This window comes from Pseudomonas sp. SJZ079, assembly GCF_007993865.1.
GTDB lineage: Bacteria > Pseudomonadota > Gammaproteobacteria > Pseudomonadales > Pseudomonadaceae > Aquipseudomonas.
In genome coordinates, this window is sequence record NZ_VIUH01000002.1 from 286,572 (window position 1) to 401,914 (window position 115,343).

Genomic DNA, 115,343 nt, shown 5'->3' on the forward strand with positions numbered 1-115,343 from the left:
TCGCGGGTTAAGCGCCAGTTCACTGGCTTACCATGCAGATCCAGCTGGCCGCGCCGCTCGCGCCCCTGACTCTCGAAGCGCAAAACATAAGCCCCAGCCACCTGCGCGGCGCGCACGGCTGGTTCGGCGTTGAACCAGAGCGTCAGCCCCTGCGGCGCCGCCTCGACACGCTCCAGGCGCAGCGCATCCGGCTCCAGCAAACGTCCGACCATCAGGCCGATGAGAAAGCCAAACAGCGCCAGCGAGCCAATCACTCGTCCCCACTGACGCGGTCGCTGATCCTCATCGGGAGTAGAATGCTGCCCGTCTTCAGGCTCGGAGCCGCGCATGTTTCACGTAATCCTTTTTCAACCGGAAATTCCACCGAATACCGGCAACATTATCAGGCTCTGCGCCAACAGCGGCTGCCACCTGCACCTGATCGAGCCATTGGGCTTCGAACTGGACGATAAGCGTCTGCGCCGTGCCGGGCTGGATTACCACGAGTACGCCACCCTGCAACGCTATGCCGACCTGGCCAGCTGCCTGGAAAGCCTCGGCCAGCCCCGTGTATTCGCCTTCACCACCAAAGGCTCGCAGGCCTATCACGAAGTGCGCTACCAACCGGGCGACGCCTTCCTGTTCGGCCCGGAAAGCCGCGGCCTGCCGCAGGACATACGCGACAACCTGCCCGCCGAGCAACGCCTGCGCCTGCCGATGCGTGAAGGTTGCCGCAGCCTTAACCTGTCCAATACCGTGGCAATTGCGGTCTACGAGGCGTGGCGCCAGCAGGGCTTTGCCATCGATTGACTCAACAAGGCTGGATGAGTCGCGCCAAACCTTCTGCCGGCCTGCCCAACCGGCACCTTAGCCGCCTCACTGTCCATCGCGGCGAAAGTCCAGGGCCACAAAAAAGCGCCCCGCGGGGCGCTTCTTATCGACTCTGACTAACGGCTCAGTGAGCCGGCGTCGCCTCGGCCGCTTGTTCCATACGCTTCAATTCTTGCGCATACAGCGCATCGAAGTTCACCGGGGCCAGCATCAGCGCCGGGAAGGAGCCGCGCACCACCAGGCTATCCAGGGTTTCGCGCGCATAGGGGAAGAGGATGTTCGGACAGAACGCGCCCAGGGTGTGGCTCATCGAGCCGGCGTCGAGGCCCTTGATCAGGAAGATCCCGGCTTGCTGGACTTCGGCGATGAACGCGGTTTCTTCACCGTTCTTCACCGTGACCGAGAGGGTCAGCACCACTTCATGGAAATCGCCATCCAGGGATTTCTGCCGGGTATTCAGGTCCATGGCCACGCTCGGCGTCCACTCCTGACGGAAGATTTCCGGGCTCTTCGGCGCTTCGAAAGACAGGTCGCGCACATAGATGCGCTGCAGGGAAAACTGTGGGTTCTGTTCGCCCTGAGCGGCGCCGTTGCTAGCTTGTTCAGTCATGGCAAAGCCTTCTTATCGTGGATGCTAGATAGTGGGTTTTTACTAAGCCTTGAGCAGCGCATCGAGCTTGCCGGCGCGCTCCAAGGCATACAGGTCGTCGCAACCACCCACATGGGTGTTGCCGATCCAGATTTGCGGCACCGAGGTCTGCCGCGCCTTGCGGGTCATTTCGGCACGCACGCCGGGCTGACCATCGACCTTGATTTCATCGAAGGCCACGCCTTTTTTGCCAAGCAGTTGCTTGGCCCGGATGCAGTAGGGGCACCAATCGCTGGAATAAATCACGACTGCGGGCATATCACTTCACCACAGGCAGGTTATCACCACGCCAGCTGGCAATGCCGCCAGACAGCTTGGCCGCGTTATAACCGGCTTTCTTCAGCTCACGGCTGGCCGCACCGGCCTGCTGGCCCATGGCATCGACCACGATCAGGGTCTTGGCCTTGTGCTTTTCCAGCTCGGCGATGCGGCTCGCCAGCTTGTCATAGGGCACATGCAGGGCACCGGCGATATGCCCGGCAGAGAAGTCCTTCTGCCCCCGCACGTCCACCACCACGCCCTGCTCACTGTTGATCAACGCGGTCAGCTCGCGGCTGCTCAGGCTCTTCCCACCCTTGCTCAGCTCGGAGAAGATCAGCAGCGCCAGGAGGACGACGAACACGCCGCTCAGCGCATAGTGGTTAGTGGCAAATTCAATCAAGTTGGCAAGCATTGCGCGATTCCGGGACGGTAAAATGTCGGTCAGTATACACAGCCCCACAGGTCGACCAAAGCCCGCTGGGCGGTGACGCGCCAGCCACCAGGCCGTAAAATGCCAAGTCTTTTTTGTCCCTCACGCAGAGCGAACCAGCCTTATGAGCGCCACGCCAAAACCGTTGGTACTGATCATTCTCGATGGCTTCGGTCACAGTGACAACCCAGAACACAACGCCATCCATGCCGCTAACACCCCGGTCTATGACCGCCTGCGCGCCACCCAGCCGCACGGCCTGATCTCCGGCAGCGGCATGGACGTCGGCCTGCCCGACGGGCAGATGGGCAACTCCGAGGTCGGCCACATGAACCTCGGTGCCGGCCGGGTGGTGTACCAGGACTTCACCCGGGTGACCAAGGCGATTCGCGATGGCGAGTTCTTCGACAACCCCACCATCACCGGCGCGGTTGACCAGGCGGTGCAGGCCGGCAAGGCCGTGCATATCCTCGGTCTGCTCTCCGACGGTGGCGTGCACAGCCACCAGGAGCACATCGCTGCCATGGTCGAACTCGCCGCCCAGCGTGGCGCCGAGAAGATCTACCTGCACGCCTTTCTCGACGGCCGCGACACGCCACCGAAGAGCGCGCAAGCCTCCATCGAGTTGCTCGACGCGACCTTCGCCAAACTCGGCAAGGGCCGTATCGCCAGCCTCATCGGCCGCTACTTCGCCATGGACCGCGACAACCGCTGGGACCGCGTCGAACAGGCCTACAAGCTGATCGTCGACGGCCAGGGCCAATACACTGCCAGCAATGCCGTCGCCGGCCTGCAGGCCGCTTATGCGCGTGGCGAGAGCGATGAATTCGTCAAAGCCACCAGCCTCGGCGAGCCGGTCAAGGTGGAAGATGGCGACGCCGTGGTGTTCATGAACTTCCGCGCCGACCGCGCGCGCGAACTGACCCGGGCCTTCGTCGAAGCCGACTTCGAGGAGTTCGCCCGCCCCCGCGTGCCGCAGCTGGCTGACTTCGTCATGCTCACCCAGTATGCCGCGAGCATCCCGGCACCCAGCGCCTTCCAACCGACGCCACTCGACAACGTGCTCGGCGAATACCTGGCGAAGAACGGCAAGACCCAGCTGCGCATCGCCGAGACCGAGAAATACGCCCACGTCACCTTCTTCTTCTCCGGTGGCCGCGAGGAGCCCTTCGCCGGCGAGGAACGCATCCTGATTCCCTCGCCGAATGTCGCCACCTATGACCTGCAGCCAGAGATGAGCGCGCCGCAAGTCACCGACAAAATCGTCGATGCCATCGAGCACCAGCGTTTCGATGTGATAGTGGTCAACTACGCCAACGGCGACATGGTCGGTCATACCGGCGTGTTCGACGCCGCGGTAAAGGCCGTGGAGTGCCTGGACAGCTGCGTCGGACGCATCGTCGCGGCACTCGACAAGGTCGGCGGCGAAGCCCTGATCACTGCCGATCACGGCAATGTCGAGCAGATGGAGGACCTCTCCACCGGCCAGGCACACACCGCCCATACCTGTGAGCCGGTGCCCTTTATCTATGTCGGCAAACGCAACGTCAGCCTGCGCACTGACGGCGTGCTGGCCGATGTCGCGCCAACCCTGCTGACCCTGATGGGCCTGGAGAAACCGGCAGAGATGACCGGCAGCAGCATCATCAGCCTGAACTAAGCGACGAAAGCCGCGAAATGCCCCACTCCACGCGGACTGGGGCGTTTTTTTTGCCGATCACCACGGGCATACTAGGGTTGTCCCCGCCCCAGGTGTCGCCTGCCCCATGTTTCGCGCCCTCACCCTGATTGTCCTGACCTGCCTGCTCAGCCCGGTTTTTGCCGACGAGAAGGCCGATGCCCAGAAACAGCTGGAAGCTGCCCGCGCCGACGTGGCCGAACTGAAAAAGCTGCTGGATAAACTGCAACAGGAAAAATCCGGGGTGCAGCAATCGCTTCAAAAAACCGAAACCGACATGGGTCAGCTGGAAAAGCAGATCAAGGGCCTGCAGAACGAGCTGCAACAAAGCCAAGACGAGATTCAACAGCTCGATCAGGAGAAAAAAAAACTCCAGAGCTCGCGCCTTGAGCAACAGCGACTGATTGGCATCCAGGCGCGCGCGGCTTACCAGAGCGGCCGCCAGGAATATGTGAAGCTGCTGCTGAACCAGCAACAGCCGGAAAAATTCTCGCGCACCCTGACCTATTACGATTACCTCAGCGAAGCGCGCATGCAGCAACTGGCCACCTTCAACGAAACCCTGCGCCAACTGGCCAACGTCGAGCAGGACATCGCCAACCAGCAAGCCCAACTGCTGGAGCAGAAAAGCGCCTTGGACGACCGCCGCGAACAACTCGCCGCCGTGCGCCAGGAGCGCCAGCTGGTGCTGGCCACGCTGAGCAAGGAATTCTCCGCCCGCGACCAGAAGCTCAAAGCGCGCCAGCGTGATCAGGCGCAGCTGACCAGCGTACTGAAAACCATCGAAGCCACCCTCGCGCGCCAGGCGCGCGAAGCCGAACAGGCGCGCCAACGCGCCCTGGTCGAGGCGCGTGAACAGCAGCGGCGCAGCAATACCCCCACCACCAGCAGCAGCGGCCCTCTGGTCAGCTCCGGCGCCAGTTACGGCGGACCGTTCGACAAGGCCCGCGGCAAGTTGCCCTGGCCAGTCGATGGGCGTTTAGTCGCGCGCTACGGAACCCCGCGCGGCGGCGACGCTCGGACTAAGTGGGACGGTGTGTTGATCGGCGCCGCGGCCGGCAGCCAGGTGCACGCCGTGCATGGCGGCCGCGTGGTGTTCGCCGACTGGTTGCGTGGTGCCGGGCTTCTGGTCATTCTCGACCATGGCAACGGTTACCTGAGCCTCTACGGGCACAACCAGAGCCTGCTGAAAGACGCCGGCGATGTAGTCAAGGCCGGCGAGCCTATCGCCACCGTCGGCACCAGTGGCGGACAAGACACGCCAGCTCTATATTTCGCGATTCGCCAGCAGGGTCGCCCCAGTGACCCGGCCCAATGGTGCCGCGCGCAAGGATAAGCGTTGCGCTCACCTTCTTAGGAGTTAGTTCGCTATGCCGCATTTGTCTCGCCTCACCTCGCTGGCACTGGCTATCGCCTTGCTCGGCAGCGCCTCTGTGTTGCAAGCCGCCGAAGCGCCGGCGGCGACTGCGGCCCCTAGCGACAAGGCGCCGCTACCCCTGGAGGAGCTGCGCACCTTCGCCGAGGTACTGGACCGCATCAAGGCCGCCTATGTCGAGCCGGTCAGCGATAAGACCCTGCTGGAAAATGCGATCAAGGGCATGCTCAGCAACCTCGACCCGCATTCTGCCTACCTCGACCCACAAGCCTTCCGCGAACTGCAGGAAAGCACCAGCGGCGAATTCGGTGGCCTGGGTATCGAAGTCGGCACCGAGGATGGCTTCGTCAAGGTGGTCACGCCGATCGACGACACGCCCGCCGCGCGCGCCGACATCCAGCCGGGTGACCTGATCGTCAAGATCGACGGTCAGCCGACCAAGGGCCTGTCGCTGATGGAGGCCGTGGACAAGATGCGCGGCAAAGCCGGCAGCAAGATTCTCCTGACCCTGGTGCGCGATAGCGGCAAACCCTTCGATGTGGAGCTGATTCGCGCGGTGATCAAGGTCCGCAGCGTGAAGAGCCAGTTGCTCGAAGACGGCTACGGTTACCTGCGCATCACCCAGTTCCAGGTCAATAGCGGCGAAGAAGTCGGCAAGGCGCTGGCCAAGCTGCGCAAGGACAATGGCAAGAAGCTCCGCGGCCTGGTGCTGGACCTGCGCAATAACCCCGGCGGCGTGCTGCAAGCGGCGGTCGAGGTGTCCGATCATTTCCTCAAGAAAGGCCTGATCGTCTACACCGAAGGACGGATTGCCAACTCCGAGCTGCGCTTCTCCGCCGACCCGCTGGATGCCAGCGAAGGCGTACCGCTGGTGGTGCTGATCAACGGCGGCAGCGCCTCGGCCTCGGAAATCGTCGCCGGTGCCTTGCAGGACCACAAGCGTGGTGTGCTGATGGGCACCGACAGCTTCGGCAAGGGCTCGGTGCAGACCGTGCTGCCGCTGAACAACGACCGTGCCCTGAAGCTCACCACCGCGTTGTACTACACGCCGAACGGCCGCTCGATCCAAGCCCAGGGCATTGTCCCGGACATCGTAGTCGCGCGGGCCAAGCTGACCCAGGAGCCGGGTGAGCAGAACATCAAGGAAGCCGACCTGCAGGGCCACCTGGGTAACGGCAACGGTGGCGCGGACAAACCGAGCCTGAACAAGACCGACAAGCAGGCGCGCCCGCAGGACGACGACTACCAGCTGAGCCAGGCCCTGACCCTGCTCAAGGGCTTGAACATCACCCGCGGCCAATAAGCCGCGCAGAAAAAAGCCCGGACTCAGTTGCCGGGCTTTTTTCTGCCTGTACGATTACAGGTAGCTGTTGGTCATCTCGTCGACGAAGCCCTCGGCGCGCAGTTCGTCCAGCGCCTTCTGCAGACGCTGCACCACCTCATCGGGGGTGTCCTTATTCAGCGCCAGATAGAGTTCGGCATCGTTGAAACGCAGAACCGTGGTCAGTCCGCTGACACCTTCCTGCTTCGCCAGATAACGCCCAACTGGATCGGTGGTAGCCCACAGATCGATCTGCCCCTTGAGCAGCTTCTGCACGTTCTGCTGGTCGCGCAGGGCGTTTATCGGTGCCAGCCCTTGGCTTTCCAGATGCTGGCTGACCGCGTCGTTCTTGTAGGCACCGACCTTGTATTGCCCCGCCTCTTTCAAACTGCCCACACTGAGGTTGTTGCCCGGCGCCGCGAGCAGCACCCAGCCGGTCTTGGCGATCGGCCCGACCCATTTGAACAGCGGCTGGCGCTCGGCGGTGAAGGTGGTGGAGAACAGGCCATAGTTGGGCTTGTCGAGGGTCAAGCGGTACAGACGATCCCAGGGGAAGCGCAGGGTCAGGCTGTACTTGATACCGGCCCGCTTGAACATCTCCCGCACGATCTCGGCGCTGATGCCATCGATGCCATCGTCCCGCGCGAAGTTCTTATCGTCGACCGCCATGTTGAACGGCGGGAAGTTTTCGGTCAGCAGGACAATTTTATAGTCCGCCGGCAACTCGGCGCGCGCCGCACAGGCGCCCAGGATTAGCCCGAACAACAGGCCGTTTTTCAGAAGCTTCAGCATAAGTCTCCCCGCTTGCATGATTTGTGGTTATGGCTAGCGACACCGCTGTCGGGGTATCGACCGGCGATGCTTAGTGTTGACTTCAGCCGTCCATGGCAACGAGCCGGCATGGGTTAATCGCCGGCCCGCCAAGCCTTATAAGTAGCTGTGGAGGATGTCGTCGACAAACCCTTCGGCACGCATCTTGTCCAGCTCACCCTGCAGCTTCTGTACCACCTCATCGGGTGTTTCCTTGTTCAGCGCCAAATACAGCTCGGCACTGTCGAAGCGCAAGATGGTTTTCAGCCCGGAGATACCTTCCTGCTTGGCCAGGTAGCGCCCCGCTGGATCGCCGGTGGCCCACAGGTCGATCTGTCCGCTCATCAGTTTCTTGGCATTCAGCTGATCGCGCAGCGAGGTGACCGGCTCCAGGCCGCGCTCGGTCAAGTGCTCGGCTATCGCATCGCCCTTGTAGGCACCGACCTTGTATTGCTTGGCCTCCTCCAGAGTCTTCAGGCTGATCGTGCTGTCGCCCTTGCCGAGCAGGACCCAGTCATCCGGGCCGATCGGACCGACCCACTTGAACAGTTCCTCGCGGTCCGGCAGACGCGCAGTCACGAACACGCCGTAACCGGGCTTTTCCAGCGCCAGCTTGTAGATGCGGTCCCAGGGGAAGCGCAGGGTCAGGTTGTAGTGGATGCCGGCGCGCTTGAACATTTCCCGGACAATATCCACTGCAATGCCATCGATATTGTCTTCATGAGCGAAGTTCTTGCCGTTGATCGCCATGTTGTAGGGCGGAAAGTTCTCCGTCAGCAGCACCATGCGGTAACTCGAATCGACTTCAGCATGGACCGCGTTTGCCATCAGCAGTAAGGCACCGGCACAGGCCAGGCATAGACGTTTAAACATGGATAACCCCATTGTTATAAGTATGCAGACGGCTCAGCATAGCCAGCCCTGCCGCCGCCGCCCAGCCTTGACTGGTAAATCAGGCGAAGACTGCAAACCGTCGCGCTATCGATAGCACTCGACGAACGACCGCAGCTGCTGCAGCGGCAGCAGTGCGTAGCCACCCTAAACCAGCGAATAGCAAGGCAGCAGACATAGGGACTCCCTGTCGGAAATAAGAGTGTGTCGGGGGGAGTACACGAACTGAGCGAGTCAACAGGCCAGAACGGCCGATACGCGGATACTGCTAGTTTAGCCGGGCGAGTCGACAGGGTCTGTCGACTCGCCCGCAGCGCGACCGCTCAAGCGTGAGCATCCGCGCTAACTCAGCGCACGACTATGCCGCGACTGGCCAGGTAAGCCTTGGCCTCGGGCACCGTGTATTCGCCGAAGTGGAAGATGCTCGCCGCCAGCACCGCGTCGGCCTTGCCTTCGAGAATGCCGGCGGCCAGGTGTTCGAGGTTGCCGACGCCACCAGAGGCGATCACCGGAATGCCGACGGCCTCGCTGATGGCGCGGGTGACGCCGAGGTCATAACCGCTCTTCACGCCATCCTGATCCATGCTGGTCAGCAGGATCTCGCCGGCGCCGAGCGCTTCCATCTTCTTTGCCCAGAGCACCGCGTCCAGACCGGTCGGCTTGCGCCCGCCGTGGGTGAAGATTTCCCAGCGTAGCGGTTCACCAGGCAACGAGACCCGCTTGGCGTCGATGGCCACGACGATGCACTGCGAACCGAAACGCTGCGCCGCCTCACCGACGAACTCCGGGTTGAACACCGCGGCGGTGTTGATCGACACCTTGTCCGCGCCGGCATTCAGCAGGTTGCGGATATCCTGCACCGCCCTCACGCCGCCACCCACGGTCAGCGGGATAAACACCTGGCTGGCCATGCGCTCGACCGTGTGCAGCGTGGTATCGCGACCGTCGACGCTGGCGGTGATGTCGAGGAAGGTAATCTCGTCGGCGCCCTGCTCGTCGTAGCGCCGGGCGATTTCCACCGGGTCGCCGGCGTCGCGGATATTCTCGAACTGGACGCCCTTGACCACGCGGCCGTTGTCCACGTCGAGGCAGGGGATGATGCGTTTTGCCAGTGCCATATTGGTGCTCTCGTAGGGGGGGTTAGGCCGCAGCCCATAACCCACCATCGCCGGTTGTAATTCAACGCCCATCGCAGGGGTACGCCGCCGCGCGGCTAATCCAGCCTACTTAAGGTTAACCCTTGTAGCCGTCGCACAAGGCCTGAGCTTCGGCCACATCCAGGGTACCTTCGTAGATCGCCCGGCCGGTGATAGCGCCGATGATGCCCGGCGCCTTGGCGTCCAGCAGGGTCTGGATATCGCCGAGGTTGTGAATGCCGCCGGAGGCGATCACCGGGATTTTGGTCGCCGCCGCCAGGGCCGCGGTGAAGGGCACGTTGCAGCCCTGCATCATGCCGTCTTTGGCGATGTCGGTGTAGACGATGGCGCTGACGCCGTCGGCCTCGAAACGCTTGGCCAGGTCGATCACCTGCACCGTGCTGACCTCGGCCCAGCCGTCGGTGGCGACGAAGCCGTCCTTGGCGTCCAGGCCGACTATCACCTTGCCCGGAAATGCCTTGCACGCCTCGGCGACGAACTCCGGCTGCTTGACCGCCTTGGTGCCGATGATCACGTAGCTGACCCCGGCCTTGACGTAGTGCTCGATGGTTTCCAGCGAGCGAATGCCGCCGCCGATCTGGATCGGCAGTCGCGGGTAGCGCTTGGCAATCGCGGTGACCACCTCGCCGTTGACCGGCTGACCTTCGAAGGCGCCGTTCAGGTCGACCAGGTGCAGGCGCCGGCAGCCGCCCTCCACCCACTTGGCGGCCATGCTCACCGGGTCATCGGAGAACACCGTGGAGTCATCCATGCGGCCCTGGCGCAGACGCACACAGGCGCCGTCTTTGAGATCGATAGCGGGGATAATCAGCATCAGTCGAACCTGCTCAAGCTTGCAAATTAAAAAACGGGGATCGGTGCAGGGTCAGCTCTTCTCGAGCGCCCACAAGTCGCTTTCGATGCTCAGAAACCTGTCGGCCAGGTGCGTCTGCACATCGGCAATCGCCTTGTTGTAGAAATGTGGCGCCACTTCGCGGGTGAACAGGTCAAGCACTTCCTGGGCCTCGAACGAGCCCAGCTCAAGCTCGAAGCGCTCCTCCAGAAACTGCTTGATGCAGGCCACTGCGGCTTGTTCCTGGGCAGCCTCCAGACTCAGGCTCGGCGCCTTGCTCTTGTTCCTGCTCATCTACCAGCGACCATCCCAGGCGACGAAGTTCTGCAACAACTGCAGGCCATGGCTGTGGCTTTTTTCCGGGTGGAACTGCACGGCGAAGCGTGAGCCATCGGCCAGTGCCGCGGCGAAATCCTTGCCGTAATGACCACGGCCCACCACCTGCTGCGGTTTGCCGGCCTCGACGTAGTAGCTGTGCACGAAGTAGAAGCGCGCCTGGTCGGGAATCTCGTGCCACAGCGGATGTTTCACCGCCTGCGTCACCTCGTTCCAGCCCATGTGCGGCACTTTCAGCCGCTCACCGTCTTCCAGCAGGTCCTTGCCGAAGAAGCGCACCTGACCGGGGAACAGGCCGATGCAATCGACCCCCTCGTTCTCTTCGCTGCGCTCCAGCAGCGCCTGCATACCCACGCAAATGCCGAGAAACGGCCGGTCCTGACTGACTTCACGCACCAGCGCATCGAACTCCAGGCGGCGGATCTCGGCCATGCAATCGCGGATCGCGCCGACCCCGGGGAATACCACGCGATCCGCCTCGCGAATCACCTGGGCATCGCTGGTCACCAGCACCTTGCCGGCGCCGACGTGCTCCAGGGCCTTGGCCACCGAGTGCAGGTTGCCCATGCCGTAATCGATAACAGCGACCGTCTGCATTTACAGCACGCCCTTGGTCGACGGCATCTGCCCGGCCATGCGCGGGTCCAGTTCGACGGCCATGCGCAGGGCGCGGCCGAAGGCCTTGAATACGGTTTCGATCTGGTGGTGGGTGTTGGTGCCACGCAGGTTGTCGATGTGCAGGCTGACCAGGGCGTGGTTGACGAAGCCCTGGAAGAACTCCTGGAACAGGTCGACATCGAAGCCACCGACCACCGCGCGGGTGAAGGGCACGTGCATCTGCAGGCCAGGACGACCGGAGAAATCGATAACCACCCGCGACAGCGCCTCGTCCAGCGGCACGTAGGAGTGGCCATAGCGGGTCATGCCTTTCTTGTCGCCGATGGCCTTGGTGAAGGCCTGGCCGAGGGTGATGCCGACGTCTTCGACGGTGTGGTGGTCATCGATATGCAGATCGCCCTTGCACTCGATATCCAGGTCGATCAGGCCATGGCGGGCAATCTGGTCGAGCATGTGCTCGAGAAAAGGCACGCCGATGTCGAAGCGCGCCTTGCCGCTGCCATCCAGGTTGATCGAGACCTTGATCTGGGTCTCCAGAGTGTTGCGCTCGACCAATGCCGTACGTTCGGCCATTACCTGCTCCAGAAATTGCTCACGGAAAAAGGCCGACATTATAGGCGGCCCTGGCGCCGGGCGGCTACCGGCGCCAGTCGGACGGAAAATCTATCGAGGCAACGAGCCCGAGCCTTACACTGCGCCGACGCTTAGTGTGAGGAGCAAGTAATGCCCGTCGTCGTCGAATCGATCAACCACCCGTCCGCCCAGGACAGCAGCGACTTGGCGAAGATCTACGCCGACGCCCCGGACTGGCTGCTGCCGCCCTATGCAACTGCAGCGGCACTGATCGAGGCAGGCAGCCGGTGCGGCAGCCTGATCGCCGGGCGTTTCAACGACCGCCTGCTCGGCGCCGCCCTGCTGGAACAGCGCGACGACTGCTGGCGCCTGTCGCACCTGTGCGTGCGCCAGATCACCCGCTCGCGCGGGGTCGGCCAGCGTCTGCTCGACGAAGCCCAGCGCCTCGCCCGCGAGGCAGGCAAACCGCTGCGCCTGGTCGCCCCCACGGATCAGCTGGAATGCCAAGCCCTGGCCGCGCGCCTGGGCCTCACGCTGGAAAGCCTCTGACGCGTAGCCCGGATGAAATCCGGGGGAAATGCCGAGGCAGCCATCACTGCACCCCGGATTGCATCCGGGCTACGACTGGATAATGCCTGACACGTAGAAGTCAGCTTGCTGGCGAGTTTTCTTCTCGAATCGCCAGCAAGCTGGCTCCTACAACAACTGTCCCGACCGTGACCGCCAACCCAACAACACTAACCAGAGCAGGCTGGCGACGCACAAGCCAGCCAGCAGCACAGCGAGCAGCCACTGCCCCGACGCCAGCCACACACCCCAGCCCAGCGCCAACCCCGCCATCGCCAGCAGCCGCACCCCCTCCCAGCGCCACAATTGCCGCCTGCCCTCGAACAGCAGGCCCAGACTGACGCAGCCACTCAGGATCACCAGCACCAGCAACCCCGCCTGCCACAGCGCCGCCTGCCGGACACTGGCGAGAAATACCAGCGCCAGCGCATTGATCAGCACGAACTGAACGAACGCATAAGCCTTCAACTCGGCCGGATACGGCCGCTCGAACTTCTCCGCGCCCATCTGCGGCCAGGGCCGGTGGCGCACATCGACCGGGCGCCAGCCGGTGGGCATCCACCACAGGCGCAGCTTGTCCCACCAGCAGCGGGTGGCCAGCGCATCGGCCCATAACAGACACCACCAGCTGAACTGCAAGCGGATCGGGTCGAAGGTGCCGACCGGAGTCGTCACCCCGTAACGCACCGGCTCGCGCTCCTCGGCATGGGTGCCGAACAACCGATCCCAGAAGCTGAACACCCCGCCGTGATTCTTGTCGATGTAGGCGTCGTTCTGCCCATGGTGCACGCGATGCAGCGACGGGGTGATCAACAGGTACTCCAGCCAACCGAGCCGCCCGACGTGCTGGGTGTGAATCCAGAACTGATAGACCAACTGCACGCCGAGTAGCAGCAGAAACAGCGGCAGCGGCAGCCCGAGCACGGCCAAGGGTAAGTAGAACGGCCAGTCGAACCCGGTCTGCAAGGCACCCTTGCGCAGTGCGGTGGACAGGTTGAAATCCTCGCTGGAATGATGCGGCTGATGGGCACCCCACAGCAGGTTGTAGCGGTGCAAGGTGCGATGCGCCCAGTAGAAGCAGAAATCCACCGCGACAAATCCAAACAGCCAGACCCAGGGCAAAGCCGCGTCCCACTCGAACCAGCGCGCATGCTCGTACAACCAGGCGTATGGCACGACCAGCAACAGGCGCAGCGGACCTTCCAGCAACACCCGCAGTACCGCCGTATTGATGCTGGTGCTGGCATCGGCCAGGCGATAGGTAGGCCTGCCGCTATACCGCTCGTAGGCCAGCTCCAGGAGCATCAGGAGGATATACAGCGGGAACGCCATCACCGCGATATTCATAGTCACCCCTCTGTTCTGGTTGTGTTGGCCGGTCTCGGCTCGGCACGTTAAGTACCGGCGCTCGCCGACTTTCCCGCAAAGCCTAACCCCGACACCCGCAACGCGCGGCGGCCAAACCCGCCAAATTCGAGCACCCAGCACGCCATACACGGTAGCGGCAGGCCGATTAGCGATGTCGCCGCGCTCGGCGCGGGCATACTGGCATTCGGCCAAAAGCTGGCGGCCCCAAGGGAACCGCTCGGCGACTTCCCCATCCAAGCAGCTGCGGGGTTTGCCTCCTCTACCCGACCTCGAATCGACAAGGCTGAGCGCCTGCCCGGTAACAGCCACATGCAGGTCGCCCCCTGATCAACACGCTCGGCGCTATACTTTGCCCCCTCATATTCCAGCCATTCACAACAAGGACTCGTCCATGAAAGCGCTCGGCAAAATCCTAGGTCTGTTTTTCCTCGGACTGCTGCTGATCATCGTGGCCCTGGGCTTCGCCCTGACCCACCTGTTCGACCCCAACGACTACAAGGACGAGATCCGCCAATTGGCCCGCGACAAGGCCAACCTGGAACTGACCCTGAATGGCGACATCGGCTGGAGCCTGTTCCCCTGGCTCGGCCTGGAGCTGACCGACGCCACCCTGGCCAGCGCCACGACCCCCGACCAGCCCTTTGCCGACCTGCGCCTGCTCGGCCTCTCCGTGCGCGTACTGCCCTTGCTGCGCAAGGAAGTGCAGATGAGCGACATCCGCATCGACGGACTCAACCTGAATCTGCAGCGCGACGAGAAGGGCCACGGCAACTGGGAGGATGTCGGCCACCCGGCGTCATCCGCCACGGCCTCGACCGAGACCCGCGGCAAGACACCCACCGCTGACACCAGCACAACCCCGCCGGGGCCGGCCGATAGCGCTCAACCGATCAAGCTGGATATCGACAGCCTGATCGTCAACAGCGCGCGCATCGACTACCACGATGCGCAAAAAGGCCAGCAGTTCAGCGCGGAAAGCATCCAGCTGACCACCGGCGCGATCCACGAAGGCGCCAGCATTCCCCTGAAACTCAGCGCCTTCTTCGGCACCAACCAGCCGGTCATGCGTGCGCGCAGCGAGCTGCAGGGCGAGCTGCGCTTCGACCGCGCGCTCAAGCGCTATCAGCTGGAAGACGCCAAACTCAGCGGCGAAGTCTCTGGCGAGCCCTTCAACGGGCAAACCCTTAATTTCACCCTGCAAGGCCAATTGCTGGTCGACCTGGCCGCCCAGGTTGCCGAATGGAACAGCCTGAAACTCTCGGCCAATCAGCTGCGCGCACTCGGCGAGCTGAAAGTCCGCGAGCTGGACAAAACCGCGAAGCTGGCTGGCGGCCTGTCCATCGCGCCGCTCAACCTGCGTCAATTTCTCCAGAGCATCGGTCAGCAGTTGCCGGCCATGCGCGACGACAAGACCCTGGGCCAATTCGAGATGGTCACCCGCCTCAGCGGCAGCCCGACCAGCCTGACCCTGGAAGAGCTACAGATGAAGCTCGACGACAGCAGCTTCAGCGGCCAGATCGCCGTCAGCGACTTCGCCAAACAAGCCCTGCGCGTGCAACTGCAAGGCGACAGCCTGGACCTCGATCGCTACCTGCCGGCTAAAAGCGCAGAAACCCAGGACGCCGGCTCCGCGCGCAAGGCCGAGGTCAAGGAGAGCGTCGCCAACGCAGGCGCCAATGGCAGCACCCAGCTGCCCAAGGCGCCGACCCAGCAAGCCTGGAGCGCCGCAGCGGTGCTGCCGGTCGAACAGCTGCGCACGCTCGATCTACAGGTGGCACTGAACCTCGATCAGCTCAGCGTCGAGCAACAGTCCATCAGCAAGTTCAAGCTCAAGGCCAAGAGCCGCAGCGGCCTACTGACCCTGGAAGAAATCCGCGGCAACCTCGCTAACGGCAACTTCGACGCCAAGGCGACGGTCGATGTGCGCCCGGCCGTGCCATTGCTGAGCATACAAAAAAACCTGAGCCGCATTCCGCTCGAACCCTTCCTCAAGAGCGAACAACAGCCATCTCCGCTCAAAGGCCTGCTGGACATGCAGGCCAACCTGACCACCAGCGGCAACAGCCAGAAGGCCTGGATCGATGGTCTCAACGGCACCGCCAGCTTCCTCCTCAACGACGGCGTGCTGGTCGACGCCAACCTGGAACAACAGCTGTGCCGCGGCATCGCCACGCTCAACCGCAAGGTGCTGACCAGCGAGGCACGCGGCAAAGACACGCCCTTCGAAACCCTGCAGGGCAACCTGACCTTTCGCAACGGCGTCGCCAGCAACCCGGACCTGCAAGCACGCATCCCAGGGCTCAAGGTCAACGGCCAGGGCGATCTGGACCTGCGCGTACTCGGCCTCGACTACCGTGTCGGCATCATCATCGAAGGCGACCGGCACCCCATGCCCGACCCGGCATGCCAGGTCAATCAGCGCTACGTCGGCATCGAATGGCCCGTGCGCTGCCGTGGCCCGCTGGAGCTGGGCGCCAAGGCCTGCCGCCTGGATCAGGACGGCCTGGGCAAGATCGCCGCACGCCTGGCCGGTAGCAAGCTGACCGAGAAACTGGAAGAAAAACTCGGCGACAAGGTCAGCCCGGAACTCAAGGACGCACTCAAGGGCTTGTTCAACCAATGAGTCCCGAGCAATTCTCCGCGGCGGTACTCGATTGGTATGACCGCCACGGGCGCAAGGATTTGCCCTGGCAACAGGGCATCACCCCCTACCGGGTCTGGGTCTCGGAAATCATGCTGCAGCAGACCCAGGTCAACACCGTGCTGGGCTACTTCGACCGTTTCATGGCCGCGCTGCCCACGGTGCAAGCCCTGGCCGAAGCGCCGGAAGACGAAGTACTGCACCTGTGGACCGGCCTGGGCTACTACACCCGCGCGCGCAACCTGCAGAAGACCGCGCAACTGATCATGACCGAGCATGCCGGCGAGTTTCCCGCCGATGTCGAGGCGCTGACCGCCCTGCCCGGTATCGGCCGCTCTACCGCGGGCGCCATCGCCAGCCTGAGCATGGGCCTGCGCGCGGCGATCCTCGACGGCAACGTGAAGCGGGTATTGGCCCGCTATGTGGCCCAGGAGGGCTATCCCGGCGAGCCTAAAGTCGCCAAACAACTGTGGGACGTGGCCGAGCTCTTCACCCCGCAGCAACGGGTGAATCACTACACCCAGGCGATGATGGACCTCGGCGCCACGCTCTGCACCCGCAGTAAGCCGAGCTGCCTGCTGTGCCCGCTGCGCAGCGGCTGCCAGGCCCACCTGCTGAGCCTGGAGATCCGCTATCCGATCCCCAAGCCGCGCAAGGCGCTGCCGCAGAAACGCACCCTGATGCCCCTGCTGAGCAACAGCAGCGGCGAGATTCTGCTCTATCGCCGCCCCTCCAGTGGCCTGTGGGGCGGCCTGTGGAGCCTGCCGGAACTGGACGACCTGCAAGCCCTGGAGACCCTGGCCAACCGCCACAGCCTGCAACTCGGCGAACGCCGCGAACTGGCCGGGCTCAGCCACACCTTCAGCCATTTTCAACTGGCCATCGAACCTTGGCTGATCCAGGTCGAAAGCCAGCCGGCCAGCGTGACCGAGGCCGACTGGCTCTGGTATAACCTCGCCACCCCGCCGCGCCTGGGGCTCGCCGCCCCAGTGAAAAAGCTGCTGAAACGCGCGGCCGACGTACTGAATGCAGGACCGATTACTGGAGAGCAACCATGACCCGCACCGTAATGTGCCGCAAACACAAGCAAGAACTGCCCGGCCTGGATCGTCCGCCCTACCCGGGCGCCAAAGGCGAAGACATCTACAACAACGTCTCCAAGCAGGCCTGGGACGAGTGGCAGAAGCACCAGACCCTGCTGATCAACGAGCGTCGGTTGAACATGATGAACGCCGAAGACCGCAAGTTCCTCCAGGCCGAAATGGACAAGTTCCTCTCCGGCGAGGAATACGCCCAGGCCGACGGTTACGTGCCGCCCAGCGAATAAGTCTGCAAGCAGCTTGAAGGCAATCCCGGGGCTCGCGACGACCCCGTAACCTCCCCGGATTGCCTCCGGGCTAGCCAATTACGTCGACCACGTTTCCACGACATGCAGCTAAACACCCGTAATCGCTAAATATTTTCCAACTCGCGCTTGACAGGCATAAGCCAAATCCGTCTAATAGCGCCCCGTTGCCCAGGTAGCTCAGTCGGTAGAGCAGGGGATTGAAAATCCCCGTGTCGGCGGTTCGATTCCGTCCCTGGGCACCACTAATACCGAATAAAAGGCTCACAGCAATGTGGGCCTTTTTTCTATCCGCAACAAAGTGCTGGCCCGTGCCGAGCGGCCGCCGGCCAGTGCCGCAACGTCCGCCCAGGGTCGCCCGCCGTCATGCCTGCTCTGACTCTGCGCAGCATGGCCGCCCGGCCACACCGGCGCGCCAGGCGCAGCACGCCAGCCAATCCGCGCCGCCGCTTGATGAACCGTGCAAGCGACTGGACGCGCCGCGCCGCCGCAGCGAAGATCGCGCACCAGCGCCCCGAATAACCTCCCACTGACGCCGGCCTCAGCCGCAGAGAAAGCCCATGAGCCACAACAGCATCAGCCAGGACGAAATCAACGCCATCATCTGGAAGTCCTGCGATACCTTTCGCGGCAGCGTGGATGCCAGCGACTACAAGAACTACGTGCTGACCATGCTGTTCCTCAAGTACCTCAGCGACGTCTGGCAGGACCACTACGAGGGCTACCAGGCCAAATACGGCAACGAGCCGGCGCTGCTCACCGCCATGATGAAGACCGAGCGCTTCGTGCTGCCCGAGTCGGCCAACTTCTACAGCCTGTTTGAGCAGCGCCACCTGCCCGGCAACGGCGAGCGCATCGACGAAGCCCTGCACGCCATCGAAGAAAGCAACAGCCGCAAACTGCGCGACGTGTTCCAAGGCATAAAATTTAACGACAACAAGCTCGGCGAAGAAAAGAGCAAGAACAACCTGCTGCGCCACCTGCTGGAAGACTTCGCCCAGCCAGGCATAAACCTGCGTCCCTCGCGCATCGGCAGCCAGGACATCATCGGCAACGCCTATGAATTTCTCATCTCGCGCTTTGCCGCCGGCGCCGGCAAGACCGCCGGCGAGTTCTACACCCCGGCCCAGGTCAGCGACCTGCTGGCCGAACTGCTCGACCCGCAACCCGGCGAGCAGATCTGCGACCCGGCCTGCGGCTCGGCCTCACTGCTGATGAAATGCGGGCGCAAGGTGCTGGAGAAAACCGGCTCGCGCAATTACGCCCTGTTCGGCCAGGAATCCATCGGTGCCACCTGGGCCCTGGCCAAGATGAACCTGTTCCTGCACGGCGAGGAAAACCACGACCTGCGCTGGGGCGACAGCATCCGCCACCCACAACTGCTCGACGCCAGCGGCGGCCTGATGCACTTCGACGTGGTCACCGCCAACCCGCCCTTCTCCCTGGAGAAATGGGGCGTTGAGCAGGCCGAGCACGACAAGTACGGGCGTTTCCAGCGCGGCCTGCCGCCGAAAACCAAGGGCGACTACGCCTTTATCCTGCACATGATCGAAACCCTTAAGCCCGGCACGGGCCGCATGGGCGTGGTGGTGCCCCACGGCGTGCTGTTCCGTGGCGGCAGCGAGGGCAAGATCCGCCAGGCGCTGATCGAGGAAAACCTGCTGGACGCGGTGATCGGCCTGCCGGAAAAACTGTTCTTCGGCACCGGCATCCCGGCGGCGATCCTGCTGTTCCGCAAGAGCAAGCACAGCGACGACGTGCTGTTTATCGACGCCTCCCGCGACTTCGTCTCCGGCAAAAACCAGAACCAACTCGGCCCGCAGCAGCTGGAAAAGATCGTCGCCAGCTACCGCGCCCGCCAACACGTGGCCCGCTACGCCGAGCCGGTCAGCCTGCAGCGCATCCGCGACAACGACTACAACCTGAATATCCCGCGCTACGTGGATACCTTCGAGGCCGAAGAAGAGATCGACCTGCTGGCGATCAAGGCCGAGCGTGAAGTGCTGGAGCGGGAGCTGGTGGAGTTAAAGCGGGAGATGGATGGGTATTTGAAGGAGCTGGGGATATGAACCTTCGCTCAGACATTAAACAGCTCACGCTTGCAGATGTGATCCAAGGCGACATCAAAAACGGCTACTCCCCGAACAGCACAGAAAGCGAAACGGGGTATTGGGTTCTGGGCTTGGGAGCACTGACGGACGCCGGGCTGAACCCAACAGAAATCAAGCCTGTTGAGTTCAACGACAAAGTTCGATCCACACTTTTGGAGCCTGGCGATTTTCTTGTCAGCCGCTCAAACACACCTGACAAAGTCGGCCGCAGCCTAAGATTCAAGGGCGAAATCAAGAACTGCTCCTACCCAGACTTGATGATGAGGTTCAGGCCAAACACTCAGCTAATTGATGCCAGTTTTCTGGAGTATCAACTTCAGTCTGCCGGTGTTCGCGCCTACTTAAAAAGCTGCGCGGCCGGCAGCAGCGCTTCAATGGTGAAAATCACTAAATCCACCGTCGCCAATACTCCGATTCAGCTTCCACCTAGAGCCGAGCAAACCAAGATCGCCCAAATCCTTTCCACCTGGGACAAAGCCATCGCCACCACCGAACGCCTGCTTGCCAATAGCCAGCATCAGAAGCAGGCACTGATGCAGCAATTGCTGACGGGGCAGAAGCCCTTTACGGGTTTCCAGGAGGAATGGCAGCCCGCTGACTTCCCTTCTCTATTTCTCGTAAAAAACGACAAAAAAACTCAAACCACCTCCAGCAACTACCTTGGGCATGGCGCAACTCCAATTATCGACCAGGGGCAGGCATTGATAGCTGGCTATACAGATAGTCAGCAAGTATATAAAGATGTGCCAGTGATCGTTTTTGGCGATCACACCCGCATCATCAAATGGATTGATTTTGAATTTTCACCGGGCGCCGATGGCACACAAATACTGAAAACATCGGATCTATTAGACCCCCATTTCGGTTACTACCTGCTATCCAATGCAGAGATTCCAAGCCTTGGATACAGTCGGCATATGCGCGAACTCAAAGAAATTAAATTCTTCTATCCAACAGACAAAACCGAACAACAAAAAATCGCCCAGGTACTCGCCACCGCCGACGCCGAAATAACCAATCTGCAAGCGCAGCTGGCCAAGCTTAAGCTGGAGAAAAAAGCCCTGATGCAACAGCTGCTGACCGGCCAGCGCCGGGTCAGGCTGGACGATGAGGCAGCAGCCTGACCTCGACCGTGAGAGCGGCCTTGGCCGCGAAGCTTTTGTGTGGCCCGCAGCACTTCGCGGCCAAGGCCGCTCCCACAAAGAGCATCGTAGGGTGGGGTAGCCGCGGGCCAGGGTCACGCCAACAACGCCAAACCCGAGCACGCCGTAACCCACCATGGCGACCTACCGGTAAACCGCAATGGTGGGTTACGCGGCGCCCGGCTTGCGCGGTGATGCAAACGACCACCTTCAGCGCCGCTAACCCACCCTACGCCCAGACCTCCCGGCGCACATCTAACCCGAACCAAGAGACACCTGAATGAAAACCGACCCGCTCAGCGAAGCCGAACTGGATTATGTCGAGAGCATCCTGCTCAAGTACGGCAACGACGATTCGATACTCGACGCCTCCGAGTTGGACGGCTTTTTCATCGCGCTGATCTCCGGCCCCCAGATACTGCCGCCCAGCCGCTGGCTGCCGGCGCTGTGGGGCGGCACGCCGCCCAGGTTCGGCAAAGAGTCCGAGCTGCAGCGTTTTATGAATTTGCTGATTCAGCACATCAACAACTGCGTGTTGATGCTGATGGAATACCCGGCCGAGTTCGCCGCACTGTTTCAACAGCGCGAGCACCAAGACGAAACCATCACCATCGCCGAGGAGTGGTGCTTCGGCTATATGCGCGGCGTAGCCCTGGGCCAATGGCCGGCGCTGCCGGAGGCCGAAGCCGCACACCTGGCGGCGATCGACCTGCACGGCAGCGAGGCCAACTTTCCGCTGCTGGAGCAAATGAGCCAGGCCCAGCACCAGCAGTCGGTCGAGGCCATCGAACCGGCGGTGCGCGCCCTGCATGCCTACTGGCTGGCCCAGCGCAGCGAACATGACAGCCCCGCGCAAACCCCGCTGCGCGTCGCCGCCCAACCCGGCCGCAACGACCCCTGCCCCTGCGGCAGCGGGAAAAAATTCAAGCAGTGCTGCCTGCACTAACCGCCGCGCCAAACCGTAGGGTGGGTTAGGCGCGTACCGCAGTCGTACCAATAGCAGCAAACCCGACCGCGCCGTAACCCACCATGGCGGTCTACCGAATCACCGCGATGGTGGGTTACGCGGCGCCCGGCCCCGATGGCGCATTCGCACATACGGAACGCGCCGCTAACCCACCCTACGAGGCTTGGCATCACGCCTGACACGCGCCACCGGCCCCGTGGCTTGCCGTGCGCCACTTAGCCAGATAGACTCACTCCCAAAATGGGAGAACAGCGCCGTGCGAGTGATTGCACGAGGCACGTTGCGAGCCTTCTGGGAAAGCAGCCTGGCTTATGCTGACGCCATGACACCGCTGGTGGAATGGTATCGGCACATGGAAAAGGCCACTTATCCCACGCCGCAAGCCCTCAAGGCTGAGCTGCGCACGGCCAGTATCCTGAAAGGCAGCCGGGTGGTGTTCAACATCGCCGGCAACAAGTACCGGGTCATTCTGGCCATCGACTATGAGCGCCAACTGGCGTTTATTCGCTTTGTCGGCAGCCACGCCCAGTACGATCTGATCGATGCGGAGACAGTGTGATGAACATCAAACCGATTCGTAATGGCGACGACCTGGCCAACGCGCTGGCTCGTATGGAGCAGCTATGGGGCGCGCCAATGGACTCGCCTGCGGGCGATGAGCTGGAGATATTGGCCGTATTGATTGAGAAGTACGAAGAGCAGCACCAGCCGCTGCCGGCTTCCGACCCCATCGACGCGATCAAATTTCGCATGGACCAGCAAGGCTTGGTGCCGCGTGATCTGGAGCCTTTTATTGGCTCCAGTGGCCGCGTGTCAGAGGTGTTGAACCGCAAGCGCAAGCTGAGCTTGGCCATGATCAAACGCCTGCACGATGGCCTGCGCATCCCCTATGAAAGCCTGCTGGCCGACGCCGCCTAACAATAACGGCCACCACTGCCTTTAAACGCATCGTACTGCCGCACAAGGAAGCCTCATGCAGCCCGCCAGCGCTCAGGAAAAATACAGCGCCCAACAGCCAGCCCAAGCAACGGCCAAGGCGCTGATCCTGGCTGCGGAAACCGGCGCAGTGGACAACGCCGCGCTACGCGCCATCAGCGCTCTGGATACGCTAGCCGCCAGCCAGACACTGGGCCGGCTGCACCATCAGCGCCGCATGCTGGTAAAGGGTGGCGCCGGGCCTTCGACCTACTACCAGCTGGCAGATTTACCGGGCCAGCCACTTTTTCAGACACAAGGGCTTGCTGGCAACGGCCTCAACGCAAATACGAGTGACCTACCCGCTCCCTTGCTCGCCGCTATTGCCGCGCTGTCGGCCAAACCACGCAAGGATAAACTCTGGCCGTTGATCCTTTGGCTATGCAGCATCCGCCCATACAGCGCCGAGCAGTTGGCCAGGCAATTGAATCGCCAGGTGGTGGCCTTGAAGACCGGCCATTTAAATCTACTGCGCGAACAGCAGGGCCTGCTGGAATACCTGCACCGCGAAGTCGTCAACCTCCCGCAACAAGCCTATGTGACCAGCACTGCCGGTCGCCGATGGTTGGCCGAACAAGGAATAGTGCTGTGACCACCACGTCCGCCTTTGCGCATCCCAGATTTCAGGAAGAATTCAGCGCCAAGATTCCCGCCCTGGCGCTGCTGGCCAACCTGGGCTTCCGCTACCTGAGCCCCTCAGAAGCGCTGCAACTGCGCGGCAGCAGGGAGCGGGTAGTGCTGACAACGGTGCTCAAAGCCGAACTGGCCAAGCGGCGCTTTTTCAGCGGCGGCGTGGAACATGGCCTGAGCGAGGCGGCGCTGACCAAGCTGGTCGGCGAGATCAGCCATCCACCGCTGAACGAGGGCTTGCAGGCGGCCAACCAGCGCCTGTCCGATCAACTGCTGTATGGGGTGAGCGTCAGCGACTTCGTCGCGGGCAGCAAGGTCAACCCGACCATCGCGCTGATCGACTGGCAGAACCCGAGCAATAACAATTTTCACCTGACCGAGGAGCTGGGCGTGGGCTGCACCAGCGGTATCGGCCAGCGTATCCCGGATATCGTGCTGTATGTGAACGGCCTGCCGCTGGTGGTGATCGAGGCCAAACGGCCGGACGCCAACAGTGGCAAGGACCTGATCAAGCAGGGCATCTCGCAGATGCTGCGCAACCAGCGCAGCGAGGAAATCCCCCAGTTGTTCGCCTTCAGCCAGTTGCTGCTGGTGGTCGATGGCAGCGGCGGGCGTTACGGCACCGTGGGCACCACCGAGAAGTTCTGGGCCGCCTGGCGTGAGGAGGAGATCAGCGAGGTGGCGTTTGCCGAGCTGAAGAACCGCCCGCTGCACGCGGCCCAGGAACAGGCGCTGTTCGCCAATCGCCCCGCCGCCAGCCTGGCTTGGTACCGCAGCTGGCTGGCCGGCGGGCTGCTGGCCAGCCAGCAGGACAAACTGCTGGCCAGCCTGTGCCGGCCGGATCGGTTGCTCGAGCTGGTGCGCTTCTACACCTTCAGCGACAACAAGCACGGCAAGCTGGTCGCGCGTTATCAGCAGGTGTTCGGCATCCGCGCGCTGATCGCGCGAATCCAGCAGCGCGATGCCCGTGGCGCACGCCAGGGCGGGGTGATCTGGCACACCACGGGCTCGGGCAAGTCGATCACCATGCTGCTGCTGAGCAAGGCGCTGATCTTCCACCCGGACCTGCAGAACTGCCGGGTGCTGGTGATCACCGACCGCACCGATCTGGAAGCCCAGCTGAGCAAGACCTTCGCCAGCGCCGGGGTGTTTACCGCACGCGATCAGGAGGAGGCCCTGAGCCAATCCGGCCGGCACCTGGCGCAGCAGATCGGCAAGGGCTCGGCGCGGGTGATGTTCGCGCTGATCCAGAAATTCAACTCGGCGGCCAAGCTGCCGGAATGCCGCAACGACAGCAGCGATTTCATCGTACTGGTGGACGAGGGCCACCGCTCCCAGGGCGGCGAAAACCATGTGCAGATGCGCCTGGCGCTGCCCAATGCGGCTTTCGTCGCCTTTACCGGCACGCCGCTGCTGCTGGATGAAAAGACCCAGAACAAGTTCGGCCCCATCGTGCACGCCTACACCATGCAGCGCGCGGTGGAGGACGGCACGGTGACGCCGCTGCTGTACGAGGAACGGCGCCTGGAGCTGGATGTGAATGACCGCGCCATCGACAACTGGTTCGAGCGCCACACCCAGGGCCTGAGCGCGGCGCAGCAGGCCGATTTGAAGAAGAAGTTCGCCAAGAAGGGCGAGCTGTACAAGGCCCTGGGCCGCCTGGAGCTGATCGCCCACGACATCAGCGAGCACTTCAGCAACTCGGTGCTGGACGGCCTGAAAGGTCAGGTGGCCTGCGACAGCCGGGTTTCGGCGATCCGCCTGAAGGGCTTTCTGGATGAGATCGGTCTGGTCAGTTCGGCACTGGTGATGTCCGCCCCGGACAGCCGCGAGGGCAACACCGACAGCGACGAGAACAGCAAATCCGTGGTGCAAACCTGGTGGGACGCCAACGTCGGCAAGGAAGACGGCAGCGCCTACAAACAACGCATGATCGAGGCGTTTGCGCAGGACCACGGCCCTGACCTGCTGATCGTTATCGACCAGTTGCTGACCGGCTTCGACGAGCCGCGCAACGCGGTGCTGTACATCGACAAGAACCTCAAGCAGCACAACCTGATCCAGGCCATCGCGCGGGTCAACCGTCTGCACCCGAACAAGAAGTTCGGCCTGCTGATCGACTATCGCGGCATTCTCGGCGAGCTGGACACCACCATCGCCCAGTACCAGGACCTGGCCACTCGTACCCAGGGCGGCTACAGCATCGATGACCTCGACGGCCTGTACAGCCCGATGAGCACCGAATACAAGAAGCTGCCGGGCCTGTATCAGCGCCTATGGGCGATGTTCGCCGAGGTGAAGAACAGCCAGGACATCGAGCAGATGCTCGCCGTACTGCTGCCGCGCCTGCAGGAGATTAACGGCGCGCAGGTGGACACCCGGCAGAAGGCCCGCGATGACTTCTACGGGCTGCTCAGCGAGTTTGCCGGCTGCCTGGCGATTGCCCTGCAGTCGCAGGCATTCTTCCAGGACAAGAGCGTCAGCGAGGGCACACGCCGGCAGTACAAGGAAACCGTCAAACAGCTCTCCAACCTGCGCCAGCGCCTGAAACAGGCCACCGGCGACACCGTGGACTACGACGAATACGCGGTGCAGGTGAAGAAGCTGATGGACAAGCACGTGGTCGGCGTCGGCGTGCAGGAGCCCAAGGGCGCCTATCTGGTCGGCGAGATGGGCGCCCATCAGCCCGAGACCTGGAGCGAGGAAAAGACCCGCAACGAGAAGGACATCATCCAGACCCGGGTGACCAAGGAAATCGAGCAGTTGCTGGATGATCCTTACGCGCAGAAGGCCTTCTCCGAGCTGTTGCGCCAGGTCATCGCCGAGGCCGATGCATTGTTCGATCACCCGCTCAAGCAGTACCTGCTGTTCAAGGAGTTCGGCGAACAGGTGCAGCAGCGCCACCTCGACGAACTACCGGAAGCGGTACGTGGCAATCCCCACGTGCAGGCCTACTTCGGCGCCTTCAAGCTGCTGCTCGATGAGCATCGCCTGCCACTGGGCGAGGCCGATACGCCAAAGTGGGTAGCGCTGGCCGAACAGACCGATGCCATCGTCGGCCAGGCTGTGGCGGAGTTTTCCATCAACCCCTTGAATATCGAGGCGGCGGTGCGGCAAAAGCTGCTGCCCCTGTATTTCATGGCGCTCAAGGCACTCGGTTTAGGCATGGACCAGGTGCAGGCGCTAGTCGAGCAGGTGGTGCTGGTGGTTCGCGCCGGGGCACGCAGAACCTGATGAATATTCTGCATTACGGCGGCGAGGCGATCCCTTATCAGCTGCGCAACTCGTCCAGCCCGACGCGCAAGCTGACCATCAAGGTGCAGCCAGACGGGCGGGTGTTGGTGTTGGCGCCGGCAGATGCCAGTGCCGAACAGGTCAATGCCGGAATAAATAAGCGCGCACGCTGGATCTGGGAGCAGCTGCAGCCGATCCGGGAACGCCTGACCCATGTGCGGCCGCGCCAGTACATCAGTGGCGAAACCCACTTCTATCTGGGCAAGCGCTACCCGCTCAAGGTGATCGAGACGGCCAGCGCACCAGGCCAAGTGAAACTGCTGTGCGGCATGCTCACCGTCACCCTGCGCCAGGCCAAGCCCGAGAAAGTGCGCGAAATGTTATTCGACTGGTACAAGGCGCGCGCCCGCGAGCAGTTCAGTCGCCGCCTGGCCAATCTGATCGGGCAAGCCCACTGGATCGAGCAGCAGCCACCCTTGCGCTTACTGACCATGCAAACCCAATGGGGTAGCTGCTCGCATTCCGGCACCCTAACGCTCAACCCGCATCTGGTCAAAGCCCCGCCGGAGTGCATCGACTATGTGCTGCTACATGAGCTTTGCCACCTCGCCGAGCACAACCATTCAGAAGCCTTCTGGCGTTTGTTGGGGCAGCTGATGCCGGGCTGGCAAGCCGTCAAGGAACGCCTCGACGCCATGGTCGAGCTGTACCTTAACGACGTGGGGCGATAGCCGAAGGTTGCGTGCTACGCTTAAACCGCTATGCCACCGCCAGCCCGCGGAACTACTAGCTTTTCCAATTACCCGGAATTCGGTAATATCAAAGCGCCACGCCTGCATTACGGTGCGCTCCAAGGAAAGCCAGACCATCTGCCCTGAGAAACAGTGCAGACACAGGAGATATATACGAATGGAATCCACTAAGCCTGAGAAACGCCAATACCATGCAATGCGCGCTCACATCGATCAACTACTGGCCAAGGGCTGGTCAATTTCGGGGCGCGACCCTCTTCGCCTGGAAAGTGCCGGCCACAGCTGCATCGTTCGCCACGGCATGCTGATCAGCGACATCGCCTCATCACTTAGGGCCGCCTAGACGGCCCCGCCTGCCAGGCCCTGCGTCCTTTACTGCCGAACATCGACAGCAGGGTCCGGCAGACACCCGCCCACAGAAGCGCCAGCTGACCAAGCACGCATTTCCCTCCCATCCCCAGCAAGGAGGCTTTCAGCTTGCCTCCACCTCCGCAGTGCACTGCAAAAGCCCCCACCCGCGCAGCGGGCTTTTTTGCGCCTGCGCGACAGGCAACTGTAGCGATGCGACAACCCCGCGGCCACGTACTCTTTACTCGCGCTTGCCTGCTTGGCGCTCATCCAGGCGCTATGCTAGCGTGACGCTTCGCCAGGAAGGCCCGTAGACTGCCGGAGTGCTTCCGCATAAGAAGAAGAGGACACCCAATGGCTGAGGCCACGCCCGCGCTGGAAATCCGCAACCTGCACAAACGCTTCGGCGACCTTGAGGTGCTCAAAGGCATCTCCCTGACTGCCCGTGACGGCGACGTGATCTCCATCCTCGGCTCCTCCGGCTCCGGTAAGTCGACCTTCCTGCGCTGTATCAACCTGCTGGAAAACCCCAATCAGGGCCAGATCATCGTCGCGGGTGAAGAACTCAAGCTCAAGCCCGGCAAACATGGCGACCTGGTCGCCGCAGATGGCAAGCAGATCAACCGGCTGCGTAGCGAACTGGGATTCGTCTTCCAGAACTTCAATCTGTGGCCGCACATGAGCGTGCTCGACAACATTATCGAGGCGCCGCGCCGCGTGCTCGGCCTGAGCAAGGTGCAGGCCACAGAGCGGGCCGAGGCGTTGCTGGCCAAAGTCGGTATTGGCGACAAACGCCACGCCTACCCCAACCAGCTATCCGGCGGCCAACAGCAACGTGCAGCCATTGCCCGCACCCTGGCCATGCAACCGAAAGTGATCCTCTTCGATGAGCCGACTTCAGCCCTCGACCCGGAAATGGTACAAGAAGTGCTTAGTGTGATCCGCGCGCTCGCCGACGAAGGTCGCACCATGCTGCTGGTTACCCACGAAATGGGCTTCGCCCGCCAGGTGTCCAGTGAAGTGGTATTCCTCCACCAGGGTCAGGTGGAGGAGCAAGGGTCGCCCGAGCAGGTATTTGACAATCCGAACTCGGCGCGCTGTAAACAGTTCATGTCCAGCAATCACTAAATGGAGCTACATCGCATGCAGAAATATAAGAATATCCTGCTGGCTGCGGCCGCTACTCTGGCCTTCGGCACCAGCGCCGTCGCTGCTGACAAACTGAAAATCGGTACCGAAGGTGCGTATCCACCCTTCAACCTGATCGACGCCAGCGGCCAGGTGGTCGGCTTCGACGTGGACATCGCCCAGGCCCTGTGCGCCAAGATGAAGACCGAGTGCGAAGTGGTTACCTCCGACTGGGACGGCATCATCCCGGCCCTGAACGCCAAAAAATTCGACTTCCTGGTAGCCTCGATGTCGATCACCGAAGAGCGTCAGCAGGCCGTCGACTTCACCGAACCCTACTACACCAACAAACTGCAGTTCATCGCACCCAAGGGCAGCGATTTCAAAACCGACAAAACCAGCCTGAAAGGCAAGGTGATCGGCGCCCAACGCGCGACCATCGCCGGTACTTGGCTGGAAGACAACCTGGACGGCGTGGTCGATATCAAGCTCTACGACACCCAGGAAAACGCCTACCTCGACCTGTCCTCGAGCCGCCTGGATGGCGTATTGGCGGACACTTTCGTCAACTGGGAATGGCTCAAGAGCGACGCCGGCAAGGACTTCGAATTCAAGGGTGACCCGGTATTCGACAACGACAAGATCGGCATCGCCGTGCGCAAAGGTGATCCGCTGCGCGAAAAGCTGAATGCCGCGCTCAAGGAAATCGTAGCCGACGGCACCTACAAGCAGATCAACGACAAGTACTTCCCCTTCAGCATCTACTAAGCAGCCGGCGTTGCGTCGCCCTACTGGGCGGCGCAGGCTTCTGAGCCCCTATGAATTTAGACCTCCACGGATTTGGCCCGGCCCTGGCCGCCGGCACGCTGATGACCATCAAGTTGGCACTCTGCGCGCTGAGCCTGGGGCTGCTGCTCGGCTTGCTCGGTGCACTGGCCAAGACTTCGCCGTACAAGCCGCTGCAATGGCTTGGCGGCACCTATTCGACCATCGTCCGCGGCGTTCCCGAGCTGCTCTGGGTACTGCTGATCTACTTCGGTACGGTCAACCTGATGCGCGATATCGGTGAGGCCATAGGCCGCCCCGGGCTTGAGTTAAGTGCCTTCGCCGCCGGCACCATCGCGCTCGGCATATGCTTCGGTGCCTACGCCACCGAGGTGTTTCGCGGCGCTATCCTGGCCATCCCCAAGGGCCATCGCGAAGCCGGCCAAGCGCTCGGCCTGTCCACGCCACGTATCTTCTGGCGTCTGATCCTCCCGCAGATGTGGCGTATCGCCCTACCCGGCCTGGGCAACCTGTTCATGATCCTGATGAAGGACACCGCACTGGTGTCGGTGATTGGCCTGGAGGAAATCATGCGCCGCTCGCAGATCGCCGTAACCTCGAGCAAAGAACCCTTTGTCTTCTTCATGGTGGCGGCTTTTATCTACCTGGGCCTCACCATTCTCGCCATGATTGGACTGCACTTCCTTGAGAAACGTGCCGGCCGCGGCTTCATCAGGAGCGCCGCATGAATTGGGAAGTGATAATCACGTGGCTGCCACGCCTGGCTGAAGGCGCCATGCTGACCCTGGAGCTGGTTGGCATCGCAGTGCTCGCCGGGCTGATCCTGGCGATTCCCCTGGGCATTGCTCGTTCATCCAAGCATTGGTACGTGCGCGCCGTGCCTTACGGCTACATCTTCTTCTTCCGCGGCACGCCCCTGCTGGTGCAGCTGTTTCTGGTCTATTACGGTCTGGCCCAGTTCGACGCGGTGCGCCAGGGCCCGCTCTGGCCATACCTGCGCGACGCCTACTGGTGTGCGATCCTGACCATGACCCTGCACACCGCCGCCTATATCGCCGAGATCCTCCGCGGCGCCATCCAGGCCGTACCGCCGGGCGAGGTCGAGGCCGCTCGCGCCCTGGGCATGTCGCGCTGGCAAACCATGCTCTACATCATCCTGCCGCGCGCCGCGCGTATCGGCCTGCCGGCCTACAGCAACGAAGTGATCCTGATGCTCAAGGCCAGCGCCCTGGCCAGCACCGTCACCCTGCTGGAGCTGACCGGCATGGCCCGCACCATCATCGCCCGCACCTACCTGCCGGTGGAGATCTTCTTCGCCGCCGGACTGTTCTACCTGGGCATCGCCTATGTCCTGGTACGCGGCTTCAAGCTGCTGGAACGCTGGCTGCGCGTCGACGCCTGCCAGGGCCGCTGAACAGCCGGTGCATTGCCGCCGCCACCATGCTTAGTGACAGAGTCAGCATGCACGACCAGCCTCTTAGCGGTGCCTCCTTGCTCCAGCGCTTTCTAGCGCTGGATGATTTTCTGACCACGCACCAAGCCTTGTGGCGGCCAAGGCCGTTCACCCTGCGACAACTGCCGTGGGAGGCCGATCACCCCGAACTGGCCCACTGGCTCAGAGCACGCAGCCTGGAGCAGGCCGAAGCCGAGCACAATCAACCGCAGCAGCTGGTAGCTCCGGCGCCCTTTGCTCAGCTGGCCCAACAAGCTGGCGCGCTGACTCGAGTCGGTGAATTACCGCAGCAACCGGCGGTCAAGCCGCCCGCGCGCTTCTCGGTCGACGTTCCCGGGCGCAAGTGGCAGCAGATCCTGGCCTTCGGCAGCAGCCTGCAGTTCCAACAAGCGCCCCAACATTGGCTAGACTGGTGCGCCGGCAAAGGCCACCTCGGTCGCGTGCTGGCCCATGACGGACGCCCACTGACCTGCCTCGAGCACAACCCGCAACTGGTGAGCAGCGGGCAGAAGCTCAGTCAACGCCTAGCGCTTATCGCCCAGCATGTTGAGCAAGACGTGCTGGCCGCCGACGCCATCGACCAGCTCACCCACGAACACACCCCGGTCGCCCTGCATGCCTGCGGCGACCTGCATGTACGCCTGCTGCAACTGGCCAGCAGCGCTGGCTGCCGCCAACTGGCAGTGGCTCCCTGCTGCTACAACCGCATCAGCACACCCGGCTACCAACCTCTGTCCTCAGCTGCACAGGCCTCCGATCTGCAGCTCTCGCTGGACGACCTGGGCCTGCCCCTCAGCGAGACCGTCACCGCAGGCACCAGAATTCGCCGTCAACGTGACCTGTCCATGGCCCGTCGCCTGGCGTTCGACATCTTGCAACGCGAACTACGTGGCATCGATGAGTACCTGCCTACACCCTCATTACCGCCAAGCTGGCTGAATAAGGATCTGGCCGACTACTGCACAGACCTGGCTGCCCTGAAAGGCCTTCCAGCGCCCCCCCCATCGTACGATTGGGCAGAACTGCAGACCCAGGGCTGGCAACGACTGGCTCAGGTGCGCAATCTGGAACTGCTGCGCGCCTTGTTCCGTCGCCCACTGGAACTGTGGCTGGTGCTCGATCGCGCCCTCTACCTGCAAGAGCAGGGTTTTACCGTCCGCCTCGGCAGCTTTTGTCCTCAGCAGCTCACCCCGCGCAACCTGCTACTGCTCGCTGAACGCCCCTGAGTTGCCCACAGAAGCTGTGGATAACTGTGTTGATAGTTTCTGAGCAAACGCCTACAACGTCGCTCCCAGGCGCATCTAAAGCATCTGTTCGCTTTTTAAGCAAAAAACAAAACCCAGTAAAAACAGCCATTTACAGCGAACAGCGACACAGCGCACAAAAACAGCGCACGGCCGTTCCCGCCTCCTCTCACTTGTGCATAAGGATTTTGCTACTGATAGCCGGCCCAGTATTTTTCTGTAGCTAGACGGCTTTACTCAGGCAAATGAATGGATATAATGGCGGCCCTGAAATGCCGGTATAGCTCAGCTGGTAGAGCAACTGACTTGTAATCAGTAGGTCCCGAGTTCGACTCTTGGTGCCGGCACCATACAAATCAAAGGCTTACGAGAAATCGTAGGCCTTTTTTTGTTGGAAAAAATCCGTCCGAGGTGTACTTGGGGTGTACCTTTGACAAAGTCGCACCTCTGCATAGGATTGCCGCGCCCGCCCTAGCTAGAGAGTCTAGGGCCGGTCAGATAGATGATTTCGGCTGGACGAAGTCCCCGTCCCATTTCCGGAGACCACTCATTGAGACGTTTAGCATCCCGCCGAAAACCTCAATACCCCCAACACTTTTAGGGGAGCGCATACCGAGCCAGGTGCGATCGACGTGCAGAAGAGCCCTGAGGCGCGGCAGCCGCACTGGCTGAAGGGACAGCTAGGAGGAGGGAAAATGGGAGGAGGAGGCTAAGCCATCACGCTGACCATGCCGAACTACTCCTTAACCACGGACAGATCATCTTTCACCAACGCGAGCATGGCCTCCAAATCAAGGCCTTCCTTTTGCATATAACTGCTCACCAACAGAGTGAGTGGGTGCATCAGCAATACACTGGCTAGTGCTTCCACCTTCTCCAGCGTGGGGCATTTCGAGCCGAGCTCCAGCTCACTCATATACGAACGACTTGTGACCTCGGTGAAGTCTTCCTGGTTACACCAACTCGTCCAGCTCTACCGTTAAGAACGGTCGGACCATCTCTTCCCGGCTGCACCCATAGCTGCTGAATACCCATAGCCGCGGCTGGCGCATGCGCCGAGTGACGCCACAGGCCAGGCAACCCTCTAGCCCCTGGAGGCGTGTGGCGAACTGCGTCAGACATTGCTCCAGCCTTGCATCGGCTCCTGGACGGATGCGGATTTCCAGGATACTCACGGCATTGATGGACATAGCGAAAACCTCATGGGACAGAGGTCGGTGGCGAGCGCCGGCCGAGTGGAGCTATCAGGGAGAATTCGAGCAGGTGCTAGTTGGCGTCGGCTGTCTCGCGCTAAACGGCTCGCGCGGCGCGCGCTTTCACCTGTCGGGAGAGTCCGAGCTTGATGCCGACCAGCAAGGGGGCAGCGATGACAAAAAGCAGGGTGACCGCGATGAACGCGGTGTCGAAGGCAATCACTGTGGACTGACCTGTCACGACCCGGCCTAGAAGGCTCGTCGCCACCCGGCTAGCAGCCGCTGCGTCCATCCCTTTCGCCGTCAACAGGTCTGTCGTGGTCGTCAGCCGCTCAATGACAGCGGTCCCTCCGCCGGTGACGTTAGCGCCGAGGGCCGCGACATTCGCGACATTCGCGACGACGTTATGGTCGATCAGTGTCTGCAGTGCTGCGACCCCCATAAGACCGCCAAGCTGGCGACCCGTGTTGAAGAGGCCAATTCCGCCGGCGAGGTTTCGCTGATTGAGGTTGCTGAACGCGATCAGCGTGATCGATAGAAACAGGAAGCCCAGGCCCAGGCCGCGCAACAGGATGGCGGCCATCATGTCGTCCGCGCCGCTTTCGCTGGTCGAACCGGACAGCATCCACATCGCCAGCATGATCATCAGGATGCCAAAGGGCACGGTGGTGACCGGCGGAACGCGGCGGGCCTGGAAGAGAAAGGCGGAAATGAGCAGCCCGCCGATGAACAACGCGCCACTGGGCAACCGTCGTTGACCGGCACGATATCGAGCAAGCCAACACCCGGTGTAACGAAGCGGCCGATACGAACCTGGCGGTTACCGATAACGCCAGCCACAGGCGCCCGTATCACAGTGCTGTCGAGATCGATCTGGGCGAGGTCGCGCGCCGCCTGTGCCTGCGCCAAGCCAGCCACGGCGGCTTCGCGCTCTGCCACCAGGACGGCGATGCGTTGCTGCTGCGCCTCTACCGTTGCCGAAGCGGCCGCTAGTGTCGCCTCGGCTTTCGCCCGCGCCGCGCCGCTTTCATCGACGAGGGCTTGGCTGACCGCGTTGCTGCGAATGAGTTTACGGCTGCGATCGTGGGTCTTGGTCGCCAGATTCAGCTCGGCCACGGCCGAACGCCTCTGGGCTTGGGCCTGGATAATCAGGGCGCGCTGCAGCTGGGTCTGGGCATCGACATTGGTCAGGCGCGCCTGGGCAGCGTTGACAGTGGCCGCTGCTTGGGCAAACCGTGCGCGGTAGTCCCGATCGTCGATCCGGAACAGCACCTCACCCACCCGAACGCTTTGGTTGTCCTCGACCTCTACCGCCGTGACATAGCCGGCCACTTTGGCGGCGAGCGAGGTGACATCGCCACGGACATAAGCGTTGTCGGTCGAGGTCTGAGCGCTGGTAAACGCCAGGGTCCCGCCGACCGCCACGACCACCACGGCGCCGATGCACAGCAGCATGCCGAGCAGCTTTCTCTTGTTTCGCCGCGGCACCGGGACACCGGTCTCGGCGCTTGCGCCAGTGGCAATGGCCGCCGTGTCCTGGAACGCGTTCATGCTCTGATTTCCTCTGAATGGCCAAAGACCCCGGCAGCCACTGGGCGGCAGTAGCCTGCCGCCCAGTGGCTGCCGAACGTCGCGCGGCGCGTTGAGCGGTTATTGACGGGTGGGGGTGACCAGCTCCTGTTCGTCGCTGTCGAGGACGAACACGGCCAGCAGGCGTGCGGGTTCCGTGTCGCTGGCATTGGCGCTGACTTCGTGCACGGAACCCGGCTCCTCTACGAAGTTTTCGCCGACGTGGTAGATCTTTTCCGGCTGGCCTTTGACTTTGATGCGAAACGCACCCTCCAGCACCGTTGCATAGATGAAGGCCGTTTTCGGATGGGTGTGGGACGGCGACGCGGCGCCCGGCCCGTACTCGACGACCACACCCTTCATGCTCTTGCCAGGGATGTTGGGAATGGGCCGGTCAAACACGACTGTCACCTTGCTGGCGGGCGCTTCAGTGGCCGACGCGGCGCCGATCGACAGTGCGGCGAAAGCCGCGGCTAAGAGAAATCGGGTAACCATGACAATCCTCCTGCGAATGTATTTGTCGTGAAGGCGCGGCCCGCTAGCGGGTCGACACCTTCCTGAGTTGTCTTTGCAAGCTTCAACGCCCCGCTTCGGCCGTCGACTGCGCGAGCCAATCCTCGAAGCGGATCGCGCCGAGGCGCGGGCTCTTGCCGGGGGTCAGCGATTGATCGTCCAGGACCGCGCCGAAGTAGCGCGCGTGCACGTCCGCCACGACCTTGCGCGCGTCCTGGGTTGCCCGCAGCATGCGCCTGACCATTTCGTCGAGCGGCACGGCCTCGGGACCGCCGACTTCCAGCGTGCCATTGACCGGCGCTGCCAGCGCCACCTCGGTGAGCGCCGCCGCCACGTCGTCGGACGCGATCGGCTGGATCAGTGCCGGCGACAGGCGAATCTCCTCGCCGACGGTGGCCGCCTGGGCAATGCCGCCGACGAATTCGAAGAACTGGGTGGCACGCAGGATGGTGTAAGGCATGCCGGATGCCTTGATGAGGCTTTCCTGCGCGACCTTGGCGCGGAAATAGCCGCACTCGGGCAGCCGTTCGCTACCGACGATCGACAGGGCAACGTGATGGCGGACGCCGGCGGCAGCTTCGGCGGCCAGCAGGTTGCGGCTCGAGGTCTCGAAAAACTCGAGCACGGCCTGGTCTTCCCAGGACGGCGCGTTCGCCACGTCGACGACGACATCCGCGCCATCCAGCGCTTCGGCCAGGCCCTCGCCGGTGATGCTGTTCACGCCCGTGCGTGGGCTGGCTGCGAGCGCGTCATGGCCACGTTCGCGCAGGTTCTTCACAAGCTTCGATCCAATGAGACCGGAGCCTCCGATGACGACGATTTTCATGGCTTCTCTCCGCTTTCCGACGGCAACCATTTGCTGTCGATGTGGGCAAAGAGTGCCTGTGCGCACCGAGGAAGTCCTTGTGCCGGCCTTGAGTTTGCCTTCGGCCACGCTTGGTTTTTCGTCCAAAGGCGCCGTGGTGCGAATCGCCTCCTCTGCCCTCGACGGTGCAGCGGCATAGGCGCTGCCGTATCATCCAGACCAGGTACCAATCGCCAGCTCGGACACGGAGTCGAGGGCGCTCGACCAGGGGATACTCGCCTTGCCATTCGTGTTTGAAGACTACGTGCTCGATCAGGACCGCCGGGAGCTGAGCTTGCGTGGGCAAGTCGTGGCCGTCGGCCCGCAGGTCTTCGATCTGTTGCTGTATCTGGTCAGCAACGGCGATCACGTGGTCAGCAAGGACGACCTGCTGGAGGCGGTGTGGAGCGGCCGGATCGTCTCGGAATCGACCATTACCAGCCACATCAATGCGGCGCGCAAGGCCGTCGGCGATACCGGCGAGGAGCAACGCCTGGTGCGCACGGTTCCCCGTAAGGGTTACCGCTTCGTCGGCGAGCTCAAGGTCGGCGAGATCGGCGATGCACCGCCGCCTGACGGGCCAGGCAGCGGCGAACGCGTGCCCGTTGCGGCAAACGAAACGCCGCCGGCCGCACTCGTCCTCCCGGACAAGCCCTCGATCACCGTCCTGCCCTTCCAGAACCTGAGCGGCGATCCGCAGCAGGAGTATTTCGCCGACGGCGTGGTGGAGGACATCATCGCCGCCCTGTCACGTTTCCGCTGGCTGTTCGTCATCGCGCGCAATTCGAGCTTCACCTACAAGGGCCGGATGGTCGACGTTAAGGACGTCGGCCAGGAGCTCGGGGTACGCTACGTGCTGGAAGGTAGTGTGCGTAAGTGCGGCAACAAGGTGCGCATCACCGGGCAGCTAATCGACGCGACGACCGGCACGCATATCTGGGCGGAGCGCTTCGAAGGCCTACTCGACGACATCTTCGAACTGCAGGACCAGATCACCGAAAGCGTCGTCGGCGCGATCGCGCCGCAGCTCGAACGGGCGGAAATCGAGCGTGCCAAGCGCAAACCGACGGAAAACCTGGACGCCTACGACCATTACCTGCGCGGCATGGCGAAACTGCACAGTGGCACCCGGGAAGCCATCGAGGAGGCGCTGTCGTTGTTCTACAAGGCCACCGAGCTCGATCCGGAGTTTGCCTCGGCCTATGGCATGGCGGCCTGGTGCCATTTTTGGCGCAAGTTGAATGGCTGGATGAGCGACCGAACGCGAGAGATCGCCGAGGGCGCGCGACTCGGGCGCCTGGCGGTGGAGCTTGGCCGCGATGATGCGGTGGCGCTGACCCGCGGCGGACATGCCCTGGCTCATCTTACGGGCGATCTCGATGGCGGCATTGCGCTGCTCGACAGGGCGCGCCTGCTCAATCCCAACCTCGCCCCCGCCTGGTTCCTCGGTGGCACCCTGCGCGCGCTGCGCGGTGAAACAGAGGCCGCTATTGAGCACCTGGCGCATGCCACTCGCCTAAGTCCGCTGGATCCGGAAATGTTCCGGATGCAGGTTGGGATGGCCCTCGCACACTTCATCGCCGGGCGCTTCGACTGCGCCTCGGCCTGGGCAGAAAAGGCGCGGGGGAACCTGCCCAGCCTACTGGTCGCGGTTGCCCTGGAGGCGGCCAGTCATGCGCTCAGCGGGCAAATGGACAAGGCGAAGCTGGCGATGCAGCGCCTACACGAGCTGGATCCGTCTTTGCGCGTCTCGAAGCTGAAGGACTGGCTGCCAATCCAACGCCCCGAGGATTTCGCGCGGTTTGCGCAGGGGTTACGGTTGGCGGGGTTACCGGAGTGATTGCGGCCTGATTGGCCCTCTCCGATGCCTCACGGTAACTCACCGCTACAGCGATTTTTCTTGTCCGGTAGGGGTCAATTAAAGGGGTCGGGATTAATGGGATCGGAGTGATTAAAAATCAATCACTCCGATCCCTTTAGCTCCACGGGAGTGGCATCACTGTAGCTCTCGCGGAGCTCCACCTGCGCGCTTAGCTCGCCCAGAGGCTGGCGGGCCAGCGCAAGCATATCCGCTGAGGGATCGACGCCGACGAAGCGCCCGTCAGGCCGGACCAGGCAGCACACTTTAAGTTCTAGGCCAGCACCCGCGCCGAGCACCAACACCCGACCCTGCTCGTGCACCTTCTCGGCCAGAAGTAGCGCAGCCATCTGCTGCAAGCCATGGAAACCGGGGACCTGCCGAGCGGGGCCCTCGCGTATCGGGCGACCACCTGCGGATCAGAAAAGGGACGCATGCAGATCTCCGAAGTCGGCTGAATCAGTGGTTCTCGAAAACCAATGACTGGTGCGTGGCGGCCCCTGCCATGGCCCCATCGCCCACAGCCAGTGGCACTGAACCACCCGCTCGCGCAACATCACCGCATGCGTACACGCCTTTCACACTGGTCGCCTTCATGGCGTCGGTGCGGATAATCCGACCGAAGAAACCCTCATCGAACTCGCACCCCAGCATGGCGGCGAGAGGGCTGGCAACCTCTACCCGGGTAGGCACGAACAGCCCGTCCAGGCGAAGAGAACGCCCGCTGCGAAGCACAATGTCCAGATCGCCGTCGACCCGATGGACGACCTCGCGCTCCAGCTGCACACCCCGTGCGGATAATTTCGCCAGCTGCTCGGTGTTGGGCTCGAACGCCTCGTTCAGGAACAATGTCGTGTCTCCCCAGTCCGGTAACAGAAGCGCCAAGTGCATGGACATAGCAGAAGTGGCGATGATTCCAATCCTCCCACGATCCAGCTCGTAGCCATGGCAGTAGGGACAATGGAAGACTCGGCTGCCCCAGCGTTCAGCCAGGCCCGGGATATCGGGCAGGCGGTCGACAACCCCACTGGCCAGGATGATGCGGCTCGCTTCTCGCGGCTCAGCTCCCTCGATGCGGATGCGGAAGCCCTGGTCCGTCCGCTCGGCGCCTACGGCTTTGCCCGTGAGCCACTCGACGGTCCTGTAGGTCATGAGCTGCTCACGCCCCTGCTGGGCAATGGTGGCCGGGTCGTTGCCGTCCTGGGTCAGGAATCCATGGGAATGCGCGGCATACCGATTGCGCCGCACGCCCTCATCCACCACCAATACCCGGCGGCGTGCACGAGCCAACGGCAACGCGGCCGATAAGCCGGAATAGCTACCGCCAACAATTATCACGTCGTACTGCATACCTGCTTCCCTCCACGGTTTGCCCATGCCGCCCCGGGCATGCGACAGCATCCCTGCTTGGCAGCCCCGTGACTCATGAAACATTTAGAGCTACATGATATGACGAGGACTTTTTTTCACGCAACTTATAAAGTGTCATTATCGACCTTGCCTGACGCGAGGCACGCTATGAGGCACTTCAATGAGAAAGGACAGCAGGCTCTCCCGCATGCTCCACGTGCTACTGCACATGGCCAAGCACGATCATCCTTTCACCTCTGAGCAGATCGCCGGGATGCTGCACACCAATCCCGTGGTGGTCCGACGCACCATGGCGGGCCTGCGCCAAGCCGGCTACGTGCGCTCGGAGAAAGGCCACGGCGGCGGTTGGATGCTGGTCGGAGATTTCGAGTCCATCACCTTGCTGGATATCCACAATGCAGTCGGAGGGCCGAGGATATTTGCCATCGGTAACGAGCACGACAATCCGGAGTGCGCAGTCGAGCGCGTAGTAAATGCCGCTCTGGAAGAAGCGCTAGGTGAGGCTGAAGCTCTATTGATCAACCGGCTGGGCACGATCACCTTGGCGAAGGTGGCAGGTGATTTCGATGCCTTATGCAACGGGATAGGGCGCTAGCTGTGATCTCTCAGTAGATTGTTCATCCGGGCATTCCCGGAATTCTGGAAGTGCGACCAGCAGAGTCTTCCAGGAGTCCCGGATGAACCTGCATGTACACGCCCGCCTTACCCCACGTGGTCGAGCCCTTTGGGTTCGGTGCATTCACCATGGCCTGCGGGTCGAAGATGCCACCCAGACGAAAGAGTCGCGGTCGGCCATCGCCTCAAGAAACTCGAACCTGCGCAGGCAACGCTTGCAGGCAAGCCGCTCAGTCGACAAGCTACGCGGCATATTTTCAGTCAGTCACAGAGGGCAATGTTTTCATGCGTATTCTGGTCACCGGTGGCGCGGGCTTTATTGGCTCGGCACTGATCCGCCATCTGCTCAACGACACCAAGCATCAGGTGCTCAACCTCGACAAGCTGACCTACGCCGGCAACCTGGAGTCCCTGGCCAGTGTCGCGGACAACCCGCGCTACCAATTCCTGCAGGCCGATATAGTCGATCAGGCGGCGGTCGGCGCCGCGCTGGCGCAGTTTCAGCCGGACGCCATCATGCACCTGGCCGCCGAATCCCATGTCGACCGTTCCATCGACGGCCCGGCGGCGTTTATCCAGACCAATATAGTCGGCACCTACAGCTTGCTGGAAGCCAGTCGCGCTTACTGGTCAGGCCTGCCGGAGGCACGCAAGCAGGCGTTTCGCTTCCACCATATTTCCACCGATGAGGTGTATGGCGACCTGCACGGCGTCGATGACCTGTTCAGCGAGAGCACGCCCTACGCACCCAGCTCGCCCTACTCGGCCAGCAAGGCCGCGTCCGACCACCTGGTGCGCGCCTGGCAGCGCACCTATGGGTTGCCGGTGCTGCTGACCAACTGCTCGAACAACTACGGCCCCTACCACTTCCCCGAGAAACTCATCCCCCTGGTGATCCTCAACGCCCTGGATGGCAAGCCGCTACCGGTGTATGGCAACGGCCAGCAGGTGCGTGACTGGTTGTATGTCGAGGATCATGCCCGCGCCCTGCTCAAGGTGGTGAGCGAGGGGCGGGTGGGCGAGACCTACAACATTGGCGGGCATAACGAGCAGAAGAACCTCCACGTGGTGGAAAGCATCTGCGCCTTGCTGGACGAGCTGGCGCCGCGACAAGCGGATCGCGGGGCAGCAGCCGGGTCACAAGCTGGCTCCTACAAAGAACTCATTACCTTTGTGCAGGACCGCCCCGGTCACGACCAGCGCTATGCCATCGACGCCGGCAAGATCGAGCGCGAGCTGGGCTGGAAGCCCGAAGAAACCTTCGCCAGCGGCCTGCGCAAGACCGTGAACTGGTATCTGGCCAATCTCGACTGGTGCCGCCGCGTGCAGGACGGCAGCTATCAACGCGAGCGCCTCGGTGCGCTCAAGGAGCACGACGCATGAAAGGTATCATTCTCGCGGGCGGCTCCGGCAGCCGCCTGCACCCGATTACCCTCGGCGTGTCCAAGCAACTGCTGCCGATCTACGACAAACCGATGATCTACTACCCGATCTCGGTGCTGATGCTCGCCGGCATCCGCGACATCCTGATCATCTCCACCCCCGAAGACCTGCCCAACTTCCAGAAGATGCTCGGCGACGGTAGCCAGTTCGGCGTGCGCTTCAGTTATGCCGAGCAGCCTTCGCCAGACGGCCTGGCCCAGGCCTTCCTGATCGGCGAGCAGTTCATTGGCCAGGACCCGGTGTGCCTGATCCTCGGCGACAACATCTTCCACGGCCAGGGCTTCGGCGAACAGCTCAAACGCGCGGTCAACAGCCCCTCCGGGGCCAGCGTCTTCGGCTACTGGGTGAAAGACCCCGAACGCTTCGGCGTGGTCGAGTTCGACGCACAGGGCCGGGCGCTGTCGATCGAGGAAAAACCCGCCAAGCCAAAATCCCACTACGCCGTCACCGGCCTGTATTTCTATGACAACGACGTGATCGAGATCGCCAAGGCGGTGAAACCCTCGGCCCGCGGCGAACTGGAAATCACCGACGTCAACAACGCCTACCTGCAGCGCGGCGATCTGCGCGTCGAGCGCTTCGGCCGCGGTTTTGCCTGGCTCGACACCGGCACCCACGACAGCCTGCTGGAAGCCTCGCAGTACGTGCAGACCATCGAGCATCGCCAGGGCCTGAAGGTCGCCTGTCTGGAGGAAATCGCCTTCCACAATGGCTGGATCGACCGCGAACAATTGCTCAGCCAAGCCCAGGCTTTCGGCAAGACCGGCTACGGCCAATATCTGTTCAGCCTGGCGGAGGAGCACGCATGAAGGTCATCGCAACCGATCTACCCGAGGTGTTGATCCTCGAACCCAAGGTCTTCGGCGACGAACGCGGCTTCTTCTATGAGAGCTTCAACGCCCGCGCCTTCGCCGAGGCCACCGGCCTGCAGCGCGAGTTCGTCCAGGACAACCACTCACGCTCGCAGCGTGGCGTGCTGCGCGGCCTGCATTACCAAGTGCAGCAGGCCCAGGGCAAACTGGTGCGGGTCACCGCCGGCGAGGTCTTCGATGTGGCGGTGGATGTGCGCCGCAGCTCGCCGACCTTCGGCCGTTGGGTCGGTGTGCAGCTGTCCGCCGACAACAAGCGCCAGCTGTGGGTGCCGGAGGGCTTCGCCCATGGCTTCCTGGTGCTCAGCGAGTTCGCCGAATTTCTCTACAAGACCACCGACTACTACGCCCCGGAGCATGAGCGCTGCATCCGCTGGGACGACCCGAGCCTGGCCATCGACTGGCCGCTGAGCGAAGCGCCGCAACTCTCCGGCAAGGACCAGACTGGCCTCAGCCTCGACGATGCGGAGCTGGCGCCATGAAGATTCTGTTGCTCGGCCAGCACGGCCAGGTCAGCCGCGAGCTGCATGCGAGCCTGCGGGATCAGGCCGAACTGATAGTGCGCGGCCGCGAGCAGCTGGACCTGGCCCAGCCCGAACAGATCCGTCAGCAGGTGCGCGCGCTGCGCCCCGGACTGATCATCAACGCTGCCGCCTACACCGCGGTGGACCAGGCCGAAAGCGAACCCGAGCTGGCCTTCGCGATTAACGCCGTGGCGCCAGGGGTGCTGGCCGAGGAAGCCGCCGCACTGGGTGCGCCACTGATCCACTACTCCACCGACTACGTCTACGACGGCTCGAAATCGGCGCCCTACGTCGAGAGCGATCCGACCAACCCGCTTGGCGTCTACGGCCAGAGCAAACTGGCCGGCGAACGGGCGCTGCAAGCGGTCGGCGGCGCGCAGCTGATTCTGCGCACCAGCTGGGTCTACTCGCTGCACGGACGCAACTTCCTGCTGACCATGCAGCGCCTGCTGCAGGAACGCGACGAGCTCAAGGTGGTCGCCGATCAGATCGGCGCGCCGACCTGGGCCGGCAGCATCGCCAGCACCACCGTCCAGCTGATCCAGCGCTGGCGTGAGGGTCAAGCCGGGCCCTGGGGTCTGTATCACCTCAGCGCCCAGGGCGAAACCTCCTGGTTCGGCTTCGCCAGCGCGATCGCCGAGCAGCTGCGCGCCGCAGGCAAGCGCGCCGGCCAGCTGCAGCCGATCCCGAGCAGCGCCTACCCCACTCCGGCGCAGCGCCCGCTCAACTCGCGCCTCGACTGCAGCCGCCTGCAACGCGACTGGCAGGTCCAGCTACCAAACTGGCACGACGCTCTGCTGGAGTGCTTGCACAGCCCGCGCTGAGGCCCGAATGTGCATAATGCGCCTGTCAGGCCGTTGAGAAACTACTGCGCTCGGCTATGCGGCGTTGAAATCAGGCTCAAAATGCTCATGTACAGCTCGTACACTGCGCTTTTTCGCCTGATTTCGCCTTGCCTAGCCATCGCTCGCTACATTTTTCAATGGCCTGCTGTCCCCCAGGCGCCGGATGCCATGACCGCAACCATCCCCTCACCAAAACGACCGCGCTGGCGCAGCCTGGCCTTGCTGGCCCTGCTCCTGGCGCCCTTGCTCTGGCCGCTGCAACAGTTGGCCGAGCGCTATTACAGCGGCGCGCTGATCGAGCAGAACCGCCAGACCCTCGACCTCTATGTCGCCAACCTGCTGGGCACCCTGCGCCGTTACGAAGTGCTGCCGCAGATCCTCGGCGACCTGCCGGCCTTGCGTAACGCGCTGCTGCAACCGGATAACAGCGCCGACCTGAACCATGCCAATCGCCTGCTGCAGCAGGTGCGCGAGCAGACCGGCGCCGATGTGATCTACCTGATGGACCCTGGCGGCAAGACCCTGGCCGCCTCCAACTGGGATCAGCAGGACAGCTTCATCGAGCGCAACTTCGCCTTCCGCCCCTACTTTCGCGAGGCCTTTGCCGGACGGCCCGGGCGCTTCTTCGGCCTCGGCACCACGTCCGGCAAGCGCGGTTATTACTTTGCCGCCGCGGTGCGCGATGGCGCCGCCATCCTCGGTGTGCTGGTGGTCAAGGTCGACCTCGACCATACCGAAACCCTCTGGGGCAACACCCCGGAACAGCTGCTGGTGACCGATGCCAACGGCGTGGTGATCCTCACCTCGCGCAGCGACTGGCGCTTCCATGCCAGCCGCCCGCTGGACAATGCCGAGCGCGCGGCCATCGCCGCCAATCGCCCTTACCCGACCCTGGCGCCTGCGCCGCTGCGCATCGAGCCACGCACCTGGATTCGGCAAAGCCGCGAGCTGGCGGAAACCGGCTGGACGGTGAACATTCTCGCCCCGCGCCAGCTGATCGACCGTCCGGTGCGTACCGCCGTGGCCATAGGTGGCGGCACCCTGCTGCTGTTGATGCTGCTGCTCGGGTTGTTGATGCAACGGCGTCGTCACTACCTCGAGCGCATCGCCCTGGACGCCCGCGCCCGCCAGCAACTGGAGCAACGGGTGCAGGAGCGCACCCAGGACCTGGAGCGGCTCAACAGCCGCCTGAAACAGGAAGTGCTGGAGCGCGAACAGGCCCAGCAGGAACTGCTGCGGGCCCAGGACGAACTGGTTCAGGCCGGCAAACTCTCCGCCCTCGGCACCATGAGCGCGAGCATCAGCCACGAGCTCAACCAGCCATTGGCGGCGATCCGCAGCTACGCCGACAACGCCGGCGTGCTGCTCGACCATCAACGCAACGACGATGCTCGCGACAACCTCAAGCTGATCAGCCAGCTGACCGAGCGCATGGCCTCGATCATCGCCCACCTGCGCGCCTTCGCCCGGCGCGACCGCCACGCCCCGGAAAGCGTGGCCCTGCAACCGGCCATCGACGATGCCCTGGCGCTGCTGGCGAAACGCCGCAGGGCCATGCAGGTCGAGTTGATTCGCGATCTGCCCGAGGCCACGCTATGGGTGCAAGCCGGCGAAACCCGCCTGCGCCAGGTACTCGGCAATCTGCTGGCCAATGCCCTCGACGCCCTCGCCGAGTGCCCGCAACCCAGGCGCCTCTGGCTCAGCACCGAACAGAACGCCGAGTGCGTCGAACTGCAGCTGCACGACAACGGCCCCGGCTTCTCTGCCGAGGCACTGCAACGCGCCCGCGAGCCGTTCTTCACCACCAAGACCAGCGCCCAGGGGCTGGGTCTCGGTCTGGCGATCTGCGATACCTTGATGCGCGCCCTTGGCGGTGAATTGCTGTTCGCCAATCACCCCGATGGCGGCGCCCTGCTGACCCTGCGTCTGCGCGCCGCCAACCACGGCGGCAACCAGCCCTTGGCCGCTGTTTCGAGTGAAAGCTAGCCCAGTCGCCACTCGGGCACGAGATGTGCAGTCAGGAACGTTTTGCGTGGCCCGTTTCCACCCGCCTGCTGAGGATTTTGCTTCATGACCAGCCTCGACGCCCGTAGCCAAGTGCTGTTGATCGACGACGACCCCCATCTGCGCCAAGCCCTGAGCCAGACCCTCGACCTGGCCGGGCTGAAAGTCGTCAGCCTGGCCGATGCCCGCGGCGTCGCCGCGCGTATCGAGCGCGACTGGCCGGGCGTGGTGGTCAGCGACATTCGCATGCCGGGCGTCGACGGTCTGGAACTGCTCGGACAGCTGCACGAGCAGGACCCCGAACTGCCGGTGCTGCTGATCACCGGCCACGGTGACGTACCCCTGGCGGTCCAGGCGATGCGAGCCGGCGCCTACGACTTTCTCGAGAAACCCTTCGCCAGTGGCGACCTGCTCGACAGCGTGCGCCGCGCCCTGGCCCTGCGCCAGCTGGTGCTGGACAACCGCAGCCTGCGCCTGGCGCTGTCCGATCGCCAGGCCCTCGGCACGCGCCTGGTCGGCCAGTCCCCGGCAATGCAGCGCCTGCGCGAGCAGATCGGCGCCCTGGCCAACATCGGCGCCGATGTATTGATCCTCGGCGAAACCGGCGCCGGCAAGGAGGTGGTGGCGCGCGCCCTGCACGATCTGTCGAACCGCCGCGAGGGTCCCTTCGTGGCGATCAACGCCGGCGCCCTGGCCGAATCGGTGGTGGAGAGCGAGCTGTTCGGCCACGAGCCGGGCGCCTTCACCGGCGCGCAGAAGCGCCGCATCGGCAAGTTCGAGTTCGCCAATGGCGGCACCCTGTTCCTCGACGAAATCGAGAGCATGAGCCTGGAGGTGCAGGTCAAACTGCTGCGCCTGCTGCAGGAACGGGTGGTCGAACGCCTCGGCGGCAATCAGTTGATTGCCCTGGACATCCGCATCATCGCCGCGACCAAAGAGGATTTGCGCCAGGCCGCCGACCAGGGGCGTTTTCGCGCCGACCTGTATTACCGCCTGAACGTCGCCCCGCTGCGCATCCCGCCGCTGCGCGAGCGCGGCGAGGACAGCCTGTTGCTGTTCCAGCACTTCGCCGATGCCGCCAGCGCCCGCCACGGCCTGCCCGGCCGCACCTTGCAACCGGGGCAACGCGCCCTGCTACTGCGTCACGCCTGGCCGGGCAACGTACGCGAACTGCAGAACGCCGCCGAGCGTTTCGCCCTGGGCCTGGATCTTGGCCTGGACCTGGAGGTCGGTCTGCCCAGCCTGGAGTCAGATCCGGCGATGCCCAGCACCCTCAGCGAGCAAGTCGAAGCCTTCGAACGCGCCTTGATCGCCGCCGAGCTGAGCCGCTCGCACAGTTCGCTGCGCAGCCTGGCCGAAGCACTCGGCATACCGCGCAAGACCCTGCACGACAAATTGCGCAAGCACGGGTTGAACTTCGCCGACGCTGGCGGAAGCTCGCCAGACGACCTCGACTAACTGGCGGATTCCCGCCAAATCCTGCCCCAGCCAACGCCCCGCAGGCTGGGTAGAGCAGCGCGAAACCCAGCTCAAGCGTCGATCACAGCTGGGTTTCGCTGCGCTCTAGCCAGCCGACCGAAAGCTCTTTCTCAGTTTGGCATGCCCGTTGCTCTTGCTTATCAGCAGGCGAACCCAACAAGTACAAGTCCAGGCCATCGCTGCCCAGCGTCCGCCGTTTTTCGGCAGGCCGCCTAGACTTGCTCTTGTTCGCCCGTTTTCCGGCGCTGCGGCGCCCAACGCGATAACCACAACAAGAGGAAGCATTCGCATGTTCAAACTGACTGCCAAAGCACTGGCTTGCGCCCTGTCGCTGAGCATCGCCGGCATGGCCCAGGCCGCCGAGCCGATCGTGATCAAGTTCTCCCACGTCGTTGCCGAGAACACCCCCAAGGGTCAAGGCGCACTGCTGTTCAAGAAACTTGCCGAAGAGCGTCTGCCTGGCCAGGTCAAGGTCGAGGTCTACGCCAACTCCTCGCTGTTCGGCGACGGCAAGGAAATGGAAGCCCTGCTGCTGGGCGACGTGCAGCTGATCGCCCCCTCCCTGGCCAAGTTCGAGCAGTACACCAAGCAACTGCAAGTCTTCGACCTGCCGTTCCTGTTCGACAACATCGCCGCGGTTGACCGCTTCCAGCAGAGCGCTGCCGGTCAGGGCCTGCTGAAGTCCATGGAAAGCAAGAACATCACCGGCCTCGCCTACTGGCACAACGGCATGAAGCAACTGTCCGCCAACAAGGCGCTGTACGAGCCGAAAGATGCCCGTGGCCTGAAGTTCCGCGTGCAAGCCTCCGCCGTGCTTGAGGAGCAATTCAAGGCCGTGCGCGCCAACCCGCGCAAGATGAGCTTCGCCGAGGTCTATCAAGGCCTGCAGACCGGCGTGGTCAACGGTGCCGAGAACCCTTGGTCGAACATCTACTCGCAGAAAATGCATGAAGTGCAGAAGTTCATCACCGAGTCCGACCACGGCGTACTCGACTACATGCTGATCACCAACACCACCTTCTGGAACGGCCTGCCGGCCGATGTCCGTAGCGAGCTAGAGAAGATCAACGTCGAAGTGGCTGCCGAAGTGAACAAGCAGGCCGACGCGCTGAACCAGGCGGCCAAGCAGAGCATCGTCGACGCCAAGACCAGCGAAATCATCCAGCTGACCCCGGAGCAGCGCGGCAAGTGGCGCGACGCCATGAAGCCGGTGTGGAAGAAGTTCGAGGCCGATATCGGCGCCGACCTGATCAAGGCCGCCGAAGCTTCCAACCAGCAGTAAGGCCGGAGAGCCGTAGGGTGGGCAGGCGCTTACAGGCCCTGACCCACCACCGATGCCCCGCGCATCGACACGCTGCAACTGGTGGGACGGCGCCACGGCCTCCCACCCTACGTTCTTTCCAACTCCGTATCGGGAGAAGCTATCCATGAATGCCTTGCGGCGCGTCTGGGATCACTTCGAGGAAGGCTTTATCGCCTTCCTCCTGGCCGCCATGACGCTGGTGACATTCGTCTACGTCATCCTCAACAACCTCTACACCCTGTTCTACAACCTCGCCGACCGTTGGCCCGCCGCCAGCGAAAGCCTGTTCGCCATCGGCGACAGCATTCTCGGGATGGCCCAGGCCATGACCTGGAGCATCTCCCTGACCAAGGCCCTGTTCGCCTGGTTGATCTTTTTCGGCCTGGCCTATGGTGTGCGCACCGCCGGACATATCGGCGTCGACGCCCTGGTCAAGTTGGCGAGCAAGCCGGTGCAACGGGCCATCGGCCTGATCGCCTGCCTCGCCTGCCTGGGCTATGCCGGGCTGATCAGCGTGGCCAGCTTCGACTGGGTGCACACCCTGTTTATCGCCGGCATCGGTGCCGAAGACCTCGGCCACTACGGCATCCAGCAGTGGCATATCACCCTGATCGTGCCGTTCGGCTACGCCATGGTGTTCATCCGCTTCCTGGAAATTCTCGTGCGCATCCTGCGCAACCAGCAGACCGGCCTGGGCCTGGCGGATGAAGCCGCCGAGGCGATGAAGCTGACCGAGCACGACGAGCCCCAGCACAAGGAGCCCAAGCAATGACCATCCTGTTCCTCTTCGTGCTGCTGTTCCTGATGATGTTCATCGGCGTGCCGGTGGCCGTGTCCCTCGGCCTGGCCGGCTCGGTGACCATCATGCTGTTCAGCCCGGACTCGGTGCGCTCGCTGGCGATCAAGCTGTTCGAGACCAGCGAGCACTACACCCTGCTGGCGATCCCGTTCTTCCTGTTGTCCGGCGCCTTCATGACCACCGGCGGCGTGGCCAAGCGCCTGATCGACTTCGCCAACGCCTGCGTCGGCCATATCCGTGGCGGTCTGGCAATCTCCGCGGTGCTGGCCTGCATGCTGTTTGCCGCGCTGTCCGGCTCCTCGCCGGCGACCGTGGCCGCGGTCGGCTCGATCGCCATCGCCGGCATGGTGCGCTCCGGTTACCCGCAGGCCTTCGGCGCCGGCATCGTGTGTAACGCCGGCACCCTGGGCATCCTGATTCCACCGTCGATCGTCATGGTGGTGTACGCCGCCGCCACCGAGCAGTCGGTCGGCAAGCTGTTCATGGCCGGCGTGGTACCCGGCCTGCTGCTGGGTGTGGCCTTGATGGTCGCGATCTACATAGTCGCGCGCAAGATGGATCTGCCGGCCCTGCCGCGCGCCAGTTTCCGTGAGTTCATCCGCGCCGCGCGCAAGGCCATCTGGGGCCTGCTGCTGATGGTGATCATCCTCGGCGGTATCTACTCGGGCATGTTCACCCCGACCGAAGCGGCCGCGGTGGCGGCGGTCTATGCCGGCTTCGTGGCGCTGTTCGTGTACAAGGACATGAGCCTGCGCGAGTGCCCCAAGGTGCTGCTGGAGTCCGGCAAGCTGACCATCATGCTGATGTTCATCATCGCCAACGCCATGCTCTTCGCCCACGTGCTGACCACCGAGCAGATCCCCCAGACGATTACCGCCTGGGTCATCGAGGCCGGCCTGCAACCCTGGCAGTTCCTCATGGTGGTGAACATCGTGCTGCTGGTCGCCGGCGCCTTCATGGAGCCCTCGGCGATCATCCTGATCCTCGCGCCGATCCTCTTCCCGATTGCCGTGCAACTGGGCATCGACCCGATCCACCTGGGCATCATCATGGTGGTGAACATGGAGATCGGCCTGATCACCCCGCCGGTGGGGCTCAACTTGTTCGTCACCTCGGCGGTGACCGGCATGCCGCTGACCGCGGTGATCCGCGCGGCCTGGCCGTGGCTGATGCTGCTGCTGAGCTTCCTGCTGGTGATCACCTACATCCCGGCGATCAGCATGGCCCTGCCGAATTGGCTGGGCATGAGCTGACCGGCAACCCTTTAGTGCTCGATGTGCACACTACGCCCGGCTTGGAGCCGGGCATTTTTTTGTGCTCGGTGTAGGAGCCGGCTTGCTGGCGATCCGGGCCGACAAACAGCACAAAAGCATCGCCAGCAAGCTGGCTCCTACATGGGACTGCTGCATGCCACGCTAGCCTTTTTGCTCTGTTTAGAGGGTAGCTTTCAGCCTGCGAGCAGCGGTCGCGGGCCGGGGCCAGCCGCGCAACATGGCGCCCACCCTAGGCCGCCGTCTGCCCGCCCGCCGCCAAGGCCCTGGCCTGCTCACGCAGGACGAATTTCTGCACCTTGCCGGTGGAGGTTTTCGGCAGGGCGCTGAACACCACCGCGCCCGGCACCTTGAAGCGCGCCATGTGCTGCTGACAGAAGCCGATCACTTCTTCTTCGCTCAGCTCGACGCCCGGCTTGAGGGTGACGAAGGCGCAAGGGGTTTCGCCCCATTTGTCGCTGGGCATGGCCACCACCGCCGCTTCAAGAATTTGCGGATGGCGGTAGAGCACGTCTTCCACCTCGATCGAGGAAATGTTCTCGCCGCCGGAGATGATGATGTCCTTGGACCTGTCCTTGATCTCCACATAACCGTCGGCATGCCACACCGCCAGGTCGCCGGAATGAAACCAGCCGCCGGCGAAGGCCTCGGCGGTGGCCGATGGGTTCTTCAGGTAACCCTTCATCACCACGTTGCCACGCATCATGATTTCGCCGATGGTCTGGCCATCCTTGGGCACCGGTTGCAAAGTCTCCGGGTCAGCCACCATCAGGCCGTCGAGTAGCGGCGCGCGCACGCCCTGACGCGATTTCAGGCGGGCCCGCTGCTGTGGAGTTTCCTCGTCCCACTCGGCCTTCCACTCGCAGGCCACACTGGGGCCGTAGGTCTCGGTCAGGCCGTAGACGTGGGTGACGCGAAAATCCAGGGCCTCCATGGCCTCGATGACCGCCGCCGGCGGCGCCGCACCGGCGGTCAGCACCTTGACCGGCCGGGTCTTCAGCGCCTTCAACTCATCGGCGGCGTTGGCCAGCATGTTCAACACGATGGGTGCGCCACAGAAGTGATCGACGCCATGTTCGGCGATCAGCGGGTAGATCGCCTCGGCGCGCACCGCGCGCAGGCACACGCTGGTGCCGACATAGGCGGCCAGCGCCCAGGGGAAGCACCAGCCGTTGCAGTGGAACATCGGCAACGTCCACAGGTACACCGGGAAGCGGTTCATGTCCCAGCACAGGGCGTTGGACAGCGCATTCAGGTGGGCACCGCGATGGTGATAGACCACCCCCTTGGGGTTGCCGGTGGTGCCGGAGGTGTAGTTCAGGGCAATCGCCTGCCACTCATCCTGCGGCATCTGCCAGGCATAATCGGCGTCGCCCTCGGCGAGCAGCGCCTCGTAGTCGAATTCGCCGATCAACCGGCCCGCCTGGTATTCGGGATCGTCGATGCCGATGATCAGCGGCGGCTTGGACAGGTGACTGGTGGCGCGCTGCACCAGCTCGCCGAACTCCTTGTCGACCAGCAGCACCTTGGCTTCGCCGTGCTGCAGGATAAAGGCGATGGTCTCGGCATCCAGACGGGTATTGATGGCATTCAGTACCGCACCGCACATCGGTACGCCGAAGTGCGCCTCGAACAAGGCCGGGCCGTTCGGCGCGATCACCGCCACCGTATCGCCCAGGCCAATGCCACGCCGGGCCAGGGCCGAGGCCAGGCGGATGCAGCGGCTGTAGGTCTCGCCCCAGGTCTGGCGCAGGGCGCCGTTGATCAGCGCCGGACGCTGCGGGTAGACACTGGCCGCGCGCTCGAGAAAACTCAGCGGGCTGAGTGCCTGGAAGTTGGCCGCGTCGCGCGGCATGCCAAATTCGTAAGGGTTAACGCTGTGCATTGTTGTTCTCCAGCCGAGCCTTGAGCTTAATAAACCCTAACAGACACAAGGTCTTTACGAAGTGCTACCTTGGTCGCAGCCGTGACTTACAGGTCACAAACCACGTCAGCATAGGCATCCGAACAGTCGAGCCGGCGCTCGCCCCGCGGCCTTTTCCCGCGTTAGAGGGGCGCAGCGCTGCGTGACAAGCCTGCACAGCATCATCTGCGCTTGTCCTGGCGTACTAATTTGAAGGAGTTTCCCGCGTGATCTCTCGCTTACCCGTAATCGTTGGTTTTGGTGGTTATAACGCAGCCGGACGCAGCTCCTTTCACCACGGCTTCCGCCGCACCGTGATCGAATCGATGACCACCCAGGCGCGCCAGGAAACCCTCGCCGGCCTGGCGGTGATGCTGAAACTGCTGCGTGTGGTCGATGGCGCCTACCAGAGCGAAGACGGCAGCGTGCTCAGCCTGGCCGAGATCGACAGCCGTTTCGCCGAGCAGATCCTCGCCTCGACCCTGGTACGGCGCATCGAGAAGCAGCACCTGGACGTCGACGCCGCCCACTGGCACAAGAGCATCAGCGTCGCCGGCGCAGAAGGCAGCGCGCTGAGCTTCACCAGCAACCGCAAGCAGCTGCCCGAGCCACTGCCGGCCAACTGGTCGGTGGAGCCGCTGAACGCCACCGAGGTGCGGGTCACCCTGCACGACAACTGCGAGTTCAAGGTCGACAGCTACCGCGCCCTGCCGGTGAAATCCGCCGGCCAGCTGCCGAGCGGCTTCGAGCCGAGCGAGCACTACAATTCGCGCTTCCACCCGCGCGGTCTGAGCATGGCTGTGGTCGGGGTCACCGATGCCCTGCGCTCCACCGGCCTGCCCTGGCAGACGATCGTCGACCGCGTGGCGCCGGATGAGATCGCCGTGTTCGCCAGCTGCATCATGAGCCAGCTCGACGAAAACGGTTTCGGCGGCATGATGCAATCGCGCCTCAAGGGTGGCCGGGTCACCGCCAAGCAGCTGGCCCTGGGCCTCAACTCCATGCCGGCGGACTTCATCAACGCCTACGTGCTCGGCAGCGTCGGCACCACCGGCAGCATCACCGGCGCCTGCGCGACCTTCCTCTACAACCTGCAGAAAGGCATCGAGCAGATCAGTTCGGGCAAGGCGCGGGTGGTCATAGTCGGCAGCAGCGAAGCGCCGATCAACCAGGAATGCATCGAGGGTTACGGCGCCATGGGCGCGCTGGCCACCGAGGACGGCCTGCGCCAGATCGAAGGCAAGGAGCAGGTCGACTTCCGCCGCGCCAGCCGCCCGTTCGGCGAGAACTGCGGCTTCACCCTGGCCGAAGCCTGCCAGTTCGTAGTGCTGATGGACGACGAGCTGGCCCTGGAGATGGGCGCCGACATCCACGGCGCGGTGCCGGATGTGTTCATCAACGCCGACGGTTTCAAGAAGTCCATTTCCGCCCCCGGTCCGGGCAACTACCTGACCATGGCCAAGGCGGTGGCCAGCGCGGTGAACCTGCTCGGCAGCGACGCGGTGCGTCAGCGTAGCTTCGTCCATGCCCACGGTTCCAGCACCCCGGCCAACCGGGTTACCGAGTCCGAGCTGCTCGACCGCATCGCCGCAACCTTCGCCATCGATAGCTGGCCGGTCACCGCGGTCAAGGCGTTCGTCGGCCACTCCCTGGCCAGCGCCAGCGGCGACCAGCTGATCGCCGCCCTGGGCAGTTTCAAGTACGGCATCATTCCTGGGATCAAGACCATCGACGCGGTCGCCGACGACGTGCAGCAGCAGCACCTGAGCATCGCCACCCAGGACCGCCAGCTCGGCAGCGAGGCCCTGGACGTATGCTTCATCAACTCCAAGGGCTTCGGCGGCAACAATGCCAGCGCCCTGGTGCTGGCCCCGCACGTGGTCGAGCGCATGCTGCGCAAACGCCACGGCGCGGCCGCCTTCGACGCCTATTGCACCCGCCGCGAACAGACCCGCGCCGCCGCGCAAGAGTACGACCAGCAGGCGCTGCAGGGTCAGCTGCAGATCATCTACAACTTCGGCAACGACCTGATCGACGACAAGGCCATCGAGATCGACACCGCGCAACTCAAGGTGCCGGGCTTTGCCCAGCCGCTGGTGTTCAAGAAGGACGATCGCTACAGCGACATGCTCGACTGAGCATCCGCGCGCAGTTCGTAGGCTGACTTGAGCGCTAGCCAGCGCTCAAGTCAGCGAATAGGCCACTACCCCGTAGCCCGGATGCACTGCGGGGAGGACTTGGGTTTGTAGAGTCCCCGGGTTGCATCCGGGCTACCCAAACCTCGCGCTTCAGTCCAGCGCGCGGGCCAGCTGAATCAGCTCGGCGCGCCACTCGGCGGCGGCGGGCAAGGCCAGGAAGGACGGGTTGAGCAAGGACTCGCGCGCCTGGTAAGTCAATGCGTCACCCTTGAGGGTCAGCACCTCGCCACCGGCGCCTTCCAGCACGCCCTGGGCGGCGGCGGTATCCCACTGCGAGGTCGGCGCCAGGCGCGGGTAGCAATCGGCGCTACCTTCGGCGAGCTGACAGAACTTCAGCGAGCTGCCCACGCTGGTCAGCTGCAAGTCACCGAAGCGCTCACTCAAGCCTTCCAGCAGTCGCTCCTGTGCCGGGCTGGAATGCCGTTTGCTGGCGACCAGGGTAAAGGCGTCTTCGGGCGCCAGGCGTACGCTGATCGCCTGTTCGCGGCCATCCGCCTCGGCGCGCCAGGCACCGAGACCGGCGCCGCCGTAATAGCAGCGGCCAGTGGCCGGGATGCCCACCACCCCGAACACCACCCGCCCCTGCTCGATCAGTGCGACGTTGACGGTGAATTCCTCGCTGCCGGCGATGAACTCCTTGGTGCCATCCAGCGGGTCGACCAGCCACCAGCGCGTCCATTGCGCACGCTCGCTCAGGGCGATATTCGCCGCCTCTTCCGACAGCACAGGAATGCTCGGATCGAGTGCCCGCAGGCCATCGTTGAGAATGTGATGTGCGGCCATATCGGCAGCGGTCACCGGCGAGGCATCGGCCTTCTCGGTGACCGCAACATTCGCCCGCCAGTGCGGCAGGGTTGCCGCGCCAGCGGCGCGGACCAAAGCGATAACCGCAGGAATCAAGGGATGGCTCATTGGACAAATTCTCCACGCTGAATGAGTAGATCGCGCGCCAGGTACAACGCCGCCAGGGCGCGACCCTCGCTGAATTGTGGGTGTTGCATCAACTCGCTCAGTTCGCGCAAGTTGACCCTGTCGACCCGCATCGGCTCCGGCTCGTCGCCGGGCAGGCGTTCTTCGTAGAGGTCGCGGGCCAGTACCACCTGGATCTTCTGGCTCATGTAACCGGGCGACAGGCTCAGCTCGGTCAGGTGCTCCAACTGGCGGGCGCCGAAACCGGCCTCCTCCTTGAGCTCCCGATTGGCCGCCGCCAGCACGTCCTCGCCCGGCTCGACCAACCCCTTGGGCAGCGACAACTGATAGTCGTCGGTGCCGCCGCAATACTCCTCGATCAGCAGCGCATGCTGCTCATCGACCATCGCCACTATCATCACCGCGCCATAACCGACACCCTTGCCGACCAACCGCTCGTAAGTGCGCTCCACCCCGTTGCTGAAGCGCAGCTGCAGCTCCTCGACCCGGAACAAACGACTGCTGGCGACTATCTCGCGGGCGAGTACGGTGGGCTTCTGACGCATGGTGCGGCTCCTTGGCGTGAGTGGGCGGGTTATCATACCCCGCCAACGGCGATTGTCCCTGACAGCGGGTTCACTGCGACGACTATTGCCTGCCAAATTGCGACAACCGCCACTCCTCAGTAGAAGAAGCCAGCATGCAAGCACTGCCCTGGAGCGAGATCGACACCGTCCTGCTGGATATGGACGGCACCTTGCTAGACCTGCACTTCGACAACCACTTCTGGCTGGAGCACCTGCCGCAGCGCTACGCCGAGCACCACGGCATCAGCCGGGCACTGGCCGACGCCGAACTGTTGCCGCTGTTCCGTCAGCACGCCGGCCAACTCAACTGGTACTGCACGGATTTCTGGAGCCGCGAGCTGAAGCTGTCGATCCGCGACCTCAAGCGCGAAGTCGCCGAGCTGATCGCCCTGCGCCCGGACGCCGACACTTTCCTCGCCGCCATCCGCGCGGCGGGCAAGCGCGTGGTGCTGATCACCAACGCGCACCGCGACTCGCTGTCGCTGAAACTCGAACGCATCGAACTGGCGCCCTACTTCGATCGCCTGATCAGCTCCCATGACTACGGCTTCGCCAAGGAGCACCAACAGTTCTGGTTCGCCCTGCAACAGGACTTCGCCTTCGACCCGGCGCGCAGCCTGTTTATCGACGACAGCCTGCCGGTGCTGCGCAGCGCCCGCGCCTATGGCATCGGCCATTTGCTGGCGGTGCGCGAGCCGGACAGCCGTCAGGGGCCGAAGGACACCGAAGAGTTCGCCGCGGTGGAGGATTACCGCGATCTGCTGCCCTGAACCATGAACCATGAACCATGAGCCGTGAACCGTCAGCGGCCCTATGGAAAAACGACCTGCCAGTGTCCGCGCTCGGCATCGCGGCAATCGTCATTAGACGCCCGCGCCCGGCGGGCTTAGGCTAGGCCAATAAGCCGCATTCAGAGACGCTCAGCCATGTCACGCGCCGCCTTCACTTCCCCCACCGCTCAGGCCTCCGAGGTGCCCAGTCACGACGGAGAGGTCTACGCTTACGCCGAACTGGGCGCGCCGAGCGTGGTGGCCGACGCCGTACTGGCCGAGGAGTGCGCGCTGGCCATCAGCTACAACGGCATCAGCCATGCGGTGATGATGGTCTCGCCCTCGACAGTGGAAGACTTTATCGCCGGCTTCAGCCTGAGCGGCGGCCTGGTCGATTCGATCGACGAGATCTACGACATCCGCCTCCAGCGCAGCGGCGCCGCCCTGAATGCCGAGGTCGACATCAGCAACCGCGCCTTCTGGGCGCTCAAGCAACAGCGCCGGCAACTGGCCGGCACCAGCGGTTGCGGCCTGTGCGGCGTGGAAGCCCTGGAGCAGGCGCTGCCACAACTCAAGGTCTTGCCCGGCAGCGCGCTGCCAGCCGCCGCCCACCTGGATAACCTGCGCGAGCGCATCGGCGCCGCCCAGCAACTGGCCCGACATAGCGGCGCCCTGCATGCCGCGGTGTTCGTCGATGGTCAGGGCGAGGTGCGCCTGTGCCGCGAAGACATCGGCCGGCACAACGCCCTGGACAAGCTGATCGGCGCCCTGCTGCGCGAGCGCATCGACCGCCATAACGGCTTCGCCGTGGTCACCAGCCGGTGCAGCCTGGAGCTGATCCACAAGGCCGTGCGCGCCGAGATCGGCACCCTGGTCAGCCTCTCCGCCCCGACCAGCCTGACCGTGGACTGGGCCCGCAAGCACCGCCTCAACCTGATCCACCTGCCGCACCGCAGCGCGCCACGGGTGTACAGTCCGGCGCCACCTACGGCGGACGCCGAGGCCTGAACCAGGGCCCTACGGCGCCCACATGGCGTTTATTGAAGGTCAGAACAAAAAAGCGTTACTCACCGCTTGCGGGGAGAGTCCATATACGCTTGTTATGCGCTGTACGTTAGAGCTGTATTAGATGAATGTTTTCGGGTTATTAGCGCATGAGCGAAAAGGCAAGATATAGTGGCGATTGCTGCGCCTAACAATAGCGCAGGCCAAATATATTTAAGCGCAGGAATAAAATCTATTTCCATACTCTGCATTATGTATGGAATTGAACCAGCGCCACTGCCCATGATAGCGACTGCGACCAAGGTAACAATATAAGATATAAATATTACCGCTTGAACCTTTGCGCTTTTGATGTTGGTCTTGATTAGGCGGATTGCATAAGCGAGCGATATGACGGAAATAGCCAAAAGGGAAAGCGTGCTAGTAGCCCAGTACGCAATGCCTCTGGTTTCTACCAAAAAAAGAAATAGCCCAAGACAAGCAGTAATTACTGCGATACAGAGCATTAAGGTGATGTTGAATTTACGCATATTACTTCCTTGTGCATAAGGTTTGGTTAAGGGCCGGGTTTTAGCCGACCCTAGTGAGTGAAGCGGGCGGTCTTGAACCGCATGTTAACCGTGCGCAGATAACCGCATGGGTACAAACTGTATACCATTTTTATTTTGTAGCTCGGCGGTAGGGATGAAACCGAAGCGTGAATACACCGGCACGGCATAGATAGATGAATTTACAGTGAAAGCCTCAACATTATCGTTTTTGACGGCTTCAGTTTTCAGATATTGCCAGAGTCCATATGCGACACCCTGACGGTGAAAGTCAGGATGAACAAATAAATGGTAAATGTGTTTATTATCTCGGAGCGCTGCCACCCCAGCCAATTCTGTGTCTATAAATCCAAGGACGTAACTGAATTTCTCGTCTGTGATATAGCCAGCGATCGCCGCTTGCGAAATGCTGGCCATAAAGCCATCTGCCCCAGCGACAGACGGGTTTAATAGAAAATAGTGAGCAACACTATGAATTAGCTTTGCGACACATACTGAGTCGGTTTCGCGGGCTAACTGGATTACGAGTTTTCCGTTCATAAGGCTAACTACTAAGCGACACGCCATATCGCGTTTGTAAGCGACATCGTGTCGTTTAACATTCCTTGTCGTCCTGTAAGTCCTTGTCTAGCCTTGGCTTGTCGCGGGGACACGACTTACGCAGGGGGAAACGCGACATGGATGACGCCAAGCCCAAGCTGCTGGAGCAGGTGCGCCAGCAGATTCGACTCGAAAACTATTCCATTCGAACGGGAGCTGTCTATAGCGAATGACGGGAAAAGCAGACCGATTAATTTACATACGACAGAGTGATCGAACCACAAAAATAATCTGCTCGTCTTTCAAACTCCAAGAGCTCGGCACGATTTATTCGAAACCCGCGGAGGCCCTCGACAACAAACAACAAGCCCGCGAAATATGCGGGCTTATTGTTGAGCGATGCACCTGACCGGGGCCAGTGCACTGGACAGTGAATCAGGCGCGCTTGGCCAGCGGTTCGATCTGCTCGCGCAAGCCCTGCATCGCCTCCAGGGCGAAGGCGCTGAGGCCTTCGCCGGCGGTGGCGTCGATGTGCGCATAAAGCGCGGTGCGCATCTGCGGGTCCCATTGTTTCTTCAGGTGCAGGGCGAAGTCCGCGCGCGCCTGCTCGGGGTTAGGTTGCGATGCGAAGAAGGTGCCGATCTGGTTGGCCATCTTGATCAGTTGTGTGGCGTTCATGCCCATCTGCGAACCTCTGTGCGGTCGAAGAGCTGAATAGGTGTACCGGCGGGCCGCACGACGCGGACCCGCCAGCGGCGCTTAGAGCTGGGTCACCTTGATCCTCGGCAGCAGGTCGAGCTGCTCCTTGGTGAAAGCCTGGAACTCGTCCTGCCACTGCGAAGGCGCTTCCACCTTGCTGATCTGCACGGCGGTGACCTTGTACTCGGGGCAGTTGGTCGCCCAGTCCGAGTTGTCGGTGGTGATCACGTTGGCTCCGGATTCCGGGTGGTGGAAGGTGGTGTAGACCACCCCCGGCTGCATCCGCTCGGTCACCACCGCACGCATCACCGTCTCGCCGGCGCGGCTGTTGATGCCGACCCAGTCGCCGTCCTTGATCCCGCGATCCTCGGCATCCACCGGATGCATTTCCAGCACGTCCTCGGAGTGCCAGGCACCGTTGTCGGTACGGCGGGTCTGCGCGCCGACGTTGTACTGCGAGAGAATCCGCCCGGTGGTCAGGATCAGCGGGCGCTTGCGCGAGGTGCGCTCCTCGGTGGGGATGTACTCGGTGATCATGAAGCGACCCTTGCCGCGCACGAAATGGTCCTCGTGCATGATCGGCGTGCCTTCCGGCGCCTCGTCGTTGCACGGCCATTGGATGCTGCCCAGGCGCTCCAGCTTGGCGTAATTGACCCCGGTGAAGGTCGGCGTCAGGCGGGCGATCTCGTCCATGATCTCGGACGGATGGCTGTAGTTCATCGGGTAACCGAGGGCGTTGGACAGCGCCACTGTGACTTCCCAGTCTTCCTTGCCCGCCAGCGCCGGCATCACCTTGCGCACCGGCGAGATGCGCCGTTCGGCGTTGGTGAAGGTGCCGTTCTTCTCGAGGAAGGAGGCGCCCGGCAGGAACACGTGGGCGAACTTGGCGGTTTCGTTGAGGAACAGGTCCTGCACCACCACGCACTCCATGGCCTTCAGCGCGTCGGTGACGTGCTGGGTGTCCGGGTCGGATTGCGCCGGGTCTTCACCCTGGATGTAGATGCCCTTGAAGGTGCCGGCATGCGCGGCAGCGAGCATGTTGGGGATGCGCAGGCCCGGCTCGTCGAGCAGCTTGACGCCCCAGGCCTCTTCGAACTGCGGACGCACCACCGGGTCGGAGACGTGGCGATAGCCCGGCAGCTCATGGGGGAAGGAGCCCATGTCGCAGGAACCCTGCACGTTGTTCTGCCCGCGCAGCGGGTTGACGCCGACGCCGGTACGGCCGATGTTGCCGGTGGCCATGGCCAGGTTGGCGATCGCCATCACGGTCGAGGAGCCCTGGCTGTGCTCGGTCACACCGAGGCCGTAGTAGATCGCCGCGTTACCGCCGAGGGCGTACAGCCGCGCCGCAGCACGCACTTCGGCCGCCGGCACGCCTGTCGAGGCTTCCAGGGCCTCGGGGCTCTGCCGCTCATCGGCGACGAAATCGCGCCACTGCTGGAAGGCCTCGGCCTCGCAACGCTCGGCGACGAAGGCCTCGTCGACCAGGCCTTCGGTGACTATGACGTGGCCCAGGCTGTTGAGCAGGGCGACGTTGGTGCCCGGACGCAGCTGCAGGTGATGATCGGCCTTGATGTGCGGCGAGCGCACCAGGTCGATGCCGCGCGGGTCGGCGACGATCAGGCGGGCGCCTTCACGCAGACGACGCTTGAGCTGCGAGGCGAATACCGGGTGGCCGTCGGTGGGGTTGGCACCGATCACCAGCACCACGTCGGCGGCCAGCACCGAGTCGAAGTCCTGGGTCCCGGCGGACTCGCCGAGGGTGACCTTGAGGCCATAGCCGGTCGGCGAATGGCAGACCCGCGCGCAGGTGTCGACGTTGTTGTTGCCGAACGCGGCACGCACCAGTTTCTGTACCAGGTAGGCTTCTTCGTTGGTGCAGCGCGAGGAGGTCAGCCCGCCGACCGAGTCGCGGCCATACTGCGCCTGGATGTCCTTGAAGCGCTTGGCGGTGTAGCTGATCGCCTCGTCCCAGCCGACGGTGCGCCAGGGCTGGTCGATGCTCTCGCGGATCATTGGCGCGGCGATGCGGTCCGGGTGGGTGGCGTAACCCCAGGCGAAACGGCCCTTGACGCAGGAGTGACCGTGGTTGGCGTGGCCATCCTTGTTCGGCACCATGCGCACCACTTCGTTGCCCTTAACCTCGGCCTTGAACGAGCAGCCGACGCCGCAGTAGGCGCAGGTGGTGATCACGCTGCGCTCGGCCTGACCCATCTCGATCACCGACTTCTCCATCAGTGTGGCGGTCGGGCAGGCCTGTACGCAGGCGCCGCAGGACACGCACTCGGAGTCGAGGAAATCCTCGTCCTGGCCGGCGGCGACGCGCGAGTCGAAGCCGCGACCGTCGATGGTCAGGGCGAAGGTGCCCTGCACTTCTTCACAGGCGCGCACGCAGCGGTTGCAGACGATGCACTTGGCCGGATCGTAGCTGAAATAGGGGTTGGACTCGTCCTTGGCCTCGGCCAGGTGAGTCTTCACCGGGTCGTAGCGCACCTCACGCAGGCCGACCACACCGGCCATGTCCTGCAGCTCGCAGTTGCCGTTGGCCGAGCAGGTCAGACAGTCCAGCGGGTGGTCGGAGATGTACAGCTCCATGGTGCCGCGGCGCAGTTCGGCCAGCTTCGGGCTCTGCGTGCGCACCTTCATGCCGGCTTCCACCGGGGTGGTGCAGGACGCCGGGTAGCCGCGGCGGCCTTCGATTTCCACGGTGCACAGGCGGCAGGAGCCGAACGGCTCGAGGCTGTCGCTGGCGCACAATTTCGGCACCGAGATGCCGGCCTCTTGCGCGGCGCGCATCACCGAAGTGCCGGCTGGCACTGTGATGGCGGTGCCGTCGATTTCCACCGTTACCGGGGCGCCGGTACGGGCTGGGGTGCCATAGTCGAGTTCACGATACAGGGCCATGAGGACGCCTCCGGATCAGCGGGCTTCGGTGGTGTCTGGCGACACCCCGAAGTCCTCGGGAAAGTGGTTGAGGGCGCTCATCACCGGATAGGGGGTCATGCCCCCGAGGGCGCAGAGCGAACCGCCGAGCATGGTGTCGCAGAGACTCTTGAGCAGCTCGATGCGACCCGGTTGCGGACCTTCCGAGCGAGCGACGATGATCTGCTCGAGCAGCTCCTCGCCGCGGGTCGAACCGATCCGGCAGGGCGTGCATTTGCCACAGGACTCGATGGCGCAGAATTCCATGGCATAGCGCGCCATCTCGGCCAGGTCGACGGTGTCGTCGAACACCACGATGCCGCCGTGACCGAGCACCGCACCGAGGGCGGCGAAGGCCTCGTAGTCCAGTGGGGTGTCGAACTGCGATTCCGGCAGGTAGGCACCCAGCGGGCCGCCGACCTGCACCGCGCGGATCGGCCGGCCGCTGGCCGAGCCGCCGCCGTAGTCATACAGCAGCTCGCGCAGGGTGACGCCGAAGGCCTTCTCGATCAGGCCGCCACGGGCGATGTTGCCGGTCAGCTGGATCGGCAGGGTGCCGAGCGAGCGGCCCATGCCGAAGTCCTTGTAGTAGGCGCCGCCCTTGTCGAGGATGATCGGCACCGAGGCCAGGGAGATCACGTTGTTGATCACCGTCGGCTGGCCGAACAGGCCCTCGATGGCCGGCAGCGGCGGCTTCGGCCGCACGGTGCCGCGCTTGCCTTCGAGGCTTTCCAGCAGCGCTGTCTCCTCGCCACAGATGTAGGCACCGGCGCCGCGACGCAGCTCCAGGTGGAAGGCCCTGCCGCTGCCGAGCACGTCGTCGCCCAGGTAGCCGGCGGCGTAGGCGCTGGCGATGGTCGCGGTCAGCGCCGCCTCGGCGTGCGGGTATTCGGAGCGCAGGTAGATGTAGCCCATGGTCGCGCCGACGGCGAGACCGGCGATGGTCATGCCCTCGATCAATACATAGGGGTCGTCTTCCATCACCATGCGGTCGGAGAAGGTGCCGGAGTCGCCTTCGTCGGCGTTGCAGACGATGTACTTCTGCGCCGCCTCGCAGCCGGCCACGGTGCGCCACTTGATCCCCGTGGGGAAGGCCGCGCCGCCACGACCGCGCAGGCCGGATTCGGTGACTTCGGCAACAATGGCCTCGGGCGCCATGCTCAGTGCGCGCTTGAGGCCGCGGTAGCCGTCGTGGGCAATGTAGTCATCCAGCGACCAGGGATCGGTGATGCCGGCGCGGGCAAAGGTCAGGCGCTCCTGGCGCTTGAGGTAGTCGATCTCTTCGGTCAGACCCTGGCCCAACGCATGTTCCTTGCCTTGGAGGAAGCCGGCGTCGAACAGGCCCGGCACGTCCTTGGTCTTGACCGGGCCATAGGCCACGCGCCCGGCCGGGGTGCTGACCTCGACCATGGGCTCGAGCCAGAACAGCCCGCGCGAGCCATTGCGCACCAGCTTGATGTCCAGGTTGCGCGCCTTGGCCTCGGCGGCGATGGCCTGGGCTACGCGGTCGGCACCCAGGCTCAGGGCGGTGGCGTCACGCGGCACGTAGACGGTCAAAGTAGCTGCACTCAAAGTCGCCTCGCTCATGCCTGTGCCTCCTGTTCGGCCAGCAGGGCCAGCAGGCCCTCGGCATCGACGCGGCCGTGCAGCTCGCCGTTGAGCATGGCGTTCGGCGCGCAGGCGCAGTTGCCCAGGCAATACACCGCCTCGAAGGTCAGGCTGCCGTCTTCGCGGGTCTCACCCAGCTCCAGGCCGAGCTTGCTCTGCAGCTCCGCGGTCAGCGCCTTGACCCCCATCGACTGGCAGGCTTCGGCCTGGCACAGCTTGAGGTGCTGGCGCCCCGGCGGGCTGGCGCGGAAATCATGGTAAAAACTGACCACCCCGTGCACCTCGGCGCGCGACAGGCAGAGATCCTCGGCGATCAGCGGCAGCATCTCGGGCGGCACGGCGCCGAGGCGGTCCTGGATGTCGTGGAGGATGGGCAGCAGTGCGCCGGGCTGACCCCGGTGGGCGGTCAGCACCTCACGGGTAACGGCCTGGCACTGCTCGGGGTCGAAGCGCTGGGGAAGAGTGGCCATGTTCGAAGCTCCAGCCGGCGGGTAAAGCCGGTGCTGTCTAGGAAATAACTCGACTCACTCACGGCTGATGAGTCGGTTATTTCTGGCGTCACCCTAAAGGGCCGCCACATATGAAATAAAGTTCTTATAATCAGGCTAAAATTCGCCCGATGACGCAAAGTATCATGGGCCACCCCTCGATCAAATATGAAGTACCGAGCATATGATCCGCATCGAAATCCAGCCACGCTGGCGCTTCCACCAAAACGACGGCAGCAGCCTCGACCCGCAGGGCCTGGCGCTGCTGCAGGCGGTACACGACACCGGCAAGCTGACCGAGGCCGCCGCCCGCGCCGGCTACTCCTATCGGCATGCCTGGAACCTGCTGGGCAAGTGGCAGGAGTTCTTCGGTACTCCACTGATCATCCTGGAACGCGGCAAGGGTGCGCACCTGGCCCCGCTCGGCGAGAAACTGCTGTGGGCCGACCAACGGATACGCGCGCGCCTGTCGCCGCAACTGGACAACCTGGCCGGTGAGCTGGAGCTGGAGCTGAATAGAGTGCTGCAGGCGAGCAACCCCGGCCTGCGCATCCACGCCAGTCACGGTTTCGCCGTGGCCGCGTTGCGCGAATGGCTGGAGCAGGATTCCAGCTGGCAATGGGAGGTGCAGTTTCGCAGCGGCAGCGAGGCGATGATCGCCCTGCAACGCCACGACTGCGAGGTGGCCGGCCTGCATGTGCCCTCAGGGCCGCTCGGCGCCCTGAGCATGAGCCGTATCCAGCCCTGGCTGCGCGCCGACCAACGGGTGATCACCTTCGTCGTGCGCACCCAGGGGCTGATCCTCGCCCCCGGCAACCCGCAGGGCGTCCATGCCCTGGCCGACCTGCTGCGCGGCGACTTGCGCTTCGTCAACCGCGAGCAGGGCTCCGGCACACGCATGCTGCTGGAAGGCCTGCTGCGCCGCGACAACCTGGACAGTGCGGCGATCAATGGCTTCCACAACGAGGAATTCACCCATGCGGCGGTGGCCGCCTACGTCGCCAGTGGCATGGCCGACGCCGGCTTCGGTGTCGAGGCGGCGGCGCGTCAGTTCGGCCTGACCTTCATCCCCATGGCCCGCGAACACTACTGTTTGCTGTGCCGCGAGGACAGCCTGCAGCTACCGGCCATGGGTGCGTTGCTCAAGGTGCTGCAGAACCCCGAGTTCCAGGCGCGCATCGCCCAGCTACCGGGTTACGCCCTGAGCCGCCCCGGCGAGGTGCTGCCGCTGACCCAGGCACTGGAACAGTGGCGCAAGGAGAGCCTGCTGTAATGGGTTGAGTAGCAATAGGCAGGAGACAGGCGCAGGGCGCTGTTGGCGGCTCGGCGCATCTTCTTGGCCAGCGCTCGCGCTACATGCGGGCGATCGACTCTTGACGACTAGATGCCTCGCACAAGTGCGTTCGCTTGAGGACGAGTCGACGCAGCAAAGTGCCAGCACTGCCAACCTGAAAATACCAGCCAAAGGCAATGAACCAAGAAGCCTCTGACCCACCCAAAGCCCTTAAGTTCTCCCTTAAAAACAAATATTTACCAACCTTGAACAAAGTCATGCAGCTCGTCGGCAGAGGCTTGCGCAGACCCCGAGAGGCAACGAGGATCGCGGCCATGTCCACACGGAGGTTCTCCTCACCATGAAGTACTCCTCGATGCTTGTTCTGTCCCTGAGCCTGGCCAGTAGCGCCGCGTTCGCGGGTAATACCTCAGCCGGTATTGGCGGCGCCCTGGGTGGGGTGCTCGGCGCGGTGGTCGGCCAGCAGGTCGGCGGCAACACCGGCGGTGCCATTGGTGCCGGCGTCGGCGGTGCGGCTGGCAGCGTGGTCGGTGCCGACCGCCACAGCCGTACCGAAGCGGCCATCGGCGGCGCCCTCGGCGGCGCCGGCGGCAACGTGATCGGCCGGCAACTCGGCGGCACCAGCGGCAGCCTAATCGGCGCGGCCCTCGGTGGCGGTGCCGGCGGCGCCCTGGGCAACAACTACGGCGGCCGCGACGACGATCGTCGCTATTACCGCGACGACCGTCGCTACTACCGCGATGATCACCACCACGGCCACAAGCACCACAAGCACGGCAAGCGCTACGGCTGGCACCACGGCCACGACGATCACGACGACTGATCGCCCTGGTGAAGTTCAAGCCCAGTGCGTGACCACGGATGACCGCCCCTCCAGCCCACGGAGGGGAACTTCCTGATCAATCAGCACCTAACCTACTGTTGCCCATGCCTGTGCAAGCCGTCCGCTCAGCCGAGCGGCCGCAGGATGAGCCACACAGACTGACAACCGTCCGCAGCGGCGTTCGCCGTTGACAGCCCCGTAATCCGGGCATCCGATTCTTTTTGAGGTCTTCCCTATGCGCACATTCACTTCCGCGCTGCTACTGAGCGCCCTGAGCATACCGGCCGCCTTTGCCGGCGATAACACCAAGGTCGCCATCGGCAGCGGCGTCGGTGGCGTCCTCGGCAACGTGATCGGCCAACAAGTCGGCGGCAGCACCGGCGCGGCGGTCGGTGCCGGGGTTGGCGGCGCGGCGGGCGGAGTCATCACCGCGCGTGACGGCAACAAGACCGAAGCGGCTCTAGGCGGTGGCCTAGGCGCCGCGGGCGGCTCGGTGATCGGCGGCAAGCTCGGCGGCAGCACCGGTTCGACCATCGGTGCCGGCCTCGGTGGTGCCGCCGGCGGTGCACTGGGCAACGAGATGGCCAACGACAACCGCCGTGACAGCTATGACAGCCATGGTCATGACTACGACCATGGACATAAGCACAAACACAAGAAGCACAAACACCACTGAGAGCCCGAAGCTGCCCAGCCCCGTAGGCTGGGTTAGCGGCGCATGCCACTGGCGTGCCGACGACACATCTTCCGCACGCCGCGTAACCCGGCATGGCATCGACGCACACAGCGCACTGCCGGGTTACGCCGCGCCAGAACCGGCGGCGTGGCCGGAGCACCGCGCCGGCGGCTAACCCAGCCTACGGACTTGGCCTCTGCAGGCCTTCTGCTGCCTGTGCCTCATACGGACTACCCCGCCAGCAGCAGCCGATCGGGCTCGTCCAGGCGTTGCAGCAACGCTTCCCGCGCCTGGTCGCGCAGCTTGATCGCATCCAGCCAATCGCGCCCCGGCGCCAGCAACTGACCGCAGAGGCTGACGCGGATCTCGCCGCGATGGGGGAACCATTGGCCGTCGCGCAGGACCATCCGCGAACCGCGTATGGCCACCGGCAGTAGCGGCACCTCGGCACGGGCGGCGAGCACGAATGCTCCCATGCGAAACGGCAACAAGCCCGGCTCGCGGGTCAGGGTGCCCTCCGGGAAAAACACCAGCGATTGTCCGGCCTGCAAGGCAGTGGCCAGGCGCTCGGTATCGGCGGCGCTGCGCTGCACATCGAAACGCTCGACGAAACAGGTGCCCAGTTTGCGCAGAAAGCGCCCGGCAATCCGTTGCTCGGCCAACTCGCGCTTGGCGACGAAGCTGAACTCGGCCGGCAGCACCGCGCAGAGCGCCAGCCCGTCCAGGTAGCTGGCATGGTTGGCGACCAGCACGCGCACCTCCGGTAGGCGTAGCTGAGCCAAACCCTCGACGCGCAGCGGCACCCCGGCCAGGTGCAAGAACAGCCGCGCAGCCGTTCGCACCACGCGGCGACACCAGGCCAGGCGCGGCAGCAGCGCCACCGCCAGCCAGGTCAGGCTGCCGATCAGCAGCAGCAAGGCCCAGAAATACGCGGCATACAGCGCCGCGCACAACGCCCGCCAATAACGCCCAGCTTGCGCCTGCACGGCCGCCTGCAGCAGGCGCAGCAGTTGTCGCCACACCGCCCGCTGCGGCTGGCCCACTTCACCGCGCTCGTACAGCTCGCGGCTGGCGGCGCGACGAATCTTGCCGCTGGAGGTTTTCAGCACGCTGTGCGGGGGCGCCAGCACGATATCGTCCGGCGGCACGCCGGTGAGGTCGAGGGCGACCCGGTTGATCGCCTGCTGCAAGCCTTGTCGCGCCGCCGGCTGCTGCTCACGGGTTTCCGCCAGCACCACCAGACGCTCGCTGCCGCTGGCCGCATCGCCACAGCCGAACACCGCCACGCAGCCTTTGCGCAGGCCCGGCAGGTTGCCGACTGCCGTCTCGATGTCGTAGGGGTAGATGTTGCGCCCGCCGCGGATGATCAGGTCCTTGACCCGCCCGCTGAGGTAGACCTCGCCGGCAGCCATGTAGCCCAGGTCGAGCGAATCCAGCCAGTCGCCATGCCGCACCCGCTGGCTCTCCTGCGGGTTGCGGTAGTAACCGCCGGTGGTCGACGGCCCTTTGAATTGCAGATGGCCTTCGGTGCGCTCGGGCAACTCGACGCCGCTGCCATCGACGATGCGCAGCTGGTGCCCCGGCAACGGCCGGCCGCTGGCGACGAAGCGCAGCACATTAGTTGCGTCCGCGGCGGCGGGCAGCGCCTTGCCGCGCGACTGGAACGCCTCGCGCTGCACGCGATCGATCAAGGGCCCGCGGCCCAGGGGCGGGAAGGCCGCGCCCAGGGTCGCCTCGGCCAAACCATACACCGGGGTGAGCGCACTGGCGGCCAGGCCATAGCCGGCGAAACGCGCGGCGAAACGCTGCAGGGTGTCCGGGTTGACCGGTTCGGCGCCGTTCAGCGCCAGGCGCCAGCAACGCAGATCCAGCCCCTCCAGCGCGGCCTCGTCGAGTTTGCTCAGGCACAACTCGTAGGCGAAGTTCGGCGCCGCCGAGAGGGTGCCGCCATAGCGATGGATGGCCCACAGCCAGCGCGCTGGCCGGGCGAGGAAGGCCAGCGGCGACATCAGCACCAGGGGAAAGCCGTAGTACAGACTGCCGAACCAGGCGCCGATCAGGCCCATGTCGTGGTACATCGGCAGCCAGCTGACGAATACATCATCACCGCTGACCCGCAACGCCCGGCCCATAGCGCGCAGATTGGCCAGCAGGTTGGCGTGGCTGACCATCACCCCCTTGGGCTGACCGGTGCTGCCCGAGGTGTACTGCAAAAAGGCGAGGTCCTGCGCCTGGCGCAGGGGCGCGACGAAGGCGTCGGAATCGGCGCCGAGCTCGGCCACGGTGACGATTTCGTGCAGGCTCGGCACCTGCGGCTTGAGCAGCCGGGCCAGCAGTTTGGCCTGCACCACGGTGATCAGCATGCTGGCCTCGGCGTTGCCGAGAATGCCAGCCTGACGCCGCAGATGCTCCTCGATCTGCGACAGACGCATGGGCGGGTAGATGGGCACCGGCACACCGCCGGCCAGGAGAATACCGAAGAAGCCATGAAGAAAATCGCGGCCGGTGGGCAGCATCAACGCCACCCGCTGCCCGGGACTCAGACCGCGGCGCTGCAGGCCGGCGGCCACGGCTGCGGCGCCCTCGCGCAAGGCGGCATAGCTGATATCGTCGCTCTGCTCGGCGTCGCCCAACAGGCGCACATGGATGCGCTGAGGATGTCGCTGCACGTGCCAGTCCAACACCTCGACCAGGGTCTGCGCCTGGTCCGGCGCCAGGTCGTCGGCGCTCGCGGTTTGCCGGATCTCGTCGGCGCTCTGCTGACGCGCCGGGGCGGCGCAGTCGAAGCGCTGCAGGGCATGCAACAGATCGTCCGGGGTCTCCGCCGCGGCGAACAGCTCCTCGGGCAAGCGCACGCCGAACTCACGCTCGACCCGTGACCACAGCTCCACCCGCGCCAGGCTGTCCAGGCCCAGGTCGCGGTCCAGCACGCTGTGCAGGCTCACTCGCAACCCCTCGACAGCGTACGGACGCAGTTCGCTCACGGTTTGCCGAACGATCTCCAGCAGTTTTTCCGCAGCCCTCTCGGAGCCGGGGGGGCTGCTTGTGGCATGAGGCAAGCGAGACATAGGCGGCCCTCACACGACAGGGCAGTGGTAGCGACTGCCCACGCCAGTGAACAATAAGCCCCTGCCGCCGCCGGCGATAATAACCTCTGGCCCATAGCGCAGCTGTGGTTATACCTAGGGCGTCTTTCGCCAGTCAAATTGGCGGTCAGCGGCCGCTTCCGTGGAATAACGCCTGCGCTCGACGGCCGGCCGCACAGCCTGCCGAGACCTGTACGGCGAGTGGTTGAGTTGAACTGACGACACCGACCACTAAGCTTGCTGGAAGGCGCCTGATCGCCGAGGAGAGACAGCCATGTCAGCCAACCTTGCCCCCGGCGTGACCCACCGCGAAGCCTGGGCCTGGGCGATGTACGACTTCGCCAACTCCGGCTACACCACGGTGGTGATCACCGCGGTGTTCAGCGCCTACTTCGTCGCCGTGGTGGCCGGCGGTGCAACCTGGGGCACCCTGGCCTGGACCAGCGCCCTGTCCCTCTCCTACGCCCTGATCATCCTCAGCGCACCGCTGCTCGGCGCCTATGCCGACGCCTACGCCTGCAAGAAACGCCTGTTGCTGCTCAGCACCCTCGGCTGCGTCGCCAGCACCGCCGCGCTGGCACTGGCCGGGCCGGGAACCCTGGGCATCGCGGTGCTGTTCATCGTGCTGTCGAGCCTGTGCTTCGGCAGCGGCGAGAACCTGATCGCCGCCTTCCTTCCGGAAATCGCCCGCACCGATGCCCTGGGCCGGGTCTCCGGCTGGGGCTGGGGCTTCGGTTATATCGGCGGTCTGGTCAGCCTCGGCGCCAGCCTGGCCTATGTCAGCTGGGCCCAGGCCCACGGCCAGACGGCGGCGCAGTTCGTGCCGGTGTGCATGCTGATCACCGCGGCGCTGTTCGCCCTGGCCAGCCTACCGACCTTCCTGTTCCTGCTCGAACGCAGCCAGCCGCAGCTGCAGCCCGGCGCCAAGCACAGCGCGCGGGTGGCCTTCGCGCGTTTTGCCCAGACCCTGCGCGAGGCCGGACGCTATCGCGACCTGCTGCGTTTCCTGGCGTGCACCGTCAGCTACCAGGCGGGGATCTCCGCGGTGATCACCCTGGCCGCCATCTACGCCGATCAGGTGATGGGCTTCAGCACCCAGGACACCCTGATACTGATTCTGCTGGTCAACGTTACCGCCTCGGTCGGCGCCGTGCTGTTCGGCCAGCTGCAGGATCGCCTCGGCCATGTCGCCACCCTGAGCCTGACCCTGTTCGGCTGGATGCTGATGATCGGCCTGGCCTGGGCCGCCGAGGGCCCGCCGCTGTTCTGGCTGGCGGCGAATATCGCCGGGCTGTGCATGGGCGCCAGCCAATCGGCCGGACGCGCCATCGTCGGCCTACTGGCACCACCGTCACGCCTGGCAGAGTTCTTCGGCCTGTGGGGCCAGGCGGTGAAACTGGCCTCGATCCTCGGCCCCATGACCTACGGCCTGAGCAGCTGGCTGAGCGGCGGCGACCACCGTCAGGCGATGCTGATCACCGGCAGCTATTTCGTCATCGGCCTGCTGCTGCTCGCCAGCGTCGACCTCAAGCGCGGTCGCCGCGCGGCCCTGGCCGACCAGCCACATTCGGCTGTCGGTTAAATATTTGCAGCACCTTTAGACCGAGCAAAGATTGCTTCGTCGCTGCCACCGAACAGAGCGGTCACTCGCCTACTAGCAGCGCCGCCAGCGCCACGCGCAACGGCTGCGGGATCGCCACCGGCCGGTTGCTCGCACGATCGACGAACACGTGCACGAAGCGCCCCGCCGCGCAGGCCTCGTCCTCGCCGGCCTTGAACACGGCCAGTTCGTATTGCACCGAGCTGTTGCCCAGTTTGCCGACCCGCAGGCCGATCTCGATGCGCTCGGGGAAGGCGATGGAGGCGAAGTAGTCGCAGGCCGAGCTGACCACGAAGCCGACCACCTCGCCGTTGTGGATATCCAGACCGCCGACCTCGATCAGGTAGGCGTTCACCGCACTGTCGAAATAGCTGTAGTAGGTGACGTTATTCACGTGACCGTAGAGGTCGTTGTCGTGCCAGCGCGTGCTGATCGGCTGGAAATGCGCGTAGTCGCTGCGCAGGTGCTGGGGTTGGCTCATCTGATGTCCTTGTTGTTCGCCACTGTTGTACGAAGCTTCGCGGCCAAGGCCGCTCCCACAGGAGCACCTGAGTACCCGGTGGGAGCGGCCTTGGCCGCGAAATATCCTAGCCCGTAACCCGGATGAAATCCGGGGATAACCTGCCGGGCGGGGTCAGTCTCGACGCGTGGATAGCGCCCCATCGATCAATCGACGCGTTCAAGGTGAAGGTACACAGCGACATCCAGCCTACTCACTCAATACGCCACCTGATAGATCGCCAGGGCGTGCGCCTCGGTCATCTCGCGTGGGTTGTTGACCAGCAGGCGTTGCTGCTGCATGGCCTCGGCCGCCAGCTGCGGCAGCATGGCCTCCGGCACGCCGGCATCACGCAGGCGCGTGGGCAGGCCGCTGCGCTCACTGAAATCGGCCAGGGCGCCGATGAACTGCTCGGTCTGCGCCATGGCACTGCCGGGGCGCAGCGAGTCGCCGAGCACCAGCGGTGCCAGCTCGGCGTACAACGGCGCGGCGACCTCGGCGTTGAAGCCCAGCACGTGTGGCAGCACCAGCGCATTGGACAGGCCGTGGGGAATATGGAAGTGCCCGCCGAGCGGATAGGCCAGCGCATGCACCGCCGCCACCGGCGCGTTGGCGAAGGCCTGCCCGGCCAGGCAGGCGCCGAGCAGCATGGCCTGGCGCGCCTCGCGGTTGCCGCCATTGTGCACCGCCTCGTCCAGATTGGCGGCGAGCAGGCGCAGCGCCTCGCGGGCCAGCAGGTCGGACAGCGGGTTCTTCTTCAGTGCACTGGTGTAGGCCTCGATCGCGTGCACCATGGCGTCGATGCCGGTGGCGGCGGTCACCGCCGGCGGCAGGCCGAGGGTCAGGTCGGCGTCCAGCAGCGCTAGATCAGGCAACAGCAGCGGCGAGACCACGCCCAGCTTGCTGGTCGCCCCCGTGGTGACTATCGCCACCTGGGTCACTTCGGAACCGGTGCCGGCGGTGGTCGGCACCTGGATCAGCGGCAGGCGCTGGCCCTTGGCATTGCCGACGCCATAGATATCCGCCAGGGTCTGCGCGCACTGCGGATGCGCCAGCAGGGCCACCAGCTTGGCCACGTCCAGCGAACTGCCACCGCCGAAGCCGATGATCAACTGCGCCTTGAGCGCCCTGGCCTGCTCGACCGCACTGAGCACTATGGCCTCCGGCGGGTCGGCCAGCACCTGATCGAACACCTGGGCAGTCACCCCCTCGCGCAAGAAGCCCGCGAGCACCGCGGCGAGCAAGCCGAGCCGGGTAATGCCGGGATCGGTGACGATCAGTACCGACTGGGCGCCGCGCTCCTGGCACAGCGCGGCCAGGCGCTGGGCCGAACCGGGCTCGCAGATGATCTGCGCGGTGGTAGCGAAGCTGAACGGCTGCATGCTTGATCCTCTTGTGGTTATCCGCGCCGAAGCAGCGACACTGCAGCTTACCCTGGCCGCATGCGCTTGCCTCTACCGTTGGATCGACAGCGGCTGCCCGCAGTCATTGCCAGCACCACTCTAACCCTTGACCCACAAGCTAGCTAATTGCCAGTATTCAGTACGTGCGTGCAAGAGCCGACTAGCATTCTGTGTGGCCTCTTATTTCAAAGGGATACTGTCAATGCCCAAATCACTTCTTCGTCTGCTATCGCTGGCTACCGCCCTCCTACTCTTGCACCTGCCCCTGGCCAGCCTGGCTGCCGAACGCCAATTGGTGATCCTCAACTGGACGGATTACCTGGACCCGGCGCTGATCGAAAAATTCGAGCAGCGCTATGATGCCCAGGTCATCCAGAGCTACTTCAGCTCTGACGACAACCGCACCCAGAAGTTGATGGAAAACAACGCCAGCGGCTATGACCTCATCCTGGTGGCCGGCTTCGACCTGAAGCTGTATGCCAAACGGCGCTGGATTGCCCCGCTGGATCACACCCGGCTGCCCAACGTCCAGCACACCGCACCTGAATTGAAGAATGTCTTCGAGGCTGCCGATGCATACGGCGCCCCCTATACCTGGGGCACGGTCGGCATCGCCTACCGCAGTGACCTGGTGCAAACGCCCATCACCAGTTGGTTGCAGCTGTTCCGGCCGGCCCCCGAACTGCAGGGAAAAATAGCCATGATCGAAGACGCCAGGGAATTAATTGGCATGGGCCTCAAGGCCTTGAACCATTCCGCCAACAGCTCCGACCCCGATCAGCTCCGGGCGGCGGAGGCCCTGCTGCTGGAGCAGAAGCCCTACGTCCGCACCTATGACTACCTCGCCCTCGATGAGACCTCTCCACTTCTCAATGGCGACATCGTCGCCGCCCTGCTGTACAGCGGGGATGCCCTCATGCTGAAAGAACGCGATGAAAACCTGCGCTATGTCGTTCCTCAGGAGGGCAGCGCTATCTGGATCGACTATTTTGCCCTGGCCCGACAGGCGCAACATCCGGACCTGGCGTATGCCTTTCTCGACTTCATCAACGAGCCGAAACATGCTGCCCAGCAGGCACAGTTCATCCACTACGCGACGCCGAACCTGGCAGCCGAAGCATTGTTACCCGAAGCGTTTTTGCGTGATCCGATCATCTACCCTGACCAGGCTAACCTTAAATCCTCCGAGTTCTACACGCCTCAACCGGCTAAAGCCCTACGTTTACGCAACGCGATCAATGCTAGGGTGTTGCGTTAAGGTTTCGGCAACCATGGCTGCCGTGGCCTACCGCATCGAGGGGCTGACATGAAGTTGCGCACCCGCTTGCCATTGCTCGTCATACCGCTGATTGCCGGCCCGCTACTGCTGGCAGGTCTTCTGGCATTCATCGCGCTCCGGCAAAGCGCCGAGCAGAAAAGCACTGATCAAATCAGTGCACTGGTGTCACGGCTGGATGACCAGTTGCAACTGCTCAGTCATGTAGCCACCGCCAATATCGATATTTTCTCGGATGATCCCCTGGTTAAAAGCTACCTGCTGACCAGTGATGCAGAAGAACGCTACGACTTGTTACAACGCCCTTTGCTGCAAAAGCTCGCCAGTATTCAACGGGTTTATCCCGACTATTACGAGATCCGGATTCTGCAACCCGATGGCTTTGAAGACCTGCGCTTGCAGAACCGCGATCAACCCAATCTGACTGAAGAGGAGGCGGACAGCCCCGGGTTTCTGGCCATGCGTCACGCCGACCAGGACACCTTGGTGCGCATCGGCATCAACCCGGACAACCAGGAGCTGGCCCTGTACGTCTCTCGGCGCATCAGCTTGATCAACCCGGCATTCGAGTCCTTCAGCACCCCTCCCAAGCTGCGCGGCTACCTGAGCCTGACCATCAGCCTGCAATCGTTGCTGGAGAACCTGAGTCCCTCCCCCTGGCCCCAGGGCAGTCTCATCCTGACCGACGCGCAAGGCACCCTGCTCGCCGCCTCCCAGGAGATCGATAGCGCGCGCTTGCTCGGCGACTACGACCTGTCGCCAGGCATCACGGTGCTGCAGAGCAAAAGCCAGATCGACCTGCATGGCCAGTCGTACCAGCACCACGTCAAGTGCCTGATGGACGGCCTATGGTTGCACCTATTGATTCCCGAAGCGGACCTGTTCAAAGAGTCGCGGAATATTGGCCTGCTGGTGCTGTTGATCTGCCTGGTCGCCATTAGTATTTCGGTACCGCTGCTCCTGGTATTGATCCGCAATCGCTTCCTGAAGCCGGTCGAGCGCCTCAATCAGGCTCTGGCGGCCATGGGCAAGCAGTCCCAATTGATTCAGGTGCCGGTGCAGAGCGAGGACGAAATCGGCGAGCTGAGTCGCTCCTTTAACCGAATGAGCCTTGACCTGCATCAATCCAGCGAGCAGATCCATAACTTGGCCTTCAGGGACAGTCTCACCGGGCTGCCCAATCGCCTGATGTTCATCAAAACCCTGCGCCGTGAAATCGAAACCGCACGCCAGCGCCGGGGGCGTTTCGCCTTGTTGTTTCTCGACCTGGACAACTTCAAACACGTTAACGACACCCTGGGCCACCCAGCCGGAGACCAACTGCTGATCAAGGTGACTGAGATCTTCCAGTCCAACCTGCGCGGTTATGACTACCTGAGCCGCCCCGTCGGTATCGAAGTCGACCGGGATATGGCTCGCCTGGGCGGCGATGAATTCACCCTGCTGCTCAACCATCCAGAAGCCGAGCACCTGGCCGGCCCCGTAGCCGAACGGGTGATCAAGGCGCTGTCTGAGCCTATCGACCTCGATGGCACGGCCTGCTACGTGGGCTGCAGCGTCGGCATTGCCATCTATCCCGATGACGGTAGAACGGTGGAGGACCTGGTCAAACATGCCGACCTGGCGATGTATCAGGCGAAAGCCAGAGGCAGGAGCACCTATCAGTTTTTCTCCAGCGCCATTGCTGCGCACTCTCAGCAACGCGTGCTTCTGGACCAGCGGTTACACACCGCCGTCGAAACGCTCAACTTCCAGCTGCACTATCAACCGATCATCGATAGCCGCAGCATGCGAGTGGTGTCTGTTGAGGCGTTAATCCGCTGGAACGATCCTGAATTAGGCCAGGTACCTCCGGATCGGTTCATTCCTCTGGCCGAGGAAAATGGTCTGATCTTGCCCATTGGCGCCTGGGTAATGGAGGAGGCTGCCCGCCAGTTGGCGGCATGGAAGAAGGCCGGTCTTCCCCCGCTGCGGGTGGCCATCAACGTTTCCAGCCTGCAACTGGGCCAATCGGGCTTCGCTCGACAGATCACCCAGGTCTTGAACAAGTACCAGTTGTCTGCCGGTGATCTTTATGTGGAGTTGACCGAGACCGCGGTACTACAAGGGCGCGAACAGGTACTGGAGAACCTCTACGCGTTGCGTTCACTCGGCATACAGATTGCGCTCGACGACTTCGGCACCGGCTACTCCTCGCTGAGTTATCTGCAGACGCTGCCTATCGATATCCTGAAAATCGACCGTAGCTTCATTCTCAACCTGCAAGAGAACAACAACGGCGTGATTCTCTCGGCCATCATCACCATGGCTCACTCGCTGGGCATGCAGGTGGTCGCCGAGGGGGTCGAGGATCACGACCATCTGGCCTTCCTGATTGCCGAAGGTTGCGACCTGCTCCAAGGCTACCTGTTCAGTACACCCCTCCCCGCGGGCGAGATTGAACGACTCCTCAACCTGCCGCTGCCCGAAGTCATATAGCGAGCGGGGCGGTCTACCGCCCACACCCGCCGCCCCCATCAGGATTGACATGGCGAGCTAGCCGGAGAAAACCCGGGGACGGATTCCCGGAGTGCAGCCGGGCTACGGCGGGCACCGGCCAACGCCATAGCGGCTCGCTCAGCGCGCGGTTCGCAGCCATTGCAGATACTCGGGGCTCTCGCCTATCGAGTTATGGTCCTTGCCCGCGATGACCTTGAGCGAGGCCACACCGGGGGCGAAATGCGCCAGAAGCCGCTCGGTGCTCGCGCGTGGGACGACCTTGTCGTGCTCCGCCGCGAGCAACAGGGTCGGCACGGCGATGTGCGGCGCGTACTTCCAGGACTCGAACTTGTCCTTGAGCAGCCACTGCACCGGAAACATCGGGAACTGCCGTGCGGCGAGCTCTTGCAGGCTGTTGTAAGGCGTGATCAGGATCAGCCGCGCGGCGGGACGTTGGCTGGCAAGGCGTACCGCGACCCCCGAACCCAGACTGCGGCCCACCACCACGATACGCGCATGGGCGGCGTGCACCCGGTCGAACAAGGCCAGGGCATCGCGCTGGATGGCCTCCTCGGAGGGTGACCCGGAGCTGCCGCCGTAGCCCCGGTAGTGCAGCAGGTAGAGCGCCTGATCAGGAAATGCCTGGGCGAACTCGGGCAGATTCAACGAGACGTCCTCGGCGTTGCCGCCGAAGTAGATCAAGGCATTAGGCCCGTCATGCGGCCTGACCGAAACCAGCACCTCGGCGTCGCCTACCGGCAACTGTAGCGTCGTAGCCGGGGTCGCGATGGCACGCGGTTGCGGGAAGTAGATCAACGCACGCTGAAACGCGAACAGGGCAACGCAGGCCAGCAGGTAGAGGGCGGCAAGCACTGCCAGAAGCGAAACCATGCGTGGCATACAGCTAACTCCTATTCAGAACCATAGGGACGGCGTCACTCAATGCCCGCAGACACTAACAGCAGTCTCACCCTAGCGCGCCCCAAGGATCGAACCAGCAGACGGCATCGCCGGACTGCCTGCGCACCTCCACGGTAAAACCGCCGTACGCTCAGCCAGCAAAAACCGCCCCAGCGGGCGGTTTTCTATGGTGTGTCGTTTGTCTGAGGCCTCACCGGGATGACGGGGTGAGGGGGTGCCTGCATTCAGTCTTTACCCAAGGCCTGCTGATTTTCCAGGAAGTCCTCTTGCAGCAGGGCGTCGGTGGGTTCTTCACTGGGCTCTTGCAGGCGTCCGGTCGACACCACCTTGGCGTCGAGCTTGCCCATCAGATGTTCGAGGGCGTGGCGCATTTTTTCCGCGGCGCCGTCCACGGCGGCCCCCAGGTCTGCGGCTTTGTGGGTCACCGAGATGGACTGATGGCCTTTAGGCCGGGCCTCGATCTGACAGCGCTTATCGTCGGGACCGGACTTTTGCGCGTTTTCGTCGGTGATATGCACGACGACTCGCGTCAGCAGCTCCTCGAAGTACTCGAGTTTGTCCATCACTGCCGAACCTACCCACTCCTGAAGCCGGGCACTGCCTTCAATCTGATTAGTGTGCACTTGTACTTGCATAGGGCTTCTCCGTGATGACGTGTGTGCTTTCGAGGCTTTGTGGCTGTCGAGGTTCAGGCTAACCGAATATTCTTCTGTCGGGGACTCCGCGAAAAGAATCGGAATAATTTAACTGGCCGCCGAACAACCATGGTCCGCGGACATGCAGCCACCGTACACATGCGCAGCCCACGCCACGAACAGGCCCCATCGGCCGATGGCTTTGGGCAGCGGACGGACTGCACGCCCTCCTGAGCAAAATGGTCTTTGCTTGCTTGAGTGAACATGACGCAGTGGAGTCGATATGACCCTGGCAACCTGGGAGCTGCTGTCCTACATCGTCACCGTGGTGGCCTTGCCATTCGCCATTGGCGTGTTCCTCTTCGAGCAACGCAAGGCGCATGAGAACGAGGAAGAGGCCACGTGGCAGCAGATCTCCGACGCCTATATCGACTTCCTCGAGGTGGTGCTGGCCAACCCCGACCTCAAGCTGCGCAGCCAGCGCGCCACCCCCGACCTGAGCGACGAACAACGGGAACGCATGCTGGTGATCTTCGACATGCTGATCTCATTGTTCGAGCGCGCCTACCTGCTGGTCTTCGACGCGCAGATGAACGAGAAGCGACGGCGCCGCTGGCACTCCTGGGAGGACTACATGCGCGAATGGAGCCGGCGCGAGGACTTTCGCGAACGGCTACCGGAACTGCTGCGTGGCGAAGACCCGGATTTCGCCCTGTACCTGCAGCGCCTGGCCGAGGAGGAAGCGCCTTAGCACGGCATTGCCGCGTCCCGGCCTGGATTGCCAGCGAACTCACCGCCTAGCACGTCACACAGCCCCATTGAGCGCTCACCGCTTGGCGGTCGAGTCTGGGCCGACAATAAGCGCCAACTGGCCGCCTGCGAGCTTTACCCCAACCCGGCTCGCAACTAGCCTTGCTCGCGTCGATTGCCATCGAGTTTCCCGCCCGTGAAGGTTTTTCTGGCCGTGTTGATAGGCATGCTACTCAGCGCCCCGGCTTGGGCCTTCACCCTGTGCATTGAAGACATCGACTATCCACCTTTCACGCTCAGTAACCAGCGCGGCGAGGCAATGGGCCTGCTGCCCGAGATGGTGCAGCTGGCAGCGGCCGAGAACGATGCTGTTATCACGCTCCTGCGTTACCGGTGGAAGCGCTGTATCGACAAGCTGCGCAAAGGCCAAGTCGACGCACTGCTGGCCGCCATTTGGTCACCCGAGCGCGATGCCTGGGGCGCGTTTCCAAAATATCCCGACCAGCCCTTGGCCACCCCCGACCGCCGCTTGCGCCTGTGGCGAGAAGAATACCGGGTGTTCGTACCGCGCCAGGGCACGCTGCGTTACGACGGGGAGCATTTCACTGGCCTGCAAACCGGCATCGGCGCGCCTCCCGGCTATGTCGTCTGGCAACGCCTGAAAGACGCCGGCGTGCTGAGCGACAGCGTGCTGCAACCCAAGACGGGGCTGCGCCTGGTGGCCTTGAATCGGCTGGATGGTTACGTCGCCGAATCCAGCATCGGCCTGCATCAACTCCAGGCCCTGGGCTTCAGCGAGCAGGTCAACATGCTGCCGCAGCTCTACCATGCAGATGACGCCTACCTGGTGTTCTCCCATCAGTTTCGGCGCACGCAGCCGCAGTTGACCCAGGCGATCTGGCAATCGCTGGGTAAAATCCGCCGCCAGCACGGCAAACGGCTACTGACCAAGTACCGCAACCCCTAGAAGGCATGGGGCGGACTTGCTGCCGGGCGTCGTTCCAGAGAACTGCATTCGCCCCTGCTGCCCCTGCCCCGCTGCCCTCCGACTGGCAAACCGACGTTCACCCTGCGAAGTGACCTTGTAACGCTTTGCGCCGAACCGAGCCCCGTAACCCGGGCTTTGCGCCACGATGGCGAAGTCGTTATTCAGGCCCAGTCCGAGCAAGCACGGTTTTATTGCGATTTGCACTAATCGAGCGGCGCGGTGGGGTGTATCTTGAAACCAAGGACAGTTGCAGGGAGGGCCCTAGCCAATGGTGATGAGGAGTACGACGAATCTTCCATTCAGCACCCGCGTCATACTGCACGCTGGCGAAATCGCTAAGACTCAGGATGTACGTGTAACCCCGGAGCAGATGATTCAGGCCGTGGATGCCGGCCAACAGCGTGTGAACACGCAAGACCGCGTAAATTGCGCGTAGCCGCAGCAAGCGTAAGGCAAAATCGTACACAGTGAACCAGTTGAACACCTCCCTGGCCATGCGTCAGGACAGCCACCGCGCTGATCAAGACCCGTTCGAACTGGAAGAGCTTGGCGAACCGACGCTGCACCCTGGAATAGACCAGGCGGCTAGCAACCTCGTTCAGGTGCAGCTACCAGGCACCACCCGGTTACGGCCGAGACGACCACTGGCAATCACCAGCGTCGCCTCGGCAACAACCACCTCCCTAGCCCCCCGAACTCAAGCCCGGCACTGCATGGCGCCCAAGGCGCGGTTGGCGGTTGCCTGAGGCAATCGCAGTGCAGCTCTGTGCGCGGCAGCGGCACTTGCAACCGCTGAGCGGTTGAACGTAAAAAGGCGTGCCATTGGCACGCCCCTGAACCTTGCATCAACCGCTTAGAACCGGTCGCGAATTACCACTTCGTCGAACGGCAACTTGCCGATGCGCGGTTTCGGCTCCACGGCACGCTTGCCCACGGCGACCATCAAGCCGATGACGTAATTCTCCGGCAGGTTGATCAGTTTGGCCACGGCGTCGAAGTCGAAGCCGTCCATCGGGCAGGAGTCGAGGCCCTTACCGCGCGCGGCGAGCATCAGGGTTTGCGCCTTGAGGCGGCAGCTGCGCATGGTCTCATCGCGCTGCACCTGCGGTTTGTCGCGGTAGTAGAGGTCGATAGCGCCGGCCATGTAGTCCTGCACCTCTTGCGGTGCGCCCTGCCAGACGCGGGCGACGTTTTTTTCCCAGCTGTCGAGCTGGGCGCACACCACCACCAGCATCGAAGCCTCGGTGACCTGGGCCTGGCCCCACGCGACTTCGCGGATCTGCTCGCGCAGGGCGGGGTCGCTGACTTCGACGAAGCGCACATGCTGCAAGTTGAAGGCCGAGGGGGCCAGCAAGGCCAGTTGCAGCAGCTCGTCCTTCTCCTCACGGCTGAGGCTGAAGGTCGGCTCATAGCCTTTGACGGCGCGGCGACTGCGGATGGCTTCTTCGATATCTATGGTGACTCCTGAGAATGCGTGGCCGGTAAGAAGCCGCGCATGCTAAGTAGTCGCTCGCGGTCATACCAGGCGTCTTTGCCAATGAAACTTATCGACAGAATCGATTGGTCCACGACGCCAGCCGAAAGCCAGCCAGGCTGTACGTCCCTGCGCGGCCAGACTGATCGGCACAGCGCGCCTACTCGGTAACCGAGGCTAAAGCCCGCCCCGCGCGCGGGCGTCACACCACTCACGCACCGCGGCATAGGGGTAGCGTTCCAGCGCGGCAAACCCCTGAATGCTGCGCGCCTTGAGCTTGCTGAACAGCGGCACGCTGATGCCGCAGAGAAAACGGGTCAGGCACTCGGCGCTCGGTGTAGCGCCTTTCAGCTCAGCATGCCGTTCGCTAAAGCGCCCGCACAAGGTATGCAGGTCGTGTTCGGTCAACGGCGACAGTGCTGGCGGCTGCGGCAGATGGGCGACCCGACCGTGGCACACCGAACAGTGGCCGCAGCGTTGTGGGGCCTGTGCATCGCCGAAGTAGCGCGCCAGACGCTGACTCAGGCACTGTTCGCTGGCGAACAATTCGAGCATGGCGTGGATGCGCGCAATTTCACTGCGTTCCTGGTGTTTGAAGTAACCATGCAGCTCGGCACTGAGGGTCGCGGGGTCGAAACCGCCATCGAGCAGCGCATAGACCTCGGTCATCTGCTTGCTTTCCAGCTCGATCCAGCCCTGCTCCTGAAAGTAGTCCAGCGCCTTGACCACTCGGCCGCGCTCGGCCTGATGCTGCTGGTAGAGCCTGTCGAAATCCACGGTGCACCAGGTGCGCGCGCGGCTGGAGCTGTTGACCACGGCCTCGACGAACTGCCGACGCTCGCCGGCGAACCTGGCCAGCAAAGCCTCGGGCTCGCACAGGTATTTGAAGCGGTATTCGGCGAAGTAGGCGTAGCGCGGAGCGATGATACCGCGCAGTTCCAGCTGCACCAGCAGGGTTTTCAGCGGCAGCTGACGGATATTGCTGTGGTCGGCCAAGGCGCCCAGCATCAGCTCCCACTCAGCGCCGTGGTGCTGATCAGGCGCAGCGGCGGATAACAGCTCGTCGAGCACGCAGCGAATGCCGACCTGCTCCGGTGTGTCGCCGTAGACGAAGTTTTCCAGCACGTTGAGGCTATCGCGGTTGGCCAACACCAGGCAATCGGACGGCTGACCATCGCGCCCGGCCCGGCCGATCTCCTGACTGTAGTTCTCGACGGATTTCGGCAGGTCGAAGTGCACCACGTTGCGGATGTCGCTCTTGTCGATGCCCATGCCGAAGGCGATGGTGGCGACGATGCAGTTGAGCTGGCCGCCCATGAACTGGCGCTGGATCGCCTCGCGCTGCTCATGGACCATGCCGGCATGGTAGGCGCTGGCAGGAATGCCGCGCTGCGCCAGGTGCTCGGCGACCTGCTCGGCGGTCTTCTGCTGGGTGACGTAGACGATGCTCGGCTGCCCGGCTTTGCCTGACAGCCACTCGACCAGGCGACGCTGCTTGTCGCGGCCGCTGACCGGCTCGACCAAGAGGTTGAGGTTGGCCCGGTAGAAGCCGGTAGTGACCACATCCGCCGCGGCGATGGCGAACTTGCTCTGCATATCGGCGATCACCGGCGGCGTCGCCGTGGCGGTGAGCAGCAGTACCTGAGGAATGCCGAACTGGCGCTGGTAGTCGGGCAACTTGAGGTAGTCCGGGCGGAAGTTGTGGCCCCATTCGGAGATGCAGTGCGCTTCGTCCACCACCAGCAGGGAAATCGGCACCTGAGCGATGAAGTGGCGAAAGCGCTCGTTCTTCAGCCGCTCCACCGAGATCATCAAAATTTTCAACTCGCCGGATTTGGCCTTGGCCATGGTGGCGCTGGCCTGTTCGCGGCTCTGCGCCGAATCGATGCTGGCGGCGCTGATGCCGCGCTTGTGCAGAAACGCCAGCTGGTCCTGCATCAGCGCCAGCAGCGGCGAAACCACCAGGGTCAGGTGCGGCAGGTGCAACGCCGAGAGCTGGTAGCACAGCGACTTGCCCGACCCCGTGGGGAAGATCGCCGCCGCCGAGCGCCCGGCCAATACCGCACTGATTGCCGCTTCCTGGCCGGGGCGAAATTGTTGATAGCCGAAGACACGCTCGAGGGTGCTGTACATAGGGTGTCACTCCATTGACCGCAGGGCCGGTGACCTTAGCGCGGCGGGGTGGGCAAAGCCAACTGGCTTGCGTGGGAGCGGCCTTGGCCGCGATGGCGGCACTTAGCGCCTGCCCCTCCGTTCGCTGCAGAGCCGATCGCCGGTGTAGAGCCGAGACCGGTACCGGGCAAAATAAAAAAGCCGCCCGGAGGCGGCTTTCTCGATCAACCCGACGCGGCTTAGAGCTGCGGGCCGGCGTCACGGATGGCAGCAGATACATCGAACTTCTTGAAGTTTTCGATGAACTGCTGGGCCAGACCTTTGGCGGCTTCGTCGTAGGCGTTCTGGTCTGCCCAGGTATTGCGCGGGTTGAGCAGGCTGGTTTCGACGCCCGGTACCGAAGTCGGCACGCTGAGGTTGATGATCGGCAGCTGCTCGGTCTCGGTACCGATCAGCGCGCCGCTCTGGATCGCGGCAATCACGCCACGGGTAGTCGGGATATTGAAACGCTTGCCGACGCCGTAGCCGCCGCCGGTCCAGCCGGTGTTGACCAGGTAGACCTTGGAGCCGAAGCCCTGGATACGCTTGATCAGCAACTCGGCGTATTCGCCCGCCGGACGTGGGAAGAACGGCGCGCCGAAGCAGGTGGAGAAGGTCGACTTGATGCCGCCGCCCGAGCCCATTTCGGTGGAACCGACCAGCGCGGTGTAGCCGGACAGGAAGTGGTAGGCCGCCTGCTCTTCGTTGAGGATCGACACCGGCGGCAATACGCCGGTCAGGTCGCAAGTCAGGAAGATCACCGCATTCGGCTCACCCCCGAGGTTACGCTCGGAGCGCTTCTCGACGTGACTCAGCGGGTAAGCGGCGCGGCTGTTCTGGGTCAGGCTGTCGTCGGCGTAATCGGCGACGCGATTGTCGTCGAGCACCACGTTTTCCAGCACGGCGCCGAAGCGGATGGCCTTCCAGATCACCGGCTCGTTCTTCTCGGACAGGTCGATGCACTTGGCATAGCAACCGCCTTCGATGTTGAACACGCTGCCGACGCCCCAGCCGTGCTCGTCGTCGCCGATCAGGTAACGGCTCTCGTCGGCGGACAGGGTGGTCTTGCCGGTGCCGGACAGGCCGAAGAACAGGGTAACGTCACCGTCTTCGCCAATGTTGGCGGCGCAGTGCATCGGCAGCACGTCGGCGTCCGGCAGCAGGAAGTTCTGCACCGAGAACATGGCTTTCTTCATCTCACCGGCGTAGCGCATGCCGGCGATCAGAACTTTCTTGGCGGCGAAGCTGATGATCACGCAACCGTCTGAGTTGGTGCCGTCACGCTCGGGCACACACTCGAAGTTTGCGACGTTGAGCACTTGCCATTCGGCTTTGGCGCCCTGGTTGTACTGCTCCGGCTCGATGAACAGGCAACGGCCGAAGAGGTTCTGCCAGGCGGTGGCGGTGGTCATCTTGACCGGCAGGTAGTGCGCCTCGGCGGCGCCTACATGGACATGCGAAACGAAACTGTCTTGGGCGTCGGAGAAGGCCTGCACACGCTCCCAGAGCGCATCGAACTTGTCGGCGGGGAACGGACGGTTGATCGGGCCCCAGGCAATTTTTGCCTCGCTGCTCGGCTCCTGCACGATAAACCGGTCGGCCGGCGAGCGCCCCGTGCGATGGCCGGTGCGCACAACCAGCGCGCCACTGGCGGCCAGCTCGCCTTCACCGCGACGGAGGGCTTCTTCGACCAGTTGAGCGGCGCTGATGTCGGTATACACGGCGGTATTGGCTTGCGTCATGTGGGTCCCCGTCGGCCCAGCGGCCGAGTCTTCCAAACGTTTTGTAGTAAAGGTCAGAGCACTACTACAGCGAAAAAAGTGCGCTGGATTATGCCAGAAAAGCCAGTGGCGGGTGCAGCCTCTGATCAGACCAGCCCGCCCCAGGCTGCGTCAATTAGCCTCAGTGGCGGGTATCGGAAGGCGCATCACTGCCACCTCCGGCGAACAACTGGCCGACATCGGCGGCATCGAAGGCGTAGCGCTGATTGCAAAACTGGCAATCGATCACCACGCTGCCGGCGTGTTCGCTCAGCAGCAGCTCGGCGTCGGCCTGGCCTAAACTGACCAGCGCTTTGGCCGAACGTTCACGCGAGCAACTGCAGCGAAATTGCAGTGCACGTGGCTCGAACAGGCGCAGCGGCTCTTCATGATAGAGGCGGTGCAGCAGGGTCTCATTGTCCAGACCGAGCAGTTCTTCGGTCTTCAGGGTGTCCGCCAGGGTCACCACGTGCTGCCAGCTGGCTTCACGCTCCTCGGCCTCTTTCAGGCGGTCGGCCGGCAGCTGTTGCAATAGCAGGCCGCGGGCACGCTGACCATCGGCGCAGAGCCAGAAACGCGTGGGCAATTGCTCGGAAGTGGCGAAATAATTGCTCAGGCAATCGGCCAAGGTCGGCCCCGCCAGCTCGACGATACCCTGATAGCGCTGGCCATGCTTGGGATCGACGGTCATCGCCAGCACGCCGTCCGGCATCAACTCGGCCAGACCGGCGTCGGCCGCGATCTGCTCTGCCTGGTAACGGGCAATGCCGCGCAGCTCGCCGGCACTGGAGCACTCGACCATCAACAGCGGCACCGCGCCGCTGGAGCGCGCCTGCAATACCAGCAGGCCGTCGAACTTCAGCGTACCCAGCAACAGGGAGGCGGCCGCCAGCAGCTCGCCGAGCAGCTGGGCGACCGGCTGTGGGTAGGAGTGCTTGGCCAGGACGTGCATGTAGCTGTCGGTCAAACCGACCAGCTCACCGCGCACATCGGTGTCATCGAACAAGAAGCGTTGGGAAAAATCAGGCATGCCGAATTCGCAGAATGTGACCAGGCCGGCGATTTTAGGCGTAAACGACAAACCGACCAAGGGCCTCTTATCTATCGGTCGCCCAGAGCAGGGCTATTGACCCCGGCGCCAGGCACCGTCGACGGACACCGGAATCGGAGGGTACATGGCAACAGCCCAGTCCTCGCGGCGAGTAAAAGAGGCCTTGCCACGCGGCTCAGTCATCGCTGCGAAACTGATGGATCTGCCGACGTTGTTTCTTGGTCGGCCGGCCATCGGTCTGCACGCCTAAGGCCCCGGCTTTGCGCAGCGCCGCGGCCTGCTCGCGGCGCACGATGCTCTCGGCGGTCTCGCTATACAGCGCCTGAGCCTGTGGCGCGCCACGGCGCACGACAGACAGTTCCAGAATCACCACGGTGCGCTCCTCGAAGCCACTGCGGATCTGCAGTTCATCGCCGACCCTCGGCTCCTTGCTCGGTTTGCAGCGCTCACCACGGCAATGCACCTTGCCGCCCTCGATCGCCGCCTTGGCCAGGGCGCGAGTCTTGAAGAAGCGAGCGGCCCACAGCCACTTATCCAGGCGTACCTTGTCGTCGTCTTTATCGCTCATGAGTGCTCCCGGCGGCTATGCATGACGCCCATGATAAGGCCGCTACGGCAAAGCGCACGCCCGACGAGCGGATGCGCTTTTCACAGGGGCCAACTAGAATGCCCGCAATAGCCTAGGGATTCCGCCGTGAAGACGTTTGACCATCTCTCCGTGATTGGCCTGCGTGAATGGATTGCCCTGACCGAGTGGGGCATAACGGGGCTGCGCGCGAAGATCGACACGGGCGCCAGCACCTCGACCTTGCACGCCAGCGACATCGTCCAGTTCGACCGCAATGGCAAGCCTTGGGTACGTTTCATCGCGCATCTCGGCACCCTGAAGCAACTGCGCCATCGTCATTGCGAAGCGCCACTGGCGGCGGTCAAGACCATCAGAAGTTCCACCGGCCATGTGCAGACCCGCTACGTGATCCGCACCCACCTGGCACTCGGCGACCGCAACTGGCCAGTGGATTTCACCCTGACCTGCCGCAAAGCCATGCGTTATCGCGTACTCCTCGGCGCCAAGGCGCTGGTTGACGGTCAGCTGGTGGTCAACCCGGCCCTTACCTACGTGCAAGACACTCCCACGCTCCCAGAGACCCCAGATAAATCATGAAAATTGCCGTGCTGTCGCGCAACCCGCGCCTATATTCCACAAGCCGCCTGGTCGAAGCCGGCCAGGAGCGCGGCCATGAGATGGTGGTCATCGACACCCTGCGCGCCTACATGAACATCGCCAGCCACAAACCGCAGATCCACTACCGCGGCGAACCGCTGGAAGGCTTCGACGCGGTGATCCCGCGCATCGGCGCCTCGGTCACCTTCTACGGCTGCGCGGTGCTGCGCCAGTTCGAGATGATGGGCGTGTTCCCGCTCAATGAATCGGTGGCGATCAGCCGCTCGCGCGACAAGCTGCGCTCGCTGCAGCTGCTCTCGCGTCGTGGGGTCGGCCTGCCGGTGACCGGCTTCGCCCACTCGCCGGACGACGTTCCCGACCTGATCCAGATGGTCAACGGCGCGCCGCTGATCATCAAGCTGCTGGAGGGTACCCAGGGCATCGGCGTGGTGATGTGCGAAACGCAACAGGCCGCCGAATCGGTGATCGAGGCCTTCATGGGCCTCAAGCAGAACATCATGGTGCAGGAGTACATCAAGGAGGCCGGCGGCGCGGACATTCGCTGCTTCGTGATCGGCGACAAGGTGATCGCGGCGATCAAGCGCCAGGCCAAGCCCGGCGAGTTCCGCTCCAACTTGCATCGAGGCGGCAGCGCCAGCCTGATCAAGATCACCCCGGAAGAGCGCATGACGGCGATTCGTGCGGCCAAGATCATGGGCCTGAGTGTTGCCGGCGTCGACATCCTGCGCTCCAACCACGGTCCGCTGGTGATGGAAGTGAACTCCTCGCCGGGCCTGGGCGGCATCGAGAACACCACCGGCAAGGACGTCGCCGGCCTGGTGATCCAGTACTTGGAGAAGAACGTCAGCCCGCACCGCACGCGCACCAAGGGCCAGGGCTGATCAGCTTACCAAGCGCCCTCCTGAACATGCCTGCCAGCTCGGCTGATCCGGCAGCCACTTGGGCTACCCCCGTAGCGGATTGCCTGTTTCAGGCCCCCACTCCGCGTGCGCCTGCATCCACTCGAGCAACTCGGCCTCTGCCAGAGGCCGACTGAAATAATAGCCTTGCCCCAGAGAGCAGCCATGCTGGCGCAGAATCTCCAGCTGCGCGTGGCTTTCGATACCTTCGGCAATGCACGCCAGGCCCAGATTGCGGGCGATCACCAGAATGGTTTGCACCAGCATCAGGCCGTTGCTATCGCCTTCCATATCCTGGGTGAAGCTGCGATCGATTTTCAGACGATCCAACGGCAGACGCTTGAGGTAGGTCAACGAGGAGTACCCCGTGCCGAAGTCGTCGATGGCGAAATGCACGCCGAGCGCCCGTAGCGCCTGCATATTGGCGATGCACAGGTCGACATCTTCGAGCAGCACGCCTTCGGTGATTTCCAGTTCCAGCGCGCTGGCCGGCAGGCAGTGGCGATGCAGACAGGCACGAATGCGCTCGACACAACCGACCTGGCGCAACTCGCGCGGGCTGAGGTTGACCGCCACCACCAACTGCGGCCAGCTCGGCAGCCAGCGCGCCAGCGCGGCGCAGCTCTGCTCCAGCACCCAATGGCCCAGCTCCTGGATCAAGCCGGTTTCTTCGGCCAGCGCAATGAACTGCCCAGGCAGGACTTCGCCGCGCTCCGGGTGCTGCCAGCGCACCAACACCTCGACGCCGGCGACGCGTCCGCCGGCCAACTCCAGCTGCGGTTGGAACACCAGACGCAGCTGATCGCGCTGCATGGCCTGACGCAACTCGCTTTGCAGCTGCAGGCGCTGGTCGATAGCCGCTTGCATGGCCGGAGCGAAAAAGTGCAGGTCGTTGCGCCCCGCATGCTTGGCCCGGTACATGGCGGTGTCCGCCTGCTTCAACACGTCGGCGGCAACTTGGCTGCCGAGCGGATGCAGGGCGATGCCGATGCTGGCGCTGATCGACAACTCATGACCGTCGACCCAGTAGCTGCCACTGAGGCTCTTCAGCAGTTTCTTTGCCGTCAGTGCGGCATATTCGCCGGCCAGTTGCGGGTCGCTGTCGAGCGCTTCGAGCAACACCACGAACTCATCGCCGCCCATCCGCGCCAAGGTGTCTTCGGCGCGCAAGCTGCCCGCCAAACGCGCTGTCACCTCACGCAACAGCCCGTCGCCGACCAGGTGACCGAGGCTGTCGTTGACCGTCTTGAAGTGATCCAGATCGATAAACAGCAACGCGCCCAGACAACCCTCGCGCCACTCGCGGTTCATCGCATGCTGCAGACGGTCGAGCAGCAGGCGTCGATTGGGCAGGCCGGTCAGCTCATCGCTGTAGGCCAGGCGCTCGATCTCACGCTGATAGCGCTGCCGCTCGGAGATGTCGGTGACGCTGCCGCGAATCAGCAGCTGATCGCCCGGCATGCGCACCAGGCGCACCTCGCAGGAGATCTGTCGACCGGCGCTGTCCCGGTGCAGCCAGTCGAACACCGGCGCCTCGCCGGCAATCGCCGCTTTCAGGTAGACCTTGCCAACCTCCGCCGAGGCCTGGCCGTCGGCCTGCCTCTGCGGGCTCAGATCGAGTGGCACCTTGCCCAGCAACTCCTCGCGGGTATAACGGAACAGGCGCAGGGCGTTCTCATTGACATCGACCATGCCGCCGTCCGGGGTGAACAGCACGATCGCTTCCGGCGCGTGCTCGACAAGGGTGCGGTAACGCGCCTCGGCCTCTCGGCGGGCACTGATGTCTTCGACCAGCAACAGGAACATGCTCACCCGGCCATTGGCATGTCGCACGGCGCGCAAATTAAGCCGGGTATAGACCAGCGAACCGTCCGGCCGCAGGAAGCGCTTGTCCAGCTCATAGCCTTCGCGCGCACCACTGAGCACCTCGTCCAGCAGCTTTCGCTCAACGGCCAGATCCTCCGGCGGCGAAAGGCTGGCCCAACTACTGGCCATCAACTGCTGGCGCGAGCGCCCCAGAATACTGCACAGTTTGAAGTTGACTTCATCCCAAGAGTAATCGGGATTAGTCAGCGCCATGCCAATCAAGGGTGCCTCGAAGAACAGACGCAAGCGTTCGTCGCGCTCATGCAGTTGTTGTTCGGCGCGCTTGTGCGCGCTGATGTCCTGAATGGCCCCGTACACCCGGATCAGCCGGCCATCATCGCGATCGGCCAGGCCGTTGATGCGCACCCAGCGACTCTTGCCCTTGGCGGTCAGCAGGCGGACTTCGATATCGAACTGATCGAGTCCGTCGAGCAGCTGCTGCAGGGTGTTTTCCGCCAGCCCCCGACCACTGCCATCCAGATAATCCAGGGCCCGCGCAAATGATGGCGCCCCCGCGTAGGGGTCCAGCTCGTAAATGCGAAAACAGCCCGCGCTCCAGTACATGCTGTCGTCGGCCAGGGTCAGCACCCAACCGCCCAGGTCGGCGATGTCTTCGGTCTGGCTGAACAGGTAACTCTGCAGCAGCAGCTCTGCGCGTTGCGCCGCCATGTCCGTAGCCAGTTGCTCGCGCTCGGTCACATCATGCTGCAGCGAGATGAAATGGCTGATGCCTTGCGCGTCATACATAGGCGCCAGGATCAGCTCGTTCCAGAACAACTGGCCGTCCTTGCGGTAATTGCGCAGCACCACCTGGCAGGCCGCACCAGCATCCATGGCCCGGCGCAGCTGGGCCAGCCCCGGCTGCTGCCGATCGTCCCTCAGCAGGAAGCGGTCATTGCTGCCGAGGCTCTCCTCCCGGCTGTAGCCGGTGATCCGCTCGAACGACGGGTTGCAGTAGATCAACGGCAGGTCGGCCTGGCGCGCATCGGCAATGCTCACCCCCAGCGGGCTGGCCTCCAGCGCCAGGTTGGCCAGCGCCAATTGCTGGCGCATCTGCGTACTCTGTGCCAGAGCCATACGCAGATCGCTCAGGCTGCGACCGCCCAACAGGGTCGCAAGCATGAACAGCAGCGCACTCAGGTGCAGTTCCAGGCGTTGTGGGTCGAACCAGGCCACGGCGCCATCGAGCCCGCGCAGCAGCGGTAGAGCCAGCAGCATCAAGGCGCTCAAGGCCGCCGCAGATAGAGCGCCAGGCAGGCCCCAGAGCAACGTCAGCGCCAGCATCAGCAGGCCCAGCAACGGCAAACTCAGGCTCAGGGACAGCAAGCCGAGCAACCAGGGTAGGATCAGCAGCAGGCCGAGCAGCAACGGCCAGGGCGGCAGCTGTTTCAAGGCCGTCGGCAGCTGTTCGAGGCCTTCGCCCCATCCCGCCTGCAACCAGCCACGACGGCGCAGCCAGGGACTCAGGTAGGTCAACAGCGGCGTGGCAATCACCAGCGCGGTCAGGCTATCGGCCAGCCACAGGGTCACACTGGCCGCGACCACATCGCTCGTGGCCGGATGGCCGCTGAGCCATAGGTTGGCCTGCAGCCCCAGGCTCAGCAACAGCGCCGGCAGCAATACGCCGAGCAGCATGAAACGCAGTAGATGGGCGACATCGGGTAAGGCCACATCGAACGCACGGCGCCGCAACAAGAGCCAGGCCAGGCCGACGCCGAGGGTTTCCGGCAGCGCATAGAGTGGCGCCCAGCGCCAGCCCAGGCCCCACAACGGGAGACTCAACAAGGCATTGAGGTAAAGCGCCGGCAGCACCCGCGGCCCCCACCACAAGCCGAGCACCAGACCGAGCGCAAAGGGCAGGTACCAGATCGCCGCCCCGTCGGTGAACTGGGTGGCCAGGGAAAGCCAGGTAGCCAGATGGAACAGCGGCAGCGGCAGCCACCACGTCCAATTAGGCAATCGGTCGGGAACGGCGGGCATGCTGACCTCATCTCATTGCGCTGAGTCAGCATAGTTCAGCGTCATGCTGGGGGCCGCCCGACGGGCTCACTGCATCTGACAAGACGCTGCAGTGTTAAATGCCGTTAAGCCGCGTCGCGCGGCAGCAGCAGCCCCAGCGGCAAGCAGACCCGCGCCTCCAGGCCGCCACCGGAACGGTTGCGCAGCTCGACACTGCCACCGTGCAGGGCGGCAATGCGTTTGACGATGGCCAGCCCCAGCCCGGCGCCTTGCCCGCCGCGGGCGCGGTCGCCGCGAATGAAGGGGTTGAAGATGGTGTCCAGCTCCGCCGCCTCGATGCCGGCGCCGCGATCCAGCACGCTGAGCACCAGGTAGGGCGCCCCGTGATCGCCGGAAATGTAGACGGCCACCTCGACGGCATTACCGCCGTAGCGCAGCGCGTTCTCGATCAGGTTGACCAACAGGCGCTTGATCGACACCCGCCGCAGCGGAAACCGCGGCACCGCTTCCAGGCATAGACGCACCTGTTCACGCTGCTGGTTATAGGGCGCCACCACTTCGCGAATCAGTTCGAGCAGGTCGAGGTCTTCGAGGGGTTCGTCGCGGCCGTCGCGGATAAAGGCGAGAAACTGGTCGAGAATCGCGTCCATGTCCTCGATGTCGCGGACCATGTCCTCGGTCAGCTCGGAATCGCTGTGCAAGAACTCCATGGACAGGCGCAGGCGCGTCAGCGGCGTGCGCAAGTCGTGGGACACTCCGGCGAGCATCAGCTCACGTTCGCGGGCGGCCTGCTCGACGTCCTCGGCCATCTGGTTGAAGGCGCGGTACACCTCGGCCATCTCGCTCGGCGTATCGCTGACCGGCAGCCGCACACTGCGGCCCTTACCGATCTGCCGGGCGGCGAAGACCAGGCGTTTCAACGGTGCGCTCAGCTGGCGTACGAAAATCCACGCCGCCGCAGTGGACAGCAAGCCGATACCGAGGAACCAGCCCAGCACGCTCCAGATCCGCTGGCCGCGTAACGGGTGCGGGTAGAGCGGCAAGCGCAACCAGTCATTACCCAGGCTTGGAGCGCGCACCCAGAGCGCCGGCGGGCTTTTCGCCCGAACCCGCACCTCGGTCTCAGGGCCGAGCTCCACCTGCATCTGCCGCTCGAAAATCTCACTGTACGGCCAGTGCTGCTCGGTCGCCGGCACTGAGGCGAAGGGCACCCGACGCAAGCCGGCCGCCTCGGCGATCTGCTCGCGGCTCTGCGGCTCGGCCGCCCAGTAAGCGCGCAGGGTCAAGGCCGCGCCGTGGCTGTATTGGCGGTCGACCAGTACGTCCTCGTTCATCATCAGATAAACCAGGGTCAACGCCTTGGAGAACAGCACCACGATCAACACCAGCCAGAGGGTGCGGGCGAAGAAGCTTTGCGGGAACCACAGCGGGGTTTTCATTCGAGTGACACAGAACCTGTAGGAGCCAGCGTGCTGGCGATATGGATGGCCCGATCGCCAGCACGCTGGCTCCTACACCGGGCGCTGGACAGTATCTGGACTATTTATTGCCGTCGGGCACAAACACGTAGCCCACGCCCCAGACCGTCTGGATATAGCGCGGTTTGGACGGGTCCGGCTCGATCAGCCGGCGCAGGCGGGAGATCTGCACGTCGATGGAGCGTTCCAGGGCGTCCCACTCGCGGCCACGGGCCAGGTTCATCAGCTTGTCGCGAGTCAACGGCTCGCGGGCATGCTGCACCAGCGCCTTGAGCACGGCGAACTCACCGGTGGTGAGCATGTGCACTTCTTCGCCCTTCTTCAGCTCGCGGGTGGCCAGCGACAGCCGGTAGTCGCCGAAGCTCACGGTCGCGTCCTCGCTGCCCGGCGCGCCGGGCACCACCGGGGCCTGACGGCGCAGCACCGCCTTGATCCGCGCCAGCAGTTCGCGCGGATTGAACGGCTTGGCCAGGTAGTCGTCGGCGCCCTGCTCCAGCCCCTGAATACGGCTGGCCTCGTCGCCCTTGGCGGTGAGCATGATGATCGGCACCTGATTGTTCGCCGCACGCAGGCGGCTGCAGGCCGACAGCCCATCCTCGCCGGGCAGCATCAGATCGAGCACCACCAGGTTGAACAGCTCGCGCGACATCAAGCGGTCCATCTGCTCGACGTTTTCCACCGCGCGCACGCGGTAGCCTTGCTCGTCGAAGAAGCGTTCGAGCAGGCGCCGCAGACGCGCGTCGTCATCGACAATCAGAATTTTCTCGCCTTCAAGCGGAAGTGCAGTGCTGCTCATAGAGGCTCCTTGACCGAGAATCTGTTAGCCCCGCCAGCCGGCCATGCGGCACGGATAAGGTGCAAGAACAGTTTCTAACAGGCCGCATTATGGCTTAGGCATCAGTACCGGCGTGCGGCCCTTTGTTAGCAGATTTTTCCCCACGGGATTTCCAGCTCAAGCGTAGGGGGTGTTTATAATGCCCCGCTTTCCTATCTGGCCCGCCCCCTGCGTGGCCGGTTTTTCGTTTCAGTGTGGGTAGCTTTCTTATGCTCAGCATCAATAACCGCATCGCCGAAGAACTGGGCGTGCGCCCGCAACAAGTCGCTGCCGCCGTGGCGCTGCTCGATGAAGGCTCCACCGTGCCCTTTATCGCCCGTTACCGTAAAGAAGTGACCGGCAGCCTGGACGACACCCAGTTGCGTAACCTGGAAGAGCGCCTGCGCTACCTGCGCGAACTGGATGATCGGCGCGCCAGCGTCCTCGCCAGCATCGAGGAACAGGGCAAGCTGACCCCGGAACTGAGCCGCGAGATCAACCTCGCCGAGACCAAGACGCGCCTCGAAGACCTCTACCTGCCCTATAAGCAGAAGCGCCGCACCAAGGGCCAGATCGCCCTGGAAGCCGGCCTCGGCGAACTGGCCGACGCGCTGTTCGGCGATCCGACACTCAGTCCCGAAAGCGAAGCCGCGCGCTTCGTCGATGGCGAAAAAGGCTTCGCCGACAGCAAGGCCGTGCTCGAAGGCGCCAAGTACATCCTCATGGAACGCTTCGCCGAAGACGCCAACCTGCTGGCCAACCTGCGTAGCTTCCTCAAGGAGCACGCCACCCTCAGCGCCCGGGTGATTGCCGGCAAGGAAGACGAAGGCGCCAAATTCCGCGATTACTTCGAACACGATGAAAAACTCAAAAGCGTGCCGTCACACCGCGCCCTGGCGATTTTTCGCGGGCGCAACGAAGGCTTTCTCAGCGCCAGCCTGAAGGTCGGCGAGGAGCTGCCCGGCACCCTGCACCCTTGCGAGGGCATGGTCGGCGAGCGCTTCGCTATCAAGGATCAAGGCCGCGCGGCCGACAAATGGCTCGGCGAAGTGGTGCGCTGGACCTGGAAGGTCAAGCTCTACACGCACCTGGAAACCGACCTGCTCGGCGAGCTGCGCGAGGGCGCCGAAGACGAAGCCATTTCGGTGTTTGCGCGCAACATGCACGACCTGCTGCTGGCCGCGCCGGCCGGGCCGCGCGCCACCCTGGGCCTCGACCCGGGCCTGCGCACCGGTTGCAAAGTGGCGGTGGTGGATGCCACCGGCAAGCTGCTGGACACCGCCACTGTCTACCCGCACGTGCCGAAGAACCAGTGGGACCAGACCCTCGCCGTGCTGGCCACGCTGTGCGCCAAGCACTCGGTCGATCTGATCGCCATCGGCAACGGCACCGCCAGCCGCGAAACCGACAAGCTGGCCGCCGAGCTGATCAAGCAGCATCCGGGCCTGAACATGACCAAGATCATGGTCAGCGAAGCCGGCGCCTCGGTGTACTCGGCCTCGGAGCTGGCGGCCAAGGAATTTCCCGAACTGGACGTGTCGCTGCGCGGCGCGGTGTCCATCGCCCGGCGTCTGCAGGACCCCCTGGCGGAACTGGTGAAGATCGACCCGAAAGCCATCGGCGTCGGCCAGTATCAGCACGACGTGTCGCAGCTGAAGCTGGCGCGCAGCCTGGATGCGGTGGTGGAAGACTGCGTGAACGCCGTCGGCGTCGACGTCAACACCGCCTCGGCCGCCCTGCTGGCGCGCATCTCCGGGCTCAACGCGACCCTGGCGCAGAATATCGTCGCGCACCGCGACGCCAACGGCGCGTTCAAGACCCGCAACGAACTGAAGAAGGTCAGCCGCCTGGGCGAGAAGACCTTCGAGCAGGCCGCCGGCTTCCTCCGCGTGATGAACGGCGACAACCCGCTGGACGCCTCGGCGGTGCACCCGGAGACCTACCCGCTGGTGCAGCGCATCGCCTTGGATACCGGCCGCGATATCCGCTCGCTGGTCGGCGACGCGAGTTTCCTCAAGCGCCTCGATCCCAAGCAGTTCACCGACGAGACTTTCGGCCTGCTGACCGTCGGCGACATTCTCCAGGAGCTGGAAAAACCCGGCCGCGACCCGCGCCCCGAGTTCAAGACCGCCGAATTCCAGGACGGCGTGGAAACCCTCAAGGACCTCACGCTGGGGATGATGCTCGAGGGCGTGGTGACCAACGTCACCAATTTCGGCGCCTTCGTCGACATCGGCGTGCACCAGGACGGCCTGGTGCATATCTCGGCGCTGTCGGAGAAGTTCATCAAGGACCCACACGAGGCGGTCAAGGCCGGCGACGTGGTCAAGGTCAAGGTGATGGAGGTGGACATTGCGCGTAACCGCATCGCCCTGTCCATGCGCATGGGCGATACCCCCGGCGAGAAGGTCGAAGGGCAACGCGGTGGCGCTCGTGGCGGCGGCAACCCGCGCGGCAATGCGCCACGCAGCGAGCGGCATTCCAGCCAGGACAAACCGGCCCCGGCCAGCGCCGGCATGGCCTCGCTGTTCGCCAACGCCAAGCAGTTGAGGAAGTAAGCCATGAGCCACCCATCCCCGGTCGGACAGGACAGCGCGTTCAGCAAACTGCTCGGCATGACCATCGAGAAAGCCGAGAACGGTGAATCCCAGGTGCGCATGAGCATGCAGGATCATCTGCTCAATCTGCACGGACGCATGCACGGCGGCGCGCTGTTCTCGCTGATCGACACTGCACTCGGTCAGGCCAGCCACAGCCTGTTCGATGGCCAGGCGGGCAGCATGACCCTGGAGTGCAAGGTCAACTACATCCGTGCGGTCAACGAAGGCGAAATCGTCTGCAACGCCCGCGTGCTGAATGCCGGGCGCAAGGTGCATGTACTGGAGGCGCGGGTGCAGCAGGGCGATAAACTGGTCGCCACGGCCCAGGCCACCTTCATCTGCAAGTGACCCCGCAGACCCGGCGGCGCCAACAGCGGCCGCCGGCCCCGGGTACTCGAGGCCGGAGAGTAGCTGGGCGACACGCGGGTCGCTAAGGCACAAGCCACCTTCGCCTGCGTGTAATTTCTCCGTCCTCGACTGGTCTAGGGTATGCGGGCGGTGGTTCGCCCCGGACGACCTCGGCGCAAAGCGCTGTTACCGATTCCCCTTGTAGACCAATCGATCCGCCCCCATATTGGGCCGACCGATGCGTGAAGGAATGCAACCTTGAGCGACCTTTTATCCCGCCGCCTGGCACTGCTTGGCGAGCCCGCCAACCTCTCCCTGCTGTCCCAGTGCCTGCACGGTATCGAGCGGGAATGCCTGCGCGTCGATGACCACGGCCAGTTGGCGTTGACCCCGCACCCGGCAGCGCTCGGTTCGGCCCTGACCCACCCGCAGATCACCACGGACTACTCCGAGTCCCTGCTGGAGTTCATCACCCCAGCCGAAGCCGACCCGGCGACCACCCTGGCCGATCTCGAGCAGATCCACCGCTTCGCCTACAGCAAGCTCGACGGCGAATACCTGTGGAGCCCGTCGATGCCCTGCGCCCTGCCGGCCGAAGAGGTGATCCCGATCGCCCGCTACGGCAGCTCGAATATTGGGCAGCTCAAGTACGTTTATCGCAAAGGCCTGGCCCTGCGTTATGGCAAGACCATGCAATGCATCGCCGGCATTCACTACAATTTCTCGCTGCCGGAAACACTCTGGCAGCGTCTGCAACAGGCCGAAGGCAACAGCCGTAACCCGCGTGACTATCAGTCGGCGCGCTATATCGCCCTGATCCGTAACTTCCGCCGCTACAGCTGGCTGCTGATGTACTTGTTCGGCGCATCGCCAGCCCTGGATACCGGTTTTCTGCGTGGACGCCCGCACCAGTTGCAGCAGCTGGATGCCGATACCCTCTACCTGCCCTACGCCACCAGCCTGCGCATGAGCGACCTGGGTTACCAGAGCAGCGCCCAGGCCGGCCTGACCCCCTGCTACAACGACCTCGGCAGCTACACCGAGAGCCTGCGCAAGGCCGTCGGCACGCCGTACCCACCCTACGTCGAAATCGGCACGCAGAAGAATGGCGAGTGGTTGCAGCTGAACACCAACATCCTGCAGATCGAAAACGAGTACTACTCGAATATCCGCCCGAAACGCGTGACCTACAGCGGCGAGCGGCCGGTCCAGGCCCTGGAGGAGCGCGGCGTGCAGTACATCGAAGTACGCTGCCTGGACATCAACCCCTTCCTGCCGCTGGGCATCGATCTCGAAGAAGCGCGCTTCCTCGACGCCTTCCTGCTGTTCTGTGCACTGCAGGAAAGCCCCCCCCTGGGCAACAGCGAGTGCCACGCCTGCACCGACAACTTCCTCAGCGTGGTCAAGGACGGTCGCCGACCCGATCTGCACTTGCAACGCCGGGGCGAGCCCGTAGCGCTGCAGACCTGGGCCCATGAACTGCTCGATAAGATCCAGCCCCTGGCCAGCCTGCTCGACCAGAGTCACGCTGGCGAGGCGCACAGCCTGGCGCTGCAAACCCAGCGCGCGAAGATCGACAACCCGGCCCTGACACCCTCGGCCCAAGTGCTCGAGCGCTTGCAGCAGGGTGAAAGTTTTACCCAGTTCGCCCTGCACCAGAGCAAGCAACACGCCGAGTACTTCCGCAGCCAACCGCTGAGCGCGGAGCAGCAGGAAGCCTTCGAGGCGGCGGCCGCACAATCGCTACGCGGCCAGGCGGAATTGGAAGCGCATGACGATGGCGACTTCGACAGCTTTGCCAGTGCCTACCAGGCCAGCCTGCAGGCCCTGACGGTTTAGACGAACACGTCACAAAAGCAACCAGCGGGGTCAAAGCCGAGACCGGCGGCTCGGCGCTTGGCCCTCGGCACGGCTAGCATAGCAGTGGAGAGATCAACGCGAGCCGCACCCATGGCGCCCGACGCCCAAGCCGATGATGACAGTCACTGGAGCCTGGAAAGCCTGAACAAGGCCTACCAACAAGGCTACATGGCTGGCCTGACCGGCCAACCCAGCGCGCCCCCCAACGCCGAGGTTCTCGCGGCCGCCTGGGAGGCCGGCTGGGACGATGGTCATGAGCAGATGCGACGCCTGCAGCAGATAGCCTGAGCCCGCAGCTCCCGCCCCCAACCTCAATTGCTAGCGTGCCCCCGTGGCGCGCCAAGTCTTCTGAAATTTCCTCTCAGGCTCAGCTGCGCAGTTTGTTGCGCGACACGTTGTGGATAAGCCTGTGGATACTTGACTGCAGACTCTTCTAACAAAGGGCTTCAGCGTCATGCGCAACTCATTGCGCATCCCTGCGCAATAAGCTGCTCACCTTTCAGCGACTCAGCGCACATGGTGACTACTATCACTTAGTTAGTCACGCTATCTATATGAATTTAATAGTTTTTTAAAACATGGCACAGCAATAGCTATCTATTGGGCTCCCGGATCATTTCTGATCCATGACCCAGGCAAGGAGAGCTCTCATGCCAACACCCGCGTATCTGTCCCTCGAAGGCACCAAACAAGGTCTGATCACCGCTGGCACCTTCACCGAGGACTCGGTCGGCAACATTTTCCAGGAAGGTCATGAGGACCAGATTCTGGTTCAGGCATTCAACCACCAGGTCATCATCCCGCGTGACCCGCAGTCCGGTCAGCCGACTGGCCAGCGCGTACATAAGCCGCTGATGATCACCAAGGTGTTCGACAAATCCTCGCCGCTGATCTTCAACTCGCTGACCTCCGGTGAGCGCCTGAACAAATGCCGCCTGGAGTGGTACCGCACCTCCTCCACCGGTACTCAGGAACACTACTTCACCATCGAACTGGAAGATGCGGTGATCGTCGACGTGCAGTCGCGCATGCCGAACTGCCAGGACCCAGGCATGTCGCACTTCACTCACCTGGAAGACGTGTACTTCACCTATCGCAAAATCGTCTGGACCCACGAAGTCTCCGGCACTTCCGGCTCCGACGACTGGCGTACCCCGATCGCCAGCTAAGGGGATCGTGCGCTAAGCGATGCGTCGGCCAGGCCTAGTCCTGGCCGACGCATTTTCATAAGACCTGTTTCGCCCAACCCCTGTAGCGATGCTGCAAAATGTCGAGCCACGCCGCAGCGCAGGGCAGTGCTCGCGCTACAACCTGGCGCGCACCACGCGCATGCGTGACTCATGGAACGATTGACGAGGAACAACGGATGTTCGCCCCAGCCAACCAGACCCATTTCAGCCTGAGTATCGAAGGCGCCAGCCACGACCTGCAGGTGCTCGAATTCAGCGGGCGAGAGGCGATCAGTCAGCCCTTCGAATTCGAGCTGGAACTGGTCAGCGAGCGCCCCGACCTCGACTTGCAAGCCCTGCTGCATCGCCCGGCTTTTTTGGCCTTGTCCCAGGCCGGCAACGGCATCCACGGGCACATCTACCGCGTCGCCCAAGGCGAGTCCGGTCAGCGCCTGACCCGTTACCACGTCAGCCTGCGCCCGCAACTGGCCTACCTGGCGCACCGCACCAACCAACGGATCTTCCAGCACCTGACGGTGGCCAAGATCATCAGCCAAGTGCTCGAAGAGCACGGCATCCAGGCCAACGCCTACCAATTCCAATTCGGCTCGGTGTACCCCGAGCGTGAGTACTGTGTGCAGTACGACGAGTCCGACCTGCACTTCATCCAGCGTCTGTGTGAAGAAGAAGGCATCCATTACCACTTCCAGCACAGCGACCAGGGGCATGTACTGGTGTTCGGCGACGACCAGACGCCCTTTCCAAAACTGGCGCCCACCGCCTACCAGCAGGACAGTGGCCTGGTCGCCGACGACCCGGTAGTCAAGCGCTTCGGCGTGCGCGTGGAAACCCGCAGCAGTCGGGTGACCCGCCGCGACTACGACTTCGAGAAGCCCAAACTGCTGCTGGAGGCCGACGCCAAGAGCACCTTCAGCCCGGACCTCGAGGACTACGACTACCCCGGCCGTTTCGTCGAACGTGAACGCGGCAAGCACCTCAGCCAGCGCGCCCTCGAACGTCACCGCCACGACTTCGAACTGGCCGAAGGCGAGAGCGACCAAACCCTGTTGGTCAGCGGCCACTTCCTGGCCTTCACCGATCACCCGCGGCAGAGCTGGAACGACCTCTGGCTGCTCAGCGAAGTCCACCACCAGGGCAAACAGCCGCAGGTGCTGGAAGAGTCCATCACTAGCGCTCCCTCGCCCCTCCGGGGAGAGGGCTGGGGTGAGGGGAAAACAGACGACACAGGCTTCCAACAAGGCTACCGCAACCACTTCAGCGCCACGCCCTGGACGGTGCCGTACCGCCCGACAGTGCAGCATCCCAAGCCGCGCATCCTCGGCAGCCAGAGCGCCGTGGTCACCGGCCCGGCTGGCGAGGAGATCCATTGCGACCAGTACGGTCGGGTCAGGGTGCAGTTCTTCTGGGACCGTCACGGCCAGGCCGACGACAAGACCAGCTGCTGGTTGCGTGTGTCGTCAAGCTGGGCCGGCGACCGCTACGGCGGCATCGCCATCCCACGGGTGGGCATGGAGGTGCTGGTGACCTTCCTTGAAGGCGACCCCGATCAGCCCCTGGTCACCGGCTGCCTGTACCACGCCGAACACGTGGTGCCCTACGACCTGCCGGCGAACAAGACCCGCACGCTATTCAAGACCCTCAGCTCACCCGGTGGCGACGGCTACAACGAACTGCGCATCGAAGACCGCAAGGGCGCCGAGCAGATCTACCTGCACGCCCAGCGCGACTGGGACGAGAACATCGAGCACGACCAGAAGATCCGCATCGGCCACGAGCGCCACGACACGGTCGAGGCCAACAGCTACAGCGAATTCAAGGGTGAAGAACACCGCACCACTCACCTTGATCGCAAGAGCGAAATCAAAGCCAACGACCACCTCACCGTGGGCAGCAACCAGCACATCAAGATCGGCACCAGCCAGTTCATCGACGCCGGCAACGAAATCCACCTGTCCAGCGGGCAGAAAGTGGTGCTGGAAGCCGGCAGCGAACTGACCTTCAAGGCCGCCGGCAGCTTTATCAAGCTGGACGCCGGCGGCATCACAATGGTCGGGCCGATCATCAAGCTCAACTCCGGCGGCGGGCCGGGGAGTGGGTCGGAGGCGGCGCCGGTGTTGCCGATTATTCCCAAACCCGCCGATACCGCGCCAGTTGGTGAAAAGACCGGCAAGGCCAACGTCAATCCGCTGTTGCCGCTAGCGAGTCTGGGCGAACAAGGACCGCAACAATTGATTGTCGATGTCTGGGGCGACCCCGCTTTAGGCGGCCAGGTACAACTGCTCGACCCGCAAGGTGACGCATGAGCGAGCTAAAGGATCAGGCCATCGACCAAGGCACCCGCAAGCGCACGGAATACGACAACGCACGCCGTGCGAGGCTGGCGCTGAATATCGAACGCAGCGATGGCGGCATGCTGCAAGTCGTTGTTGAAACGGATATGCGCAGCCACGAAGAAGAGCCGGATATTCAGCAGAATACCTTTCTCGCCGTTGTGCCCATGGCACGGCTGCCGGGACATGACCAATTCAACGAAGCGCCCAAAGGTGCACTGCCCCGTCCTGGGCGCATTTATGTATTTCAGAACGGCAAGCTGTGGCGCGAACTGGCGTGTGATGGCCAAGGCAGCCTATCCGATGTGGATATGACCCACTGGCGCAAGCTGGCGAACCAAGGTGAACCGGCTGATGATCGAACTCCGGTTGGCAAGCCACTGGCGCTGACGTTGGTACCCATGCTGTTGAAAGGCCGCTTTGTCGGTGACCAATACGCCATGGCCTACAGCGAGATGGCTTGGACCTGGGAATACATCGCCTGGCTGGAAGCCAACAGCAGCCGAGTCAAGAATCGCTGCCAGAATCTGGCGCCGGCCTGGTCGGCGGCGGTTGTTGGCGGCGAGCAATGGAAGCCGACCCAGGCGATGCCGATCATCGTGATCGACAAGCAAGTCGAGGGCCTTAGGCCACGTGACTTGCATGTTGAATGCGCACTGCGTGACCCCGCGATTTTTACCCCGGCAATGACAGCACTCGCCCCCCAAGAGCTGTTTGTCGAGCTGCATAAGCAACAGCAAGCGCTTGCAGGGCATACGGGCGCTGCAGCTCCGACTGCGCTGCCAGCGCTACCTGCTGGCAAGGATGTCCTCGCAGAAAAGGGCTTGCGCGGTTATCCAAAGCTGGTTGGCTTTATGTTGGACGACCCCTTGTTCGAGCTGCGCCATGCGGTAGAGCAATCTCGCTTGGCAACCGAAGCCTTGCAAACCTATAACGCCCTGGTGCCGTTTCAGCCGTTTGGCCGTTACGCCGAAGTGCTGCATCAATGGGCGATGCCAAGCAATGCGCCGCTGGCTGACTTGCGCGGGCATATCGATATGGCTGCGTTTGAGAAAACCATGCTGCATACCAAACGCCAAGGTGCGCGCGAGTGCATTCATCGCCAGCTCGAGCGGGCGCTGGCGTTATCGCAGAGCAAATTGACCGCAGTATGGAATGACTGGATTTACAGCAACGATGAACGCCTGCTGGAGCCCTATAGCCTGCTGATCGATATGCTGGAAATGCTCAGTCGCCTGCCCCAAGGCAGCGATGCGCGCAGCACCGATGCGGAGAATCGCGAACTTGCGCAAGCGGTGGAGCGCCTGATCAGGCAACTGGCGGAGGCCAGCCATCCGCTTACCCGTGCAGCCTTGGCCGAGCAAAATGAAGCGCTGCCCGAGCTGGCCAAGCGCCTGGCAAAGTTGGCGGCGACAAACCAGGCCATCAAGCCGGAGAACATGGGTATCAGCACCCTGGCGATGTTCGCCGGCCTGGAAAGCCAGCAATCGCCCAACTATCAATACGCGGCCCAGAACCTGGCTCTGGCGGTGGACGAATGGCTGAACCACCTGAGTAAAACCGTGCTACTGACGCTCAGGCGGTTGCGTACCAGCGCATCCACCGTCCAGCTGGATATGCAGCGCCTCTTTACGCCGACCATGGGCCTGCTGAGCAAACTGCATAGCCAGGCCAAGACGATCAAGTTCATCCCCCAGGGCGAAGCCCTGGCACAGAATATGGTGGTGCTGGGCGTGCATGGTGGCGGCCTCAGCTTTGGCCTGACACCCAGCGAACGCACCACCTTGACCCGGCAGAACTACCTGTATGGCAACTTGCAGGGGCGCAGTGGCAATGTACTGGGCACCACCAGTGGCAAGCTGGCGGAGGCCAATCGCTTCGCCAGCAAGGATCTGGGGCGCTTTATGGTCGTGGCCGTGCCTGCCAACGACCCCCTGGTGCAAGAGCTGAACAGCTGGCGACTCAGCGCCGCCAACTTGGGCCGCGCAGGACAAATCGCCAAGTCACCGGCATTGCCGCTCTTCGCCACGCTAATGGCGGCTTATAACCTGCATGTCAATACGGTTGGGGCCAAGGCGCTGATGGAGAATGAGAAAGTAAGATGGGGGGGCGGGGCTTTATCGGCTGCTGCGGACCTTTTCCTAGCCTCAAACAACATCGCGCTAAAAATCATCGAAGGCTCAGGTATCAGGTCGCCTTGGTATGCGCTATGGGAAAAAGGTCGCATCGACGTCTCGCGGATATCGGAGCGCTGGGCAAGCAACCTCAGCAAGCGCACGGGCAGCAGTTGGCTCAGCGCTTCGAGAATTGGCTCCGGGGCGGCCATGGCGGTAACCGTCGTGCTATTTGTTTGGGACGCCAAACGTGCCTTCGACCAAGGCGATAAGGACGTATCCGTTGCCAATGCCATTGCCGCCTCCGGCGGAGCCATGTGGGCGCTCTACACGGTGGGCTTATTGGCCAGCCCCTGGGTGCTGGGCGCGGGTATCGTGTTGTTGCTGGGCGGCGCGATTGCCGCAGTGCTATTGGCCGATGGTGCAATCGAGCAGGCGGTCAAGCACGGGCCATTTGGCAAGGAGCAGCCCCTGGCGCATATGAACGACCCCAGGGTCGCCTATCAGCAACTGCTCGGCGCTATCGGCCAACCTCGAGTACGCATCGAGCGTCTGGAAAACTGGCAGAAAAGCGCCTCCGTAGAGGATCAGGCGAAGCTGCAGGTTGCGGAAGCTCAGGATCGTAGCGACCTCGACCCGCTGGACTGGGTAATCGAGCTGCAATCCGGCCTGCTGAGCCAATACCCCAGTAACCAGGGCTTTATCTTGCGGACGTCCGAACTCAAGCGGGAGCGCGGTCATCACAGCGGCTGGCAGCGCAGGCCGGCCAAGGTTATATCGCGGGAAAAACTCGGGGCCGTGGTGCTGGACGGCAGCCGCGTGCTCTACGTCCTGCCCCATCAACACCAGCCAGCCTTTAGCCCTTTGGCCTCCAGCCAATATGCCCTCAAGGTGCGCGCCCAGTTCCGCCTTGGCCATCAGAGTTGCCGAGCCGGTGATCCTTTTCCAGCCTATGACGACCTGATTTTGCCGCAGCCGAGCCCGCGCCAATGGGCGGCCTTCAACCCGGCCCTGTTGCCCAGGGAAGACGACGTGATGGATGACGTACCCTATTGGCTGATCGACCAGAGCGACTACCACAAACTATGAATGCCCCCGAAATAGAGCAGAGTCCTTATACGGCCAGCGCCTACAACTCGACTGCCATTCCGATCCAGCCACCGCATAAGTGGCAGCAGGATGCCAACCGCAGCAACCTGCGCCGTACCCAGTTGCGTTGGGGCCACTATGCCAACTTGCAGCCCTGGCAGGTGGTCGATATGCAACTGCAGGCCAATGAACATACCTTTGTCGAGCGCACGGGAGAAACTGAGCTGTATTGCGATCAGCAGCGCTGGCGCTTCGAGAACTTCAATAAGCTACTTATATTGATACCGTTTCTGAAGTATTTATCTTTATTTATGGCGCCTTGGTTTTTCTGGATGTTTGCGACCATAGACCTGTTGCCGAATACACTGCTGCCTAATTTTATACTGGTACTATTTGCTCTGCTGATGATCGGCGTTAGCGGTTGGCTCTATTGGGAGAAAACTTTAAAGGCTTATTTGATTCAAGTAGGTGCTGGCTTGGCTACGGCGCTGCTCAGTGCGGTATTTACTTACAATACGTCCAGCTACGGCACCGATCTGTTTTGGTTTTGCGGGATTATGGCCTTCTCCATCTTTATGGGGGTGGTCGGTTTCGACTTTCTGCTGGATCTGTATCTGCGGCTGTTTAAATACGACGGCAGTGAATTCAATAGGCAAACCGGCATGGTGACCATCGCCCGGCGCTTTCGTAAGCCGTTCGTGGCACCTTTCTACGAGTTCGACGCTACCATGGAGTTTCGCCCAGGGCCGCATGGCAGCGGCGGCATGGCGCTGTGGTTGCATCACCGTTATGCCGATTGCGATATATTTCTCGGCGGCAAGCTCCATCCATTGGGCCTCACCCCGGAAGAAGCACTGGCCTTCTGGGACTGCCTGCAACGCTATATGGATGTAAGCCAGCCACTACCCGAGCTACCGATACTCGAACAACTCCGCCACCTCGACCCGGTCACGGCCGAGTACGACCGCCAGAACAAGCGCGACCCGCGCCGCTGGCGCGACTTGCCTTATCGTGCCTGGGAAGGCCGAGGGCAATCAGAAACGATGAAACGCAATCAGAACTACCCCTGGCAACAGCAACCCTGCATCCTCCAGGCAAAAATCGACCCCAGCCTGAGCATCGAAACCTACTACCGCGACCAGGAAACCAAAGGCATCCAGGCCACGCCCAAGGCTGATGATTTCGATAACACCCATCGCCACTGAATATTATCGAGATATTTATCAAGGAACGACGCTCATGAGCAAGAAGCTTGACCATCACCTCATCAAAAAATATTACTGCCCTGCCGAGACTAAGCCAAAAAAACCTAAATATGCGTCGGGATTAATAACAATTGCACTTCTGTTTACTGCTGTCACCGAACTTTCTGGCCCGATAGATGCTGTTCTTGTCGCTGGGGTGTTCCTGGTGCTGTACCTGTTCATTGCATGGGTGACCAAGCCGAACCGCCCCGAAGATATCGGCGAATTATCTGCGGAATTTCGCAAAGATGGAGTTCGCATTCTGGCAACTGTGGATAACTTGGTAGGGTTCCAGGAAAAAATTAAATTGTCCGATATAAAGACGGTCTCTGGCTATATCCAGGATGGTTGGCTGTGGGTGCGCGATCGCGGGATCTTGCTAGAAACCAATCAAGACCCGCAATTTCGGCTATCACTAAATCTCAATCGGCAAGGATTGGATAACCTGCTGGTGAGCCTGCAGCCGTCGCTGAGCGACATGAATTACAACATTGGAAAGCTGCGTAAATTCCAGCCTTGAAGGCACCTAGAGCATAGCCTGGGTACACATTGCCGGCACCCAGACCACGCCCGTCGCTACAACGCCTTCTCGAACACCTTGGAATTGCGCTGAAAGTTGTACAGCGAGGCGCGTGCCGCAGGCAGGCGCTCGACGCTGCTGGGCACGAAGCCGCGCTCGCGGAACCAGTCGGCGGTGCGGGTGGTGAGCACGAACAGGTGCTTCAAGCCCTGAGCCCGTGCCCGTTCCTCGATCCGCGCGAGCAGTTCGTCGCCACGGCCGCCGTGGCGGTAAGCCGAGTTGACCGCCAGGCAGGCCAGTTCGCCGTAGTCCGAGTCGGCGATCTGGTAAAGCGCGGCGCAAGCGATGATCAGCCCTTCGCGCTCGACGATGCTGAACTGCTCGATCTCGCGTTCCAGTACCTCGCGCGAACGGCGCACCAGGATGCCCTGCTCTTCCAGCGGGCTGATCAGTTCGATCAAGCCGCCGACGTCCTCGATAGTCGCCTCACGCAGGGACTCGAACTGCTCTTGCGCCACCAGGGTGCCGTTGCCGGCACGGGTGAACAGTTCGCTGAGCAGGGCGCCATCCTCGGTATAGCTGACGATATGGCTGCGCCGCACCCCACCACTGCAGGCCTGGGCGGCGGCATCGAGCAATTCTGCTTGATAACTGCCGTTCAGCCGCTGCAAATGCTGCGGCACCTGCTGCGGGCGCAGCTCGCGCACCAGCTTGCCCGCCTCATCGAGCAGACCGGACTCGGCACCGAACAACAACAGTTTGTCGGCGCCCAGGTCGATGGCCGCACGGGTGGCCACGTCCTCGCAGGACAGGTTGAAGATTTCCCCGGTGGGCGAATAGCCCAGCGACGACAGCAACACGATGCTGCGCTCATCGAGTAGCCGGCCGATACCCTTGCGGTCGACCCGCCGTACCTCACCGGTGTGGTGATAGTCGATGCCGTCGACCACGCCGATCGGCCGCGCGGTGACGAAGTTGCCGCTGGCCACGCGCAGGCGTGCGCCCTGCATCGGCGAGGCGGCCATGTCCATCGACAGGCGCGCCTCGATGGCGATACGCAGTTGGCCGACCGCGTCGATTACGCACTCCAGGGTTGGCCCGTCGGTGACCCGCAGATCGCGGTGAAAATGCGGGGTCAAGCCGCGCGCCGTCAGCCGTGCCTCGATTTGCGAGCGCGAACCGTGCACCAGCACCAGGCGCACGCCAAGGCTGTGCAACAGCACCAAGTCGTGGACGATATTGCCGAAATTCGGGTGGGCGACGCCCTCGCCCGGCAACATGACCACGAAGGTGCAGTCGCGGTGGGCATTGATATAGGGCGAGGCGTGACGCAGCCAGTTAACGTAGTCGTGCATGTGAGAGCCTGTAGAGCAATGACGGAAGTAAAGGTGAAAACAACGCTTCTCGCGCTGAGAGAAGGTAACTAGCGTCGTCGCAGCAGCATCAGGACTCCCCTTCAGGCTTTCGCAGGTTGCAGACAGTAGTGTTGGATCAACTCACGTAACAGACGCACAGTCGGCTCAAGGCGTGACATTTCCAGGAACTCGCCCGGCTGATGGGCGCAGTCGATGTCGCCGGGACCGAGCACCAGAGTCTCGCAGCCGAGTTGCTGAAGATAAGGCGCTTCGGTGGCGAATGCCACCGCCGCCGCCGCATGCCCGGTGAGCCGTTCGGCCACCCGCACCAGTTCGGCATCGGCGACCTGCTCGAACGGCGGCACGCTGGGGAACAGCGGGGCGAAGTCGATCTTGACCTGATGCTGCTCGGCCAGCGGTTGCAACTTCTGCCTGATCGCCGCACGCAGCGCTTCGGGCTGCATGCCCGGCAGCGGGCGCAGGTCGAACTCCAGCGAGCACTGACCGCAGATGCGATTGGGGTTGTCGCCACCGTGGATGCAGCCGAGGTTGAGCGTCGGCTGCGGCACACTGAACTGCGGATTGCGGTAGTCCCGCTGCCATTGCTGGCGCAGTTGCAGCAGCTCGCCCATCACCGCCTGCATCGCCTCCAGCGCGCTATGACCGAGGGTGGGGTCGGAGGAATGGCCACTCTGGCCGAGGATGTCGATGCGCTCCATCATCACGCCCTTGTGCAAGCGGATCGGTTTGAGCCCGGTCGGCTCACCGATCACCGCCGCCCGACCCAACGGCCGTCCGGCGTCGGCCAGGGCACGCGCCCCGGACATCGAGCTTTCCTCGTCACAGGTGGCGAGGATCAGCAGGGGTTGCTGGAACGACTGGGTCAACAAGGGCTGCAGCGCTTCGATGACCAAGGCGAAGAAGCCCTTCATGTCGCAGCTGCCGAGGCCGATCCAGCGGCCATCGCGTTCGGTGAGTTTGAGCGGGTCGGTCTGCCATAACGCGGCATCGAATGGCACGGTGTCGCTGTGCCCGGCCAGGACCAGGCCGCCAGGGCCGCTGCCGTAACTGGCGAGCAAATTGAATTTACCGGGGCTGACTTCCTGTACATCGCAGGCGAAGCCGAGGTCACCGAGCCAGCTGGAGAGCAACTCGATCACCGGACGATTGGATTGGTCCCAATGCGCCTGGGTGCAGCTCACCGAGGGCGCGGCGATCAGCGCGGCGAATTGCTCTTTGAAGGAAGGCAGGGACATCGGTGGTCTCCACTGGCGTAGCCCTCATCATAGGGGCAACGCCAGTAGAGATGAAACCGCCGAGTCCGATCAAACGCCGCCGAAGATACCGCGCAGGATCATGAAGAAGAAAATCGACAAGGCCGCACCGACCGGCAAGGTGATGATCCAGGACATGAAGATCTTGCCGATCACCCCCAGGTTCAAGGCACCGATACCCCGCGCGATACCGACGCCCAGTACCGCACCGACCAGGGTGTGGGTGGTGGACACCGGCAGGCCGATGGCCGAGGCACCGACCACCGTGGTGGCGGTGGCCAACTCGGCGGCGAAACCGCGGCTCGGAGTCAGTTCGGTGATTTCCTTGCCGATGGTGGCGATCACCTTGTAGCCGTAGGTGGCCAGGCCGATGACGATACCGACGGCGCCGAGCAGCAGCACCCAGCTCGGCAGTGCGGCCTTGGCGCCGACCGCCTCACCGCCGGACTGGATCACTCCGACGATCGCCGCCAACGGACCGACGGCATTGGCCACGTCATTGGAGCCGTGGGCGAAGGCCATGGCGCAGGCGGTGAAGATCATCAATACGGCGAAGACCTTTTCCACGCTGGCGTAGTGGAAGGCCTTGTCGGCCTCCTCATCGACATGGATACGGCTGAGCAAGGCGACGCCGATCAGCATCACCAGCGCGCCGACCGCCAGCGCCAGGAGGAAACCCTCGCCGCCCGAGAGCTGCAGGCCAACATGCTTGAGGCCCTTGGTCACGGTGACGATGGCCACCATGAAGCCGGTGATGAACATATACAGTGGCACGAAACGCTTGGCGTTCTGGAACGGATTGTCGGTGTCGATGATCAGCTTCTGCACGCTCATGAACACGCCGAAGGCCACAACACCAGAGAGTACCGGGGAAATTACCCAGCTGGCGACGATCGGGCCGACGCCGGCCCAGTGCACCGCATCCATGGACACACCAACTGCGGCGAAACCGATCACCGCACCGATGATCGAGTGGGTGGTGGACACCGGCCAACCCTTGGTCGAGGCCACCAGCAGCCAGGTGCCCGCCGCCAACAGCGCCGACATCATGCCCAGCACCATCAGGTCAGGCGAGATCATCGAGGCATCGACAATGCCACTCTTGATGGTGTCGGTGACCTCGCCACCGGCCAGGTAGGCACCGCAGAACTCGAAGACCATGGCGATGAGGATCGCCTGCTTGATGGTCAGCGCGCGCGAGCCGACCGAGGTGCCCATGGCATTGGCCACATCGTTGGCGCCCACGCCCCAGGCCATGAAAAAGCCGAACAGGCAAGCCAGCAACAGGAGTAGCAGGCCGTAATCCGCAATCAGAGACATAAATGAATTCCGTTGTTCCCAGAAAGGACACTGGCGCTTAGCGCGCCAGCAGTTGTTCCAGTCGGTTGCCCACACGCTGGGCACGGTCGGCGACATCGCCGATCCAGTCGATGATCTGATAGAGGAACATCACATCGACCGGCGGAAGATCCTTCTCCAGTTTGAACAGGCTACGCCGCACCTCGATCTGCAGGCTGTCGGTGTCTTGCTCGATGACATCCAGCTCCTCGATCAAGGTTTCCACCAGCACCGCCTCACGGCCGCCGAAGCCAGCTTCGAGCAACTCATCCAGCTCGTTCATGGCCTTCAGCGCCTGGGCGCTGGCATCCACGGTGCGTTGCACAAAGGTGCGCATAAGCGGTTGCAAGTCTTGCGGAATCGCCATCTGCCGGCCCAGCATCAGCCCGGCGATGTCCTTGGCGCGGTTGGCAACTTTGTCCTGTACACTCAGCAGCTCTAGCAAATCCGAGCGTGGCACCGGCAAGAACAGGCTCTTGGGCAGATGCAAGCGCACGCCTTTCTTGAGCTTGTCGGCCTCGTGTTCCAGGCGCGCCATCTCCTGTTGCACCTGCTCGACCTTGGTCCAGTCCTCGGCCATCACGGCTTCGAAAAAGGGCACAAGGTTCGCCGCACACTCGTGGGCCTTGACGATGTGCTGCTGCATCGGCCCGAAGGGCGAGCGACCAAACAGGCTGACAAAGGGATTGATTGGCATAGGGTGGACCCCTGTTGTAGAAAGGCGGCAAGTATACGGATCACGCCTAATGCTCGCCAGTTCGCGTCATCCAACCGTCATAATTTCATAAGTAGGCGCTTAAGCTCACCATTATGGTCAAAGAAACCGAAATCAAGCTGCGGGTTAGCCGCGACACCCTGACCGCCCTGCGCGAGCACCCGCTGCTGAAAAAACGCAACAAGAGCGGCTGGGAACAACGCGAGCTGTTCAATCAATACTTCGATACCCCGGCCCGCGACCTGGCCCTGGCCAAGGTGGCCCTGCGCCTGCGCCGCGATGGCGAAGAGCATATCCAGACCCTGAAAACCCGGGGCCAGAGCGTCGCCGGCCTGTCCGAACGCAATGAGTGGGACTGGTCCCTGGCGAAAGCCAAGCTGGACCTGAAAAAGCTCGATGACAGTTGCTGGCCGGCAGACTTGGCCGAGCTGGACAAGAAGCAGCTCAAGCCCATTTTCAGCACCGACTTCACCCGTCAACGCGCCGAGATTGCCTGGGGTCGCGGCAAGGCCAAGGTAGTGATCGAAGCCGCGCTGGACCTCGGCAAGGTCATCGCCAATGATCAGGAAGAGGAAATCTGCGAGCTGGAACTGGAGCTGCGCCAGGGCGAACCCGCCGCACTGCTGGAGCTGGCCGCCGAGCTGGCCGCCGACCTGCCGTTGATGCCCTGCGACATCAGCAAAGCCGAGCGCGGTTACCGCTTGTTCGACAGCCACAGTTACAGCCTCAGCCTGCCAGCGCCGCAGGTCCACGCAGAACTGAGCCTGGACGATGCCTTTACCGCGCTCGCCTGGCATCTGCTCGGCAGCAGCCAGCGTCTGGCCGAGCAATACCGCTTCAATGGTCACTGGCGCCTGCTGGTCGACTGGCTCGAGCAGCTGGCCGGTTTCCGCGCGTTGCTCGGCAGTCTCGGCCAAGCCGCGCCACGCGCCAGCAGCAGCGAGCTGCGCCAGCCACTCGACGCCCTGCTGCACGACTGGCGACCTCGCATTCACGCAGGCCACCACGACGACGCCGCACGCCAGAGCGCCCCGGCACAGTTCGCCGCCGAGCTGGACGGCACACGCTGGGGGCGGTTCTCGTTGAATGCCTCGCGCTGGTTGCTCGCACGCAGCTGGACCGCCGAACGCAACAACCGCGGTAACCGTCAGGGCGCCGCGCCATTGGGCAACTGGCTGCCGACCCTGATC

General features: G+C 63.2%; 99 protein-coding genes, 2 tRNA genes and 2 pseudogenes (2 of these 103 cut by a window edge). 57 read left to right on the forward strand and 46 right to left on the reverse strand.

Features of this window, described 5'->3' with window-relative positions; genetic code table 11:
* Window positions 1-329 carry the 5' portion of a hypothetical protein gene (locus tag FBY03_RS03430; protein WP_147170795.1) on the reverse strand. The gene continues 112 nt to the left of window position 1, outside the view, so the window shows 329 of its 441 coding nt (coding positions 1-329); it begins with the start codon at window positions 327-329; the stop codon falls past the left edge of the window.
* On the opposite strand from FBY03_RS03430, the gene trmL reads away from it, so the two are divergent.
* Window positions 328-789 carry a tRNA (uridine(34)/cytosine(34)/5-carboxymethylaminomethyluridine(34)-2'-O)-methyltransferase TrmL gene (gene trmL, locus FBY03_RS03435; RefSeq protein WP_147170796.1) on the forward strand — a complete coding sequence of 154 codons (462 nt, stop codon included), beginning with the start codon at window positions 328-330 and terminating at the stop codon, window positions 787-789. The two genes, FBY03_RS03430 and trmL, sit on opposite strands and share 2 nt — an antisense overlap.
* A 145-nt stretch (window positions 790-934) precedes the next feature.
* Here the strand turns inward: trmL and secB are convergent, their stop codons facing one another.
* Genes secB through FBY03_RS03450 form a run of 3 tightly spaced genes read right to left on the reverse strand, consistent with a single transcriptional unit; the run spans window position 935 to window position 2,132 of the window.
* Window positions 935-1,420 (reverse strand): protein-export chaperone SecB, encoded by a 486-nt coding sequence (gene secB, locus FBY03_RS03440; protein ID WP_147170797.1) that lies wholly within the window; start codon window positions 1,418-1,420, stop codon window positions 935-937.
* 42 nt (window positions 1,421-1,462) lie between these two features.
* Entirely contained in the window at window positions 1,463-1,717 is a 255-nt protein-coding gene (gene grxC / locus FBY03_RS03445) for a glutaredoxin 3 (protein WP_147170798.1), read from the reverse strand.
* 1 nt (window position 1,718) lies between these two features.
* Complete coding sequence (locus tag FBY03_RS03450) at window positions 1,719-2,132, reverse strand: rhodanese-like domain-containing protein (RefSeq protein WP_147170799.1); 414 nt, start codon at window positions 2,130-2,132, stop codon at window positions 1,719-1,721.
* 142 nt (window positions 2,133-2,274) lie between these two features.
* On the opposite strand from FBY03_RS03450, the gene gpmI reads away from it, so the two are divergent.
* The 3 genes from gpmI (at window position 2,275) to FBY03_RS03465 (ending at window position 6,506) form a co-directional block, all read left to right on the forward strand.
* Entirely contained in the window at window positions 2,275-3,810 is a 1,536-nt protein-coding gene (gene gpmI / locus FBY03_RS03455; protein WP_147170800.1) for a 2,3-bisphosphoglycerate-independent phosphoglycerate mutase, read from the forward strand.
* Between the two features lie 106 nt (window positions 3,811-3,916).
* The gene (locus tag FBY03_RS03460; protein ID WP_147170801.1) at window positions 3,917-5,164 is read left to right on the forward strand and encodes a murein hydrolase activator EnvC; all 1,248 of its coding nucleotides are present in this window, start codon (window positions 3,917-3,919) and stop codon (window positions 5,162-5,164) included.
* 34 nt (window positions 5,165-5,198) lie between these two features.
* The gene (locus FBY03_RS03465; RefSeq protein WP_147170802.1) at window positions 5,199-6,506 is read left to right on the forward strand and encodes a S41 family peptidase; all 1,308 of its coding nucleotides are present in this window, start codon (window positions 5,199-5,201) and stop codon (window positions 6,504-6,506) included.
* 54 nt (window positions 6,507-6,560) lie between these two features.
* Here FBY03_RS03465 and FBY03_RS03470 read toward each other — a convergent pair whose 3' ends face one another.
* The 7 genes from FBY03_RS03470 to hisB form a co-directional block, all read right to left on the reverse strand.
* Entirely contained in the window at window positions 6,561-7,316 is a 756-nt protein-coding gene (locus FBY03_RS03470) for an ABC transporter substrate-binding protein (RefSeq protein ID WP_147170803.1), read from the reverse strand.
* Between the two features lie 135 nt (window positions 7,317-7,451).
* Window positions 7,452-8,162 (reverse strand): ABC transporter substrate-binding protein, encoded by a 711-nt coding sequence (locus FBY03_RS03475; protein ID WP_256677858.1) that lies wholly within the window; start codon window positions 8,160-8,162, stop codon window positions 7,452-7,454.
* Between the two features lie 410 nt (window positions 8,163-8,572).
* A complete protein-coding gene (hisF, locus tag FBY03_RS03480) occupies window positions 8,573-9,343 on the reverse strand; it encodes an imidazole glycerol phosphate synthase subunit HisF (RefSeq protein WP_147170805.1) in 771 nt (256 codons plus the stop codon).
* Between the two features lie 115 nt (window positions 9,344-9,458).
* On the reverse strand, window positions 9,459-10,196 hold the full coding sequence (hisA, locus tag FBY03_RS03485) for a 1-(5-phosphoribosyl)-5-[(5-phosphoribosylamino)methylideneamino]imidazole-4-carboxamide isomerase (protein ID WP_147170806.1): 738 nt from the start codon (window positions 10,194-10,196) through the stop codon (window positions 9,459-9,461).
* A gap of 51 nt (window positions 10,197-10,247) precedes the next feature.
* A complete protein-coding gene (locus FBY03_RS03490; RefSeq protein ID WP_147170807.1) occupies window positions 10,248-10,508 on the reverse strand; it encodes a DUF2164 domain-containing protein in 261 nt (86 codons plus the stop codon).
* The gene (hisH, locus tag FBY03_RS03495) at window positions 10,509-11,147 is read right to left on the reverse strand and encodes an imidazole glycerol phosphate synthase subunit HisH (RefSeq protein WP_147170808.1); all 639 of its coding nucleotides are present in this window, start codon (window positions 11,145-11,147) and stop codon (window positions 10,509-10,511) included. It abuts the gene before it with no gap.
* A complete protein-coding gene (hisB, locus tag FBY03_RS03500; protein ID WP_025164126.1) occupies window positions 11,148-11,741 on the reverse strand; it encodes an imidazoleglycerol-phosphate dehydratase HisB in 594 nt (197 codons plus the stop codon). It abuts the gene before it with no gap.
* A gap of 150 nt (window positions 11,742-11,891) precedes the next feature.
* Here hisB and FBY03_RS03505 point away from each other — a divergent pair, with 150 nt between their 5' ends.
* Window positions 11,892-12,290 carry an acetyl-CoA sensor PanZ family protein gene (locus FBY03_RS03505; protein WP_147170809.1) on the forward strand — a complete coding sequence of 133 codons (399 nt, stop codon included), beginning with the start codon at window positions 11,892-11,894 and terminating at the stop codon, window positions 12,288-12,290.
* A 147-nt stretch (window positions 12,291-12,437) separates the two neighbouring features.
* Here FBY03_RS03505 and FBY03_RS03510 read toward each other — a convergent pair whose 3' ends face one another.
* Window positions 12,438-13,655, reverse strand: a complete 1,218-nt coding sequence (locus tag FBY03_RS03510) for a sterol desaturase family protein (RefSeq protein ID WP_147170810.1) — start codon at window positions 13,653-13,655, stop codon at window positions 12,438-12,440.
* Window positions 13,656-14,067: 412 nt separating this feature from the next.
* On the opposite strand from FBY03_RS03510, the gene FBY03_RS03515 reads away from it, so the two are divergent.
* From FBY03_RS03515 to FBY03_RS03605, 18 genes are all read left to right on the forward strand, one after another.
* Window positions 14,068-16,299, forward strand: coding sequence for an AsmA family protein (locus FBY03_RS03515; RefSeq protein ID WP_147170811.1), 2,232 nt, complete (start codon window positions 14,068-14,070; stop codon window positions 16,297-16,299).
* A complete protein-coding gene (gene mutY / locus FBY03_RS03520) occupies window positions 16,296-17,375 on the forward strand; it encodes an A/G-specific adenine glycosylase (RefSeq protein ID WP_147170812.1) in 1,080 nt (359 codons plus the stop codon). The genes FBY03_RS03515 and mutY overlap by 4 nt, the downstream gene beginning before the upstream one ends.
* Window positions 17,372-17,644, forward strand: a complete 273-nt coding sequence (locus FBY03_RS03525) for an oxidative damage protection protein (RefSeq protein ID WP_147170813.1) — start codon at window positions 17,372-17,374, stop codon at window positions 17,642-17,644. Before mutY ends, FBY03_RS03525 begins: the two co-directional genes overlap by 4 nt.
* A gap of 187 nt (window positions 17,645-17,831) precedes the next feature.
* Window positions 17,832-17,907, forward strand: a tRNA-Phe gene (locus FBY03_RS03530).
* Between the two features lie 315 nt (window positions 17,908-18,222).
* Window positions 18,223-19,731 carry a type I restriction-modification system subunit M gene (locus FBY03_RS03535; RefSeq protein ID WP_147170814.1) on the forward strand — a complete coding sequence of 503 codons (1,509 nt, stop codon included), beginning with the start codon at window positions 18,223-18,225 and terminating at the stop codon, window positions 19,729-19,731.
* Window positions 19,728-20,897: a restriction endonuclease subunit S gene (locus FBY03_RS03540; RefSeq protein ID WP_147170815.1), complete on the forward strand. Its 1,170-nt coding sequence runs from the start codon at window positions 19,728-19,730 to the stop codon at window positions 20,895-20,897. Before FBY03_RS03535 ends, FBY03_RS03540 begins: the two co-directional genes overlap by 4 nt.
* A gap of 298 nt (window positions 20,898-21,195) precedes the next feature.
* Complete coding sequence (locus FBY03_RS03545) at window positions 21,196-21,861, forward strand: YecA family protein (RefSeq protein WP_147170816.1); 666 nt, start codon at window positions 21,196-21,198, stop codon at window positions 21,859-21,861.
* A gap of 277 nt (window positions 21,862-22,138) precedes the next feature.
* Window positions 22,139-22,441: a type II toxin-antitoxin system HigB family toxin gene (locus tag FBY03_RS03550; protein WP_147170817.1), complete on the forward strand. Its 303-nt coding sequence runs from the start codon at window positions 22,139-22,141 to the stop codon at window positions 22,439-22,441.
* Window positions 22,441-22,800 (forward strand): type II toxin-antitoxin system HigA family antitoxin, encoded by a 360-nt coding sequence (locus FBY03_RS03555; protein ID WP_147170818.1) that lies wholly within the window; start codon window positions 22,441-22,443, stop codon window positions 22,798-22,800. Before FBY03_RS03550 ends, FBY03_RS03555 begins: the two co-directional genes overlap by 1 nt.
* 55 nt (window positions 22,801-22,855) lie before the next feature.
* Complete coding sequence (locus FBY03_RS03560) at window positions 22,856-23,449, forward strand: hypothetical protein (protein WP_147170819.1); 594 nt, start codon at window positions 22,856-22,858, stop codon at window positions 23,447-23,449.
* A complete protein-coding gene (locus FBY03_RS03565) occupies window positions 23,446-26,721 on the forward strand; it encodes a type I restriction endonuclease subunit R (protein ID WP_256677850.1) in 3,276 nt (1,091 codons plus the stop codon). The genes FBY03_RS03560 and FBY03_RS03565 overlap by 4 nt, the downstream gene beginning before the upstream one ends.
* Complete coding sequence (locus FBY03_RS03570) at window positions 26,721-27,452, forward strand: M48 family metallopeptidase (protein ID WP_147170821.1); 732 nt, start codon at window positions 26,721-26,723, stop codon at window positions 27,450-27,452. The genes FBY03_RS03565 and FBY03_RS03570 overlap by 1 nt, the downstream gene beginning before the upstream one ends.
* Before the next feature lie 723 nt (window positions 27,453-28,175).
* Window positions 28,176-28,949: an ABC transporter ATP-binding protein gene (locus FBY03_RS03580; RefSeq protein ID WP_147170823.1), complete on the forward strand. Its 774-nt coding sequence runs from the start codon at window positions 28,176-28,178 to the stop codon at window positions 28,947-28,949.
* A gap of 15 nt (window positions 28,950-28,964) precedes the next feature.
* Window positions 28,965-29,717 (forward strand): ABC transporter substrate-binding protein, encoded by a 753-nt coding sequence (locus FBY03_RS03585; protein ID WP_147170824.1) that lies wholly within the window; start codon window positions 28,965-28,967, stop codon window positions 29,715-29,717.
* A gap of 50 nt (window positions 29,718-29,767) precedes the next feature.
* Window positions 29,768-30,463: an ABC transporter permease gene (locus FBY03_RS03590; RefSeq protein WP_147170825.1), complete on the forward strand. Its 696-nt coding sequence runs from the start codon at window positions 29,768-29,770 to the stop codon at window positions 30,461-30,463.
* On the forward strand, window positions 30,460-31,149 hold the full coding sequence (locus tag FBY03_RS03595; protein WP_147170826.1) for an ABC transporter permease: 690 nt from the start codon (window positions 30,460-30,462) through the stop codon (window positions 31,147-31,149). The genes FBY03_RS03590 and FBY03_RS03595 overlap by 4 nt, the downstream gene beginning before the upstream one ends.
* A 47-nt stretch (window positions 31,150-31,196) precedes the next feature.
* Window positions 31,197-32,414, forward strand: a complete 1,218-nt coding sequence (locus FBY03_RS03600) for a methyltransferase (protein ID WP_147170827.1) — start codon at window positions 31,197-31,199, stop codon at window positions 32,412-32,414.
* Window positions 32,415-32,706: 292 nt separating this feature from the next.
* Window positions 32,707-32,782, forward strand: a tRNA-Thr gene (locus tag FBY03_RS03605).
* 386 nt (window positions 32,783-33,168) lie between these two features.
* Here FBY03_RS03605 and FBY03_RS03610 read toward each other — a convergent pair.
* The 6 genes and pseudogenes from FBY03_RS03610 to FBY03_RS03635 form a co-directional block, all read right to left on the reverse strand.
* Window positions 33,169-33,348: a hypothetical protein gene (locus tag FBY03_RS03610; RefSeq protein WP_147170828.1), complete on the reverse strand. Its 180-nt coding sequence runs from the start codon at window positions 33,346-33,348 to the stop codon at window positions 33,169-33,171.
* A gap of 37 nt (window positions 33,349-33,385) precedes the next feature.
* Window positions 33,386-33,622, reverse strand: a complete 237-nt coding sequence (locus FBY03_RS23105) for a hypothetical protein (RefSeq protein ID WP_147170829.1) — start codon at window positions 33,620-33,622, stop codon at window positions 33,386-33,388.
* A gap of 100 nt (window positions 33,623-33,722) precedes the next feature.
* Window positions 33,723-34,388: pseudogene (locus FBY03_RS03620) on the reverse strand (MFS transporter); the annotation flags it as partial.
* Window positions 34,361-35,176: pseudogene (locus FBY03_RS03625) on the reverse strand (HlyD family secretion protein); the annotation flags it as partial. The pseudogenes FBY03_RS03620 and FBY03_RS03625, both read right to left, overlap by 28 nt.
* A 99-nt stretch (window positions 35,177-35,275) precedes the next feature.
* Window positions 35,276-35,689, reverse strand: coding sequence for a cupin domain-containing protein (locus FBY03_RS03630; RefSeq protein ID WP_147170830.1), 414 nt, complete (start codon window positions 35,687-35,689; stop codon window positions 35,276-35,278).
* Window positions 35,690-35,771: 82 nt separating this feature from the next.
* On the reverse strand, window positions 35,772-36,533 hold the full coding sequence (locus tag FBY03_RS03635; RefSeq protein WP_147170831.1) for an SDR family oxidoreductase: 762 nt from the start codon (window positions 36,531-36,533) through the stop codon (window positions 35,772-35,774).
* 259 nt (window positions 36,534-36,792) lie between these two features.
* Here FBY03_RS03635 and FBY03_RS03640 point away from each other — a divergent pair, with 259 nt between their 5' ends.
* Window positions 36,793-38,391, forward strand: coding sequence for a winged helix-turn-helix domain-containing protein (locus FBY03_RS03640; protein WP_147170832.1), 1,599 nt, complete (start codon window positions 36,793-36,795; stop codon window positions 38,389-38,391).
* A gap of 122 nt (window positions 38,392-38,513) precedes the next feature.
* Here the strand turns inward: FBY03_RS03640 and FBY03_RS03645 are convergent, their stop codons facing one another.
* Both FBY03_RS03645 and FBY03_RS03650 read right to left on the reverse strand, forming a co-directional pair.
* A complete protein-coding gene (locus tag FBY03_RS03645; protein ID WP_147170833.1) occupies window positions 38,514-38,759 on the reverse strand; it encodes a class I SAM-dependent methyltransferase in 246 nt (81 codons plus the stop codon).
* Window positions 38,760-38,868: 109 nt separating this feature from the next.
* On the reverse strand, window positions 38,869-39,759 hold the full coding sequence (locus FBY03_RS03650) for an NAD(P)/FAD-dependent oxidoreductase (protein WP_147170834.1): 891 nt from the start codon (window positions 39,757-39,759) through the stop codon (window positions 38,869-38,871).
* Window positions 39,760-39,940: 181 nt separating this feature from the next.
* Between FBY03_RS03650 and FBY03_RS03655 the strand changes: the two genes are divergently transcribed.
* The 10 genes from FBY03_RS03655 (at window position 39,941) to dctM (ending at window position 50,914) form a co-directional block, all read left to right on the forward strand.
* Window positions 39,941-40,375, forward strand: coding sequence for an Rrf2 family transcriptional regulator (locus FBY03_RS03655; protein WP_147170835.1), 435 nt, complete (start codon window positions 39,941-39,943; stop codon window positions 40,373-40,375).
* A gap of 305 nt (window positions 40,376-40,680) precedes the next feature.
* Window positions 40,681-41,778 carry a dTDP-glucose 4,6-dehydratase gene (gene rfbB / locus FBY03_RS03665; protein ID WP_147170836.1) on the forward strand — a complete coding sequence of 366 codons (1,098 nt, stop codon included), beginning with the start codon at window positions 40,681-40,683 and terminating at the stop codon, window positions 41,776-41,778.
* The gene (gene rfbA / locus FBY03_RS03670; RefSeq protein WP_147170837.1) at window positions 41,775-42,647 is read left to right on the forward strand and encodes a glucose-1-phosphate thymidylyltransferase RfbA; all 873 of its coding nucleotides are present in this window, start codon (window positions 41,775-41,777) and stop codon (window positions 42,645-42,647) included. The genes rfbB and rfbA overlap by 4 nt, the downstream gene beginning before the upstream one ends.
* Window positions 42,644-43,189, forward strand: coding sequence for a dTDP-4-dehydrorhamnose 3,5-epimerase (gene rfbC / locus FBY03_RS03675; protein WP_147170838.1), 546 nt, complete (start codon window positions 42,644-42,646; stop codon window positions 43,187-43,189). Before rfbA ends, rfbC begins: the two co-directional genes overlap by 4 nt.
* Entirely contained in the window at window positions 43,186-44,055 is an 870-nt protein-coding gene (gene rfbD / locus FBY03_RS03680) for a dTDP-4-dehydrorhamnose reductase (RefSeq protein WP_147170839.1), read from the forward strand. The genes rfbC and rfbD overlap by 4 nt, the downstream gene beginning before the upstream one ends.
* Before the next feature lie 189 nt (window positions 44,056-44,244).
* Window positions 44,245-46,062: an ATP-binding protein gene (locus FBY03_RS03685; RefSeq protein WP_178090543.1), complete on the forward strand. Its 1,818-nt coding sequence runs from the start codon at window positions 44,245-44,247 to the stop codon at window positions 46,060-46,062.
* Window positions 46,063-46,146: 84 nt separating this feature from the next.
* The gene (locus FBY03_RS03690; protein WP_147170840.1) at window positions 46,147-47,538 is read left to right on the forward strand and encodes a sigma-54 dependent transcriptional regulator; all 1,392 of its coding nucleotides are present in this window, start codon (window positions 46,147-46,149) and stop codon (window positions 47,536-47,538) included.
* Window positions 47,539-47,848: 310 nt separating this feature from the next.
* Entirely contained in the window at window positions 47,849-48,841 is a 993-nt protein-coding gene (gene dctP / locus FBY03_RS03695) for a C4-dicarboxylate TRAP substrate-binding protein DctP (RefSeq protein ID WP_147170841.1), read from the forward strand.
* 145 nt (window positions 48,842-48,986) lie between these two features.
* The gene (locus FBY03_RS03700) at window positions 48,987-49,634 is read left to right on the forward strand and encodes a TRAP transporter small permease (RefSeq protein ID WP_147170842.1); all 648 of its coding nucleotides are present in this window, start codon (window positions 48,987-48,989) and stop codon (window positions 49,632-49,634) included.
* Entirely contained in the window at window positions 49,631-50,914 is a 1,284-nt protein-coding gene (gene dctM, locus FBY03_RS03705) for a C4-dicarboxylate TRAP transporter large permease protein DctM (protein WP_147170843.1), read from the forward strand. The genes FBY03_RS03700 and dctM overlap by 4 nt, the downstream gene beginning before the upstream one ends.
* 250 nt (window positions 50,915-51,164) lie before the next feature.
* Here the strand turns inward: dctM and FBY03_RS03710 are convergent, their stop codons facing one another.
* Window positions 51,165-52,817, reverse strand: a complete 1,653-nt coding sequence (locus FBY03_RS03710) for an acyl-CoA synthetase (protein ID WP_147170844.1) — start codon at window positions 52,815-52,817, stop codon at window positions 51,165-51,167.
* 248 nt (window positions 52,818-53,065) lie between these two features.
* Here FBY03_RS03710 and FBY03_RS03715 point away from each other — a divergent pair, with 248 nt between their 5' ends.
* Window positions 53,066-54,973 (forward strand): beta-ketoacyl synthase, encoded by a 1,908-nt coding sequence (locus FBY03_RS03715; RefSeq protein WP_147170931.1) that lies wholly within the window; start codon window positions 53,066-53,068, stop codon window positions 54,971-54,973.
* A gap of 150 nt (window positions 54,974-55,123) precedes the next feature.
* Here the strand turns inward: FBY03_RS03715 and cysQ are convergent, their stop codons facing one another.
* Window positions 55,124-55,945 carry a 3'(2'),5'-bisphosphate nucleotidase CysQ gene (gene cysQ, locus FBY03_RS03720; RefSeq protein ID WP_147170845.1) on the reverse strand — a complete coding sequence of 274 codons (822 nt, stop codon included), beginning with the start codon at window positions 55,943-55,945 and terminating at the stop codon, window positions 55,124-55,126.
* The gene (nudE, locus tag FBY03_RS03725; protein ID WP_147170846.1) at window positions 55,942-56,508 is read right to left on the reverse strand and encodes an ADP compounds hydrolase NudE; all 567 of its coding nucleotides are present in this window, start codon (window positions 56,506-56,508) and stop codon (window positions 55,942-55,944) included. The genes cysQ and nudE overlap by 4 nt, the downstream gene beginning before the upstream one ends.
* A gap of 134 nt (window positions 56,509-56,642) precedes the next feature.
* On the opposite strand from nudE, the gene yrfG reads away from it, so the two are divergent.
* A complete protein-coding gene (gene yrfG, locus FBY03_RS03730) occupies window positions 56,643-57,299 on the forward strand; it encodes a GMP/IMP nucleotidase (RefSeq protein WP_147170847.1) in 657 nt (218 codons plus the stop codon).
* A gap of 156 nt (window positions 57,300-57,455) precedes the next feature.
* The gene (gene fdhD / locus FBY03_RS03735; protein ID WP_147170848.1) at window positions 57,456-58,307 is read left to right on the forward strand and encodes a formate dehydrogenase accessory sulfurtransferase FdhD; all 852 of its coding nucleotides are present in this window, start codon (window positions 57,456-57,458) and stop codon (window positions 58,305-58,307) included.
* Between the two features lie 92 nt (window positions 58,308-58,399).
* Here fdhD and FBY03_RS03740 read toward each other — a convergent pair whose 3' ends face one another.
* From FBY03_RS03740 to FBY03_RS03765, 6 genes are all read right to left on the reverse strand, one after another.
* Window positions 58,400-58,834 carry a hypothetical protein gene (locus FBY03_RS03740; protein ID WP_147170849.1) on the reverse strand — a complete coding sequence of 145 codons (435 nt, stop codon included), beginning with the start codon at window positions 58,832-58,834 and terminating at the stop codon, window positions 58,400-58,402.
* 84 nt (window positions 58,835-58,918) lie between these two features.
* Window positions 58,919-59,392, reverse strand: coding sequence for a GNAT family N-acetyltransferase (locus FBY03_RS03745; RefSeq protein WP_178090544.1), 474 nt, complete (start codon window positions 59,390-59,392; stop codon window positions 58,919-58,921).
* A 435-nt stretch (window positions 59,393-59,827) separates the two neighbouring features.
* Window positions 59,828-60,070, reverse strand: coding sequence for a formate dehydrogenase subunit delta (locus tag FBY03_RS03750; RefSeq protein WP_256677853.1), 243 nt, complete (start codon window positions 60,068-60,070; stop codon window positions 59,828-59,830).
* Window positions 60,071-60,151: 81 nt separating this feature from the next.
* Entirely contained in the window at window positions 60,152-62,995 is a 2,844-nt protein-coding gene (gene fdhF / locus FBY03_RS03755; protein ID WP_147170852.1) for a formate dehydrogenase subunit alpha, read from the reverse strand.
* 15 nt (window positions 62,996-63,010) lie between these two features.
* On the reverse strand, window positions 63,011-64,600 hold the full coding sequence (locus FBY03_RS03760; protein WP_147170853.1) for an NADH-quinone oxidoreductase subunit NuoF: 1,590 nt from the start codon (window positions 64,598-64,600) through the stop codon (window positions 63,011-63,013).
* The gene (locus FBY03_RS03765; protein WP_147170854.1) at window positions 64,597-65,091 is read right to left on the reverse strand and encodes a formate dehydrogenase subunit gamma; all 495 of its coding nucleotides are present in this window, start codon (window positions 65,089-65,091) and stop codon (window positions 64,597-64,599) included. Before FBY03_RS03765 ends, FBY03_RS03760 begins: the two co-directional genes overlap by 4 nt.
* A 202-nt stretch (window positions 65,092-65,293) precedes the next feature.
* On the opposite strand from FBY03_RS03765, the gene FBY03_RS03770 reads away from it, so the two are divergent.
* The 3 genes from FBY03_RS03770 (at window position 65,294) to FBY03_RS03780 (ending at window position 67,902) form a co-directional block, all read left to right on the forward strand.
* Window positions 65,294-66,382 (forward strand): substrate-binding domain-containing protein, encoded by a 1,089-nt coding sequence (locus FBY03_RS03770; protein WP_147170855.1) that lies wholly within the window; start codon window positions 65,294-65,296, stop codon window positions 66,380-66,382.
* A 361-nt stretch (window positions 66,383-66,743) separates the two neighbouring features.
* Entirely contained in the window at window positions 66,744-67,226 is a 483-nt protein-coding gene (locus FBY03_RS03775; RefSeq protein WP_147170856.1) for a hypothetical protein, read from the forward strand.
* Window positions 67,227-67,461: 235 nt separating this feature from the next.
* The gene (locus tag FBY03_RS03780; protein WP_147170857.1) at window positions 67,462-67,902 is read left to right on the forward strand and encodes a glycine zipper domain-containing protein; all 441 of its coding nucleotides are present in this window, start codon (window positions 67,462-67,464) and stop codon (window positions 67,900-67,902) included.
* A 230-nt stretch (window positions 67,903-68,132) separates the two neighbouring features.
* On the opposite strand, the gene FBY03_RS03785 is transcribed toward FBY03_RS03780, so the two are convergent.
* A complete protein-coding gene (locus FBY03_RS03785; RefSeq protein ID WP_256677854.1) occupies window positions 68,133-70,847 on the reverse strand; it encodes an AMP-binding protein in 2,715 nt (904 codons plus the stop codon).
* 415 nt (window positions 70,848-71,262) lie between these two features.
* Here FBY03_RS03785 and FBY03_RS03790 point away from each other — a divergent pair, with 415 nt between their 5' ends.
* Window positions 71,263-72,570 carry an MFS transporter gene (locus FBY03_RS03790; protein WP_147170859.1) on the forward strand — a complete coding sequence of 436 codons (1,308 nt, stop codon included), beginning with the start codon at window positions 71,263-71,265 and terminating at the stop codon, window positions 72,568-72,570.
* A 61-nt stretch (window positions 72,571-72,631) separates the two neighbouring features.
* On the opposite strand, the gene FBY03_RS03795 is transcribed toward FBY03_RS03790, so the two are convergent.
* A complete protein-coding gene (locus FBY03_RS03795; RefSeq protein ID WP_147170860.1) occupies window positions 72,632-73,069 on the reverse strand; it encodes a thioesterase family protein in 438 nt (145 codons plus the stop codon).
* A 236-nt stretch (window positions 73,070-73,305) separates the two neighbouring features.
* Window positions 73,306-74,469, reverse strand: a complete 1,164-nt coding sequence (locus tag FBY03_RS03800) for an iron-containing alcohol dehydrogenase (protein ID WP_147170861.1) — start codon at window positions 74,467-74,469, stop codon at window positions 73,306-73,308.
* Between the two features lie 316 nt (window positions 74,470-74,785).
* Here FBY03_RS03800 and FBY03_RS03805 point away from each other — a divergent pair, with 316 nt between their 5' ends.
* Both FBY03_RS03805 and FBY03_RS03810 read left to right on the forward strand, forming a co-directional pair.
* Window positions 74,786-75,748: a spermidine/putrescine ABC transporter substrate-binding protein gene (locus FBY03_RS03805; RefSeq protein WP_256677859.1), complete on the forward strand. Its 963-nt coding sequence runs from the start codon at window positions 74,786-74,788 to the stop codon at window positions 75,746-75,748.
* Between the two features lie 48 nt (window positions 75,749-75,796).
* Window positions 75,797-78,244: an EAL domain-containing protein gene (locus FBY03_RS03810; protein WP_147170863.1), complete on the forward strand. Its 2,448-nt coding sequence runs from the start codon at window positions 75,797-75,799 to the stop codon at window positions 78,242-78,244.
* A 138-nt stretch (window positions 78,245-78,382) separates the two neighbouring features.
* Here the strand turns inward: FBY03_RS03810 and FBY03_RS03815 are convergent, their stop codons facing one another.
* Both FBY03_RS03815 and FBY03_RS03820 read right to left on the reverse strand, forming a co-directional pair.
* Window positions 78,383-79,144 carry an alpha/beta hydrolase gene (locus FBY03_RS03815; protein WP_147170864.1) on the reverse strand — a complete coding sequence of 254 codons (762 nt, stop codon included), beginning with the start codon at window positions 79,142-79,144 and terminating at the stop codon, window positions 78,383-78,385.
* A 245-nt stretch (window positions 79,145-79,389) separates the two neighbouring features.
* On the reverse strand, window positions 79,390-79,800 hold the full coding sequence (locus FBY03_RS03820) for an HPF/RaiA family ribosome-associated protein (RefSeq protein ID WP_147170865.1): 411 nt from the start codon (window positions 79,798-79,800) through the stop codon (window positions 79,390-79,392).
* A gap of 283 nt (window positions 79,801-80,083) precedes the next feature.
* Here FBY03_RS03820 and FBY03_RS03825 point away from each other — a divergent pair, with 283 nt between their 5' ends.
* Complete coding sequence (locus FBY03_RS03825; RefSeq protein WP_147170866.1) at window positions 80,084-80,551, forward strand: hypothetical protein; 468 nt, start codon at window positions 80,084-80,086, stop codon at window positions 80,549-80,551.
* A gap of 195 nt (window positions 80,552-80,746) precedes the next feature.
* Window positions 80,747-81,517, forward strand: a complete 771-nt coding sequence (locus FBY03_RS03830; RefSeq protein ID WP_147170867.1) for an ABC transporter substrate-binding protein — start codon at window positions 80,747-80,749, stop codon at window positions 81,515-81,517.
* A gap of 874 nt (window positions 81,518-82,391) precedes the next feature.
* Here the strand turns inward: FBY03_RS03830 and FBY03_RS03835 are convergent.
* From FBY03_RS03835 to FBY03_RS03855, 5 genes are all read right to left on the reverse strand, one after another.
* Window positions 82,392-82,994 carry a nitroreductase family protein gene (locus FBY03_RS03835; RefSeq protein WP_147170868.1) on the reverse strand — a complete coding sequence of 201 codons (603 nt, stop codon included), beginning with the start codon at window positions 82,992-82,994 and terminating at the stop codon, window positions 82,392-82,394.
* 195 nt (window positions 82,995-83,189) lie between these two features.
* Window positions 83,190-85,145 (reverse strand): ATP-dependent DNA helicase RecQ, encoded by a 1,956-nt coding sequence (locus FBY03_RS03840; protein ID WP_147170869.1) that lies wholly within the window; start codon window positions 85,143-85,145, stop codon window positions 83,190-83,192.
* A gap of 218 nt (window positions 85,146-85,363) precedes the next feature.
* Complete coding sequence (locus FBY03_RS03845; RefSeq protein ID WP_147170870.1) at window positions 85,364-86,905, reverse strand: phosphoenolpyruvate carboxykinase; 1,542 nt, start codon at window positions 86,903-86,905, stop codon at window positions 85,364-85,366.
* A gap of 160 nt (window positions 86,906-87,065) precedes the next feature.
* Window positions 87,066-87,953 carry an Hsp33 family molecular chaperone HslO gene (hslO, locus tag FBY03_RS03850; RefSeq protein WP_147170871.1) on the reverse strand — a complete coding sequence of 296 codons (888 nt, stop codon included), beginning with the start codon at window positions 87,951-87,953 and terminating at the stop codon, window positions 87,066-87,068.
* 196 nt (window positions 87,954-88,149) lie between these two features.
* Complete coding sequence (locus FBY03_RS03855; protein WP_147170872.1) at window positions 88,150-88,542, reverse strand: RNA-binding S4 domain-containing protein; 393 nt, start codon at window positions 88,540-88,542, stop codon at window positions 88,150-88,152.
* A gap of 159 nt (window positions 88,543-88,701) precedes the next feature.
* Between FBY03_RS03855 and FBY03_RS03860 the strand changes: the two genes are divergently transcribed.
* Window positions 88,702-89,139, forward strand: a complete 438-nt coding sequence (locus FBY03_RS03860; protein ID WP_256677860.1) for an ATP-dependent zinc protease — start codon at window positions 88,702-88,704, stop codon at window positions 89,137-89,139.
* Window positions 89,136-90,041, forward strand: a complete 906-nt coding sequence (gene rimK / locus FBY03_RS03865) for a 30S ribosomal protein S6--L-glutamate ligase (RefSeq protein ID WP_147170873.1) — start codon at window positions 89,136-89,138, stop codon at window positions 90,039-90,041. Before FBY03_RS03860 ends, rimK begins: the two co-directional genes overlap by 4 nt.
* A gap of 63 nt (window positions 90,042-90,104) precedes the next feature.
* Here rimK and FBY03_RS03870 read toward each other — a convergent pair whose 3' ends face one another.
* From FBY03_RS03870 to ompR, 3 genes are all read right to left on the reverse strand, one after another.
* Window positions 90,105-93,905 carry an EAL domain-containing protein gene (locus FBY03_RS03870; protein WP_147170874.1) on the reverse strand — a complete coding sequence of 1,267 codons (3,801 nt, stop codon included), beginning with the start codon at window positions 93,903-93,905 and terminating at the stop codon, window positions 90,105-90,107.
* A gap of 104 nt (window positions 93,906-94,009) precedes the next feature.
* On the reverse strand, window positions 94,010-95,323 hold the full coding sequence (locus FBY03_RS03875) for an ATP-binding protein (RefSeq protein WP_147170875.1): 1,314 nt from the start codon (window positions 95,321-95,323) through the stop codon (window positions 94,010-94,012).
* Between the two features lie 100 nt (window positions 95,324-95,423).
* On the reverse strand, window positions 95,424-96,158 hold the full coding sequence (ompR, locus tag FBY03_RS03880; RefSeq protein ID WP_147170876.1) for a two-component system response regulator OmpR: 735 nt from the start codon (window positions 96,156-96,158) through the stop codon (window positions 95,424-95,426).
* A 248-nt stretch (window positions 96,159-96,406) separates the two neighbouring features.
* Between ompR and FBY03_RS03885 the strand changes: the two genes are divergently transcribed.
* The 9 genes from FBY03_RS03885 to FBY03_RS03925 all read left to right on the forward strand — a co-directional run bounded on the left by FBY03_RS03885 (window position 96,407) and on the right by FBY03_RS03925 (window position 109,471).
* Entirely contained in the window at window positions 96,407-98,734 is a 2,328-nt protein-coding gene (locus FBY03_RS03885) for a Tex family protein (RefSeq protein ID WP_147170877.1), read from the forward strand.
* 3 nt (window positions 98,735-98,737) lie between these two features.
* Window positions 98,738-99,124, forward strand: a complete 387-nt coding sequence (locus FBY03_RS03890) for a PaaI family thioesterase (RefSeq protein ID WP_147170878.1) — start codon at window positions 98,738-98,740, stop codon at window positions 99,122-99,124.
* A gap of 258 nt (window positions 99,125-99,382) precedes the next feature.
* Window positions 99,383-100,963 (forward strand): glutamate--cysteine ligase, encoded by a 1,581-nt coding sequence (gshA, locus tag FBY03_RS03895; protein WP_147170879.1) that lies wholly within the window; start codon window positions 99,383-99,385, stop codon window positions 100,961-100,963.
* Between the two features lie 111 nt (window positions 100,964-101,074).
* Entirely contained in the window at window positions 101,075-101,272 is a 198-nt protein-coding gene (rmf, locus tag FBY03_RS03900; protein ID WP_147170880.1) for a ribosome modulation factor, read from the forward strand.
* A 362-nt stretch (window positions 101,273-101,634) separates the two neighbouring features.
* Complete coding sequence (locus tag FBY03_RS03905; RefSeq protein WP_025164054.1) at window positions 101,635-102,153, forward strand: Hcp family type VI secretion system effector; 519 nt, start codon at window positions 101,635-101,637, stop codon at window positions 102,151-102,153.
* A gap of 197 nt (window positions 102,154-102,350) precedes the next feature.
* Window positions 102,351-104,477 carry a type VI secretion system tip protein VgrG gene (tssI, locus tag FBY03_RS03910; RefSeq protein WP_147170881.1) on the forward strand — a complete coding sequence of 709 codons (2,127 nt, stop codon included), beginning with the start codon at window positions 102,351-102,353 and terminating at the stop codon, window positions 104,475-104,477.
* Window positions 104,474-107,707, forward strand: coding sequence for a hypothetical protein (locus FBY03_RS03915; RefSeq protein WP_147170882.1), 3,234 nt, complete (start codon window positions 104,474-104,476; stop codon window positions 107,705-107,707). The genes tssI and FBY03_RS03915 overlap by 4 nt, the downstream gene beginning before the upstream one ends.
* Window positions 107,704-108,912: a nucleoporin NDC1 gene (locus tag FBY03_RS23165; protein ID WP_256677855.1), complete on the forward strand. Its 1,209-nt coding sequence runs from the start codon at window positions 107,704-107,706 to the stop codon at window positions 108,910-108,912. Before FBY03_RS03915 ends, FBY03_RS23165 begins: the two co-directional genes overlap by 4 nt.
* A 34-nt stretch (window positions 108,913-108,946) precedes the next feature.
* Complete coding sequence (locus FBY03_RS03925; RefSeq protein WP_147170883.1) at window positions 108,947-109,471, forward strand: hypothetical protein; 525 nt, start codon at window positions 108,947-108,949, stop codon at window positions 109,469-109,471.
* Window positions 109,472-109,527: 56 nt separating this feature from the next.
* Here FBY03_RS03925 and argA read toward each other — a convergent pair whose 3' ends face one another.
* From argA to FBY03_RS03945, 4 genes are all read right to left on the reverse strand, one after another.
* Window positions 109,528-110,826 carry an amino-acid N-acetyltransferase gene (gene argA / locus FBY03_RS03930; RefSeq protein ID WP_147170884.1) on the reverse strand — a complete coding sequence of 433 codons (1,299 nt, stop codon included), beginning with the start codon at window positions 110,824-110,826 and terminating at the stop codon, window positions 109,528-109,530.
* A 101-nt stretch (window positions 110,827-110,927) separates the two neighbouring features.
* Entirely contained in the window at window positions 110,928-112,082 is a 1,155-nt protein-coding gene (gene argE / locus FBY03_RS03935) for an acetylornithine deacetylase (RefSeq protein WP_147170885.1), read from the reverse strand.
* Between the two features lie 69 nt (window positions 112,083-112,151).
* On the reverse strand, window positions 112,152-113,420 hold the full coding sequence (locus tag FBY03_RS03940) for an inorganic phosphate transporter (protein ID WP_147170886.1): 1,269 nt from the start codon (window positions 113,418-113,420) through the stop codon (window positions 112,152-112,154).
* Window positions 113,421-113,457: 37 nt separating this feature from the next.
* On the reverse strand, window positions 113,458-114,135 hold the full coding sequence (locus FBY03_RS03945) for a TIGR00153 family protein (RefSeq protein WP_147170887.1): 678 nt from the start codon (window positions 114,133-114,135) through the stop codon (window positions 113,458-113,460).
* Window positions 114,136-114,248: 113 nt separating this feature from the next.
* Between FBY03_RS03945 and FBY03_RS03950 the strand changes: the two genes are divergently transcribed.
* Window positions 114,249-115,343, forward strand: partial view of an inorganic triphosphatase gene (locus FBY03_RS03950; protein WP_147170888.1) — the 5' portion only. Its footprint extends 270 nt past the window's final position; the window shows 1,095 of its 1,365 coding nt (coding positions 1-1,095); it begins with the start codon at window positions 114,249-114,251; the stop codon falls past the right edge of the window.

Excerpts from the sequence above, each read along its gene's own strand:
- mutY (WP_147170812.1), top strand. The coding sequence starts at position 16,296 with ATGAGTCCCGAGCAATTCTCCGCGGCGGTACTCGATTGGTATGACCGC.
- FBY03_RS03750 (WP_256677853.1), bottom strand. The coding sequence starts at position 60,070 with ATGAACGCCACACAACTGATCAAGATGGCCAACCAGATCGGCACCTTC.
- FBY03_RS03510 (WP_147170810.1), bottom strand. The coding sequence starts at position 13,655 with ATGAATATCGCGGTGATGGCGTTCCCGCTGTATATCCTCCTGATGCTC.
- yrfG (WP_147170847.1), top strand. The coding sequence starts at position 56,643 with ATGCAAGCACTGCCCTGGAGCGAGATCGACACCGTCCTGCTGGATATG.
- FBY03_RS03645 (WP_147170833.1), bottom strand. The coding sequence starts at position 38,759 with ATGGCTGCGCTACTTCTGGCCGAGAAGGTGCACGAGCAGGGTCGGGTG.
- hslO (WP_147170871.1), bottom strand. The coding sequence starts at position 87,953 with ATGCCTGATTTTTCCCAACGCTTCTTGTTCGATGACACCGATGTGCGC.
- hisB (WP_025164126.1), bottom strand. The coding sequence starts at position 11,741 with ATGGCCGAACGTACGGCATTGGTCGAGCGCAACACTCTGGAGACCCAG.
- FBY03_RS03780 (WP_147170857.1), top strand. The coding sequence starts at position 67,462 with ATGCGCACATTCACTTCCGCGCTGCTACTGAGCGCCCTGAGCATACCG.
- FBY03_RS03490 (WP_147170807.1), bottom strand. The coding sequence starts at position 10,508 with ATGAGCAGGAACAAGAGCAAGGCGCCGAGCCTGAGTCTGGAGGCTGCC.
- FBY03_RS03610 (WP_147170828.1), bottom strand. The coding sequence starts at position 33,348 with ATGAGTGAGCTGGAGCTCGGCTCGAAATGCCCCACGCTGGAGAAGGTG.
- FBY03_RS03590 (WP_147170825.1), top strand. The coding sequence starts at position 29,768 with ATGAATTTAGACCTCCACGGATTTGGCCCGGCCCTGGCCGCCGGCACG.
- FBY03_RS03515 (WP_147170811.1), top strand. The coding sequence starts at position 14,068 with ATGAAAGCGCTCGGCAAAATCCTAGGTCTGTTTTTCCTCGGACTGCTG.
- FBY03_RS03770 (WP_147170855.1), top strand. The coding sequence starts at position 65,294 with ATGATCCGCATCGAAATCCAGCCACGCTGGCGCTTCCACCAAAACGAC.
- nudE (WP_147170846.1), bottom strand. The coding sequence starts at position 56,508 with ATGCGTCAGAAGCCCACCGTACTCGCCCGCGAGATAGTCGCCAGCAGT.
- FBY03_RS03450 (WP_147170799.1), bottom strand. The coding sequence starts at position 2,132 with ATGCTTGCCAACTTGATTGAATTTGCCACTAACCACTATGCGCTGAGC.
- FBY03_RS03740 (WP_147170849.1), bottom strand. The coding sequence starts at position 58,834 with ATGCGTAAATTCAACATCACCTTAATGCTCTGTATCGCAGTAATTACT.
- FBY03_RS03765 (WP_147170854.1), bottom strand. The coding sequence starts at position 65,091 with ATGGCCACTCTTCCCCAGCGCTTCGACCCCGAGCAGTGCCAGGCCGTT.
- FBY03_RS03570 (WP_147170821.1), top strand. The coding sequence starts at position 26,721 with ATGAATATTCTGCATTACGGCGGCGAGGCGATCCCTTATCAGCTGCGC.
- rmf (WP_147170880.1), top strand. The coding sequence starts at position 101,075 with ATGGCGCCCGACGCCCAAGCCGATGATGACAGTCACTGGAGCCTGGAA.
- FBY03_RS03840 (WP_147170869.1), bottom strand. The coding sequence starts at position 85,145 with ATGTACAGCACCCTCGAGCGTGTCTTCGGCTATCAACAATTTCGCCCC.
- hisH (WP_147170808.1), bottom strand. The coding sequence starts at position 11,147 with ATGCAGACGGTCGCTGTTATCGATTACGGCATGGGCAACCTGCACTCG.
- rfbA (WP_147170837.1), top strand. The coding sequence starts at position 41,775 with ATGAAAGGTATCATTCTCGCGGGCGGCTCCGGCAGCCGCCTGCACCCG.
- hisA (WP_147170806.1), bottom strand. The coding sequence starts at position 10,196 with ATGCTGATTATCCCCGCTATCGATCTCAAAGACGGCGCCTGTGTGCGT.
- FBY03_RS03945 (WP_147170887.1), bottom strand. The coding sequence starts at position 114,135 with ATGCCAATCAATCCCTTTGTCAGCCTGTTTGGTCGCTCGCCCTTCGGG.
- FBY03_RS03635 (WP_147170831.1), bottom strand. The coding sequence starts at position 36,533 with ATGAAAATCGTCGTCATCGGAGGCTCCGGTCTCATTGGATCGAAGCTT.
- trmL (WP_147170796.1), top strand. The coding sequence starts at position 328 with ATGTTTCACGTAATCCTTTTTCAACCGGAAATTCCACCGAATACCGGC.
- FBY03_RS03690 (WP_147170840.1), top strand. The coding sequence starts at position 46,147 with ATGACCAGCCTCGACGCCCGTAGCCAAGTGCTGTTGATCGACGACGAC.
- FBY03_RS03460 (WP_147170801.1), top strand. The coding sequence starts at position 3,917 with ATGTTTCGCGCCCTCACCCTGATTGTCCTGACCTGCCTGCTCAGCCCG.
- gpmI (WP_147170800.1), top strand. The coding sequence starts at position 2,275 with ATGAGCGCCACGCCAAAACCGTTGGTACTGATCATTCTCGATGGCTTC.
- FBY03_RS03810 (WP_147170863.1), top strand. The coding sequence starts at position 75,797 with ATGAAGTTGCGCACCCGCTTGCCATTGCTCGTCATACCGCTGATTGCC.
- FBY03_RS03685 (WP_178090543.1), top strand. The coding sequence starts at position 44,245 with ATGACCGCAACCATCCCCTCACCAAAACGACCGCGCTGGCGCAGCCTG.
- FBY03_RS03870 (WP_147170874.1), bottom strand. The coding sequence starts at position 93,905 with ATGCCCGCCGTTCCCGACCGATTGCCTAATTGGACGTGGTGGCTGCCG.
- FBY03_RS03915 (WP_147170882.1), top strand. The coding sequence starts at position 104,474 with ATGAGCGAGCTAAAGGATCAGGCCATCGACCAAGGCACCCGCAAGCGC.
- FBY03_RS03905 (WP_025164054.1), top strand. The coding sequence starts at position 101,635 with ATGCCAACACCCGCGTATCTGTCCCTCGAAGGCACCAAACAAGGTCTG.
- FBY03_RS03540 (WP_147170815.1), top strand. The coding sequence starts at position 19,728 with ATGAACCTTCGCTCAGACATTAAACAGCTCACGCTTGCAGATGTGATC.
- FBY03_RS03595 (WP_147170826.1), top strand. The coding sequence starts at position 30,460 with ATGAATTGGGAAGTGATAATCACGTGGCTGCCACGCCTGGCTGAAGGC.
- FBY03_RS03795 (WP_147170860.1), bottom strand. The coding sequence starts at position 73,069 with ATGAGCCAACCCCAGCACCTGCGCAGCGACTACGCGCATTTCCAGCCG.
- cysQ (WP_147170845.1), bottom strand. The coding sequence starts at position 55,945 with ATGAGCCATCCCTTGATTCCTGCGGTTATCGCTTTGGTCCGCGCCGCT.
- secB (WP_147170797.1), bottom strand. The coding sequence starts at position 1,420 with ATGACTGAACAAGCTAGCAACGGCGCCGCTCAGGGCGAACAGAACCCA.
- FBY03_RS23165 (WP_256677855.1), top strand. The coding sequence starts at position 107,704 with ATGAATGCCCCCGAAATAGAGCAGAGTCCTTATACGGCCAGCGCCTAC.
- fdhF (WP_147170852.1), bottom strand. The coding sequence starts at position 62,995 with ATGGCCCTGTATCGTGAACTCGACTATGGCACCCCAGCCCGTACCGGC.
- FBY03_RS03700 (WP_147170842.1), top strand. The coding sequence starts at position 48,987 with ATGAATGCCTTGCGGCGCGTCTGGGATCACTTCGAGGAAGGCTTTATC.
- rfbC (WP_147170838.1), top strand. The coding sequence starts at position 42,644 with ATGAAGGTCATCGCAACCGATCTACCCGAGGTGTTGATCCTCGAACCC.
- argE (WP_147170885.1), bottom strand. The coding sequence starts at position 112,082 with ATGTCCCTGCCTTCCTTCAAAGAGCAATTCGCCGCGCTGATCGCCGCG.
- hisF (WP_147170805.1), bottom strand. The coding sequence starts at position 9,343 with ATGGCACTGGCAAAACGCATCATCCCCTGCCTCGACGTGGACAACGGC.
- FBY03_RS23105 (WP_147170829.1), bottom strand. The coding sequence starts at position 33,622 with ATGTCCATCAATGCCGTGAGTATCCTGGAAATCCGCATCCGTCCAGGA.
- tssI (WP_147170881.1), top strand. The coding sequence starts at position 102,351 with ATGTTCGCCCCAGCCAACCAGACCCATTTCAGCCTGAGTATCGAAGGC.
- FBY03_RS03800 (WP_147170861.1), bottom strand. The coding sequence starts at position 74,469 with ATGCAGCCGTTCAGCTTCGCTACCACCGCGCAGATCATCTGCGAGCCC.
- FBY03_RS03525 (WP_147170813.1), top strand. The coding sequence starts at position 17,372 with ATGACCCGCACCGTAATGTGCCGCAAACACAAGCAAGAACTGCCCGGC.
- FBY03_RS03875 (WP_147170875.1), bottom strand. The coding sequence starts at position 95,323 with ATGAAAACCCCGCTGTGGTTCCCGCAAAGCTTCTTCGCCCGCACCCTC.
- FBY03_RS03745 (WP_178090544.1), bottom strand. The coding sequence starts at position 59,392 with ATGAACGGAAAACTCGTAATCCAGTTAGCCCGCGAAACCGACTCAGTA.
- FBY03_RS03925 (WP_147170883.1), top strand. The coding sequence starts at position 108,947 with ATGAGCAAGAAGCTTGACCATCACCTCATCAAAAAATATTACTGCCCT.
- FBY03_RS03890 (WP_147170878.1), top strand. The coding sequence starts at position 98,738 with ATGAGCCACCCATCCCCGGTCGGACAGGACAGCGCGTTCAGCAAACTG.
- FBY03_RS03775 (WP_147170856.1), top strand. The coding sequence starts at position 66,744 with ATGAAGTACTCCTCGATGCTTGTTCTGTCCCTGAGCCTGGCCAGTAGC.
- ompR (WP_147170876.1), bottom strand. The coding sequence starts at position 96,158 with ATGAGCAGCACTGCACTTCCGCTTGAAGGCGAGAAAATTCTGATTGTC.
- FBY03_RS03845 (WP_147170870.1), bottom strand. The coding sequence starts at position 86,905 with ATGACGCAAGCCAATACCGCCGTGTATACCGACATCAGCGCCGCTCAA.
- FBY03_RS03555 (WP_147170818.1), top strand. The coding sequence starts at position 22,441 with ATGAACATCAAACCGATTCGTAATGGCGACGACCTGGCCAACGCGCTG.
- FBY03_RS03825 (WP_147170866.1), top strand. The coding sequence starts at position 80,084 with ATGACCCTGGCAACCTGGGAGCTGCTGTCCTACATCGTCACCGTGGTG.
- FBY03_RS03815 (WP_147170864.1), bottom strand. The coding sequence starts at position 79,144 with ATGCCACGCATGGTTTCGCTTCTGGCAGTGCTTGCCGCCCTCTACCTG.
- FBY03_RS03940 (WP_147170886.1), bottom strand. The coding sequence starts at position 113,420 with ATGTCTCTGATTGCGGATTACGGCCTGCTACTCCTGTTGCTGGCTTGC.
- FBY03_RS03535 (WP_147170814.1), top strand. The coding sequence starts at position 18,223 with ATGAGCCACAACAGCATCAGCCAGGACGAAATCAACGCCATCATCTGG.
- dctP (WP_147170841.1), top strand. The coding sequence starts at position 47,849 with ATGTTCAAACTGACTGCCAAAGCACTGGCTTGCGCCCTGTCGCTGAGC.
- FBY03_RS03885 (WP_147170877.1), top strand. The coding sequence starts at position 96,407 with ATGCTCAGCATCAATAACCGCATCGCCGAAGAACTGGGCGTGCGCCCG.
- FBY03_RS03585 (WP_147170824.1), top strand. The coding sequence starts at position 28,965 with ATGCAGAAATATAAGAATATCCTGCTGGCTGCGGCCGCTACTCTGGCC.
- FBY03_RS03710 (WP_147170844.1), bottom strand. The coding sequence starts at position 52,817 with ATGCACAGCGTTAACCCTTACGAATTTGGCATGCCGCGCGACGCGGCC.
- FBY03_RS03475 (WP_256677858.1), bottom strand. The coding sequence starts at position 8,162 with ATGGCAAACGCGGTCCATGCTGAAGTCGATTCGAGTTACCGCATGGTG.
- FBY03_RS03600 (WP_147170827.1), top strand. The coding sequence starts at position 31,197 with ATGCACGACCAGCCTCTTAGCGGTGCCTCCTTGCTCCAGCGCTTTCTA.
- FBY03_RS03630 (WP_147170830.1), bottom strand. The coding sequence starts at position 35,689 with ATGGTTACCCGATTTCTCTTAGCCGCGGCTTTCGCCGCACTGTCGATC.
- FBY03_RS03560 (WP_147170819.1), top strand. The coding sequence starts at position 22,856 with ATGCAGCCCGCCAGCGCTCAGGAAAAATACAGCGCCCAACAGCCAGCC.
- FBY03_RS03790 (WP_147170859.1), top strand. The coding sequence starts at position 71,263 with ATGTCAGCCAACCTTGCCCCCGGCGTGACCCACCGCGAAGCCTGGGCC.
- FBY03_RS03465 (WP_147170802.1), top strand. The coding sequence starts at position 5,199 with ATGCCGCATTTGTCTCGCCTCACCTCGCTGGCACTGGCTATCGCCTTG.
- FBY03_RS03855 (WP_147170872.1), bottom strand. The coding sequence starts at position 88,542 with ATGAGCGATAAAGACGACGACAAGGTACGCCTGGATAAGTGGCTGTGG.
- grxC (WP_147170798.1), bottom strand. The coding sequence starts at position 1,717 with ATGCCCGCAGTCGTGATTTATTCCAGCGATTGGTGCCCCTACTGCATC.
- argA (WP_147170884.1), bottom strand. The coding sequence starts at position 110,826 with ATGCACGACTACGTTAACTGGCTGCGTCACGCCTCGCCCTATATCAAT.
- rfbB (WP_147170836.1), top strand. The coding sequence starts at position 40,681 with ATGCGTATTCTGGTCACCGGTGGCGCGGGCTTTATTGGCTCGGCACTG.
- FBY03_RS03505 (WP_147170809.1), top strand. The coding sequence starts at position 11,892 with ATGCCCGTCGTCGTCGAATCGATCAACCACCCGTCCGCCCAGGACAGC.
- rimK (WP_147170873.1), top strand. The coding sequence starts at position 89,136 with ATGAAAATTGCCGTGCTGTCGCGCAACCCGCGCCTATATTCCACAAGC.
- FBY03_RS03650 (WP_147170834.1), bottom strand. The coding sequence starts at position 39,759 with ATGCAGTACGACGTGATAATTGTTGGCGGTAGCTATTCCGGCTTATCG.
- FBY03_RS03580 (WP_147170823.1), top strand. The coding sequence starts at position 28,176 with ATGGCTGAGGCCACGCCCGCGCTGGAAATCCGCAACCTGCACAAACGC.
- FBY03_RS03470 (WP_147170803.1), bottom strand. The coding sequence starts at position 7,316 with ATGCTGAAGCTTCTGAAAAACGGCCTGTTGTTCGGGCTAATCCTGGGC.
- dctM (WP_147170843.1), top strand. The coding sequence starts at position 49,631 with ATGACCATCCTGTTCCTCTTCGTGCTGCTGTTCCTGATGATGTTCATC.
- FBY03_RS03655 (WP_147170835.1), top strand. The coding sequence starts at position 39,941 with ATGAGAAAGGACAGCAGGCTCTCCCGCATGCTCCACGTGCTACTGCAC.
- rfbD (WP_147170839.1), top strand. The coding sequence starts at position 43,186 with ATGAAGATTCTGTTGCTCGGCCAGCACGGCCAGGTCAGCCGCGAGCTG.
- FBY03_RS03545 (WP_147170816.1), top strand. The coding sequence starts at position 21,196 with ATGAAAACCGACCCGCTCAGCGAAGCCGAACTGGATTATGTCGAGAGC.
- FBY03_RS03820 (WP_147170865.1), bottom strand. The coding sequence starts at position 79,800 with ATGCAAGTACAAGTGCACACTAATCAGATTGAAGGCAGTGCCCGGCTT.
- FBY03_RS03760 (WP_147170853.1), bottom strand. The coding sequence starts at position 64,600 with ATGAGCGAGGCGACTTTGAGTGCAGCTACTTTGACCGTCTACGTGCCG.
- fdhD (WP_147170848.1), top strand. The coding sequence starts at position 57,456 with ATGTCACGCGCCGCCTTCACTTCCCCCACCGCTCAGGCCTCCGAGGTG.